This window comes from Pediococcus sp. EKM201D, from assembly GCF_011800215.1.
Taxonomy (GTDB): domain Bacteria; phylum Bacillota; class Bacilli; order Lactobacillales; family Lactobacillaceae; genus Pediococcus; species Pediococcus pentosaceus.
Window position 1 is genome coordinate 1 of record NZ_JAALFK010000005.1, and the last position, 115,343, is coordinate 115,343.

A 115,343-nucleotide genomic window follows, 5' to 3' on the forward strand; every position below is an offset into this window, starting at 1 on the left:
CATAATCTTGCGATTTGTAAGACCCTACACTATTGATTGTCAAAATTTTGTTCAGTTTTCAAAGGTCTACTATCGTTATCATATCAACGTTGTTAGCGTTTTTAACAACTTAATTAGTATATCGTGTGGAGATTCAAATGTCAACAACTAATTTTAATTAATTTGAATTAAAATTTGAAAACTTGATGACGTCATCTCTCGCGACAACAGAAATATACTATACACTCGTTTTTAAGGTTCGTCAACACTTTTGCCATATTTATTTTAAAAAATCGTAAATCACTAGCTAACTAGCTACTATTCCTGTATTCACATCCCTTGGGGGTGTTATTTTCATCGCTCTTAAGCCCATATATATTGAAAATAAAAAAGATTGAGCCAAAATTGACTCAATCTTTTTTATACTATTATTTTACTCGAGCTAAGAAATACTTCTTCTTTCCCCGACGTACAATTACAAACTTACCATCAAAGTTACTTGCAGGGTCGATTTCAGCATTAACGTCTGTTACTTTTTCTCCGTTAATTCGAATAGCTCCATTTTGAATGTCTTCCCGAGCTTGGCGCCGTGATGATTCAATCTTAGTGGTATCAACTAACCAAAGTACAATGTTTTCTTTCTTATTCTCAACATCAACACTTGGCATATTCTTAAAGCCTTGTTCAATTTCACTAGCAGTTAAATCTTTTACTTCACCTGAGAATAAAGCTGCTGAAATATGTTGTGCTTCTTCAACCGCTGCATCCCCGTGCACAAATGAAGTAACTTCTTCTGCCAAACGACGTTGTGCTTCTCGTTTTTCTGGAGCTGTTTTAACTGTTTCAGCCAAACGTTCAATTTCTTCATGACTTAAGAATGTAAAGTACTTCAAGAATTTAACTACATCCCGATCATCTTGATTCAACCAGAATTGGTAGAATTCATAAGGAGTGGTCTTTTCAGCATCTAGCCAAACGTTACCACCCTCGGACTTACCAAACTTGGTTCCGTCAGCTTTCAATAACAATGGAATAGTTAAACCATAAACCTTTGCTTCTTGACCTTCCATTCGGTGAATTAAATCTGTACCAGCTGTAATATTACCCCATTGATCTCCTCCACCGATTTGAAGTTGAACATCTTCATTCTTATATAGATGTAAAAAGTCAATTGATTGTAGAATTTGGTATGTAAATTCTGTAAATGAAATACCAACTTCCAAACGACTTGCTACGATATCCTTAGCTAACATCGTATTAACGTTAAATAACTTACCGTAATCACGTAAGAAGTCTAACAAGGACATTTTAGAAAGCCAATCATAATTGTTAACCATTCGGAAATTATCGGTTCCAAAAAATTTCACCATTTGAGACTTCAAGGCTTCTTCATTATGGTGAACTTGTTCCATAGTTTGTAGAACTCGTTCTGATTTTTTACCTGATGGATCACCAATCGATCCAGTCCCACCACCAATTAAAATAACTGGTTTATGACCTGCTTGTTGGAATCTCTTCAAAACCATGAAAGGAATTAAGTGTCCAATATGCATACTATCACCCGTTGGATCAATACCAGCATAAAGCCCAATCTTCTTTTCGTCTGTTAACTTTTTCAAGCCTTCTTCGTCTGTTTGTTGGTTAACCGCACCACGCCAAGTAAGTTCATCAATAATATTCATTTTCATTCCTCCAATTTTATCGACCATCTTCAATTAGAAATAAAAACGTCCCCAATCTTAAAAAATTAAGATCAGGGACGAATTTTTCCGCGTTACCACCTTGATTGAGTATCAATACTCCGCTCAACATCGATAACGAGATGATCCGTTCATTAAATGAAAGCTCCATAGTGTAATTCGCGTCATTAACAAGTCTGATTCGCATCCCCACCAGATTTCTGTTTGCTTGCTTAATAACCTACTATGCTACTTCAAAGCTTCGTTATTGGTTACAATTTTACGGATATTCAAAACGACTGTCAACCTTATTTAGCTAACTCATAAATTGCATGGGCGTAGATAACAGCAGCGTTGATAATATCATCAATTTCCATGTATTCATTAGCTTGATGCATGACATTTTCACGGCCTGGGAACTGGGCCCCAAAGGCAACACCGCGATCTAAAATTCGACCGTAAGTTCCACCACCAATGACCGTTTCTTCACCCTTTTCACCAGTATGTTCTTCGTAAACTGAAAGAAGTGTTTTAACCAATGGGTCTTCACCGGATACATAATGTGGTACTTGGGCGTGTCCATGAATTTCAACTTTTGCTTCAAAATCCGAAAGGGCCTCAGTTGCCTTTTCGATAATTTCATCCGCATTCGTTGATTGAGGGTAACGAACGTTAATAATAACGTGATTAGTCTTACCGAATTCGTAATTAAATAAGTCCGGTGTGACCGTTAAGTCACCCATCTTAGCATCAATCGAATTAATTCCTAACTTATGACCACGTGAATCTAAATGCATTTGTTCGGCAATCATCTTCAAATAGTTGCTGGCTACTTTAGTATTTAAGAAAGTTGCTAAAAAGGTAGCAGCATTCAATCCTGCTTTCGGTTCTAGCGCATGTGCTGATTTTCCAATCAAGAAAAATTTCAATTCATTTCCATCAACGGTAAATTCTCCCGTCAATCCATTTTCAGCTAAAAATGTATCAAATTCGGTTTTAAGTTCTTCAACGTCAACATTATCAGCAATTGCGATTGCTGTTGCATCCCGTGGAATCATATTTTCTTTAATACCACTAGTAAATGATTTCAAAACTAAATCGCCTTGTCCATCTGATTGAGGAAGTTCAATTTTGAAGGAAGCAATCCCTTTTTCACCATTAATAATTGGGAATTCAGCATCTGGAGAAAAACCAAAATCAGGAGTTTTTTCAACTTCAAGATAACGATTCATACCAACCCATTCGCTCTCTTCATCGGTTCCAAAGATTAAACGGATTTTTTTAGAAACGGGCAACTTCAATTCTTTAATGATTTGTAATGCTAAATAAGCAGCCATTGAAGGGCCCTTATCATCACTAATTCCACGTGCATAAATTCGTCCATTTTTTTCTACTGGTTCAAATGGGTTAGTTTCCCAACCTTCCCCAGCGGGCACTTCGTCCATATGACCGAGAATTCCGAAAATTTCTTCGCCATCTCCGTATTCAATATGACCTGCAACGTTATCGATGTTCTTCGTTACAAATCCATCTTCTTTGGCAAAAGCCAACATCGTTTCCAAAGCTTTACGGGGACCAGGTCCAAGTGGAGCATCTTTGGTTGCATGTTCTGTATCACGTGAGCTATCAATCTTAAGTAATTCCATTAAGCGTTCTAACATAACGTCTTTACGACTTTGTACTTCAGCATTCCAATCAATTGTCATCTGGGATACCACCTTTATTTTTATTCATATACATTTTTTCTATACGGTAGATTATACAGAAAAAAGATAAGGATGTGGAGTTCCACCTTTTAGAAGGTTAAAGATTTTTCACATACTTATCTTCATTTTTGTTACTTTCTTGTTTAATACCAGCTCGGCTTATCACCATCTGTATTGGGCTTATTAACACCGATGGAATGCTTCAACTCGGTATTATTTTGAATAAGTTCCACCACGATGTGAGCGATACTCTTCCGAGAAACTTCAGTTCCTTTGAAGACCTCGCCCTTTTGAGTAACTTCGAAATCAACTTCGTCGTTGTTAGTTAACCAAGCTGGACGAACGATCGTATAGTCCAGATCACTGTCCTCAATCACATCAGCGGCAGCCCGATAATTGGTTATGTAACTCCCCAATGTTGAATTATTCCATTCACCAAACTTACCAGGTACCTCATCGTAAATTCCAAGGGTAGAAATCCAGACTAATCTTTTAATCCCGACCTTATCCATCGCTTTTACCACCGCTTGGGCCTGTTGTTTAATATCGCCACCAGCTAAATTAGCGTAAACCGCATCGACTCCCTGCATAGCTGCGACTAATTGTTCTAAGTTAGTTGCGTCACCTTCGATTACGGTTTCTCGATCAGGTTGAACTGGATTTAAACGACTAGCTTTGCGTAAAAATAGCTTTAAACTATCATCCGTTTTTTCCAAAAATTCCTTTTCTGCCAAACGAGCAATTTTTCCATGAGCACCTAAAATCAAAACTTTTTTTGTCATAACTATCTACCTCCACTATTCATTTTACTTGCTTACAAAAAATTAGCAATTATAAACACTTTTACGTTTAGGTAATAATTTTCAATATTTTTAGCTACACCTTTTTTAATGAAAAGCGACAAAAACTTGCCAAAGGGTTACTACTGTACAAATTGCAATCACAATTAAATCACCAAGAATGGTTTCCATTTCCATTACTGCAAATTTCTCTACATCTTCGCTTACTTTATCAACTCGACGACGAGTTCTGATGGAAATCCAGCAGAAGTAGGCCACGATTAAACAACAAAATGGAACTAAAAACAAAACATTTTTATTCACCATTCCAGCTGAACTTCCTAGAGCTGCTGGCACCTCATTTTGTAGCATTGGTGAAGCGATAAAGGCAATTAGCAATGGTAAAAACGCAATCCACTGAATCCATTTAAACCGTGATAACGCAATTCCTTGTAACCATGTTGGTAAATTATCAATCGTCAATGTGGGTTTTCTTGAATCTGCAATCACTGCTTGGGCTTTTTCTGATTTTTGCGCCGCTGTTAATTTATTTTTTCTTTTACTCATATTTAATTCCCCTATCTCTTCTCAATCTACATTTAGCATAGCAGTTTCTTGGATAAATAAAAAATGCGGGAAATGAGCTTAACTAAACTCATTGGCCACATTTTTATTTTTTTAGTGATCGGCTTATTTGTTGGCCATTTGAGCACGTTTTTCAGCTTCTTGCTGAAGTGCTTGACGGTCAGCAATCTTGAAGAATGGATAGTAGATTGCTCCACCGATTGCTAAGTTAACTAATTGAATAACTGCACCGGAAATCTTACCAGTTGCAAGGTATCCAGAAATCAAAGGTGGAGTTGTCCAAGGAACAGCAACACCAAGTGGTTTACCAACCCAACCGAACTTCATTGCGTAGTAAGTCGTGATAACTGAAATCAATGGAACAATCACGAATGGAATCGCAATAACCGGGTTCAAAACAATTGGGAAACCAAAGATAATTGGTTCGTTAATATTGAATAATCCTGGAACACCAGCTAATTTACCAATAGCTGATAAGTTTTCTGATTTAGCCAAGAACATTAACATCAAAGCAAGTGATAATGTTTCACCGGCACCACCAAAGTGAACAAAGTTATCAAAGAATTGTTGTGTGGCAATGTTTGGAATAGCCTTATGTGCTTTAACAGCATCAGCATTTTCAGTCATCTTTCCTAACCAAATTGGAGCCATGATTCCACCAACGATGTTTGAACCATGGATACCAAATAACCAAAGGAATACAACGAAGAATTCAGCAACTAGAGCACCGAAGATTGATCCACCAACGACGTTCAAAGGTTGAGCAACGATTACTGTAATAACATTTGGAATCGTCTTAAAGTCCGTGAAGCTAACACCTAAACGAAGTAACCACATACCTAAAATAATAACAAAACCTGGAATTAATGATGAAAATGCATGTCCTACAGCAGGTGGAACTGTGTCTGGCATCTTAAATTGCCAATTTTTATGAATCATCCAAACGAATGCATCAGTAATGAATAACCCGATTAGAAGAGCTTCAAAGAGTCCCATTGAACCTAATTGTGTTAGTGGTACCCATGCTGCTCCTGCCTTATCTATATTCAATGGAATCGTTAACATAAATGAAGCTAAGGAAACCATACTTGCAGAAAGAGCATCGATTCCTTCATATGATTTAGCTAATTCATACGAAATACCGATTACAGCTACCATTCCGATCACACTAAATGTAGCATTAGTAGCCCAGCCAACCGTAGTTTGCCAATCTGCACCAAACAAACTTGACATCAAGTTTAGATATGCGGGGATTGGGAACTGACTAATAATCATGAATACTGATCCAATAATGATCAGTGGCATTACTAGCGCAAAACCATCACGCAAAGCAACCAAGTGACGAGATGAAGCAACTTTTCCGGCAATTGGCATTAGCTTTTCAGCAAATGCATTAGTCTTATTGTTGTCACTCATAAATAAAACCTCCCTAAATTTTTATTGATCAGCAATTACAATCTGAATTAGTAAATAATTGATATGACCTTAAAATTACTTTCCCAAAATATTGGAATCGCTTTCACAAATACATAATAACATTTGTACCTACAAATTAAAACCGTTAACACCTAATTTGGAATTTGTTTTTTATTATACATAAAAAAGTTATGGTTAAAAGCTGGTAGCCCTATTATTCAAGACCTTGATATCCGACTCTTGTTCCATAACTTTCTTATTTTTTCTATTTAGATTCAAGCATCTTGAAGTCACTCCAAGGCTGTAAGCTGTCTAAAATCATAGCATCTTCTTTAGCAACATGACCCACAACATTAACTCGACCATTATTTTCTAAATCTTGCAAAGCAATTTGTGTTTCAGCTTTGTACTGGGCATACTCATTATTCATTACTAACACGTCGCCTTTTTTAATTGGAACAGGATTGTTAGCAGGCACATCTTCATCACGATACCAAACGCGGGTCATTGTGCTACGTAAAACGTAATCCGAATGATCGCCACGATATGAGTGTTGGCTTTCAAAAACAATTTTATGTTCTAATTCTGTCATTGAAGGAGCTGGAATCACATGAAAGGCTGGCATACTCATTTTAAATGCTTCGGAAGCGGCTTTTAAATCTTCTTCAGTAACACCAGCATTAGAAATTAAGACATCATCAATCAATCCTAGCATCTTCAAATGCATAATTTGTGTGAAGAGGGTTTGTCCACGATGTTCTTCCAGTGAAACCATTTCTTCTTGGAGTGGCCAAGGACCGATATTACCAGAAGGGGCATTAACAAAAGCGGCGGTATTTAAATTATGCTTCCGATATTGTTCAGAGGTTTGTTTGAAATAGTCTAACCCTAATCCTGTATATCTTTGAGGATAAAAATTATGTGAACCAATCAAATTATCCCGGTTTGGTGAGTAATCCATGATTTGATCAATATAGTGCGTTCCACGACTCATATTAACTTCGATTTTTAAATCATAAGGATTATGCGTCATTCGAGCCTCTTCCATCCCCGTAAATCCTTCATCCAGTCGAATGGCCCATGCCCCAATATCATGGAAAAATTTGAGGTTATCGTAGGATACCCCTAACTGTTCAAACAAACGTGGATTGATATCTACCATCGTGTCCATTCCTAATGAATTTCCATATTCAATCATATCTTTGAATTGGTTCACGACCTTTTCTTGATCACCCTTGATTTGTAGTAGCGATGTAAAAATCCGTTTAAAACCATATTTACTTGCTAATTTAATATATTTTTTGGTTTCCTCCACGCCCACCCGGTCTGGATAGATTGAAATACCTAGTCTTCCCATTAAAATTTCCTCCTATTTCATTGGTATACACCAATAATGTATTCGCTTTCAGTATATCATCTATGACTAAAAATTTCAGCTATATTCTGTTTTTTACTTGTAACCGAGTTTGACGAGTGAACCAGCACCGTGATACTCTTTTTCATAACCTATACTAAGGACAGTGAATAGCACGATGACAAAATTAATTAATTTTTTAGCCGAGTATCAGCGCGAAATCGAAAGTCAGCCCATCGAATTAGACTTAGCTTTATTTAGCCGTTTGGTCGGACTCCCCTTTGAAGCCGTACTAACTCAGCCTTCAGCCCCTTTAGTGGAAGCTTGCATGAAATTAATTGAATTTGTAGATAATGAAAATTACTTGATTTTACCTGCTGATCGCCAAATGTTAGAACAAATTGCTTTTAGCAATCGATATCAAAGTGTTCAAATATGCGATGTGGTCCAAGGACCACACCGCTTTTTAGCGGCTACTTTTGTTCTTTCAAAAACCACTAAAGTCATTGCTTTTAGAGGCCCTAACGGAACCTTATTAAGTTGGAAAGCTGACCTCCATTTTTCATTTTCTTCCATAAATAAGTTAAAAATCCAAGCACACCAATATCTCCTCCAAGCCCTACAGCACGATAATCAAAACATCTATTGCGTTGGCTTTTCTCAAGGAGCTTCCATTGCTGCTCTAGCTTGCATGGATATTTCTGATACCCATCGTCATCGAATTCAAACCATTATCTTTGACAGTCCCGGATTACCTGATGACCATTATCAAAGTCCAATTCCTATTATTGAATTAGTTCCACCGCTGTCGTTATTCGCACTAGTTGGAGAACACCCTTTTCACCAAATTACCATTAGCAGCTCTTCAACAGGGATTTGGCAGCACGATCTTTATTCTTGGGAGGCAGATTCACATGGAGAATTTGCTAAAAACATTGGAATTACCAATCCCACGACTATTCAACACCAATTTATTCAATTATTACCAAGCAATATTACTGACGAAAATATTGACCGTACCTTGAATGTTGCTATCAGTATTTTTAGCCAATTAAATTTCCATTCCACTTCCGAACTTATTAAACATTGGAATCAGTTTAATGCTCTAATTCAAACTGAAATCACGGCCGAAAATATTGTAGTTAAAACTGCTATTCTTCGTCTCCAAAAATTGATTTTTAAAAATGCCGCTTTGAATCTCCAATCAATTCCATTAAATTAAGTTTCTTAAATTATGGTATCCTTGAATCAACCATTTATGAGGAGTGTGAATTTAATGTCAAATGAATTTCCACAAGCTTTAACTATCGCTGGTTCTGATTCAGATGGAAGTGCTGGAATGGAAGCAGATATGAACACATTCCAACGTCGTAACGTTCATGGAATGTGTGTCATGACTGCCTGCGTAGCCGGTAACTCTTACGGTATTCAAGCAAGCCACGCCCTACCCACCGATTTTGTTGATCAAGAATTTCAATCTCTTGCAGCTGATTTTAAAATCCGTGCTAGTAAAACTGGCATGCTTGCTGACAGTCCCATGATTGAAACAGTCGTTAAAAACTATCAAAAATTTGATTTTGGACCACTAGTCTTAGATCCTGTAATTATTACCAAGCATGGTGCCTTGTTACTTGAAGAAGAAGCTTTCGAAACTTTAAAGCAACAACTCATTCCATTGGCAACTGTGATTACTCCTAATTTTTATGAAGCAATCAAACTTACTGGTATTGATATTAAAAATGACGATGATACCATCCAAGCTGCTCATATCCTACAGGAAATGGGTGCTAAAAATGTGATGTTGAAGGGTTCGCACAAACCGGGTGAACAAACCGAAGTTCGTGACTTCGTTCTCTTGGAAGATGGCTCCAGTTTTTGGCTTAGTGAACCATACATTGAAACTGACCGGGTTAACGGTACTGGCGATGTCCTCTCAGCATGTATCACTGCTGAAATCGCTAAGGGAACTGATATTCCAACTGCTATCCGTATTGCTAAAAAATTTGTTACCGCTGCAATTGCCAACCCAATCGCAGTAGGTCATAAGTATGGACCCGTTAATCATTTAGCGAAATTCCAAGCTTAATCCATTTAAATTAAAAACGCGAAACAAATTTAAGGGTCAAGGCCCGCAACTTGTTTCGCGTTTTTTATATTAGTTTTCCGTATCTTTTTCAGTAACAGTCTGCACTGCCACATCATTGGCACCATTATCAGCAGCCGCATCGGAATCCGTAGTGGTAGAATTGGCAGTTGAATTATTAGCCGTCGAATTAGCATTCGAAGTGGTATTTCCAGCATTAGCCGGAGTGTAGTTACTGCCACCTGTATTACCCGCAGTTCCAGTAGTTGCTGCCCCACCAGCTGGGGTGTTGTTAGCAGCATCCGTAGTGGTATCGACTCCCGTAGTATCTGCACTTTGGTCCGTTGATTGAGTATCTACACTACTTTCTTCACTGGAAGATGATTCATCCATACTAACTGCATCAGCATCTGTAGATGTCGATGCACTATTAGCCGCCCACTCTGTATACGCGTCTGAATTATTAATAATAGTAACTTTAATTGTTGAACTAGCTGTATGCCCACTAGCCGTTGATCCAATTTCAAATTGAATCGACTTAACTTTCTTACCTAAATGAACATTGTAAACTACTTTACCTTCAGCATCTGCCTTGGCAACTTCGGTTTTTCGTGTCTTTAAATTGGTAATTTTAACTTCTGCCTTGGCATTAGTTTTAATATTAATTAAAGCATTACCCAAAGCATTGGTTTTCTCTTTTTTTGTATCTACTTTTAATTTAGTTGCTGTTTTTTGGACAGTATCCTCTTTAGTTGTTGTTTCTGGCTTAGCATTCTTTCCACAAGCTGCTAGCAAAAATAAGGTCATTATTGAAACTAAAATTGTACTAATCTTTTTCAAAGCTTCATCCTCCACCACTTCGGTTATTAACTTTAATTATTACAGTGTATTTATCATCGGTCAAACAGAATTTTTCAAAATGCTTGCAATTGTTTTAAAATATCCCTATACTTAAGTTACTAATAAAAAGTAAGTAACTTTAAAGGGGATTTTAAATATGTCAAATTCATTCTTAGATGCAATTAAAAAACGTCGTTCAATTTACGCTCTTGGTAAAAATGTTTCACTCAGTGAAGATGAAATTACTGATTTAATTAAAGAAGCTATCCGTCAAAGTCCTTCAGCTTTTAACAGTCAAACGGTCCGCGCCGTAATCCTATTCGGTAAGGCCCATGATGAACTATGGGATGGCATTCTAGACATTCTTCATGGTGAGGTTCCGAACGAAGAGGCTTTCCAAGCTTCCAAAGCCAAGGTGGAAGGAGCTTTTAAGGCTGGAGTTGGTACAGTATTATTCTATACTGATGAAAAAGTTATCGAGGACCTTAAAACTAACTTCCCATTGTATAAGGATGCTTTCGACATGTTTGGTGAACACGGAATGGGAATTGCCAACATGGATGTTTGGACAACGCTTGCTAATGAAGGCATTGGGGCATCATTACAACATTACAATCCAATTGCTGACAAGTTCATCGCTGATAAATTTGATATTCCGGCTAACTGGACCCTTAAAGCCCAAATGCCATTTGGTTCAATTGAACAACCTGCCGGTGACAAAGAATTCATGAATGACGAAGATCGTTTTCGCGTTATTAAATAATTAAAAAGTACAAAAAATAAGCTGTGGTAAAAGTTAAAAACTTTCCACAGCTTATTTTTATTTTAAGATAGCATGCCACTTTTGATAAACTTCATCGAAACGGTACTCCTGAGCTTTAGCGTAAGCACCTTGGCTTAATTGAGCCCAGAGAACATCGTCACTTAAGATTTTTTGAATTCGGCGCGCCATCTGTGCATAATCCCCGTTAGTAACAATATACCCATTCTTATCTTTTTCAATTAAACTATGCAATCCATACTTAGTATCAAAAGATACCACTGGAACGCCGTGCGCCATCGCTTCAATCAGGTTCATACCGGCAGCTTCACTAACCGAAGTATTGACTATAACTTGTGCACGATTATAAAATGATTGAATTTCATTATCCGTAAGATAATTACCAAAGATAACCTGAGCTTGAACTCCACGTTGTTCGACTAAATTTTTCATTTCATTTAACAGGTTTTGGTCGTTAGTATATCCCCTAAATTCCAACGAAGCGTCAGGGAACTGTTCGAGCACCTTAAAGAAGGCTTTTAAGGCTTCCATTGGTCGTTTATCAGCTTCTAGTCGACCACTAAAAATAATTCGTCCCGCAATTCGGTCCCGTAACCAGACCGGTTTGGAATTGATTAATTCGGGACTAATCGCCACATCAGGGGCGACTTGGACATTTAACTCAGGAAACTGCTCTTTAAGTTCCAACTGTTGTTCTTGTGTAGGAACAATAATTCCATCAAAATCTTGAGCCCGGATTTGGAGGGCAATTGAATATGCAGCAAAAGGAGTTCCACCTTGATCCACGTGTGAACCATGCAAAGCAACCCATTTAGAGGTAGCATTTTCTACATCAGCAATCACATAATCAAGCTCACGGTGATCGGATACCACTACATTATCGGTCGTTTGTTGGGTAACTTCATTTAAGAAAAATAGAAATAACTGATCTTCCGTGTCAAATCGATAATTCTTTCCATGATAATTAACTAATTTCCACATCGTAGGCTGTAATTGCCCTTCAACATTCATGTAGGTATTTTCAAGAACCACTTCGCCTGCCAAATTCAAAAAACGCCGTACGCCTAGGGAGCCATCGGGGTGAAAGTAATCAATTGAAGACTTAAATCCGCGCCAATCAAAGTTTTCTCGACTAACAACGGTTTCAAAGCGATCATAATATTCAATATCACCCACTAAACCGACCGTTCCAGGCATAATATTAATTCGAGCTAATTGGCGACCGGCATGGTCGACCGTTGAGTAGTCAGCTCCATGTTCGACCAATTGATATTCATTTAATGCCAGTTGCTTAAATTCGCGAACTGGTAATTGAACGCACTCTACCGCACTAGTTCCCTGAAAGAAATCATACATATTCAAAACATTGGTTGAATTTAAGTTAACTCGCTCAGCATCCCTAACCCATAAGCGATTATAATCTCTAGTAACATACCGAGCCTGGTCGCCACTGGCGTTAAATAGCAGGGTACGATTGGCTTGCGAGTGTTCCACTCCAGAATTAAAAGTGTAAATACTACGACTAACAAAATATTTCATTACTTACGGACCTCCCCACGATATTCTGGCATCGCCTTCAACTTATCTGGCCAACAATTTTCAGCATCTTGCAACAATTCTTCCCACGCGTGCCAAACATTTTCATCCGAGTAACGCTCAGCTGAATCGTAGGCTCCGGTTGAATATTTCTGGGCTAATTGTGGGTCTTTTAGCACTTTAATCATGGCTTGAGCGAGGGCTTCATAATCTCCATAAGGAACCACCTTACCATTTACACCATCTTCTACAATTTCATTTGGTCCATAATTAACATCGTATGAAAATGAAATCAATCCATGAGCAATGCCTTCCATTACCGCCAAATTAAATCCTTCCATTCGAGAAGTTAGACCAAACATCATTGCGTTATTTTCAACTTTATCAATATCGGTAGTGTAACCCTTCAATTTGACTACGTCTTCTAATTGATTGGCTTCGATAACCTCTTCTACTAATCGTCGAGCCTCGTAATTATTAGAACCATCCGCATAGCCGTAAAGATCTAAGGTAACTTCAGGGACTACCTGGTGAACCAATGCGACGGCTCGGACCAAATCATCTAGATGTTTTTCCCAAGCAATCCGCGCAAATGCAACAATTTTACCAAATTGGCGTTCTTTAACCGCAACTCGTTTACTGTTTAACAGTTGTTCTGGAACAATCCCAACTGGAATAGTGAATAAATGTGTTTTGGGTTGGAAACGAGCCCGTACATCTTGGGTCTGCTTTTTGGTAGCGCTGATAAATGCGTCATAACGATCCATTGATTTCAAGGCAAACTCATAGTGTTGGTTTAAAGTTGAATGCATTGGATTTTGAGCATCAGTTGCATGCGAATTGTGTAAATGAATCACCCGATAGGCGGGTTTTTCCATATTTAAGAGCGCCCAATCGCCTAAATGATCCCGATCTAAAATATAGATATTAGGTTGCGTTTCTGACCAAAAGTCATTATTTAAATCATCAAAAAAATGTTTTGTCAGCTCTTCGATTGTGTCAAATTGATAAACTTTTCCAGCTTGCGTTGTTAATTTCCAGGCTGATTGTTTCATCTCGCCTTGCGCATTTTTTCTGGTAAAAGCCTCAATCGCTACTCGACCTTCTGGTGTTTTCCATTCTTCAGTCCCAATTTGATTATCGGGGGTATACCACTGACTAAGCGAGATAAAACCACGACTATCATAATGATCAACTCGGTAAAGATTGCCAAATCCATCAAAGAGTTCAGTTGATAACACATGATCATCTTTAATATCAACATTGATTCTGGCAACTAATTGACCATCAATGGTTTCCGCTAAATAACGCTGGTGATCAAAATCTGAACTGAATTTCAGATTTTCAACTCCTAAATCTAAATCTGGAGGCGTGACAATCTTATTTTCAACGTGCATCGCCTGTTGGTAGTAATCAAACATGCTAATTACATGTTCATCATCGATTCCTGCTAAGGCGGTAAGTCGATGAGTTTCTGGACTCCAATCTCGCAAAACAATACGAGCCTCTCGGTGCATTTTATTAAAGAGCTTAAGGCGCTTTAACTGCGCGTGTTCAATTCCGGACTTCTTTTCTGGCATTTGTGCATTAATAAAAAATATCATTTTTCATTTCCTCGTGTTTCCACCTGATTTTTCCGTTAATTATTAGTCCATTATAGTATAATTTAGCTTCTTATTTGTGAAATCAAGGTTAAGAATTAAGCTAAAAAAAAACGAATTAAAAGTATCATCTTTTAATTCGTTTTTTAATTTAAATTTATTTCCGACTCATTCTAGTAGCAATTCGTTCACCAGTAAGAGTAACTACTGAACCAATTAAAATAATAATAATTCCAACAATCGTGTTGGTATGAATTGGATCACCTAAAACAATTAGGGATAGGATTGGAGCCAGCGCTGGTTTGATAAAGAAAATCAAAGAAGCAATAGGGACCCCCGCTTCTTCCATTACAAGGAAGTATAAACCGAATCCCAATCCGGTTACAAAAAAACTTATGTAGGCAACTAATAGAATATTAGACCAGGTGATTCCTTGGAAAAATGGAACATCACTGAAACCTTGTAATCCGCTAAGGGCTTGACTGACAGCTGGAATGTGAGTAATTGCCATGAAAATTCCCAACTCAATCGCACCTGCAATAAACGAAAAACACGTCATTGTCATTCCGCCAAAGCCTAGCTTATTCGAACTTAATCGAGTTAAGATGCCATAAATGGCGAAGGTGATTGAACTTAAAAGTCCCAGTGTAATTCCCATTGGGTTAGTTAAATTAAATGGATTAACAATTACAAGTAAGCCCGCTAAAGTTAAAATAACGGCCAACGTATTAGTCCGTGACATTTTCTCTTTCAGTAAAACTAGTCCGATTAACATCCCAAAGGCTGGGTTGGCACTCAACAGAATCGCAATCGTGGCCGGCAAGGACATCTGAATTGCTAATTGATACAAGGTCATACTAACCAACACGCACGAAAATCCAGTTAATGAAAAGGCTGCAATATCTCGTCCTGTTAAGTGACGTTGTTCCCTTCTTAATCGCTGTAATGTAAAAGGTAGTAACAACAAGCCGCCCAAGAGGAAACGCACAAAATTTAATTGGATGGGATTGAAAGTTCCTCCCGCAATTTTAAGCGCAATCTCCATTGAACTGAATAAAAACGTGGACATGATCACGTAAATCAGAGTTCGTAACTTCAATGACAAAACTTCTTTCTCTTTTAGAATTAACTCATCTACCATCTTACCACTTTATTTTTAGCATTCTTTGAAACAAAAAAAGCTGTAGCCAAGACCACCGATATGGTTTACTTTGCTACAACTCATCATTATTTTACCAAGAAGCTTTTCTAACTCCTGGAATCTGGCCTTCATGTGCTAGTCTTCTAAAGTTTAGACGCGACATTCCAAACTTCCGCATGTAGGCGTGTGGTCTTCCGTCTAGGCTGTCACGCCGATGCATCCTAGTTGGAGAAGCATTACGAGGAAGCTGACTTAGAGCTCGGTAATCTTTATTCGCCTTAAGTTCACGACGCAACTCTGCATATCTAGCTACCGTTTCTTCAATTTTTTGTTCTTTAATAATCTTAGATGTTTTTGCCAATTTTCTACCTACCCTTACTTTTTGTTAGTTAATAAATTATAGCTCTTTACTTACTTAAAGTAAAACAAAAACATTCATCATAAAGCTAACTGTAATCGGTTTCATTGTGATAAAATCAATTATAAGAAGACATAGGAGGGATTGTATTTTGAAGATTAATAAAGAAGAGTTCCAAAACGTAAATTGGTACACGCTTTCTAATGACAACCATGTTTCTGTTACTATCAGTACCCTAGGGGCTACGGTAGTCGCTGTAAATACCCCTGATAAAAAAGGGAATGTCGAAAATATTGTCTTAGGCTTTGATAATCCCCAAACTTATCCAAAGCACAACGATTATTTTGGTGCTTCGGTTGCGCGGGTTGCCGGCCGGATTAAAGATGGTAAGTGGCGCGATTACCAATTAAATCAAAATGAAGGTCAAAATACTTTACACGGAGGTAATAAGCCTTCACTTAGCTACGTTAATTGGAAGAAAATCAGTAAATTTATCCGCCCAGAAGAAGTCGGTTTAGTTCTTAAACGTTTTAGTATTGACGGTGAAAATGGCTTTCCTGGTGATTTAACCATCGATGCTATTTTCCGTTTAAATAACCGAAATGAATTTTCGATAACTTATATCGGTCACGCTTCTAAACAAACCCTCTTCAACCCCACTAATCATATGTACTTTAATCTTAGCGGGGATGCTAAGCGTTCAATTAAGCAACATCAAATTGAATTAAAAAGCGATGTAATCGCAGAAGTTGATGCAGAGTTAATTCCCACTGGTAATTTATTAAACGTGGATGGCACACCGTATGACTTGCACCATCCAACTTCAATGCAATCCATCCTTGATCAAGTATCAGACGGATTAGACACTGCTTTCAAAGTTGAACCTAGCATCGAAGCGCCTCAACTTACGCTGGAAGATCCTGAATCTGGTCGTAAGATACGGGTTCAAACTTCTGCCAATGCCTTTACCCTCTTTACTACTAATGAGCCACAAGAGCCATTCAAAATTAATGGCAATCAAGATATGGCAGCCAACATCGGATTAGCAATCGAACCTCAAATGCTTCCCGATGCCATCCACCATTCCGGCTTCGGTAATATCATTATTTCTCCATCTAAACCGATGATGTATCGGAACGTTTACTATTTAAACTAACAATTTTTTGAAAAAGGTTCTGTAATCAGCTTATAGTTTGATTGCAGGACCTTTTTATGATAATTTAGGTGAGTTATTAATGCACCTCAACACAATTATGACTAAATCAATAACATTGGGGGCTCTGCTATGTTTATAATTGGTATTTCGATAATTATTTTTTTGATTTCCGGAACTTATTTATATTTAGATCGGCGAGATTTTATTGCGGGGATTGTTTTTGCTGGTAGTTGCATTAACTTAGCTTTATTATCCACTTTGTGGATTGCTAATTATCTGGCAGGAGGTTCAAGAACTGGAATTATTAGCCTTGCGGTCTTCCTACTTTTAGGAATTGTTTTGACGCCGTTAGTAATCGGCTTCAGTTTGATTGTTAACACCTACATTATGCAAACTCGTGAAGGCAAAAGTTTAACTGCCAAATTATCGCTTATTTTAGGCCTTAATTTTTTATTCATGTTGGTTGCTGGTTTAGCTATTTTGTTTTTGAATCAATTTTTAGGACGCTTCGTTGGAATTTTGCTTACCCTTTTAGGGATTGATGTAACTTTAACTTTCATTTTTGTTTGTTATCTCTTTTATTCATTTCTTTATCAAGTGGTTCCGATCAAAGGCAACGTGGATTATATTATTGTTTTAGGAGCGGGGGTACGATCTGAAACCGTAACTCCACTCTTAAAAGGACGCTTGGATAAAGCCCTCGAATATTATCGAAGACAAAATGGCGCTGTGAAAATTGTGGTAAGTGGCGGACAAGGACCTGATGAACCCGTCTCAGAAGCTTTTGCCATGGCTAAGTACTTGAGAAACCAATCCGTACCCGAAGACAAAATTATTTTAGAAGACCAATCTACTACTACTTTCGAAAATATGCAGTTTTCCAAGCAGAAAATTGAAGCCGATTGGCAGGGAACCCAACCGCCTCAAATTATTTTTGCTACTAATAATTACCACGTCTTACGTGGCGTAATCTATGCGCGTAAAGCTGGCTTAAATGCTAACGGTGTAGGATCACCAACTTCATTCTACTTTTTACCTAGTGCTTTAATCCGTGAATACATTGCACTATTAGTTATCTATAAAAAATTAACTGCTTTAATTTTACTAGGTTGGATAGCCTTGGGAATTTTATTAATGCTCTAAAAACTAGGAGGTTTACTTATGCGAAAAGGAATGATTATCAGTGGCGTGGTCGTCGTAATTCTTTTAATTACTTTTGGAAGCGCCTATTTCTGGTATAACTCTAACTATGGTACTCAGGATTACTACACTCAAATCGTCGATAAAGGCACTAAATTTGTGGAAAAAGATGATTCCAATCGTAGTTATGTGAATTATGCTTACCACCAACCTGCTTATAACCAAGCTGGTCAAAAGATAACGGTTAAATTTAACGGAAACCTAGAACGTCCATTAAAGCTCCACGCATATTTGAAAATTGGCTACAATGCGAAACGAAATCAAGTTATTTCTTGGAGTAAAGTTGATAAAAAAGACGTTCCCAAGGCAGCCTTGAAACAAATTAATCCTTAATTTCTTCAAAGCACTTTAACGTTAGCTTTTTTCAAAAATGTGCCTTAAAATATGGGTAGAGGTGATGGATAATGACACGAAAAATTGGAATCATTGGTATGGGTCACGTTGGTCAAGCAGTCGCTCAACAAATTATCACAAACGGCTACGCTGACGACCTAGTTTTAATAGATAAAAATGAAGCAAAGGTTGGTGCTGATGCACTTGATTTTGAAGATGCAATGCCCAATTTAACCAGTCACACAAACATTATCGTAAATGATTATCGTGCCCTCAAAGATGCAGACGTAATTATTTCTGCTTTGGGTAAGATTGCTTTAACTGATAACCCTGATAATGACCGTTTTGCTGAACTTCCGCACAACCGTGAACAAGTTCAGGCGGTCGCTGAAGCCATTAAAGCATCTGGATTTAATGGTATTTTAATTCCAATTACTAATCCAGTAGATGTAATTACCGCACTTTACCAAGAAGCCACCGGCTTACCTAAAGCGCATGTTATTGGAACTGGTACTCTACTTGATTCAGCCCGCATGAAGCGCGCCGTCGGCAAAGGTTTAGGCGTTGACCCTCGCTCGGTATCTGGATATAACCTCGGTGAACATGGTAATTCACAATTTACCGCTTGGTCCACGGTTACTGTTCTTGACCAACCAATCAAAAAGTTAGCTCAAGCTCGGAATTTAGACTTAGATCAAATCAACGAAGACGCTCGGATGGGCGGTCGCTATGTAATGGTTGGTAAACACTATACTAACTATGGGGTTGCTGCCGCTGCCGTTCGTTTGGCTAATGTAGTTTTAAATGATGCTCATGAAGTTCTTCCCGTTTCCAATTATCGTGAAGAATATGGTACCTATCTTTCATATCCGGCCGTGGTCGGACGTGACGGTATTTTAGAACAGCTCCAACTCGAACTTACCGATGAAGAACGCTACAAGTTACGTCGTTCAGCCGACTTCATCGCCGAAAAAATCAAAGAATCTAAGTAAAAAATAAAAAACTTCAATCTTTGCTTAATCGCGATTGAAGTTTTTTATTTTCGTCTTACTTTTTGTACTTATTTTCACATGAAGCAAAGATGCTTAATCGAATGTCAAATCCGAGGCAACTTACGTTCATTTCGTCAGCTTTTTATTGAATTTTTAAGAATGCATCGGCAATATTAAAGCTTGGATCGCATTTCACTTCCACTTGATCTCCTAAATCGTGGATTTGAAATTTAATCCATTGGTCACCCACTAAGGCCTCGCCATTGCGAGCTTGTAGCACTGACAATACTAAATCATCACCGCCTTTTAAAATACCGCGTACCGTATTGTCGCCACGCATCACGTTAGTAACTCCTAACACTAGATCAGGTGTTTCTACTTCACTATGTCCAAGTCTAACTTTATAAATCGGCACTACTACACTCATAATAAGCATCCTCCCATCAACCTAAAAATTACTTGCATTAATTACCTCGAATTATATCGGCTTGAGTAAGCTTTAGCAAACATTCTGCTCAACTTATAATATATATTGCTTATTACTTTACTTTTTTGTTTACACGCTTATATAATGTGACCACAAACTAAGAAAAGGGGTGCAATAATTTGAAAAATATTAATGTTTTATTAGCTGCCGACGAAAATTATGCCGACCAACTACAGATCACCATAAAAACAACACTTGAAAACCTAAACAAAAAAACACGTGTTAATTTTATTGTGCTATCTAACAACCTTAGTAATTCTACTAAGCTAGCTTTAAAAAAACTTGCACATGGATTGCACACGGTTGAGTACCTTGATTTGGATCCATCGGTCTTTGCTTTTTGTCCTACCAACAGCCATATTAACAAAACTGCATATTACCGAATTTTGGCTCCCCAATTACTAGCAAAACGTAATATCGATCGAATTCTTTACTTAGATGTTGATCTATTGGTTCGCCACGATTTAACCGAGTTGTACGATGCGGAATTGAACCATAACATTGTGGGTGCGGTGATCGATACCGGCCAAGCTTTTGCTCTTAATCGTCTAGGAGTCGACCCAGTAGTTGCTGCAAATAATATCTATTTCAACTCTGGAATTTTAGTGATTGATATTAAAAAGTGGAATGAAAACCACATTACCGAAAAAACTTTAAATTACATTAAACATCAATCACATCTCATTATTTTCCATGATCAGGACGCCTTAAATGCCGTTCTCGCGGGCCATGTTCAAATGCTACATCCTAAATGGAACTTACAAAATTCGATTGTCTTCAGAAAACACCGTCCAATTAACGAAGCCTACGATCAATTGATCAACGAAGCCATCAAAAGTCCGGCAATCGTCCATTTTACAACACATGAAAAACCTTGGAAAACGCTTAGTGAACATCCTTATTTGGATGAATACCACGAAGAACTTAACGAATTAGAAATCAATCGTGGCGTGGTTAATGTTATTTCTGCCGCTAATTCAGCTTTTGTGGAAGCTTTGGCAACTTCTTATATTTCAATTTTGGAGAATGACTCAGAAAATCAATACAATTTCTACCTTCTCCCCGATCATCTAGATCAACGTGATATGTTAATTTTAGGAAGTGTAATTTCACGTTACGATAACGCTTCAATTAAAATCGTTAAAGTTGATGAAAAGCTACTAGAAAATGCGGTTGAAAGTGATCGCATCCTAAAATCTGCCTATTATCGAATCTTAGCACCAGAATTATTGCCAAATATTAATCGTGCCATTTACCTTGATTGCGATATTATCGCTAACACCAATCTACATGATTTATGGCAAACCTCACTGGAAGGCAACGTTCTAGCCGCTGTAGAAGATGCTGGTTTCCATGATCGATTAGAACACATGGGTATCACGCATGATAATAGTAAATATTTCAACTCTGGCATGATGTTAATTGACCTAGTTAGCTGGCGTTCCCAAGCAGTTACTCAACGCGTCTTAGACTATATTAACCATAATCCAGAAAAACTACGTTTCCATGATCAAGATGCGCTAAACGCGATTTTATACGACAAGTGGTTACACTTACATCCAAAATGGAATGCCCAATCTAACATTGTGTTAGACGCGCTTGTTCCACCACGGACTGAACTTTTGAAACTTTACGCTGAAACACGTGAAAATCCAAAATTAATTCATTTCTGTGGTCACGTCAAACCTTGGCATGCAGAAAGTAAACACCCTTATACTAATGTCTACTTGAAGTACAACAAGAAACTACGTGAACCAGTACGAACTTAATTTTTCATAAATAAAAGGATTGATATGGAATCATCTCCATACCAATCCTTTTATGTCGTTCAATTACCATTTCAACCTTTTACTTACTTCTTATCTTTCTTTTCTTTCATTAGCCGCTGATTAGCTCGTTCCCCATCTTTAATTTTTTGCCGATACTTTCGTCTCCCTAAATATGCCTTAATCACAAATGGAATCTGGACAATTACATAAATTATAAAAATGATGAGTACAATTCGATACATTTCATCCCTCCGTCAAAATGATTTGGCTGTACTATACTACAAAATCCAGTAAAAATCCTTTAGTTAACCTTCTTTGTATAGAATTCCCACTTTTTTTAACTGTTCCTTAGCTTTTTCGATATTTTCCATCTTATCCGCTGCTAAAGTATGACTGTGGATACCATCGGTTAATTCAGATAGCAAGTGCCCTTTAGCTTCCCGTACATGTTGCATAAATTGTTTGACATCATTGCTATTTTGCACACGGATTTGTCCCACTAGCTGTCCGTAAAGTGGGTGGTCAATCATAACGTCTTTGATCGTCACCTGTTCTTTAACAATTAGTTCCATTTCTCGCTCTGCTTGATCGGGGAAATGACGACAAACGATCATTTCTTCAAATCGATGATTTTTGGCATATTCATAGCCTCTCGAAGTTGAAATAATCGGCTCCCCTTGCGCACGCAACAAAGCTATATCTCCAACAATAGTTTGTCGGCTAACCTCAAATTGTTTAGCCAATGTGCCTGCTTTGATTGGTGTTTTAGTTTCTAATAGTTGATTTTTGATAGCTACTTTTCGATTAATTTTCATAAGTCATTGCTCCTTGAGTATATTTTATCAGAAAATCCCCGTTACAAGTGTCAAGACATTAATTTTAAATAAATCATTGATAAATATTGTTTTATGTTGTAATCTTGTATTCAACTCAGAGTGTGTCTTGACACTAAAAAGGAGAATGATGATTTTGAATGGAATTTCAAACTATAAAAAATTACTAGCAGCTTCGGGGGTAGCCTGGCTTTTTGATGCCATGGACGTTGGTATATTATCTTTTGTAATTGCTGCTTTAACGTCAGAGTGGCATTTAACTGAATCACAGGTTGGCATGATTGGTAGTATCAGTTCACTTGGGATGGCTGTAGGCGCTATTTTATTTGGAGCGCTGGCCGACCGTTACAATCGAAAAACAATTTTAATTATTAGTTTACTAATTTTCTCAATTTTTAACGGTATTTCAGCTTTCACCACTACCTATGCGGCTTTTGTTATGATTCGTTTTATTGTCGGTTGTGGATTGGGTGGTGAACTACCTGTTGCTTCGACTTTAATCTCGGAGAGCGCCCCTGCTCATGTTCGAGGGCGGGCAGTAGTGCTCCTCGAAAGTTTTTGGGCTGGCGGTTGGTTAATTTCGGCTTTAATCTCTTATTTTATCATTCCCAGTTGGGGCTGGCGGATTGCCGTGTTTATCACTTCCTTAGCGGCGCTCTATGCCTTGGTTCTCCGTTTTAGTATTCGCGAAGCAGATTCAAATCATTCTTTTACACCCAAAGCTCGCCTAGCTTTACGTTTAAAAAATATTTGGAGTCGTCCCTATGCTAAAGCCACGTTGATGCTTTGGATTGTTTGGTTTATGGTTGTATTCTCATATTATGGAATGTTTCTTTGGTTGCCTAGTGTCATGGTGATGAAGGGGTATAGTATTGTTCACAGTTTTGGTTATGTGTTAATCATGACTGTGGCACAACTTCCGGGTTACTTTATGGCAGCTTGGTTAATTGAGCGATGGGGACGCAAATGGACTTTGATGGTTTTCTTATTCGGTACTGCCGTCAGTGCTATCGCCTTTGGTTTTGCTCAAGGGCTGATGATGTTATTGTTAGCTGGTATTTTACTATCCTTCTTTAATCTTGGTGCTTGGGGCGCACTCTATGCCTATTCTCCGGAGCAATATCCTGAAGAAATTCGTGGAACAGGTTCCGGGCTAGCAGCCGGAATTGGGCGCATCGGTGGGATCGTAGGCCCTCTTTTGGTGGGATTTTTAACTGAAAAAGGCGTTGCTTTATCAACTACTTTTATAATTTTCTTCATCTCCATTATGATAGCTGTAATTGCAATCGGCTTCCTAGGTAAAGAAACTATGGAAAAATAATTTTTATGAGAAAATTTTTACGCTATCCCTAGCTTTAATGCTCTTCTAGTATCACTTCTATAGCGCCTTAATTGGAGAGGTATTTGCCACAACTCCATCAAAAGCGCTAAAATAGTGTCTATAAAATTAGAAGAGAGAAGGTATTCCATTGGAAAAAGCAGCTTTAATACTAGAAGGCGGCGCTCTCAGATCATTTTTTACTAGTGCCGTTTTGGATTATTTTCTCGAAAAGCAAATGGATTTCGAGTACATCCATGGAGTTTCAGCTGGAACCATGGCCGCTATGAATTACATTTCAAAGCAAAAAAGACGTTCCGCTGATGTTAATCTCCATTTTCTTCATGATAAACGTTATATCGGCTTTAACAACCTCATTCGTAATGGTGGAATCTTTAACTTAGATTTTTTGTTTTCACCTGAATGTTATGATTACAGCCCCTTTGACTATAAAGCTTATAATGAAAGTAAACAGATTTTTGAAATTACCGCTACCAACGTCTTAACTGGTAAAGCCGATATTTTCCGTAAAACGGATACCGATGGTCAAGAAGAAGCCGTCAAAGCTTCAGCCAGTATGCCGTTAGTATCTGATATCCGGGTCGTTAATCACCAGCCATACTTAGATGGCGGAATCGCTGACTCGATTCCTTTCAGACGAGCTCAGGAATTAGGCTACGAAAAGATCGTCGTGGTCTTAACTCGCGACATTAGCTACCGTAAACCGGAAAATAGTCGCGCTATGAATCGTTTAGTTAAGTTTAGATACCGTGATTTTCCACGTTTTGTCCAAGCTTTTGCAGATCGTCCACAACAATATAATCGTTCATTAGCAGAAATCGAACGCTTAGAACGTGAAGGAAAAATCTTTGTAATACGTCCCCAAGAACCCGTCTCAGTATCTCGGGTTGAACGTGATGATAAAAAGCTCATGGCCCTTTACGAAAAAGGAACTGAAGTTATTCAAAATCAATTTGCAGATTTACAGAAATATTTAGCACAATAAGTAAAACCCTCCGAAAAATTAATTTTCAGAGGGTTTTACTTTATTTTTCAACGATTACTTGTTCCATCACAACATCTACGTTAGGGCGATCTTCGCCATTACGTTTTACCTTACTAATTGCTTTAACAACATCCATCCCTTCGAACACTTGTCCGAAGACCGTATGCCGACCATCTAGCCAGGGAGTTCCTCCTTGACGATATGCTTCCACAATTTCTTCAGGAAATTCTGCCGCTTTAAGTTGTTTAATCATTCGCTTAGGAACATTACTGTTAGTAACGATAAAGAATTGACTACCATTAGTATTTGGACCGGCGTTAGCCATAGATAGGGCCCCGTTTAAGTTATAGAGCTTATTTGAAAATTCATCTTCAAACGTTCTGCCATAGATGCTTTCGCCACCCATACCAGTTCCCGTAGGATCACCACCTTGAATCATAAAATCTGGGATCACCCGATGAAAAATAACGCCGTTGTAGTAGCCCTTCTCTGCTAATTCAATAAAGTTTTTAACTGTTTTAGGTACCAATTCATCAAAAAGTTGAATTTTGATGTCACCTTGGTTAGTTTTAATAGTTACTTTTGTACCAGTTGCATTTTCTAAGTCTAATTGTGGATAAGCCATTTATTAATTCTCCTGCTTCTTTTTTTGGGTCATAAACCATTCTAATCTATTTGAAATATAAAAACACGTCTAAAGTAACGGATTATAATAAGGGCTTTTTACCACATACCAATCACTTTCATCCAAAGTGAGCCAATTCCAACCCAAATTACGATGTAAACCACACCCAGAATGGCATTCATCCGCCACCAATCTTTTTGCGTTACAAAGCCCGAACCAAATAGAATGGGAGCAGGTCCATTTCCATAGTGAGTGGTTGAACCAATCAAATCACCAAAAAATCCTAGCATTAACGCAGCTAGTAGTGGTGGTACTCCTGAAGAAACGGCCACGGCTAGAAAAGCCCCATACATGGCACTGACATGGGCAGTAGCACTAGCGAAAAGATAATGACTATAGAAATATGCCAGAATTAAAATTACTAATACTAACATCCAATTCATTCCATGGAGTGAAGTACCAATCGTTTTACTTAGCCAAGGAATAAATCCGAGTTCGTTTAATTGCCCAGCCATCATTACAAGTACCGAAAACCAAACTAACGTATTCCAAGCCCCGGTTTCTTTAGTAACATCGCCCCAAGAAAGGACACCGGTAACCAGCAATAAAGATAAGGCAATAAAAGCCGTCAAAGTTGCATCGATTCCCAAAAATGATCCTAAAATCCATAATACTAACGCAACGATAAAGGTTAAAACCATGAATTTTTCTGCTGTACTAACTTTACCCATCGCATCAAGTTGCTTCTTAGACCATTCTTTAGCGTTAGGAGTTTCCTTAATTTCTGGTGGATAGATTTTGTAAATAATCAATGGAACCACAATTAAAGAAATAATTCCTGGAACGACACCAGCGATGAACCAATTCATCCATGTAATATGAATTCCAAGGGGCTTAGCTAAAGATTGAGTCAACGGATTCCCCGCCATTGCAGTTAAAAACATTGCTGCGGTAATGATGTTTCCGTGAAATTCTGAGAACAGCAAGAACGAACCAATCTTGCCTTGCGTATGATCCTTAGGCGATGATCCGAATGCACTAGCTAGCGATTCAATAATTGGGAACATAATCCCACCAGCTCGCGCCGTGTTACTGGGCGTAGCTGGAGCTAACACTAAATCTACACCAATCAAAGAATACGCCAATCCCAAAGTTTTCTTACCAAACATGCTAACAAAATGGAAGGCAATTCGTCGTCCCAAACCAGTTTTAATGAAACCACGGGAAATAAAAAATGCCATCACAATTAACCAAATACTATCGTTACCAAAACCGGTAATAGCTTTATCCATGGGGACTTCACCCGTTAAAACGGTGATACTGAAGCCAACAATCGCTACCCCACCGATTGGTAAAGGTTGGGTAATACAGCCAATAATAGTAGCAACAAAAATTGCAAATATATGCCAAGCTGCTAGTGAAACTCCCACCGGCTTGACTGGTGATAATAGCCATAGAATCACACCTACAACTAGTGGCGCAATAAACTTTTTATATTTTACAGGCTCTAAAGTCATCTTTTTACTCCTCTATTTATCATAATTAGTCATCTCAATGGGAACCACCCACTGATCAAATTGCTCAGCGGTAACTTTACCAGATTTTAGGGCAGCTTCTTTCAGCGTGGTCCCATCTTTTTCAGCCTGCTGAGCGATTTTAGCACTATCGTGGTAGCCAATATGAGGAGATAAGGCGGTAACTGTCATCAAGGAATGGTTAACTAATTCTTCCATCCGTTCCGCATTAACTTCTAATCCAGCGATCATCAAGTCGGTAAAACTACGAATCGTACCTTCTAATAGAGTGGTTGATTCCAAGAAAGAGCTGATGATAACTGGTTTATAAACATTCATTTCAAAATTGCCCTGGCTTGCAGCTAAATCAATCGCAACGTCATTAGCCATAACCCGCACTGCCGCCATGGTAAGGGCCTCTGCTTGAGTTGGATTGACTTTACCTGGCATGATTGATGATCCGGGCTCGTTTGCTGGTAGTTTCAACTCGCCATATCCTGCCCGCGGACCACTACCCAAGAAACGAATATCATTAGCAATTTTCATCAAATCACTCGCCAAAGTTTTAATCGCTCCGTGAACCACATTCAAACCGGAGTGATGTGCTAGTCCATAAAATTTGTTAGAATCCGCCGTAAATTCAAAGTGGTAGACTTCGCTCATCTGAGCTGCAATTATGGACGAAAAATGCGGAGCTGCATTTAAACCCGTTCCGACCGCTGTACCCCCCATTGCCAATTCACTTAGCGTTGAATTAAGTTCTTTTAAGTATTCCAAATCATGTTCAAGGGCGCTCTTCCATCCACTAATTTCTTGCCCAAAAGTTAGTGGAGTCGCATCCTGGAGGTGAGTTCGTCCAATTTTAACCACGTTCCAATATTGCTTTTGTTTTTGGTCTAATTGTTCAATTAAATGTTGAACTGCCTCTTCCAAGCGTACTACCGCTACTGCAGCTGTAATATTCATGGCCGTTGGGAAAATATCGTTTGAACTTTGTCCATGGTTAACATCATCATTAGGCAAAATTTCTATTTCCGCATTAATTTTAGCAGCCATATGGGCCACCACTTCGTTTACATTCATGTTAGTTTGCGTTCCCGAACCAGTTTGATAAACTACCAGCGGAAAATCTTTCCGTAATTCAGCATCATCCAGTGCTAGCAGACGATCAATAGCTACTACAATTAAATCCGCTTTTTCAGCAGCCATTGATTGTTCCTTTTTATTAGCGATGGCTGCCGCTTTTTTAATCTGTAGAAGAGCTTTGATAATTTCCAGGGGCATCTTGGCACCAGTCGCAAAATTATGACGACTTCTTTCAGTTTGGGCTCCCCAAAGTGCGTCTACTGGGATTTGGACGGGCCCAAGGGTATCTTCTTCTGTACGATATTTTTCCATATTATGACCTCCGAAATTAATTGTCTAAGTCGCATTCCTACTAATTTGCTTCGTTTTTATTATAAAGGACTCCCGATAAAGCACCAGTGAAATTTAAAATAAAAATACGACCCACCTAGGATTATCCATCTTAGGTGAATCGTATTTAATAACTAATAATTCTTACAGGTTTAAACGAGCTTAAAATCTTACTAATTAATGGCTGAGATAAAGCGCGCAAATGCGGCTTCACCAGCGTCATCCCATTTAAAGACTCCTGCATCAGCTAAAACTCGCGCAAAAACATTTCCAACCGCAGCATTTACCACGGCAGTAACATTTTCTGCGGTAATTGAATTCGTTGCCTTCAATTGATCCGCCCAAGCTTGATGCATTTCTGCCATTTGGTTAGTTTGACCCAATAGGTACTTTTCTACTTCTACCAATTCTGTCTTTAACCGAGCTGGTAAAATCGCTCTTCCCATTACTTCAATCAAACCAATGTTTTCTTTTTTGATGTGTTGAACATCTTGATGGGGATGGAAAATACCATCTGGAAATTCGGCTGAGGTTTGATTATCTCGGAGTACTACATCCAAAACATAGTTTTCTCCATCCTTGTACGCAATCGGCGTCGTCGTATGATGACGTGTTCCGTCCGTGAACGCTCTTACATCAACACTTTCATCAGAATAGTTCATCCACGCATCATGAATTTTAACAGCAGCATCCGTCAATGCCACCACATCACTACCAACTAACCGAATTGTTGACATTGGCCATTTCACAATTCCAGCTTCCACACCTGCTACTCCTAAATCAATCGTTCTAGCAATGGGAGCCTTCATCATTGGAAATACATGACGTCCGCCTTGGTAATGTTCGTGTGATAACATCGAACCTCCTACAATGGGTAAGTCGGCGTTACTCCCTACAAAGTAGTGCGGTAACTGTTTAACAATTTCAAGTAAATTGGTAAACGTCTGACGATTAATCACCATAGGGCGGTGAATTTGGTCTAAGAAAATAGAATGTTCATTGAAATATGCGTATGGTGAATATTGGAAGCCCCAAGTTTCACCACCCAAGGTCATCCGAATAATTCGATGGTTGCTACGTGATGGGTAACCCAAACGTCCTAAATAACCTTCATTTTGCATGCATAATTGGCATAATGGATAACCATCCTGAGGTTGATTACGAGCAGCTGCAATTGCTTTAGGATCTTTTTCTGGTTTAGAAAGATTAATGGTAATTTCAAGTTCACCAAAATCAGTTTCCGCTGGAAAAGATACATTCTTAGCAATGGCCCGTGTTTTAATATAGTCATTAGTTTTACTTAAATTAAAGAAATAATCCGTCGCTGCTTTAGGGCTAACTTGATACTTATCCCAAAAACGTTGATTTAAAATAGAAGGTAATGGCGTAACTAAATCCATTAATTGATCTGCCAAAATGCTTCGGTCTGATTGAGCATCTTCAATTTTACCGTTTTGAACCGCAGTTTTAACTAAGGCATCTACTAAGCTAGTCACTTGCTCATCGGTAGCTTCAACCGGTTGATCTTCACCCACTAAACCTAAAATCCGATTATGCACATAAATTCGGTCTAAATTGGTGTATGGTGATGGCGAATCGATTACAACTTGGACAAATTGTTCTAAGCTACTCATTAGGCTTGTCCTCCTCGGTCATCGTATCCAGCTGGATGGTTGACTTTCCAATTCCAAGCAGTTTTGATAATTTCCTTAACATCATCATATTGAGGTTGCCAACCTAAAATTTCACGTGCTTTATCACTCGCTGCGATTAAAGTACTAGGGTCGCCAGCTCGTCTTGGTGCCATAACAGCTGGAATTTCCTTTCCTGTCACTTCCCGAGCAGCTTCTAACATTTGACGATTGGAGAAGCCTGTTGAAGATCCGAGATTGAATGCGTTACTATCATGACCTTGTTTGAGATATTCTAGAGCTAAAATATGAGCATCAGCCAAATCAACGACGTGGACGTAATCGCGTACATTAGTACCATCAGCAGTAGGATAGTCATCCCCAAAAATTTGCAACTGATCCCGTTCACCAGCAGCCACTTGTAAGATAATAGGTACTAAGTGTGTTTCTGGTTGATGATCTTCCCCAATACTGCCATCTGGTTTGGCACCAGCAACGTTAAAGTAGCGCAAAGCCACAAACTTAATGCCATCAGCCACATCTGACCAATGCATGATTTTTTCCATTGCTAACTTACTTTCACCATATGGATTAGTTGGAACTTGTGGATCAGATTCTTGAATTGGCACCCGTTCTGGTTCGCCATAAGTAGCCGCTGTAGATGAAAATACAATCCGTTTCACATCATGTTTAGCCATTACTTCAAGAAGTTTAACCATCCCAGCAGTATTATTATCAAAATACTTCAAAGGATTTTTCATTGATTCAGGGACCACGGAAAACGCAGCAAAATGAATTACCCCTTCTACGTTTTCTTTGGTGAAGACTGAATCCATAAATTCAGCATCTCGTACATCACCTTCGTAAAAACGAGCTTGCTGGTTTACGGCTGCGCGGTGTCCAGTAACCAAGTTATCAACAACCGCTACATCGTAACCTTTCGTAATTAATCGATCAACTGCATGGGAGCCGATATAACCGGCACCACCTAAAACTAAGACCGCCATTCTAATTCCTCCTCAATCTCTCAATGCGTATTACTATTTAAAAATTTTCACTAATATTAAAGTTCTTTAGGTCCATCAGCAATTTCAGCAATATAGAAATCAGCATCATAACCAATTGTATCGCGATAAACTTTACCAACATTTTCCTTGAAAGCTTCAACTTGGTCTTTTTCAACAATTGCGATTCCACAACCACCAAAACCAGCACCAGTCATTCGAGCACCTAATACACCAGGTTGTTTCCAAGCTGTTTCAGCTAAAGTGTCTAATTCCTTACCCGTTACTTCATAATCAAAGTGTAATGAAACGTGTGAAGCAGTAACTAATTCACCAAAAGTTGTTAAGTCGTCATCTGCCAAAGCCTTAGTTGCCTTGATGGTTCTTTGATTTTCAAAAACAGCGTGACGTGCGCGTTTAATTAAAGTTTCATCATTAATTAAGTAAGCTGCTTCATCAAATTCATCATTAGTTAAATCACCTAAAGTCTTGATGTCTAACTTAGTTTGTAAACGACGCAATGCTTCTTCACATTCAGAACGACGTTCATTATATTTAGAATCTGCGAGTTCACGACGTTTATTAGTATTCATAATTACAATGACGTGATTGCCTAATTTAACCGGAGCATAAGAATAATCAAGTGTGTTAGTATCCAGCAAGATTGCTTGATCTTTCTTACCCATTCCGACCGCGAATTGGTCCATGATACCAGAGTTAACACCGACATAGTTGTTTTCACACTTCTGGCCAATCTTAACTAGATCTAATTGACTAACGCCTAAATCAAAGGCCGCGTTTAAAACTGCTCCGGTTAATAATTCAATTGAAGCTGAAGAAGATAAGCCCGCACCATCTGGCATATTTCCGTGAACGTAGAGATCGAAGCCATGGTCAAACTTAACTCCTGTTTTGACTAATTCATTCATCATTCCTTTAGGATAATTAGTCCAATCTGCAGCCTTATCGTAATCCAAAGCATTGACATCAAAACTAACAACTCCAGCATCTGGAATATTAGCTGAGTACATTCTTACCGTATTATCGGTACGAGGAGCATAAACTCCGTAAGTTCCGATTGTAATTGCACATGGGAATACGTGACCACCATTGTAATCTGTGTGTTCACCAATTAAATTGATTCGTCCAGGTGAAAAGAAAACCCTTTCAGGATTGGTGTCGAAAATTTCGGAAAATTCTTTTTTTAAGTCGTTTGCGTTCATGATGTGTCTCCTCCATAATTTTACTAAAATTTTATTAACTTGAATATATAGCTTTTACCATCACTTGTCAATACCTCTTTAATCCATTTACAACAAAAATGGTAGCGCTTCATTAAAAAACACTAGTGTTATAGATTTAGGGTTGCTTACAGCTTACTAAATCCTCCAAAAACATTAATTTTGGTTAAATTTTAACTAAAACAACGTATACAAATTTAGGGTTATGTTCTATTATTTCATTGTAAGCGTTTTATATTTTGGTTACGAAAGGAGTTTTATTATGCAAGCAAATCTTCAGTGGCTTGATGATCCTGAAGTTTTTCGAGTCAATCAACTACCTGCCCATAGCGACCACCATTACTATCGTGATTTAGACGAAATCCGTACAGGTAGCAGCTTTATTAAAAGTCTCAACGGTCCTTGGCGTTTTCACTTTGCGTCCACCCCGTCTGAACGTCCGCTCCATTTTTATTCACCTGATTTTGATAGTGCTGATTTTGATACGATCCAAGTACCAGGGCATATCGAATTAGCAGGCTACAGTCAAATTCAATATATCAACACTCTCTACCCTTGGGAAGGAAAAATTTATCGTCGTCCCCCTTACACACTTAATCAAGACCAATTAGAAGTTGGATTATTTAGCGATGCTGCTGATAACAGTGTCGGCTCTTATTTAAAACACTTTGACCTTGATGATTCATTTAAAAATCAGCGAGTTATCATTCAATTTCAAGGAGTTGAAGAAGCATTATACGTTTGGTTGAATGGCCATTTTATTGGTTATGCTGAAGATAGCTTCACTCCTTCAGAATTTGATTTAACCCCTTATCTTCAAGACCAAGATAATCTTTTAGCTGTACAGGTTTATAAAAGAAGTACGGCAGCCTTTATTGAAGATCAAGATATGTACCGCTTTTCTGGTATTTTTCGTGATGTTAATCTCCTCGCTCTTCCGGCCGCCCATGTTGTGGATTTAGACATCAAACCGGAGGTAAAAGATGATTTTGAGCGCGGTACCTTGGCAGTTACTGCTGACGTTTCTGGTACTGATGCTATCTTAGAACTAACCGTTACGGATCAAAATAAACAGGTAGTGGCCAGTCAGACCCAAAGCGGAACGGGTAAGGTCCTGTTTGATTCCATGCCGTTTGATAATTTGAAACTATGGTCACCAACAAACCCCACCTTGTATCAGTTGTTGATTAAAGTCTACAACAATCAGCATCAGCTCTTGGAAGTCGTTCCTTATCAATTTGGTTTTCGGCGAGTGGAATTACGTGAGGATAAAGTCATTTACGTTAATAACCAACGTTTGATTCTCAACGGGGTTAATCGCCACGAGTGGAATGCACATAGTGGGCGTGTCATCACCATGCAAGATATGCAGAACGATATTCAGACAATGCTTGATAATAATATCAACGCTGTTCGAACTTGCCATTATCCTGATCAACTACCGTGGTACGAACTATGCGATCAAGCCGGTCTTTACGTTATGGCTGAAAATAACCTAGAATCTCATGGTTCATGGCAAAAAATGGGGGCTGTTGAACCTTCCTATAACGTTCCTGGGGATAATCCTCATTGGTTAGCAGCAGTCGTTGATCGGGCTCGTTCCAACTATGAATGGTTCAAAAACCACCCATCCATCATTTTCTGGTCATTAGGCAACGAATCCTTTGCTGGTGAAGATATTGCGGCTATGCAAACTTTCTATAAAGAACATGACGCATCTCGACTGGTTCATTATGAAGGTGTCGTTCGTACTCCAGAATTACGCGATCGTATTTCTGATGTAGAAAGCCGTATGTACGAAACTCCAGCTAACATCGCTAGCTATCTAGAAAATAATCCCGATAAACCTTTCTTAAACTGTGAATATATGCATGATATGGGAAACTCTTTAGGGGGCATGCAATCGTATAATGATTTAATTGATAAATACCCAATGTATCAAGGTGGCTTCATTTGGGACTTCATTGATCAAGCTCTGTTAGTTCATGATCCAATCACCCAGCAAGACGTCCTACGATACGGTGGTGATTTCGATGAACGCCATTCCGACTATGAGTTTTCTGGTGATGGATTACTATTTGCTGATCGAACCCCTAAACCAGCAATGCAGGAGGTGAAATACTATTATGGATTACACAAATAATCAATTACACGTCATATATGGCGATGCCAGTTTAGGATTAGAAGGTCCTAACTTTCACTACCTTTTTAGTTACGAACGAGGCGGGCTTGAATCTTTAGTGGTTAACCAAAAAGAGTGGCTCTACCGCACACCAACTCCGCTATTTTGGCGAGCAACTACTGATAATGATCATGGAAATGGTTTTGATGTTAAAGCTGCACAATGGTACGCAGCCGATCGATTCACAACTTGCCAAAAGATTGACTTAACAGTGGATGGGCAACTCGTTCAACCGCTTCCTATTGCTCCCCTTAATAATCGCTATACCAACCATGAAATGGCAAATCAAGTGGCGTTAACCTACCATTTCGTTACTCCGACGGTGCCAAGCACTTCGGTAAGCATTACCTATACGGTTGCTAGTGATGGTAATATTAAGATCATGACCCATTTTGCAGGACGTGAAGGTTTACCTGAGCTACCAGCATTTGGACTACGTTTCATTATGCCCACGACCGCTACCGGTTTTGACTACCAAGGACTTTCTGGGGAAACTTATCCCGATCGTCTAGCAGGGGCAACTCAAGGTCAATTCCACGTTGACGGATTACCAGTGACTCCCTATCTTGTTCCTCAAGAATGTGGCATGCACATGCAAACCAGTCAACTAACGGTAACTCGTTCGACTACTCAAAATAACGCCGATCAAAGCAAGCAACCTTTTAGCCTTACTTTCAGCCAGGCAGATCAGCCGTTTGCTTTCAGTTGTTTACCATATACTGCTGCAGAGCTTGAACAAGCCACTCATCTTGAAGAACTACCATTACCAAGACGAACCGTGCTTTCGATCTACGGGGCGGTTCGCGGTGTCGGTGGAATCGATAGTTGGGGAGCAGATGTTGAAGCAAAATACCACATCCCTGCTAACCAAGATTTAGATTTCAGTTTTAATATTCATTTCTAAGATAAAGCCGATGCTGGAAAGATTTAAATTCTCCAACATCGGCTTTTAATATGCAAAAAAAGAACAATCAATGAATAAATCATTGATTGTCCTTTTAAAATCCAACTTTAATTAGATAATCCGGTATTGGATAACTTCAATACATCTTCGCTATCCTTAACGTCTTCACCCAGCTCTTTGAGATAATCAAATTCAGGCATATCCTTGTTGGTAATGACTACCATTACAGTATCATCAAGGCCTGCTTTTTTAATTGCAGGCTGCCAGAATTCAATTAATTCTCGTCCTTGTTTAACGTGATCGCCTTTTTCAACATATTGAACAAATCCCGTACCACGCATTTCAACGGTACCAATTCCGATATGAATCAAGGTTAAGACGCCTGTGTCAGAACGAAGTCCAATCGCATGGCGAGTTGGGAAAGTTGCTACAACTTCACCATCAAATGGAGCTAAAACTTGACCATCGGTAGGTTTAATTGCAAATCCTTTACCCATACTTCCACTCGCAAATGTCTCATCTGCAACGGTGTCTAAACTGATTAATTTTCCTGAAACCGGATTACGGTAAAGAGTTGTAATTCCGTCTTCTTTTTCAATTTCTGCAGGTGTTTCATCTGTTTCCAAATGTGTTGACCAAGTTTTTTCCAGCTCGTCAACGATTTCAGCATGCATTTTTTCGTCCAATTTAACCTTCTTGAAGAAGATGAAGGCTCCAATTAAAATCATAGCTGCTGGAACACCAAACATCATCAACTTGAAAATAGCTTGTCCGTGGGAAGTTACGTCCCCAGCAGTTGCTCCAGCGGTCATGCCAGCCCAAACGGCAGTTAAACCAACTACACCGTTTGAAATAGCTCCACCTAATTTATCAAGTAAAGGACGAACAGATAGAGTTAATGATTCGTCACGGTGACCAAATTTCAATTGTCCATATTCAACAGAATCACTTAAAACCATCAAAACAACTAAGAAGATAAGTGGTTGTGGAATGTAGAATAGTACGGCAGAAGTTAAGATCATTGGTAATGATTGTCCGGCAAGTGCAAACATAATCAAAGCAATGATCATGACTGAAATAGCTAAGAAGAATACTTTACGACGGCTAAACTTCTTTGCCAATGGTGGGAAGGCCAATACGGCGAACACCCCAATGATGGCGTTTAATGAACCAAGTAACGTAAATTTCGAAGCATCACCTAAAATGTAAGTGAAGTAGTAAAGTTCAAGTGAGTTAGTAATTGCCATACCGGCCGTATAAATTCCGTAAGTTAAAGATAACCACATTAATTGGTCGTTACGAGCCAATACTTTGAAAACTTGTTTGAAAGTTGTTTTTTCAGTATTTTTACGTAATTCAGAATCATTTTCTTTAGTTCCCATTGCTACAGCTAAAGCTGAAATCAAAGCAACCGCAGCGATGATAATCCCGAAGGCCATCCAACCACGATTATCACCTTGTCCGCTGTTCGCCTTGGTTGAAAACATCAAAACGATTGGCATAACGACTACACCAACGATATTTTGTCCAATATTAGAACCAACCCGAGCATAGGTAGCTGTTTTTTCACGTTCTGCTGAATCAAATGAAATCGCAGGAATCATTGACCAGAACCCAACATCTTTAAATGAATAGAAAATATCCATTGTAATATATAAAATAGCAAAAACAATTAAGTATAAAATTGGGTTAGATGTATTTAAACCACCTAAACTGGTAAATAAAAGTGCTAAAACAACTGAACCAATCGTTCCACCAGTAACAATCCAAGGCTTGAAATGACCCCAGCGTGAATTGGTATTATCAATCGCGTTACCAATTAGTGGATCAATTGCAAGTTCTACGAAACGTAACGCTGCAATGATCATCGTAATGTACGCGATCATTTTAGTTCCTTGAGCCCCACTACTCTTATCAAATAAATGGGAAGTCACGAACATAATAAAATAGGTCGATAATGTTGCATAAAACGCATCATGACCAAATGCACCAAATGAGTAAGCTAGTCGCGAAGTGATTTTACGACTTTTGCTTTGTTTAACTTCTGCATCCATAATCTATACCACATCTCCTTTAATTATCTATGCACTAAATGTAATCGTTTTCAGAGAGGATGTCAATGTTTTTTAGTAAAATTTGCTTAATTATTTTAGTAAATTAGTATTTAAACGACCTAGTCCGCTTCTCAGACCAATTTATCGTTGCCCATAGCCAACTATTCCAATCTTTTTTCGATTTTAATTTTGGTGTTTTAGGCCACTCGATGTAGTTTTACTACCTACTTTTTAAATTATTTAACCATTAAAAAAGCGCTCGGTTTTTACACCTTACGCTTAATTTAGATTTAGTTTAAACGTTCATATTGATAACGAATAGTATTTGTAACTGGCTTACCTGGACGTAAAACAATATCACCAAAATCAGAATGATTGATTGCATCAGGTAATGTTTGTGCCTCAGTAGCTAAAGCATTGTACTCATGAGCTGCTTCTTGGTCGGGATCAAATGGGTTCGCCGTGAATACAACTAGTCCGTTGCGATCTGAATAAAGCTTTACTCGACGTTTACCATCAGTATCACCTACCATTGCAATAGGAGTAGTTTCACTCGGATTAACTTCGTAAGCATCATCAAATTCAATCCCACCATTTTCAGCGTTTAACTGTTTCAAGGCGTCCTCAATAGGTTGTTCTTGATTAAAATCATAGGCGGTTGCTTTAACCGAAAGCTTCTTGCCAGTGGGAACTTTTTCTTCATCGAATTCAAGGTGAGCTGTACTGCTAATTTGCAACCATTGTTTAGCCAAACTTGTTCGATCATCCGTTGTATTCCAATAAACATGATTCGTTGGGTTAAAGAGCGTCGCAGCGTCCGTATCACCCATAAATGAAATCGAAACTTGATTTTGATTGTCTAGGGTAAATTTAATTTCTACATCAAGGTTTCCAGGGTAATTATCATCACTCGCCTTAATATGTTTCGATAAAATCACGCTAACTTGATCATCATCTTCACTAAATTTACCATCGAAATTTAAGGTATTAAAACCGTGGTCACCACCGTGCAATGAATGAGTTTGTTCGTTCATCTCAACTTGGTATTCTTGATCATCAATCTTAAATTTAGCTCCGCCGATTCGTCCAGCAACTCGCCCAATTGATTGACAAAGGCAATAGCCTACGCGTTGATAATCAGCCATGCTGTCAAGTCCCCAAATTAATGAGCGTTCCACCCCATCCTCATTAACTACGAATTCTTGCCATGTTCCTCCATAGCTCAAAACTGAAATTCTAGTTTGTTGGTCATTAACCAATGTATAACGTATGACATCCTGACCATCTATTTGATCAAATACTTCTTTTTTAGTTTCCAATATTATGACACCTCCGTATTAATTAAACCGTTTTCATTTTTAGTATACCAAATTTGGATGGGATTGAGTAAATATTTTAGTTAAAATAAAAAGACTCATAGTGGTTGGATAATTTAATCCGACCACTATGAGTCATTCACTTCTATTCTATTTCGTACTAGCTCGTTCTACCAACCTTGTACCCAGTTCCACACGTTGCGTGGTGGTGCGACCGGCCAAACGACTCATTACTAAATTGACTGCTGTGGCACCCATCAACTCCGTATCAACGTTGACTGCACTTAATTCAGGATAAACAAAAGTAGCTAATGAAGTATTGTTAAAACTGAATAACTTAACTCTGTCTGGTACTTTAATGCCATTCGTCTGAAGTGCTTTCAATGCCCCAGCTGCCATGGGATCATTGGCCACAAAAAACGCTTTAGGTAACTGATCTCCAAGCACATCAATTGCCTTTTGCATCATTTTAGAACCAGATTCGCTAGTATAATCACCCTCGAATACAAATTCCGGTTTAAAGGCGTTACGCTTTGTCATCGCGGCCTTAAATCCTAACATTCGACGATCTGTAACAGTTAATTGGTGATCTGTCGTCATTTCTAACCCATGGATAATCCCAATATCTTCAATCCCCTGTTGCCAGAAATAATCGACTACTTTTTCGGTGGCTAATTGAAAATCAGTTATCACACTGTCAAAGCCAGCTTCGAATTGATCATCGTCCACAAAAACTAAATTATCAGTAACGGCTGCAATTTCTTCAACTTGCGGTTTACTAAATTTTCCTACTGCTATTACTGCATCAACATTTGGACCTAATTCTTGTAAATTATTCTGAAAAATTCGTGTCACTTCGAATTGATTGTCTTGTCCACGTTGTTCAATTCCCATTCGAATCGACATATAATACAAGTCATCTTGTTCTTCAGTTTCTGAGTACCATTGAACAATTGCCAAGCGTTTTCTAGTTGTTAAATTATTATGTCGTTTACTTTTGGAATAGTGTAGGGCTTCGGCGGTTTTTAGGATTTTTTGTCTAGTTTCATCGCCAACTGAAAGAGACGCATCTTTATTCAGCACGCGTGATACGGTCGCTAACGATACGCCAACTTTATCCGCAATATCTTTTAATGTGGCTGCCATGAGCTGCCTCCTTTGAATTACTTAATTGTGCATAAATTCATTTTTCTATTAATGTACCTCGACTGGCACACAATCGTGATAGCACTCATGTAAAACTTTATCATTAAATATTGGAATTGGCGACAACAAAAGTCCCTTCTTTTAATAAAAAGTGAAGTATATTTTTACAAAATTTTGCTAAAAACTTATCCTCTTACGTCAGCAAGTTCATATTCATTATAATTTCACGCATATTACTCAGAATTTTATCCGCTCCAGTTTGGTCAATATTTGTTTTAATAGCCCATACTAACAAACCTGCTTTTTTAGCTGCTTCAATCCCAATAGGGCTATCCTCAATCACTACACATTTCTCTTTATCTACCCCACTCTCGTCAACAGCTTTTAAATAAATATCTGGAGCTGGTTTATTATTGGCAACCTCTTCTCCACTAAGAACTATGTCAAAATATTTTTTCAAATGACATTCAATCAGCATTCGTTCAATTTCGATTCTTTCTCCAGCCGATGCCAAAATCATTTTGATTTTATTACTTTGTAAAAAAGAAATCACCTTATATACATCCTTATCCACATAGTCTAAATAATCAATCACGTGACTTTTTGGTATTTTAAATATGTTTTTTAATGTTCGTGCGTTTTTTTTCATCTGCTACCAAGTGTTGCCAAACTTCTTTATTCGATGCACCTATGTAATCTTTTATATCAGTAGAGTCAGGCTTTACTCCTATTTTTTTAAAAAATTCCATTCTACGTTCAAAATAAAATTCTTCGGATTTAATCAATACACCATCCATATCAAATATTACCGCTTTATACATAAAATATCTGCCTCCTAATAAAAAAGATAGAGCACAATGCTCTATCATCAAAATTTTACTTTTTAGTAGTTTTCTAGTTTCCACATGTAACGACGCTGTGTTAGTGGATGCTGACGAGCTTCAGCCAGTTTTTCAGCGTATACCCGCATTACACCTGTAATTAACATAGGATTGAAGTAGTCAATAACATTGCTAGAAGCAATTGATGCAAGTCCATGATCTTTAGCATCAATAACCGTTAGCTTAGTATCAAAACGTTGTAAGAATGCCATTGCACGTGCATCTAAATGACGTGTATTACCATCGCTCATGAACAAAAGATATGGCGTGTCTTTGAGTGCTAATTCAAATGGGCCATGGAAGAACTCACCTGAATGAATAGTTGGTGAACTAATCCATTGCATTTCCATGAACAAGAAGGACGCTGTTGAATATGCAACATCAGCACTTGCACCACTACCTAGAACATAAATCGTATTTTCATCTTTGTACTTAGTAACAAATTCTTCTGCGGCTGGAGCTACCATATTAGCTTCTTGATTAATTAAATTAAATAATCCCTCAAATGCTTTTTGCGCATCTGCATAGTAATCATATCCTTCAAATTGATTTACAATTTCGATTGCTAGTTGTAGTGCAAGTGTCATTTTTTCGGTTTTATGTGCGTAATCTTCTTCAAAACCATGAACTAAGCTATATTCCGCCTCATTAATAATGGCTGAATTGGGTACATGGGATAATGTTACAACATGAGCACCTAGTTCACGAGCATGTTTTGTCGCTTCAACTGATTCAGGTGTACTTCCACCTAGTGAAGCTGTAATAACAATTGTATTTTCATTTACATCTTTAGGAGTGTCGTAGTTAAATTCGTTAGCTTGCATAATTGATGATAAAAGATGCTTACTTTCATGTGAAATAAAATAATAACCAGGGTATAAGTCAGCCATCGATGCACCACATCCTGTAAAAATCACTCGATTGATATTGCCGTTCTTTTTCTTAATATCTCCAATAATTGACTTTGGTGTAATGTTCATAATAAAATTCCTCCAGATAAATATTTTTTTAATTTTTAATACCAATATTTTAAGCAAAAATACCTAGCACACTAAATAACAATCCGCTCAATATACAAATTGTTAAAATCCAACCAGTCTTCACTTTTCTATGAAGAAGGTAATACATAAAGAAAGTCACAAGAAGTGGTATCATTTGAGGGAAAATAGTATCCAATGTTTTTTGTAAATTGAAAGTTTTTCCCATATGGATAGGTGTAGTAATACCAATCATGCTAGCTATCATTGAACCAATTACCATTAACCCTACAATTGTTACTAAATACATTGCCCGATCCATAATTCCTTGACTTGTCAGTTTCTTTAAGAAGCTATTTCCGGTCGTATATCCTAATTTTCCACCGTAATATGTGACTAAAGCCGCTGGAATAAATGAAATTAAAATTGCTAATAATGGTCCTAGAATACTACCTTGTCGAGCAAAATTGACTCCTAATCCAAAAGCAAGTACCTTTATTGTTCCTTGAAAAAATGAATCTCCAACTCCAGACAATGGACCCATCAGAGATGCTTTAACAGCATTAATAGAATCTGGATTAAACGTCGTTGGGTTCTTTGCATATTCTTCTTCCATTGAAGAGCTTAATCCCAACACAAATGCACTAGTCTGAGGAGTACAATTGTAAAATGCCAGATGACGTTTATACGCCTCTTTTTTCTTTCGTAACTCTTCTTCATTATTTACATCGTACAAACGATCAAGAGTCGGGGCTATTCCATACAAAAATCCTAGATTCATTTGTCCTTCGTAGTTCCACGATGCTTGAATTGCATACGATCTCCAGAAAAATGACCAATATTTTTTTCGCTGTTCTTGCTTTGTTAATTCTAAATTTTCAGCCATTATCAACTCACCTCCTAAAGTTCTTCTAAATCATCATCCAACTCATCATCACTTGATGCTTCTACTACATTATTTTTGGGTAAAATTTCATTCAATACGAGTACTAACAGCCCTGCAAAAATTGCCACACCTGTAACTGATAATCCTCCATAAGCTGTGATAAAGAATCCAATCAGTAGATAAACCACAGTTTTCTTAGAAACCATCGTTTGCATTAACAATGCAAATCCATATGCAGGAAGAATCTTACTTGCTAGGTTTAGTCCATCAGTAAGCCATGAGGGAATAGACTGAACAATATCTTTTACAACATCTGCACCAAAATAAATTGCTATAAATACTGGAACAAAGTACATTAATGAATATAAAATTGGTCCCCATAAAATATGAAATCTTCTCGCTTTAGCAAAATCACCATTTTCAATATCACTCTCAGCTCTATGAACAAATGTCGACATAAACATCCTTAAAAGAATTCCCACCATTTGTCCTAAAATAGCAACTGGTAGAGCAATTGTTAAAGCTGTTTGTGCATTTGTATGTGATAAAATTGCAAAAGCAGTGGCCATAACTGATCCTAAAACCAAATCTGGTGGTGCGGCTGCGCCAATATTTACGATACCCATAAATATTAATTCTAAAGATGCTCCAACAATTAATCCTTTAGTTAAGTCTCCTAGGGCTATTCCTACAAGTGCTCCCATTACTAATGGCTGCTCAAAATTTGTACGACCTAACATTCGAGAATCCATAACACCAAAAACACTTATTATCCCTAGTAATATCGCTTTTGTTAGCATTCATCTAACCTCCTTATTAAAACTAAATCAATGCGTCTAGACTTTCTCTTTTAGAGGTAGGAACTTGTTGCATAAATAATGTAATGCCTTGTTCTTTTAATCTTTGACTACTTCTTACTTCTTCATCATTCAGAAACACCGCATTACTGTAGCTTTTAGTATCTGGACGGTTTTTTACTCCTCCATAATTGACTTCCGTTATTCCATTTAAATCAGGAATAATTTCACCAGCTTGTAAAACGTCACCGAAAATTACCATAGTATTGCTTTTTAGTTTATTAATTTTTTCCATTCTCTCTTTTGCTTGAGTTACGCTAAAGACGCTTAATTTAATATCTGCCGGTTTAGATAATTTAAGAGACATTTTTTTAAAGTCATCTCCTGCAGCGTCATTATCAATCACAATGATACGTTCAATCCCTTGCGATTTTGTCCAAGCGAATATTACTTGTCCATGTAATAAGCGGTGATCAATTCGAACTACTTTAATCATTTTTATTCCTCCTTAATTGTCTGAATTACCTCGTTGACATTAATCAAACCCTTTCTTCCCTCTATAACCAAATTATTAATAGCTTCAAAATCAACGCGACCACAATAAGTTGCTAAAGATAAAACAAACGGTAAATTCATACCTGTAACAAGAAATACATCTGGATTTTTAAGTACCAATTCAGTCATTGCATTATTAACTGATCCACCCATCACATCAGTTACAATTATCAATTCCTCATCATTTCTATTTTGAATTTCTTTATTTATATCTGAAACAAAATCAATATTTTCCTCATCATACGCAGAATAAGCTTTAATGTTTGCTTGATCACCTACAATCATATTTAATGTATTTTTCATACCTTTGGCCAATTCTCCATGACTTGCCAAAATTATTTTCAATGTCGTTCACTCCCTTACTTTTCCTTACACCTATATAAAGCAAAAAGCGTGCCAAAAAAACAGGCACGCTTCTTTAAAACTATTAAAACTGTGTACTATCAAGCATTAGCACGGATAATATCAAAAATATATCCATACTCAGACTCTGGTATTTCGACACTATAAATCTTTTCAATCACACTAAAAGCTTCTTTTATCCATTTAAAAGTTTGTTTTGCATTAGTGTCGCCAATCACAGATAAATCATAAGTTGTAATTGGTTCATTTCTAATCAATCTTTCAATCAAACAACTAATGTGCACGTATAACGACATTCTTGTTACATTTCCAATTATTTGCTCACTTAAATCACTATATGATTTGATGGCTCGATCAATATTATCCATCACCAAATGAGCATCCAAAATAGTTATCGAATTAATTACCCTCTCTAATGAAAAATTATGAATTAATTGGTCATTAAAACTTAGTATTTGTTCATCTGTCATACATGCTTGTAATGCATCATTAAATTTATCTATTTCATTTCCAGAAATAACACTTTCTAAAGAAATATATGGAGCTTTAGGTAACCCTGGATCAATTGTTCCCACTACAGCTAAAATATTGTATAACTTGTTAAAAATAGCAATCTGCTCTTCGTCTTTCAAACGTTCTATTTCAAAAGCTTGAATATCACAATCTACTTCCTCCGGCATACTATCTAATAAAAGATTTTTCACATTATTAGCTGTTCCAATCCCCGTAAAACAACAAGTTATAATTAAATTCTTTTTTATTTCTTTAGGATAAATCACTTGGGTACTTGGAATAATTTTACTTCGAATATCGTCCATAATTTTATTGATATCTTTGCATTGCCGAATATCATCAGCTACCAACAATGCAGATTGTGTCGAAACATTATTCACAATCCCTATTGGAAAATCAACTTCATTATTAATAAACTCTTGAATCCCCTCAAGTGACCCCATATCTACCATTAAAATTAAACCATTATTAATCGACCGATTCTTTATGTAGCTATTTATCTTATTGCCTATTTCTTGAACATCAATATCTAACGGCATATCAATTGCATCTAACACATGCTCACCTAGCATATTATTAATCACGCTGGCAATACTACTAGCTGTCGAATATCCATGTGACAGAATAATACATCTAATATTTTGAGCATTGACTGCTTTCCTTACACTACGAAGGTACAAATGTACGAACAATTCATCTACAGTATCCATATAAAAATTCATTGCTTTATTTGTAATTAATTTCATATCGTTAATAATATTTTCTAATTCTAAATCCTCTTTTCGAAATGAGTCTATAATTTGAACAAGTATTTGTTCTTCGGAATTTTTAAGATGCCAATTAGAACGTTCACGATTATAAAAATAATATGACAAAACTAGCGCCGCATTTCCCATAAATTTAATATCCTGATTGCTTTCAATATTGACAATACGATCTGAAAAAATCTTTTTTAAAAATTCAATCGATACATCATTTCCATCAGAATCTTTTTTAAAAATTAAGTAGTCACATAATTGATTAATCTCATCAATTGCATTATTAACAAACGTCATACGATTATGTTTTTGACCATACTGCTTAATAATTTTTAAAATTGCTCTCTTGATCTCATCCGTATATGCTTGTGACTGCGAAATTAAATCATCAATCGCCATTTGAGGTAGTACACTTACAAATTGGTCACTGAAAGAAAGCAATTTTGAATTTTTAATATTTTGATCAATTACTGTCTTAGGAACGTCAGAAAGCAAGATATCAATTACGTTTTCTTTTTCAGATCTTTGTAAACTGTTAGCAACTGAAATTAAAACCGTATTTTTAAGTTGTCCAACATTTCCTAAATAACTTCCTGAGCTTAATATATTTAAAACAGAGGTATTAACCTGAATATTTCTCTCTATTCTTTGTGCTTGGGTTAAATAAAAGGACTTTACCAAATTTTCACGTTCCTGTCGCGGACGATCGTTCAATTCAGGAATTTCAACTTGAATCGGTATTCGACGAATAAAAGTATCTAAGAAGTGACTTTGGACATCTTCAGTTGTTGCAAAAACTAAGCGTACTTTTACAGAATGGGCCTTCTTTGTCTCTCCTAAAGGTGTAATCTTTCCATTATCCAGATAATTAAATAATTTTTCTTGTCCCTTAGCATCTAAGCGATGGATTTCATCCAAAAACAGCATCCCACCATCTGCCTCATCAAATAATCCTTTACTATCTTCACTAGCTCCAGTAAATGCTCCCTTACGATAGCCAAATAAATTGCTGGCAAGTAGTTCCGGATTATCGGCATACTCAGCACAATTCAGGTGAACGAAATTAGAACCTTCTGCGAGAAAGCCTTTATCAACACAATATTGATAAAAAACTTTAGCTAAAAAAGATTTACCAGTACCAGTAGAACCCGTAATTAATACTGGCAATCCAGTTCCAGGATAACCTGCCGCTGCCTTTAACCTTTCGATTGGCGTATAAAGTGACCCTTGAGAGCCGATAACTACGTCAAAAGGACTTATCTTTTTAGGATTTTCTAATTGTGCAGTTAGGTCTTTTAAACTTGCATACTCATGGTCGGTTAATTTTATTTCATAGCGCTCTTCTAGTTGTTTTCTATCCCAGAATAAAACTGGACGTGAATTAATTTTAATTGCTTGTCCCTCTTTGCAAAGCTCATTTAAATAAGCACTAATCGTATTTCGGCGCACACTAAAATGTTGACATAAACTTTCTGCAGATACTCCATTATTTTGCCAATCTTTATTGGCCGTTTCATCTTGCAGTAACTCCATAACACGTTCTTTAATCATCGACACTAACTCCTTCATCGCTTTTGAAAACGCTAACATAAACACTGTCAGTTTAATATAGTTTTTGTGTCGGAGCAATGCTTGAATTATTTTAAATGATTAAAATAAAAACCAGAAGTTAAGTAAAAAACTTCTGGTAACAAAATACGATATTAAAAATAAACTCTAGTTCTATCTTTTTATAAAATTAAAATCTCTACCACCGTAATCTTCAATATACTGATACAATACCAATTCCATCAGAGAAATTGTAGAGACCCGTGAACTTATTTCTGTATTATTAACCTTAATACTATCTGAGAAAATGTATAAATTAATGTCACTTAAATTTTGAATAGTATTATTATCAGGTTCGGTTATTGAAATTAGAAACGGTTTTTCTTCAAGGTTCCCCTAGTTCTTAATCATTTCAACAAATTCTAAATTTTTCCCATTATACGTTAGAATAAAAACCAAATCATTCGGTTTAACCTGTTTACTAGCAATCTGTCTAAAATCATAATCTCTTGGGTACTTAACATTGAATCCAGCCATCGTATAAATATAGTAGACATACTCCGCAGCATACTTACTAACTCCCTTTGAAAATAAATAAATCGTAGGATGATCTGAAAGCTTTTTAGTTATTTCATGTAGTTTCTTTATTGGGATAACCCGCACAGACTCTATAATATTTTTTAAATACTCTTCACGATAATCAGTTTGTGAAACTTCAAAAGGTGTGGGTTCGGTCTTTTTAGTATTCTCATTTAATACTGTATATTTAATAACCGTTGTAAATTCACTGAATCCGGCAAAACCTATCTTCTTCACGAATCTTAGAAAGGTCGCTGTCGATACATACGTTTCTCCTGCCACTTCACGGATACTTTGATTTTTAATTTTATTCATATTTGATACAACATAATCAAATAAAACCTGTTCATTTTTAGTTAACATTTTAAGATGGGGCTCTACAATATCGAAGAAATTCATAAACTACCTCCATCAACGTCCTGGCATAGTAAGTACAATCGTATGCAATCCCCCGCCACCAGTTAAAATTTCATTGGCTGCAAAACCAATTACTTTGCGGTCTGGATAATAGCTTGCCAACTGTTTTTGAGCAATCTTGTCGTTGAAATCTCCGAATTCCGGAACAATAATTACTTTATTTAAAGTAATGTAATTAACATAAGTTGCCGTCAAGCGTTGTCCTTCAACTCGAGGTAACATTCCGTTTATTGGATCAACACCATATGCTTGATCCTTAGAAAGTTCAACTTTATTTTGAGGTAAATCTAACTTATGGATAATTAACTTTCTACCCTTAGCATCAGTTACACTTGATAAAATTTCTAAAGCATTCTTACTAATTTGATATTGCGGATCTGACTGATCTTCTGTCCAAGATAAAACTATTTCACCCGGTTTGACAAAATTTAAAATATTGTCAATATCCCCTCCTGCTTCATCCATAAAAAATCCTTCGGGTAGCCAAATCACCTTTTCAATCCCTAAAAACTCTTTGAATTTTTCTTCTGCAATTTGCTTGTTAATTCCTTTATTTCTTCCCTCCGAAAGTACTACCTCTTCAGTAGTAATCAGTGTACCCTCTCCGTCTGTTAAAATAGAGCATCCTTCCAAGGTAAAATCATCTTGGTAAAAATCTTGGTGATACAAATCAGCAAGTTTAGAGGCAACTTCATTATCTTTATCCCAAGGGAAATACAACCCATCTAATAGACCACCCCAAGCATTAAAATTAAACTTCATACATCTAATTTCACCCTGCTTATTTTTTAAGTACAGCGGACCCGTATCTCTAATAAATGCATCATTTGAACTCATTTCAAGGACACGAATGTTGCTTGGTAAACTAGCCCTGGCGTTCTTATACTGACTCTCATTGACTAACATGGTCATCGGTTGGTATTTAGCTAAGAGGGTTATTAATTTAACAAATTCCTTTTGTACAGTTTTCCCACCATTACGCCAATTATCCGGTCTTTGTGGCCATATCATGAACCCCTCGTTCTGGAATTCAAATTCTGCGGGTAATCGAAAACCATCTTTTCTAGGAGTTGACATTAGTTTCATTCTCCTAAATCCCCCTTAATTTTGGATAATTATTTTACAATAATTGTACCTGATCCATCCTCTAAAAATTTACCAACATTCTGTAACGAGGTAATTATAGCGCTCCCATTTTTAGTGTTCTGGACAAAGTCAATTGCTGCTTCAACTTTTGGTAACATACTTCCTTTGGCAAATTGTCCAACTTTAATGTATGTTTTCAATTCTGCGATATTAATTTTCTCTAACTTCTTTTGATTGGGTTTATTAAAGTTTATATACACGTTATCAACAGCAGTTAAAATAACCAACATATCTGCATTAACCTTTTCAGCTAATTTTTCTGACGCAAAATCTTTATCAATAACCGCTTCTTTTCCCACTAAACTATTAGTTGTTTTTATAACAGGAACGCCGCCACCACCAACTGATATTGGAATTATTTTATTTTTAACCATGATTTCTACAACATCTGATTCTACCACATCAATTGGTTTCGGAGAGGGCACTACTCTTCTAAAGCCTCTTCCAGCATCCTCTACAAACTCATATTCAGGATGCTCTAATTTTTGCTGTTGCATACCTTTTTCATCATAAAACGGTCCAATTGGTTTAGTAGGATTTTTAAAAGCTTCATCTGCTTCATCAACCACTACCTGAGTAACGACAGTTGCAACAGGCTTATCGATTCCAGCTTTTTTTAATTCTGTTCCCATCGCATTTTGTAACCAATATCCTATACTACCTTGAGTCATAGAAACATCTGTATCTAACGGCATTGCAGGATTGTCTTTAGTACTTCCTGCTGTTTGTTGTAAAAGTAAATTCCCTACTTGAGGACCATTTCCGTGCGAAATAATTAATTCATTACCTTTTTTTACAAATTCAACCAAATATTTTGATGTATCACGTAAAGCTGCCTGTTGAGCTTCAGCAGAAGCGTCTTTTGATAAGATAGCATTACCACCTAAAGCTACAACCACTCTTTTTTTATCCATAATCTATACCTCCAGTTCAATTTTTGAGAACAAAAAAACTGGAAGGTCTGCTTCCAGCCTTTATTATTGTATTGTTAGTTATTTCTTTGGAACTTGTTGCGTAATGCAGTGAATATTTCCTCCACCTAATAAAATTTCACGAGCTGGGACTCCAATAACTTCACGATCTGGATAGAGCTCTTTAAGTGTTGCTTTCGCTTTTTCATCCATTGGATCGTTGAATAGTGGAAATACAATTCCGCCATTAGCAGTGTAGTAATTAATATAACTAGCTGCTAGTCTCTCACCTTCAGTTCGTGGCAAGGTACCATCTACTGCGTCCACACCTTCACTTTCTGCCTTAGTAATCAGTACTGGTTTAGGCACGTACATTTTAACGACTTTTAATTTACGGCCTTTTGCATCTGTTGCATTCTCTAAAATTTCCAGATTTTCTTTTGAAATTTTATATTGAGGATCATTTTCATCGTCTGTCCAAGCTAATGCTACAACGCCCGGTTTTACAAAGTTAGCAATATTATCTACATGTCCATTAGTTTCATCTAAGTAAATTCCTTTCTTAAGCCAGATAATCTTTTCGAGGTTTAGGTGTTCTTTTAAAACTTCCTCTATTTGTTCTCTAGATAATTGAGGATTACGTCCTTCTGATAATAAGCATTCTTCCGTAGTAATCAATGTACCTTCGCCATCAACATGAATCGAGCCTCCTTCGAGCACAAAATCATCTAGACGATAACGATCTGTCCCTTCTAATTCAGCCATTTTTTGTGCTACACGATCATCCTTGTCCCAAGGGAAATATAGTCCATCGACTAATCCACCCCATGCATTAAATGTCCAATCGACTGCTCTAAGATCTCCTTGGTCATTTTTGACAAAGGTAGCTCCACAGTCTCGAATCCATGAATCATCATTAGAAATTTCAATAACTTCTACATCATCAGATAACATGTTTCGCGCATTAGCATATTGATCATCATTGACTCCAACCGTAACATGTTCAAATTTTGAAATTGCTTCAGCAACTTTAGCAAACGTTTGTTGTGCAGGCTTACCACCATTACGCCAGTTATCTGGTCTCTGTGGCCAAAGCATATACGCTCCTGAATGTTCTTCAAATTCACCCGGCATCCTATATCCATCTTTTTTAGGGGTACTGTCTAATGTTTTCATTTTATATTCTCCTTTTGTTTTAAACTCTTCTCACGATGTTCAGCAACTCGTACAAAAATTTCGCCAACTGCTAATGTAATAACTACACCAATCAGAATTGGTATTTTAGTTCCCATTTCTGATTTACCTGTATTAAGTGGAACAATTGTAAAAATTATTGTAATAAATAGCAATATCTCTGGAACCCACGTCATTAACTGTATCATTACTTTTCCACCAGGCACTTTAAAAGGTCGTTCTTGATTAGGGTCAGTTTTTCTTAATTTAAGAAAAGCTGGGAACATCATTGTATATGACAATAATAGAGCAACTACGTTCAAAGAGAAAAATGCCCAGAAAATATCTTGATTAGGAATAAATGGAGCAGATACTACTAAAATAGTAGCAACAATACCATTTATATATCCTGTACCAATCGGCATGTTATTTTTATCTTCTTTTCCAAAGATATTTGGTAAAACATGGTCTTTAGCAGCGTAGTCTGCTACATAATTAACTCCTAACGCCCAAGAAACCATTTCTGAAACCAAGATGTACAAGAATAAAATTCCGATAATCACTACAAACCAATTCATATTACCAATCATTAATATGAAACTATCTAACAACCCACTTGAAGCTGAAAGCTTATCAGTTGGCACTGCAGCACTCATACCAAATGCAGAAAGCAGGTAGAAGAATGCAATTAAAATGCCGCCGTAAATAATGGCCTTTGGTATTTGCTTTTTAGGGTCATCCATATCATCAGCCATCGTCGCAACCACTTCAAATCCTAAGAAGTTAAAAATAATAATCGACAAATTACTTAAGCTACTAATATTCATTTGTGGTAAAAAGTTGTGTGGTGAAAGATCATTAGCAACACCTCTAGTCATTGCTACATAGATACCCAAAATGGCTAAAGATAAAATTGTAAAAATTTTAGCGAATGCTGCCAGATTCATAATCCATTTACTTTCAGAAGCAGGCTTATTTCCAACAATCACTACAAACCAAACAAATACTAATTGGATAATGATTGATGTTAATGTATTAAATTTTAATTTTAAAATTGTACCAGCTACTTGAGCAAATAACACCGCTAAGCTTGCCATCCAAATTGGATAATTAATCCAATATAACCAAGCTAGTCTTCCACCCCATCTAGGACCAAAAGCTTTTTTTACCCAATCATACAAGCCACCGTCTCCAGCATATGTTGTTCCTAGCTCTGAGGAAATTAATCCATATGGTAGGAAAAACATGACAAGTAGGAAGATCCACCAAAAGAATTGCGAAGTTCCAATCGCTGCGGCCGGAGCTGCTGACTCAACGACTAAAATAACAACTACAGACATTAAAACTGCATCAAATAATCTAAACTTCTTTTTCCCGTTTTCCATAATCTTTATCTCCAATCTGCATCGTTTAAAACGATGTAACGGGTCTAGTTATTACGTGAATCTACTGCATTTTTTAACATCAATTCAAATTCTGCATCATATTTTTCTGCGACCGCTTTTGAAGCATAATTTAGTGATGGGTTAAGTAAATATACGAAGATTGCCCGCATTGCAGTCTTTCTATTTTCTGCTTCATCCCAAACAATCGAGTAATCTGAGTCTAGTACTTCATCCGTTACTTCTTCGCCACGTGTAGCTGGAAGACAGTGCATAAATTTAACATGATCTGAAGCTTTAGCCATTAATTCAGCATTAACTTGATATTTAGGATAGAAAATGTTCATGCGTTCTTCTTTTGGCATTTCGTCATCGTAGAGACCATACCATACATCTGCATAGACAAAATCAGCATCTTTCATTGCTTCATCAGCATCTTCAGTAATTGTTACGCTACCACCATATTTCTTCGCATTTTCTTTCCCAATTTCAACTACATCATCTTTCATTTGGAACCCTTTTGGTCCGAATTGAACAAAGTCCATTCCCATTTTAGTTGTCATAAACATCGTTGAAACACACACTTGGGTTGCATCACCGACAAAAACAATTTTACAATCGCTTAGTTTTTTACCTGCTGGTAAATGTTCAACCATTGTTGTAATATCACCTAATTCTTGAGTTGGATGATTATAATCACTCATAAAGTTAACTACCGGAACCTTAGCATATTTACCAACTTCAGCTACTGTCTTATGACGATCAACACGTGCTCCGATGATATCTAAAATCCGTCCGAGAACTTGTGACGTATCTTCAATTGTTTCATGCCCACCTAATTGAATTTGTCCTGGTGCTAAGTATTGGGCATGTCCACCTAATTCTGTCATTGCAGCTTCAGCAGAAGTTCTAGTTCTAGTTGAGCTTTGTTCAAAAATCATGCCAAGTGTCTTATTTTTTAGAAGTGGTGGATAGTAACCATTCTTAATTGATTCTTTTATCTTAAGACCAAGATTAATCATGTATGTGATTTCCTCTTGTGTATATGTATTAGTGTCAATAAAATCTCTTTTTGTATTCATAACTGGTACTCCCTTTCGTTTTGCTTTATTTTGTTTACATGCTTATCATAAATTGATTGCAAATATAAATAAAGCGTTTCCAAAGGCCTTGCAACGGGGTTCTAACCTATGTAACACGTGTCATTTCATGAAACATGTTTCATTTCACATAAAAAAGCCTTCTCCACTAATTTGGAGAAAGCCTCTATAAATAATCTCTAGAGATTATTTCGTCTATATTCCATTAATTTATGACTGATTTCTGCGGTTTGTCCATACACTTGTTTATACAATTGATACATCTTTTCATACTTTTCGACATTACCACTACCAGGCACATATTCTTGATCATATGACACAAACTTTTGGGCACAATCGCTCAATGAATCGAACCAACCGACTCCTACAGCGGCAATCATTGCCGCTCCCAAGCCGGGGCCTTGTTCGTTTTTCAACGTAACTACTTTCTTATTGAAAACATCGGCTTGAATTTGGAGCCATAGTGGACTCTTAGCGCCTCCTCCGATTGATACTACCGTATCAAAATTACTACCTTTTTCGGCAAAGATTCGCATAATATCTTTGAACGAGAAGACAATTCCCTCTAATACAGCCCGAGTAAAGTCTGCCTTATTATGGGTTCCATCAATTCCAATGAAACTACCGCGCGCGTCACCATCAGGGTATGGAGTCCGTTCGCCAACAATATATGGCGTAAATAACAAACCATTAGCACCAACGGTGGAATCGCCTGCGGCGTTTACAAATTCTGTGAAATCTTGATCGGCACTAAAAGTCTTCTTAAACCAACTCAAACTGTAGCCCGCCGCTAAGGTCACTCCCATCGTATAAAATTTATTTGGAATAGCGTGGTTAAAGAAATGTAATGCTCCCTTATAATCGACATCGGCATTATCTTCATACTTCAATACTACTCCGGAAGTTCCAATTGAAGATAGGACTTGATTAGAACTTAAGATTCCGGCTCCAATCGCTCCTGCCGCATTATCAGCGGCTCCGCCGTAGATCTTAGTCGTCGTCTTCAATCCGGAGAACTTCGCATACGTATCTCCAATCGTACCAGCGAATCCAATGGATTCAATTAATGGCGGGAAGATTGTTTGAGACAAGTCGAAGGCGTCCGCAATCTTCGTACTCCAAGTTTTGTTTTCTTCATCTAACATTACGGTTCCTGCCGCGTCCGAATATTCCATCGCGATTTTCCCGGTCATCCGATATCTTAGATAATCCTTGGGCAATAAGAATACTGATACATTATTAAAGAGTTCTGGTTCATTTTCTTTTACCCATAAAAGTTTAGGCAAAGTAAATCCTTCTAGTGGAACATTACGAGTGATATCAATAAAATCTTGTCCCATTGTATCTAGAATTTCTTTGCATTGTTCCGTTGTTCGGGTATCATTCCACAAAATAGCTGGGCGTAAAACTTGATTATGATCATCTAATAGAACCAGTCCATGCATTTGTCCAGAATAGCTAATCCCAGTAATTTCATCCGGTTTGATACCATCCACTTTAATCAACCGGTCGATAGCCGCAGTTGTTCCGGTTACCCAATCCTCCGGATTTTGTTCACTATAACCTGGTTCGGGCTGATTCAAACTGTAAGCTTCACTTTGTTGGGCAACAATTTTCCCTTCACGATCGACAGCCGATACCTTAACCGCACTTGTTCCCAAATCCACTCCTAATACAACTTCCATGTCATTCACCTCTTCAAAATAAAAAGGTGGCAATTCGCCACCTTTTCGCTTATTTGCCTAATACGGTAAAAATATAATTATTTAATGTTGATTTCAATTGTTCTAAGTGACCAGATTTTGTTGCGGCAATCAATTCTGATTGAGGCTTATCGATCACATAATCTTCAAGTTCTTTGAAGGTTACCTTATCATTTTCAAAGTCAGCACCGATACCAGATTTGAATGAGCTGTAGCGATCTTCAATTACTGAATCAAATACACGATCTTCAAGTAATTTAGCAGCTACTCTCAATCCAGCAGCATAAGTGTCCATACCTGCAGTATGAGCTAAGAAGAGGTCTTCCATAGTGAATGATTGACGTCTTGGTTTAGCATCAAAGTTTAAACCACCTGTAGCTAGGCCACCATTCTTAAGCATCTCATACATAACAAGGGTTGCTTCATAAATATCATTAGGGAATTCATCAATATCCCAACCAATCAACTTGTCACCCATGTTGGCATCAAGTGAACCAAGTAAGCCAGCGTCACGAGCGACGCGAACTTCATGTTCGTAAGTGTGGCCTGCAAGATAAGCATGGTTACCTTCAAGATTTAACTTAAAGTCTTTTTCTAGACCGTAGGTCTTAAGGAAGGCAATTGTTGTTGCCGCATCAGTATCATACTGATGTGATGTTGGTTCCTTTGGTTTTGGTTCAAGCAAGAATTGTCCTGTGTAACCAATTTCGTTAGCATAATCCTTAGCCATGTGGAAAAATTTAGCAATGTGTTCTTGTTCAAGTTTCATATCAGTATTGAGTAATGATTCGTAACCTTCACGACCACCCCAGAAAACATAGTTCATGGAATTTACCCGTTTAGCAATTTCCAAAGAATGTTTGATTTGAGCAGCTGAGTAAGCAACGATATCAGCAAAAGGTGCTGTAGCACCACCCGCAACGAAACGAGGGTTAGTAAAGAGGCTTGATGTGTTCCAAAGCACTTTCTTACCAGTTTCTTGCATCTTTTCAACAATTTTGTCGACTACTTTGTCTAAATTAGCATTAGTTTCACGTAAAGTATTGCCTTCTGGAGCTAAATCACGATCATGGAATGCGAAATATTCAACGTTCATTTTGTCCAAAAATTCGAACATGTAATCTACTTTAGCTAAAGCTTGTTCCATCGGATCTTCGAATTTGTCCCATGGACGTTGAGCTGTACCATCTCCGAATGGGTCAACCAAGCGTTGATCCATGGTGTGCCAGTAAGCAACGGAGAATTTCAACCATTCGCTCATCTTCTTGCCTTGGATAAGTTCGTCTGGGTTGTAGTAGTGAAAACCATCTCCAGCCTTTAGACCTTTTTGGTTACCAATATATTCCATCTTGTTAAAATCGTAATATTCACTCATTATAAAAACCTCTTCTATTTTTTGTATTGTAATTTAAGTTTCGAAACACCTAAAATAGTTCGAATCATTTGGGCACAGCCGCCATAAAGACTTGCATTTTTAACGTTCTCACTTAAAACAATCGGTGTATTTCTAACCGAAACATGTGCAAAACCATTACTTATTCGTTCTAAAATTTCTGGAAATTCTTTGAAAATGTATGCATTAACAACTAACACGTCCGGATCAAATGACACAATTACGTTATTAATTATCTTTGCAACATTATTCTCAAACTCTTTTAAAATTTCTAACGTTTCTTGATCTTTATCATCAAACATTTGTCGAACTAGTTGCCAATTTATATATTCCAATTTTTTAGCATTTTTAATCCGCGCTAAAATTACTTGGGGAGAACAAACGTCTTCAATTTTGTTGCTTTTCTCAAGTGACTGATTTTCACTTTCAAAAGCAACCGTTTGACCAATCTCGCCTGCTTCACCTTTTCGTCCTCGATACAATTCGCCATCAATAATTATTCCTGCACCAATACCTTTATGCATACTAATGCTGACTGCATTCTGAATTTCATTTACGCTATAATCGCGCTCAAAAGTGGCTGTCAAATTAGCCTCATTTTCTAAAATTACTGGTATATCAAATTTTTTTGACAACGTATCAGCCAAATCAATTTGTTTCATATTCCAAAAAGGAGAATAAATAACTTGATTTTTATGAACGATTCCATGGATCGATACTAAAAGTCCTAGCAATCGTTCTTTATGCATTTCCTGAAATTCGACCAATATTTCATATATTTTTTCAATAGCTATATTTATATCGTCATTTCCAAAAATTGTATGTCTACTATCTAATTTTTGACCATTAATTGACATAGAAAGTACTGATAATTCTTGATATCCAAGATCGATGCAAACCACATATCCATATTTCGAATTAATCTGTACCAGCTCAGGTTTTCTACCGCCTTGCTGTGTGCTATCTCCAGATCCCGCTTCAACAACCAATCTACTTGAAATAAATTTATTGATTATTTGTGACACAGTCACTTTGTTTAGGCTAACATCCCTAGCTACCTGGCTTTTTGAAATCGGACCTTCGGTAAAAATTCTCTGTAAAACTGATTTTTCGTTTGCTGATCGCATCGTTTCTTTATGAATTACCATGTTGCTCTCCCTAATTACTTATATTATTCTTCTTCATTTTCTTTTTGATGTTTTGCTGCAAGATCTGCTTGCATCTTGTCTTCAACACCATCTACCTTGTAGAATAACAAAGCAATTGCTGATAGTCCAAAACCAATAATTGGAACCCAAATGTAATTTTGTTCAATAGCTCTTAAGGCTGTTGCTGTTTGTGTAGCATTAGCTACATAACCACCTGCACTCAAAATCATACCAGTTACTGCACCACCAATACCCATTCCAAGTTTAGCAGAGAAGCTAGAGAATGAAGTAACGATACCTTCAGCACGAACCCCATTCTTCCATTCACCATAATCCACTGAATCAGCTAACATAACAGCGATTAATCCTGAAACAAAACCTGTTCCTAGATATCCAACCAAGGTTGCAACAATAATGATTGCTACATTTAATTGACTTGCACCTATACTCAAAATTAATTGACCAACAATTGCTAAGAACATTCCCATTAACATGGTATTTCTCTTACCAATTTTTTTAGCTACCGCTGGTGTAATAACAACTGCCAACAATGCCACAATTTGTAAACCTAATACCAATGAAGCTAATCCGGCGTTATGCATGTTGTATTTGAAGAAATAAACAGTAACTTGACTCTTGGTTTGCATTCCAAGCCAGTAAATGAAATTGATAAAAATGATAATTGCCCAAGGCCAATTTTTCTTAAGCGCTTTCAAAGATTGTTTAACTGGAATGGATTTTCTTGAACTCTTAGTTTGAATACGTTCTCTTGTATTAGCAAAAGTTATTAACAATAAAATTGCAGAGATAATAGCCAAAATTAATACACTAATAAAGAAACCTTTTTGTTGATTGCCACCACCAAAAAAGTTAACCATTGGTAATGCTGCAACTGTAACAATGGTTGCGCCTGCTGTACCAAAGAATTGACGAATTGTACTTAGAGTTACACGTTCATCAGTATCATTTGTTAAACTAGGCAAAATTGAAGTAATTGGAATATTTACAGCTGAATACAAAACATCTACTCCAATATATGTGATGTATGCCCAAACAACCTTTCCACCCATGCTTAGATTAGGTGTTGTGAAACACAATACACAGAAAATTGCGAATGGGATAGCAAACCATAGGAAGAATGGACGACTCTTACCCCATCTTGTATGGGTATGATCAATTAATAATCCCCAAACTGGACCATCAATAGCATCCACAATACGAGCCACCAAGAATAACGTTCCTACTGCAGCTGCTGTAATCCCGAAAACATCTGTATAGAAGAACATTAAGTATGTTCCAATCATTTGGAATGACAAGTTACATGCAAAATCACTCACAGCATAACTAATGCGTTCTTTCCATGAAACTAAATTATGTGTATGTACTGGTTCTTTTTGTGGTATTTCCATAATATTAGCACCCTTTTCCTAATTTTTTATTATGATACAAAAGGTTTGTTAGTTCTATTTACAAACAACATTATACATACTTAGATATTTTTGTAAAGCGTTTTCAAAAAATAATAAAAGCGTTGACATTGAAAGTGTATTCGCTTACAATTTGTTTTTGAAAAGGTTTGTTAGTTTTGCTTATTAATTGATTTATCTATTAATTCAAGGAGGCTCATTAGTAATATGAAATTTACAAATGGTTATTGGTTAGATAAAGAAGGTTTCGAAGTAAATAATCCGAAACAAGTATATAGTTACGATATTCATGACGATAATGTACAAGTATTTGCTCCTTATAAGAAGATTAACGAACGTGGTGATACTTTAAATCTTGGTATGACTACTATTGACGTTACATCACCTATTAAAAATGTAATCGGTGTTAAATTAACTCACTTTGATCAACTTCAAAAAGGACCTAGTTTTGGTCTAAACGATCAACACGTTAGTTTAGAAACATCTACAGAAGACAACAAACTTAAGATCCAATCTGGTGACTTATCTGCTGTATTTCCTGTAGATGGTAGTGATTTTAAAATCGAATTTAAAGCTAATGGTAAAGTTATCACTAAATCTGAACCCAATGCTGAAGGTGAAATCACCGAAACTGCTACTAAGAAACATTACATGCGTGAACAACTATCAATCGGTATTGACGAATTAGTTTATGGACTTGGTGAACGTTTCACTTCATTCGTAAAGAATGGTCAAAGCGTTGATATTACTCAAAAAGATGGTGGAACTGGTAGCGAACAAGCTTACAAGAATATTCCATTCTACATCACTAACAAAGGCTACGGTGTATTTGTTAACCAACCTGAAACTGTTTCATTTGAAGTAGCTTCAGAAAATACTTCACGCGTTCAATTTAGTATCGAAGGTGAATCACTTGAATACTTTGTGATTTACGGCCCTACTCCAAAGAAAATTCTTGAAAACTACACATCATTAACTGGTAAACCAGCTCTTCCACCAGCATGGTCATTTGGTTTATGGCTTTCAACTTCCTTCACTACTGATTACAGTGAAGAAACTGTTATGAAATTTATTGATGGAATGAAAGAACGTAACATTCCACTTGATGTATTCCACTTTGACTGTTTCTGGATGAAGGGCTTTGAATGGACAAGTTTTGAATGGGACAAAGATTCTTTCCCAGATCCAAAGGGTCTAATTTCAAGAATTCACGATAAAGGTCTCAAAGTTTGTGTTTGGTTAAACTCATACATCAGTCAAAAATCGCGTTTATTCAAAATTGGTAAAGAAAAAGGTTACTTCATCAAACATAGCGATGGTAACGTTTGGCAATGGGATTTATGGCAAGCTGGTCAAGGCATCGTTGATTTTACTAACCCAGAAGCGACTGAGTGGTATAAAGATTACCTCCGCGAATTGATGGATATGGGTGTGGATGCATTCAAGACTGACTTTGGTGAACGAATTCCAGTTGAAGATGCTGTTTACTTTGATGGCTCCGATCCAAAACGCATGCACAACTACTACACTTACCTATACAACAAAGCGGTCTTCGATGTATTGTTGGAAAAGAAAGGCGAAGGCGAAGCTGCTGTATTTGCTCGTTCAGCTACAGTAGGTTCACAAAAATTCCCTGTTCACTGGGGTGGCGATAACTTATCACGTTATACTTCAATGGCTGATTCACTTCGCGGTGGATTATCATTCCTCCTTTCAGGATTTGGTTTCTGGAGTCACGATATTGGTGGTTTTGAAGATAACGCTTCAGCTGATATTTACAAGCGCTGGACTCAATTTGGTCTTCTTTCTTCTCACAGTCGTTACCACGGTAATATCGAATATCGTGTTCCGTGGAACTACGATGAAGAAGCTGTTGACGTAACACGTAAATTTGTTAAAAACAAGTTAACTCTAATGCCATATCTCTATGATGAAGCTGTCCGTACTCATGAAACTGGTGTGCCATTGATGCGTCCAATGTTCCTTGAATTTGGCGAAGATCAAAACAGTTATCATTTGGATACTCAATACATGCTCGGCTCTAACTTGTTAGTTGCTCCTATTTTCAACGAAGAAGGTACTATTAAGTACTATATTTCAGGTGGTAAATGGACTAACATCTTAACTAATAAAGTGTACGATATTAATAATAATGGTGAATGGATTACTGAAAAATACGACTATTTGAACCTACCATTGTTAGCTCGTGAAAATAGTATCTTACTAACTAACCCTGATGCTGAACACGCTGATTACGATTATGCAGCTGCTCCTGAACTTCACTTATATCAAATGACCGAAGGAACTCATTCACAACGTGTTGTTGATAATAAGGGAAATGTACTTGGAGAAATTACCGTTGATGTTAACGGAGGTAATTTAACCGTTGATACTACAGTTCTTTCAGCTCAACCAAAACTTTTTGTTCATGTAGGAACAGAAGTTAAAGAATTCGATTTGAAAGACAGTAAAGAAACTGTTAGCTTATAATATTTAAAAACAAAAAACGTCCTTGATGTATTTCTCTACATCAAGGACGTTTTTTGTAATTAGATTTCGCTATAGTAGCTTAGGTAATAAGGCCAATATTATCAATTATAAAAATTATATGCCGCACCAACTAAATTAGCATCATTATGTAACTCTGCAGCCTTTACTTGAGGAGTAATTGGAATATCGCGAAGATTTATCATAAGGTTTTGAAGAGTTTGATTCAATCCTTTAATAAAATTAGTATTAGCAGAAACTCCACCACCAATAATGATTGCCTCTGGATCTATTCCGAACTGAATATTATAAATGACATGCGCAAGATTATCGTACATCTTTTGTACCTCTTTCATGGCATTTTTGTCACCCTTATAAGCAAGTTCTAAAACTTCTCGCCCGGATAAATTATTATCATATTTGTCATTATAATTTTGACCGAGATGCACAGCCGTTCCAACTTTACTAAGCTGTTGATTTTCTAACGCTAACATCATACCAAATTCACCACCGTAAAGATGGCTTCCGTGAACGATTTGACGATTTATTACAACCGCACCACCTACGCCAGTACCAATAACTACAAATAGTACGTTATTCATGTCTTTAGCTGTACCAATTGATACTTCAGCTAAAGCCGCACAGTTAGCATCATTTTCCATTGTTATTTTAGTTTCTAATCGTGCCTCTAGTTCTTTTTGGATTGGAAAGTTATGAATATATGGAATGGCGCTAATGCCACCAATCACCCCCGTGCGCTGGTCTACTGCACCTGGGATACTCATTCCAATTCCATCGACATCTTTAAAGCTATCTTTAATTTGTTGAAGAACTTGATAAAAATCTTCAATATTATCAGGTGTTGCAATACTTCCTTTGTCACTTAATTGCTTGGTATTTTCATCCCACAGGCCATATTTTATTGATGTTCCACCTACATCGATTGATACTAATTTCTGCATGATTTGTCCTCCAAATTATTCTTCTCTGCTAATTAACACCAATATAACCGCATATTAGCACTCTTTCAAGCGTAAATTAAAAATAAGTTATTTATACAAAGTTAGTTTTGCAAACGCTTTCTTTTTGTGAAATAATTAGTTTATGAATCATACATACCAATCCACAAAGGAGATCTTAGTTCATGAAAATTAAAGCAGCAGTTGTCGATCAACAAAATAGTGATTTTAAGATTAAAGATGATATTGAATTAGCTGAAATGGGGCCAGACGATATTCAAGTTCATATGGTTGCCAGTGGAATTTGTCATTCTGACGAAGCTCTACGGGTGGGCGATGCTATTATTGATTATCCGATTGTTCTTGGCCATGAAGGTTCCGGAATCGTTGAAAAAGTTGGACCAGAAGTTACACAATTTAAACCTGGCGACCATGTCATTCTAAGTTTCTATGCTTGTGGAAATTGCGATAATTGTCTACGTGGAATCCCAACTCAATGCCGTAACTACGCCGCTAACAACCTTTCTGGTGTACGTCCAGATGGCTCAAGCCACTTCACTGAAAATGGCAAGCACGTTGCAGATATGTTTGACCAAAGTTCATTCACTTCTACGACCGTTGTTCGTGAACGAAATGCCGTTAAAATTGATGACGATATCGATCTTCGTAAAGTTGGACCACTTGGATGTGGCTATGTAACTGGTTCAGGTACCGTTCTCAACACTCTTCAACCACGTCCCGGTGACACCATCGCCGTATTTGGTACAGGAGCCGTTGGTTTAGCAGCTATGATGGCTGGTAAGATTTCTGGTTGTACAAAAGTGATTGGAATTGATATTGTTGATTCTCGTTTAGCCTTAGCCAAAGAATTAGGTGCTACTGACATTATCAACAGTAAAAATGTTGATGTAGTCGAAGAAGTGAAAAAATTAACTGGCGGCCTCGGAGTTAATTGGGCTGTTGACACAACTGGTATCACTAAAGTCATGGAAGATTCCATCAAAGTTCTAACCCAAGGTGGTACCACTGCAACTATCGCTGTAACACCAAATCACATTGACCTTGATACTTGGAATGATCTTTGTGTAGATGACAAGAAGATTGTCGGTGTCAACATGGGCGATTCGATTCCACAAATTGACATCCCTCGTTTAATCGAATTCTACAAAGCTGGCATGTTTGATTTTGATAAGACTGAAAAATTCTTTAATTTTGACGAAATTAATGAAGCAAATGCTGCTTCTCGTTCAGGTGAAGTTATTAAACCGGTTTTAATTATTGATCCTGATTATGTGCCTGGTAAATAAAAGAATTTTAACTAATCACCAAAAGTGAAGATACAAAAAATCCATTCAGTGAGGATCCTCACTGAATGGATTTATTTTAATTTCCTAAAAATGTTTAAAAATCATCTTCTATAACACTTTTAAATTCGTACTTTTCAATACTTTTTTTACCTGCTGTAATAACCGTTTTAACAAGCTCTTCTTTTTCCAATTGCGAACGATAAACAAACAGTTGCAATAGCATTGGTATATTAACCCCAGACACAATATCTAAATTTGGATATTTCTTTTTTAACATGACTAACGTGTTAAATGGTGTTCCACCAACTAAATCCGTCATACAAATTACTTTGCCATCAAAAAATTTTATTTTTTCAGATAATTCACTTTTTAGATCTTCTAGGTTTTCCCCCATTGAGAATTGAACAGTCTTACAATTATCTTGCTTTCCGCAAATCATTTCTGCTGATTCGACCAATTCTAGTGCCGAATTCCCATGTGTACATACAATTACTGGTACCATTTTGTCATCTTTCCCTTTTTAATAGTCTAGCGCACGATAATATCGACGAATATCCATAGGATGTCGATTAATATGTTCAATATTTACATCAATTCTATTATTAATAGCGTGAAAAACGAATGGCGATAATGTTCCACGGAATTTTTCTGAAATACCTGGGAGATCATAGTCTTTAGTATCAATAATTGTATATTTACCACAAATTTGTGGTAAAAAGTTAGCGACTCTTTCACTTAATTTTCTCTGACTATCTTCACCAACATATACAGTAACTGGAGTGTCACGATCGATCACTTCGAACATTCCATGGAAAAATTCCGCCGCTTCAACAGCTCTTGTACGAATCCAATGTTGTTCTTCCCAATAGCACATAGCATACGAGTACGTTGCCCCCCATTGATTTCCGGCTCCTACAAAATAATGTATTTTATCATCATGATGTTCTTCTGCAAATTTCATAGCAAAAGTATCTGCATTTGCTTCAATATTTGCAATATCTTCTGCAAAATGTTCATTCATTTCTTGATAAAATTCTTCATAATCTGGGAATTCACCCTCCAAATACATAAGTCGATCTGCCACCATGAAGAACTTTAATTGTTCGTTCTCTGGGTATGAAATACAGTAGGATACCATTGAAGCCAGATCAGCATCACTATTATCAATAAATCCTAAAACTGTAATACCTGTATCTCTCATTTTACTTACCGCTTCAACAACTTCTTTTGTATTCCCAGTAACCGATGACGTCACTACTAAGGTTTTATCAGTAATTCGCTTGTTCCCAGTAGTTAAATATTCAGCAGCATTTTGGTAAAAAGTTTCCAACGCTGTTTTTTCTTTCATATGCACTACGGCTTGCATAGAAGATGCATATGTCCCGCCAATTCCCAACCAACAAATATTAGTAAATCCACGTTCATAAAAATCATCCACAAATTTATTGATTTCTTCACGTAATTTTAAAGCTCCATTCATCTTTTTGATTAATTCTTCTTTGTTAACTTTTTTCATTATTTTGCCCTTCTTTTTTTAAATTTTAGATGCGGTAATTTTATCGAAATCTGGATACGCCGATGCTTCTAAATCTATTTTTTTTATTTTAGATAGCCGATATGCTAATAAATGAATCGGTATCGTCATAAATAACGCAGCCAATAGCTCGTCTGTTTCTAGAGATAAATGAAGATCTTTGTCATCAGTTGTTCTATCATTTGCATATATCGTAAATATATTATCTACATGTTGATTCAAGAATTTCTTTAGTAAATTTGCACGTCCTTGTAGCTTACCATCAGGTTCAATAAATACGATAAAATCCTTTTTGTGTAATCCTAAATAAGGGCCGTGCATGTATTCTTCAAGTTCCTTACCCCAAGCACTAACTCTCACGGCTTCAGTAATTTTAGTTTCTCCCTCGCGAGCCACACCGTATGTAGCTCCATATCCAATAAAAATTATTCGTTCCGCTTTTGAAAATTGATCAATTTTTTCTTCTACCCAACAAGTTGATTGCTCAACAACTTTAGGTACTTTGCTTATAATCTTATTAATTAATGAATAATAATTCTCTTCTGTTGTTTCAGAAATACCATTATTCATGCGCGACACAGTAAGCGCTATCAAAATCAAATCTAAGATTGCCACACTATATCCAGCGCTAACATAGGGCATCTCTTCGATTGGCATCCCCATCATCAATAAATTATCACTTTTTTTTGCCAAGGGGCTATTATCTTCACTAGTTAAAGCAAATACAGTATGTCCAGCTTTTTGAAGTCTCTCGACTAGTTCCACAACTGAATAACTATGTCCTCCTTGTGAAATTGCAATACACAATGTATTTTCGCTAACATTCATTAAATAATTTTCAGAAATTGATGGTTCTTCAATTCGTACTGGCAACCCCAATATTTTGCTTACAAATGGTAATGCTCCAAATGCCGCATTTGAACTCGAACCAGTTGCATAAATTACAACGTTATCAATGCTCGAAACGTCTATATCGGTAAATTTATTTTCAAACAACTCTTTCCGCTGATCCATCACTTTTTGATAAAATTTAGATTCTAAATGTACATAATCTTCAATGCTTTTCATAAAAATTTCCTCTCTTTCTATCTAGCCTAATAGTCCAGACCATGCTCCAAAAATTCCTAATGCTGCAATTAATAATAAAATATATTGGGCTTTCCAACCCTTTTTATCTAGTAAGAAAATAAATAGTGTGAATAGTAAGGGCAATATTCCCGGAACAATTCCATCAAAAATCTTTTGAATAGTTTGTGCATCTGCCCCAGATCCAATTTTCATTGGCATTTTAATTGTTACCATTGTTGCGACCATAGCACCGACAACCCCTAAGCCTAACACAGAAGCACCGTAAGTTAACTTATCCATCAATCCAGTTTTTTGAACCTTATCAATAAATGAAGCTCCAATATTGTATCCAATAAACAAACCATAATATCGAGCAATCACTGCCGGAACATTAAATATCAGTAAGAATAGCAAAGGGCCAAGTATATTACCCTGAAATGCTAAAGATGTTCCAATTCCCGTAGCAATAACTCGCAACGTTCCCCAAAAAAATGAATCTCCAATACCACTTAAAGGTCCCATTAATGCAATTTTGATATTATTAATGGAATCTTCATCAAAATCCTGCGTTAATGCATTTTGTTCTTCCATTGCGATCGAAATCCCCAAAGGGAACGTACTTAACCAAGGCGTAATATTGAAAAATTCTAAATGTCGTTTGAATGCTGATTTTAGCTTTTCATCGTTTCCTTTATATATTTTTTGTAGAGTTGGAATCATTGAATAGCTATACCCTAAATTTGATTGTCTTTCATAGTTCCATGCCCACTCCATAGTAAATGAACGCCAAAATGTTGACATTAAATCTTTTCTAGTAAGTAATTTAGAACTCTTCATCTTCATAATTTATACCTCCGTTATTCCCTGTACCGTCTGGCAAAGATCCTCCATCTGCAGCAACTTGTGTTGTCTTTGTACTAAATTTATCTTTGTATGATGAATAACCTGTTAATACTAACGCTAAACAAGCTCCAAAAATAGCCACCCCTGTTACTGGAATATTTGCATAAACCGCCAAGGCAAAACCTAAAATAAAGAATGTCACATTGTTTTTATTGATCATCATCTTCAATAAAAGAGCAAAACCATAAGCTGGCAATAGTCCCGTAGCAATTCCAAGACCATTAATAATAAATTTAGGTATAATTGCAAGGAAAGATTTAATTACTGGGCTTCCTAAAAGATATGAAATTCCTACCACCAAACCGATTGGTAAGTTCACTGAAAAAAAGCCACCTAAAACATTCATTCTACTCAAACCTCGTCCATCACCTTCGGCAGCATACGCATCTGCTTTATGTACAAAATAAGGTAGGATAAAAATAAAACAAAGGTTCTTAATAACTAATACTAGTGAAGCAATTGGAATACCTAGTGTTAAAGCAACCGCTGTACTCTTACCTGCTGCAATTGCAAACGCCGTCCCTAGGACACTTCCTGAAATAATCTCTGGTGGTATCGAAGCTCCGATCGAAAAAGATCCCACGAAAGCCAACTCTAAAGTTGCCCCCATTATAATTCCTTCATGAATATTTCCTGTAATCAATCCAGCTAATGTACACATTACCAATGGTCTAGAAAGCATAGACGATCCTAAAAAATACTCCCCGTTACCTAACATTGCTATTAAAGCTAATAATATGGCAGTAACATATTGATTCATAATACAACCTCCTTATTTATTTTTTATGAAATTCTTGTTTGTCTTCATTCGGTACCTGTTGTATATATACATCAACATTTTGCTGTTGCAATTCTGCTATTTGTTCTGCTTCTTCAACAGTTAAATTAATAGTTTTGGAATAATTAGTAGTACCTTCACGAGCCTTTGTTCCGCCTAAATTCAAAGCTTCAATCTTTCCTCCAGTACCCTCAATTAGTTTTTTTGCATCTGCAACTGACTCAACAACCACTAGCATTTTATATTTATCAGTCACCCCTGAGTTAATTGCTTGTACACTATCATCAATTGACTTCATTACTAATTTTGCATTTTCAGGTTTAGCTAATCGAATTGCTGATTTTCGAAAATCATCATTGGCAACAGAATCATTGGCAACTAAAATCGTGTTGGCGTCTAAACCATTAAACCAAGAAACTGCCACCTGTCCATGTAATAATCGATGATCTACTCTAAGAAGTTTTATCATTTCTATATCCTCCAATTTAATCGAAATCAATTTTATATTTAGTAGTTAGCGCATTTTGCAATTTATATTCCACTGCGATATTTTTTTCTTCGTTATCGCTAAATGTGTTGGTGATTTTAAATACTGGGCTTCCAGATTCTATACTTAAATATTTACTATCTTCTTCATTCACTTCAACTAATTGAAAGTCTTGATAAACATCCTGAACATCCGATGTCCCTGTATTAATCGCTTCAATAATTGAAGTTACTTTCAAGATTTCAGGATCAAATGCAGGAAATAAGTCTAACGGCATAATTATTTTTTCATATGTTTTTTCTTCATCTGAAAAAGCTAATAAAGTGATATAGTACACAAGTACGTCAGGGCTAATATTAAAAATCTGTGCATAATAGGCTCCAGCTTTACGTAAATAGGCATCTTTAATTTTTATCTTTTCTTCTGATTTTAAATACGTTGGTTTAATTATTCCCGTCATATTTAAAATGTTTTGCTTAGTCACCTTTGGAGATACAAATAATCCTATCCCTCTTTTTCGTATTACTTTACCTTCTAAAACTAGCTGATCGACGGCGTTCCTGATAGTTGTCCTACTTACTCCATAAATCAGTTGAAGTTCTCCTTCATTTGGTAATGCGCTGCCCTTCTTATAGAGTCCCATTTTTATTTTGTTATCAAGATCTTTGTATATATCTTTAAATAATGTCATCGTCATCATCCTCTTGATAATCAAAAATATTTTTTGCTTTAAAATGATATTTAATTTTATTAGCTGGTAAAAATTGAGCTGTATGTTCTACTGCTTTATCATCATCAGAATAGTTATAACTATCTACTTGATATAATGGCGTATTTATTTTCACATTTAACTTAGTTGCTAAGCTCTCATTCGCCAAGACACATGTTATATTTTCATACCCATATATTGGTAGCTTTCCATATCTATTTTCCAAAATTTGATATAATGAGCATTCATTAAAATTGACGCTAGCTATATCTTCAAATTTTCGATTATCTAGATAAGAAATTTCAAAAGATACAACATCTTTATCATCAAGTCTAATTCTCTTTATTTCCGCTAACTCGGTTGCATTCCCAAAAAAATCAACTAATGAATCTGGAGTTTTGATTATTTCACTAGAAATATGCTTAATATGCATTTCTGCTTGTTTTAATTCCTTACTCATTGGTTCCATACTTAGAAGATTAATATCCCGTTTCTTATTAATCTCTATACCTTGTCGTTCTTTTATACGTATATCCCCATCATACTGAAGTCTTTTCAATGCATACTTAATTGCATTTCTACTAACCCCTAAATCAGCAGATAATTCTCTTTGAGATTTAATTGCTGTCCCATCCTCTTCTACCAAAATTTTTGAACGAATAAATTCCTCTGCATAAGTAGATGGTGAAAGCTCCTTAAATTTCATATTACCGCCCCTCGGTCCTTTTTTTTATAATCATATACTTTATATTATTATCAACCCCTAAAAAACAACAAAACATTTTTAGAAAAGATATATATATTATTTATTTGAGCCCACAACAAGTGTAAGCGGATTCAAAAAAATAGTCAATGGTTTTTTTAAAAAAACCTAGCAAAATAAATTCTGCTAGGTTTTTCATTATTTCTAACTGATATTCACAAACTAAAACAGCCTTAAATTCTTACATAAAAAATCCCCATAATTATTAGTACAATATCTAATAATTATGGGGATTTCACATCACTTAAGAGCTTTTTATTTTAAGGTTAAACTTAATTATCAAATTCCATCTTCAATATTTTCTTCTTCAATATTTGTACTAAAATCTGCTAAATCCGCTGTTTTTTTAGTTATTTCAACTAAATCTTTAGCATAAGCTTGTACATTATCATAATCATTGAACATAGTCTCTAACAATGCGGCCAAATTACATCCTGAAACAACTTCAACATCTGGTTTATCAATAGATATTTTTATAGCTTCTTTAAAAGGTGTTCCGCCGGCTAAATCAGTAAAATAGAGCGTTGGTATATCTTGCTGTAAGCTGTCAGCAAGTTTCTCCCCCAAATCTAATTCACTCATCGATTCAGTGAAATCAACTAATGTAATTTCGTCATGTTCTCCAGATAGTAATTTAAGTGAACTCCCAATTCCAGAAGCGAAATTACCATGTCCCGTAATAATTGTATTTATTTTTGTCATTTTTAATACCTCTACATAATCTTAAAGTATGAACATATAATACAAAGTACAAAAACTATTACAATTAAAACAATTGGCGATACTTTTTTCTTCAACAAATAGTATAAGAAGAAAGTAAATCCTAGAGGTAAAATATTAGGAAAAATCTTATCCAAGAAATCCTTTTGAAGTGATACAGAGCCTATTTTTACACTAAGTGATAATGCCACATATTGGCTAATTAAAGCTCCGATAACAGTTAGTCCCATAATTGTAGCTACACGAGCTATAATTTTCGAATTATCTTGAATTACATCAATTGCTTTAACACCTAAGTTATATCCTAGATGTGCAAATGGGATTCGACACAAGAAGATTGCAAGATAGACTAAGAAAAAGATAATTGGTCCTAGAATGTTACCTTTTGAAGCAAAGGAGGCAGCAATTCCACCAACAATCGGCATCAAAGTAAACCAATAAATAGCATCTCCAATACCAGCCATTGGACCAAACAATCCATTTTTCAATCCTCGGATAGTTTGACGATCAACTCTTTTTTCTTCTAAACTAGTCAAAAGTCCCATTAAAATCGATACTAATGGAGGAGCAGTATTGATGAATTCCATATTATCAGACATGGCTTCAGACAATGCCTTTTTATCATTACCAAAAATTTTTTTCCAAATAGGAACTTGGGCAAAAGCCCATCCTCCAGCTTGCATTCGTTCATAAGAAAAAGCAGATTGTAATAATGAAGAGCGAATTCCTAGCATAGTAATATCTTTTTTGCTTAACTTGCTTGTTTTCTTAGTATTTTCTACGTTAGATGCCATCTTCTTCGCCTCCATTTATACCAGCTTCCTTAAGAGCTTCAATTTGTTCTTGTAATTGTTTATTCTTTTTATCTCTAAAGAACTCAATAATAGCAAATACAATACCAATTACAGCTGCTGGCAATACGTTTGAGAAGTTAATGAAACTTGCTACCACAAACCCAAGTAATAAATACGGTACATATTCGACCCGTAAAAGAACTTTTAGTAACATTGCAAAACCAACCGCAGGTAATGCACTTCCTGCTAGTTCAAAACCATGTATTAACCAAACAGGCATTGCTTTAACTAGAGCTTGCATAGGTCCTTGAGCAGCATAGGCTGATAAGAAAATTACTACAAAGAATAAAACTCCTACAATTGCCATAATTAAATATGGTACAGAAGCAAATTTCTTGGTATTTCCTTCGGCTGCTGCTTTATCCATAACTGGCATGAATACTGAAAATAATGAATAGCACATCAATAAAATATATTGCATTAACATTGCGAATGGTAATGATAAACCAATAGCCGTAGATGGTCCTACACTTGCAGTATGCGCAATAACTACAGTCATTATCCCGCACACTGCTGGGTTAGGTGGTTGTGTCCCACCAGCTGGAGTCAATCCCGCAAAAGTTAGTTCAGTAAGTCCACCAGCCATGATACCCAATGTAGGATCGCCCAAGATAAAACCTGCTACAGTACAACTTATGATAGGTCTAAATATGTATAAAACTTCTAGCCATGAATCAAGACCTGCTATCACAGCAAATATTGATAACATTAGCCCTTGTATTAAAGTTATCGACATGTCAAATCCCCCTTAGTATTTTTATAAACTAAATATTAAAAGTTAACTTCGGTTTTATGATCATCTGGAACATCCTGTATATAAACATTAACTCCCATGTTTACAGCACCCATTAAGGCGTCTTTATCACTTTGATCAACATATACCTTTTTAGTAATCTCTTCTTTTCCAGGTGCAAAATGCATATTTCCAACATTCAATTCTTTAATGGGCACATTCCCCTTAATTAAGGTTAGGGCATCTTCAGGCGTTTTTACCACGATAAAAATTTTTTGACGATCCGCAGCTTTTTGAATAACATCAATTGTCTTTTGTAAGGTGAAAAATCTAATCTGTGCTCCTGAAGATTCTGCTGTACTTTTCATTAGTTTTTGTTGCAAAATATCTTGAGCCGCTTGATCATTTGCTACTAAAATTAAATTTGCTCCTAAAGTTTTAGTCCAAGTTACTCCGACCTGACCATGGACTAAACGGTTATCAACTCGTGTAAGTAAAATATGTGGTTCTGACATAACATTTTCCTCCTTATGCCGTACAAAGAATACTTTAGAAGATGCTGCTGTTGTAGCATTACTTAAGTAAACAGTACGATTTTCTTCATTAGTATACGTAGTTTTTGCTTTGATATAAGATTCTCTTGGTGAAGTATTTGGTATTCCATACAATCTAGAAGGTATATCTTCCACTTCAGTGCTTATCTCATGATGTAAACGCTTTAAATTTAAATCAAATTTTCTGGCAAGTAATGGCATTAATTCCGTATTTTGTAACTCTGCAGAAGTTAATAACGGAAAATCAGCAAAGGACATAAACGTCTCACGTTGAATAATAGGTCTACGGTCTGATATGTAGACTTGATTCACCCGATATAGATACTCACTATTATTCATTTGCATGATTCTTCTCACCTTCGTCTCTTCACCATCGGCTAAGATCGAAAATTCATGTAATTCGATATAAACTGAGTGTCCTAATCGACGCAGATCTTCGCTATTGTTATCAATGTAACTAATACCTGCATCTTCAAAATGTGCTTTAACAAAACTACCTTGGCCTTGGCGTCTTGTTATGTAGTGTTTCTCTTCTAATTCTGCTAACGCTTTACGAACGGTAATTCTACTGACGTCATATTGTTCGCATAGTAGTTTTTCTGACGGAAGTTTGGAATTAACTACTAATTCACCACTTTCTATTTTTCTAATTAATTCCGCACTTATTTGTTTATATTGCCAGAGCGGCTGTCTTTTCATCCCTTATCACCAACTTGTTATATTGATATAACAACCACAAACATAGTATAAGGCCATTATAAAAAATAAGCAAGCGCTTTCATATAATTTAATTTCTAATATGCTATTAATGTAACATAAAAAACACATTGTCATTGCTTCTACAATTGCTCTAACACCAATCGTTTAAAAGCGTTGATAATATGTTTTTGTACTGTGAAAATATTTTAGATTTTTTACTACAAATCAGGATCCATCTTAAACGTCAACTTCGACAATTCCGCTCCCTGTTTCGTTAGTTCTGCTAGAAGTTTTTTAGTTTCATCATTATAATGCTGGGCGATTAAATGATTTTGTTCAGTTAAATAGTCCGTAAGCTGGGTTCCCTCAAGTCTTTCAGCTTGCTGGTCAACCTCACTAATCTTCGTTCTTGCCCACTGTGATAATTCCTTTTGATAATCTAGGTCCGCTTGGATAAATTCCGCATAATGCGATTCAACGACCATTGCTAATGTTTCATATAACCAGTAGGCGCTGTCTAACGACATTTGTTCAGGTAATTCTCGATATGAAACGTCTGTATCATTTGCATTCGTGAAGAACGGAACGTGTGGACAGAAACTGGGCACGCCAAATCCAATCCATTGCACTCCGGCAGCACCATTTTTACGACTATCGCGCATTTGGAGAATGTGTGAATTAGCAGTTCTCGATAGCGAAATGGCCCGATAAGTCTTGCGATCGTGCTCACTTCCGCTTCCGAGAGGATCGTATTTAGTTTCGTTATAGTGGGATTTCAAAATATATTGAATATCCTCAACTGCAATTTTCCGGCTAGCCTTCCGAATAAATGGTAGTTCTGGAGATTCAGGGTCCTGGTCAATTTCTGGATTCAAGTACCTTTGGGCAAACCAAACCCGTGGAGTATTGTAATGATGATCTTTTTCAGTATCCGTTCCAAAAATGTGACGGAAGTTCCACCGATCTCGGTCAGGATTCAAATGATGTTCTTCCACAAATGTTTGAATATTTTCTGACCACATGTAGTTATCGGGATCGTTAAAATCAATATCCTCAATAGCAATTTGGTTAGCTGCCACGGCATAGCAATCGTCTGGAATTCGTACAGCGACCCATTGATGACCGGTCACAATTTCCATATACCAAACTTCATCCGCATCATTAAATTGGACACCATTTCCTTCAGCAGAACCATACTTTTTAACCAGTTCACCCAAATAGCGTACGCCATCGCGCGCCGAATTAATAAAAGGCAATACCAAAGTAGTCATTGAATCTTCTGCCAATCCATTTTTAACAAATGGATCATAAGCCAGTACCCGTTCGTTTGCATAAACACTTTCTGTGGCACTTTCACCAACGTTCTTTTCGTTAAAGCCGTCCTCTTCATTAGGACCATCACTTTCATCCCCATTCGGCGTAGAAGTATAACGATAACCGCTTGCTGGTAAAGGCACCGTCAACCCATTGTAGGGCGATGTATAAGTTTCTTTACGCCCGCTAACTGCTGGTTGTACCAAAAAACGCTTTGGATGAATAGCAATTAGGCGGTCTTCATTTCTAGAAATATACGTCGCTCCATCTAGGGAAGCTGCTTTTCCTACCATGATTGAGGTACATGCTGACAATTCGATTCGATCTTCCATAATATTCTCCTTCGTAAATTTAAGAAATCCGTTTAATAATTTGTTCGTTTTCTTCCAGATGATTTAAATATAACCACAAACGACTGTATAAATACTCGTTAGCTTCGGTAAATTTATGACCTAAATTTTGCCCAATCTCATAGACACTCCGCTTACCATTTACTTGTTGAAATACGAAGCTCCCATATTCGTCCAAATCTAAATAAGTATTTTCGGGAATTTTAAAATTAAGCTTGCGGAAAAATCTTTGAATCCAATGATCTTGTGGCTTAATAATTGTAATAATTCCTTGTTTTAGTTCGTAGTCCACTCGTGGATTCTTTTCAAATACAATCTCCCGTAATTCATCATCTGTTAACTGATACTCATCCCTCGTTTTCATCACTTGGTTTCCGATCTTCTACCTTTTTAATCATGTAAAGTGGTACAACAATGGCAACCGCTAATACAATTAAGATTATGATTCCCATCGCATTTCCGGCGGCAAAACCTTTAGGTGATACATCTTTAAGCAAACCAGTCACGTGTAGAATAATACCAATCAAACCAATGATTGAGCCCCCAGCGATTAAACCTGAAGAAAGACTGACACCACTTTGGATTCTTTTAGCTTTTAATGCTTCTCCCTTAGTTGTCTTATCTACAATCAATTTAAGCAACGCTCCCACTAAAATGATCGAAGTAGTCGAAATTGGTAAGTAGAAACCTAAAGCCACCGTCATAATTGGTAAATCTAGCATCCATAAAACAATCGCCATTACTATTCCGACAATGACCATAATCCATGGTAAATTTCCCGACATAATTCCCGTTGTTAGCGTTGCAATCAAATTGGCTTGGGGTAATCCAAATGGTGGGTTAGAACCGGTCACCTGTAATTGTGGAGCTAGGATCACGGTTGTTCCTACGACCGTAAATACCCCCACAATTCCGGCAATCATGTAGTATTTCATCATCTCACGATTGGAACCACCAATCATATAGTTAACTTTTTGGGTCTGCATATAACCCCCACCAACCGAGATTGCGGTAACAATGAAAACCCCAAATAGCAATAAGATTTCACTGTAGTTCTGATTTGTCCATCCCATTGATACAAAGGCCAAAGTCATAATTACCAATGAAGCAATAGTCATCCCTGACACCGGCGCGTTCGAGCACCCGATGGTTCCTGCTAAACGGGCCGAAACAATTACAAATAATAAAGCTAATAATAGTGAAAGAATTCCACCAATAAGAGCAACTAAAAATGAACCTGAAATAATAAAACCAGCGACAAAAATTAAAATTACCGACAACATCAATGCAATCACACCTAGGGCATTCTTTTCTTCCGTAGCGCTATTGCGAGCGTTGATTACTTTTTTAATTGAAGTCCAGATTACGGGAATCAACTTGATTGCTCCAATGATTCCTCCGCAAAGCATCATTCCAGCCCCAATATACTTGACGTACGATCCAGCGACATCATCCACACCCATTTGTGAAATATGCAAAGCTGCATTATTCCAAACGTGAGCACTTCCGCCAGCCATTTGGGTAAAGTAGCTTACCAACGGAACTACCGCAAAGTTTGAAAGAATCGATCCCGCAAACATCGTTAAAGCTACATCAATTCCAACTACAAAACCGATTCCTGCTAACATCGGATTGACTTCAGTAGACATTTTCCAACGATAAAATGAATTTCCGGTGTAAGTAATCATATTGTTTAGCCACCCGAAAACTTGGGTCGTAACCATGGTAATCAAACCACCAATTCCGAAACCAATTCCTAAGAATTTAAGTGAATCGCCACCACTTTCTGAGGCCACTAACGCTTCCGTAATTGCCATTGATTCGGGATAAGCTAGACGTCCATGTTCTTCTACAATCAGATAATTTTGTACTAACGAAGCACTCCCAATGGCAAATAACACGGCTAAAATTCCCACCATCATTCCGGTCCAAAAATTAACGTGCCCGCCAATTAAAATAATGGCTGGTAAAACGTAAATCATTCCACTGGCAATGGCTTCACCACCGCTCGACATGCCTTGCAGTATATTTTTGCCTAAAATTCCTTTTTTTCTGGCAAAAATACTAACCAATCCTGATCCAATAATTGAACCTGGAATTCCTGCGGCGACCGTTAATCCAGCTTTCATCCCTGAATAAGCCGTTGATGCACCAAAAATAATAGCTAAAATAATCCCCATGATTAAGATGGCTGGACTACCACCTCGTTGCTTTTTAGTGACATACGGTACATGTTTACCGCTTTTTTGCTCCTTATTTTTTGCCAATTTGATTCCCTCTTTCACTCACAAAATATTAATTACCCAATGGCACCTTTATGCGTATCAACAGGAGTAAAGAAGTGATCAATAATCTGTGAAACTCGCTGTAGATCCACATTTCCACCGGAAACTAAAGCTACAACCTTCTTATCTTTAGTCCATTTTGGATCAATCTTACCTGCTTCTAAAGCGGCCGTTGGCAATGCTCCTGCTCCTTCAGCAACCACCTTGGTTCTCTGCATTAAATCTTTCATCGCTTTTGAAATTTCTTCTTCACTAACCAAGACAATCTCATCCACTAGTTTGGAAACAATCCCAAATGTAATATTACCTGGGGTTGCTACATCAGTTCCGTCTGCTAGCGTAAAATCTTGGTGATGTTTAACAATTTTGCCTGCATCAACAGACGCCTTCATGCCATGCACATTTTCCGATTGAACTCCGACGATATGAATTGAAGGATTGATTGATTTTAAAGCCGTGGCGATTCCTGAAATTAGACCACCGCCCCCGACTGGAACTACAACGGTTTCTACATCCACTAAATCTTCTAGAATTTCCAAACCGATAGTTCCTTGTCCAGCACAAATTAAAGCATCATTAAACGGATCTACAATGGTTTTTCCTTCTTTTTCAGTTCTTTCTCGCATCCATTCGTGAGCGTCATCAAAAGTTGCGCCATGAATATCTACTTCCGCTCCATATCCTCGGGTTGCATCGCGCTTCATTTGGGGCGCCTCATCCGGCATCACTACCGTAGTTTTAATTCCCAGCAACTTACCGGTCAAAGCTACTCCTTGTGCATGATTTCCAGCTGAAGCTGTAATTACGCCTCGTTGTTTTTCTTCTTCATTCAAGTGGTTAATTTTGTTATTCGCCCCTCTAAATTTAAAAGAACCGGTTAATTGCATATTCTCTAATTTTAAATAGACATCCCCATGGACAACGTTGTTGCTCAAAAACATGGACTTAACTAATGGTGTCCGACGCGCATATTTTTTAATAACCTCGCGGGCTTCTTCAATCTGGTTTAGATTTAATAAATTATCGGTTGCTGCTACAACTTGGTTTCTGGGTTCTTTCTCTACTAACATCAACGCCACCCCCTTTTTATAGTTTCAGTTCAGTATATGGAAGATTCAAGGAGTCTGCCAAACCTTGATTAGTAATTTTTCCTTCATACAGGTTAATCCCAGATGCTAATGCTGGATCATTTTTACCAGCAGCTTCAATCCCCTGATCAGCTATTTCCAATAGATAATCTAAATTACCGGCAGCCAAAGCCATCGTGGATGTCCGTGGAACTGCTCCTGGTTGATTAGGTACAGCATAGTGAATTACACCATCTTTAATAAAAATTGGATCGTCAATCGTCGTTGGATGGTCAATGGTTTCTACCGTTCCGCCTTGATCAATTGCAATATCAACGATGACTGAGCCCTTCTTCATCTTTTTGACCATCGATTCTTTAACCAACTTGGGTGGCCGAGAACCTGGAATTAAAATGGTCGATATAAATAAATCAGCATCTTTGATTTCTTGGGCTAAATTTGCTTCATTTGACTTAACGACTCGAACTTTTTTACCTTTATATAATTTTTGGAGCTGTTGAATTCTCTGGTCGTTCAATTCAATAATTACCACTGAGCAACCTAATCCCAGTGCTGTATCTGCTGCACCGGTAGCAGCGTTACCGCCACCAAAAATTACAACATTACCCGCTGAAATCATGCCTGGAATTCCTGACAATAAAATACCAGCGCCTTGATGTTGCGCTTCTAAATAATATGCTCCCATGATTACTGAGCGGCGCCCTGCAATTTGGCTCATTGGTGCTAACAGTTCTAGTTTTCCATCTTTGACAATCGTTTCACCACCAATTGCCGTTACTCCTGCTTGCATCATAGCTTCCACGGTAGCTTTTGCAGAGGCTAAATGCTGGAAGCCCCAAACAATCTTACCCTTTTCAAAATATTGATATTCTTCTTCGTCAGGCTCCTTAACTTTAATACACAACTTAGCCTTCCAAGCTTCCGCATGAGAAACAATTTTTCCTCCTGCATTTTCAAATTCTTCATTGGAAAATCCGGCACCAATTCCTGCATCGCGCTCCACAAGAACTTCATTTCCAGCTTCTACCATCTTTTGCACATTTTCAGGTGTGGCTGCTACCCGTCCTTCGCCTTCTTTTTGCTCCTTAATTACAGCAATTTTCATAAAGACACTTCCTTAGAATTTAATTATTTACATGTGTAGTATTGCACAAAGTTAACCAAAATAAAAGGTATCTCCCTTAAAAAAACATTTGTTTCTTTAATTATGTATACTCAAAAAATTTTTTAACCACCAAAAATGCCACGAAAGATTTCTCTTTCGTGGCATTGAATAAATTATTTTTAAGATTTAAATCTTACTGTAAAGCATTATTTGATGTTAACGTATGTCAAACCAAACATGTTGCTAAGGTCTTGTAATTGTTCAGCATCAATTGCAAATGAAAGAACTGTATGGTGTCCACCACCAAGTGTTAGCCAGCCTTCAGCACCTTGCTTCCAACCTTGTTTTGGAGTCCAAAGTTGTTTTGCGACTGGTAGATATGGTGTTTCTTTTTCAGTCTTGTTACCAGTAACATCATATGACATAAGTTTGAATTCGTCGCCATAGTCAGCCATTGTAACGTCAACAGCGTCACCTTCCATACCTGTAAATACAAAACGAGCAGGGTCTTCTTTACCGCCAATGTCCAATGGGTGTACTTCAACACGTGGTGTGTCACTGGCGATTGATGGGTCAACTTCAAGCATATGTGATCCAAGGATTGCTTCATGACCTTCACGAAGATCAAGTGTGTAATCTTCCATAAATACAGTTTGCTTGTTGTGAGCCATAATCTTCAATAAGCGGTCCAAAGCAGCTGTCTTCCAGTCACCTTCGCCAGCAAATCCATAACCTTCAGCCATCAACATTTGTGCTGCTAAACCTGGTAATTGTTCCAAACCAGCTAAGTCTTCAAAGTTAGTTGTGAATGCTGTATATCCACGGTCATCCATGAACTTCTTCAAACCGAAATATTCACGAATTTGATACTTAGTATTGTGTTCGAATTTTTCGGAAGAGTTTTGACCTTCTACAAAGTTGTAGTCATTCTTCATTTCTTCGTACTTCTTGTCAATGTCTTCGTCAGAAACGGCATTAACTTCTTCAACTAGGTCTGCAACACCCCAGTAATCAACTGTCCAGCCAAACTTGATTTGAGCTTCGATCTTGTCACCGTCTGTAACAGCAACGTTACGCATCTTGTCGGCGAAAGTTACGACCTTGATACCGTATGATTCGTTGTATGCAACAGCAACATCCATCCACTTAGCAATTTGTTTTTGAATGCCTTCATCACCCCAGTAACCTGAGATAATCTTGTTGTTCTTACGTAGACGAGCGTTGATGAATGCATATTCACGGTCACCATGAGCTGATTGGTTCAAGTTCATGTAATCAAAGTCAATTGTGTCATATGGAATGTGGTTCAAGAATTGAGTTGCTAAGTGTAGCAATGGTTTTTGGAGTAATTCTGTACCACGAATCCAGTTTTTAGCTGGTGAGAAAGTGTGCATCCATGTAATCACACCTGCAACTTTATCATTGTAGTTAACTTCTTTCATTACCTCTGTAATGTTTTCAGCTGTTGTGGCAACTAGCTTGAATTTAACTGGGTAAGGCAATTTCTTTGATTCGTTTAACTTATCAACGATTTCTTTTGCATCTTTTTCTACAGAGCGTAGTGTTTCTTCACCATATAGGAATTGACTACCTGTAACAAACCAAAATTCATAATCTTGTACTTTTTTCATGATAAAAATCTCCTTATTTTTTAGTTTTTTTATTTTCTTGCTGCATGTTCTTTAGACTTAGCATTTTCTTGACCGTAGTAGGCATTCTTACCATGCTTACGGTAATAATGTTTATCTAACAAATATTGAGGAACTTCAATATTTCTTCTAGTCATTTGAAGAGCGTGGTAATCAATTTCTGAAGCAACTTCCAAAACCTTTGCATTGTAAACCGCTTTGTCAGGCGTCTTACCCCAAGCAAATGGTCCATGTTGGCTAACCAAAACAGCTGGAACTGCTTCTGGATCAATCTTACGTTCCTTGAATGTCTTAACAATTACCTTACCAGTATTTTCTTCATAACCGCCTTCAATCTCTTCTTTAGTGAGTGCCGGAGTTACCGGCACGTCGCCGTAGAATGTATCAGCATGGGTTGTACTTAAAGCTGGTACATCAATTTCTGCAGCGGCAAAGGAAACAGCCCATGGAGAATGGGTATGTACAATCCCACCGATTTCTGGGAATTCGTTATACAAAACCGTATGCGTTGGTGTGTCACTAGAAGGATTCATTTCACCTTCCACAACTTCACCCTTCAAATTTACTACTACCATATCTTCTGGTTTCAACTTGTCATAGTCGACTCCAGATGGTTTGATAACGAATAGACCTTTTTCGCGGTCAATTCCTGAAACGTTACCCCAAGTAAAGGTAACTAAATCTAATTTAGGAAGTTGCATGTTTGCTTCGTAAACTTCCTGTTTTAACTTCTCTAACATTAACCTTATCCCTCCTAAATTACTTCTCCAGCTTGAGCTTCAACTGGTAAGCCTGCTACATATTCCTTAGTGAATTCGTCATATGCTTCAACGCCCTCTGGTTCGGGGCTCAAGGTCATACTTTCAGGATTACTAAAGACGTTGGTGTCTAGATAATCACTTAAGCTTTGGCCATTACTGTCGCTAGCAAACATTGCTAGGACTGCCATTCCCCATGGTCCACCTTCGCCAGCGTTAGCCATTACAGTAATCGGAATATTAAGCGCATCCGATAAAACTTGTTGAGCAACTACTGGAGTACGGAATAATCCACCTTGAGCAATCATGACATCCGTCTTGATATCTTCTTCATTGCTAAGGATATCCATACCAATTTTTAGTGGTGCAAACGCAGAATAAAGTTGAGTTTGCATAAAGTTTGGTAGGTTGAAATTACTATCCGACTTACGAACAAATAATGGTCGTCCTGCTTTGATATTTGTAATATTTTCACCAGATTGATAACTATAATTAATCAAATGTCCCAAATCACGATCAGCTTTAGTTGCTTCTAAGAAGAGTGCTTCATAGAGCTTATCTGGTGCTAGGTTAATTCCTAATCTTGCTGCAAAATCACTAAAGATTTGGGCCCAAGCATTGATATCTGATGAACAGTTATTAACATGAACCATAGCAACTGGGGCTCCATCGGGAGTCATTACAACGTCGATATCACGATGAACGGATTTCAAAGGCTTTTCTAGAACCACCATTGAAAAGGCTGATGTCCCGACCGAGATGTTACCAGTTCGTTTGCGAACACTATTAGTACCCACCATTCCGGTTCCTGCGTCACCTTCTGGGGGAGCCATTACACTACCCGCTTGAAGCTTACCAGTTACATCAAGTAAATTAGCACCCTCGGCAGTTAATTCACCGGCTTTTTCACCAGCGCTCTTCACATCTGGGAGGACTTGGTTGATATCCCAATCAAACTGCTTAACATTTTCTAGTTCAGCAAACGTTTTCAGCATTGATTTTGAATAATAACCTGTCTTTTCATCGATAGGGAAGACTCCCGAGGCATCACCCACACCCAATACTTTTTCACCAGATAATTTCCAGTGCACATAACCAGCAAGGGTCGTTACGAAATCAATATCCTTAACATGTTCTTCGCCATTTAGAATTGCTTGGTAGAGATGTGCAATCGTCCAGCGTTGTGGAATATTGAAACTAAATGCTTCTGTCAATTTTGCAGCAGATTCTTCCGTGATGTTGTTCCGCCAAGTGCGGAATGGCACTAACAAATCATTATTTTTCGAAAATGCTAGATAACCATGCATCATTGCACTAATTCCGATTGATTTAATGGAAGTTAATGATTGATGATATTTACTGTGCACTTCAGCAGCCATCTGCGAATAACTAGCTTGAATTCCTTGCCAAACTGTATCCAATGAATACGTCCAGATTTGATCCTTAAACTGGTTTTCCCAGACAAAACTTCCTGAAGCAATTGTCTTGTAGTCACTGGTGATTAAAACGGCCTTGATTCGGGTTGAACCAAGTTCAATACCAAGTGATACATTGCCATTTTCAATTTCTTTTGATATTTCAACTAAATTCATTTTAAAATCTCCAAACTAATTTATTTTCCAAGTCCTTGTTCTTCAATTTCTTCTAGTGTGTGACCCTTTGTTTCAGGTACACGTGTTCTGATAAATAGAACACCTAACAAACAAATAATTCCAAAGATTGCGAACACGGCTTCTTGAGGCATGTTAGCTGTCATGATTGGGAATAAAAGACCAACTAAGAATGAACCAATCCAGTTGAATGATGATGCAACTCCGGAAGCTTTACCACGAATTGCTAGTGGGAAGATTTCTCCGACGATCACCCATGTTAATGGCGCCCAAGTAAATGAATAGAAGGCTACGTAGATACATAGGAATACAACGATCATCATTGGGTTCATATCTTTGATGAACATGTTAAGAACAGCGGGAAGGATAAATGAAAGTCCCATAACCGTTCCACCCATGGTTAACAATGTCCGACGTTTAAATTTATCAGCAATCCATAGGAATACTAGTGAACCAAGAACCAAAATGACACCTTGGATAATAGGCCACATCAATGCTGAACTTGCAGCATTTCCGGTTGCTTTTTCAACAATTAATGGAATGTAATAGAAGATGGCATTTGCACCTTGGAATTGTTGGAAAGCGGCTACCCCAACACCAGCGATTACTAAGTAACGGTATTTACCGCTTAATAAATCTAAGAATGTTGAGCTAGTATTAGCTGATTCTTCTTCAGCTGCTGTTTCTCTGATTGTTTTTAATTCTGCATCAACTTCATTTTCAGGACGGATGTAAGATAACGTTCTTCTTGCTCCGTCAATATCATTACTTTTAACTAGGAAACGTGGTGATTCTGGTAATTTCAAAACTCCGAAATAAAGGATAACTGCTGGTACAGCGGCTAAACCAAGCATTAAACGCCAAGCCATTTGTTCTGGTAAATCTTTAAGTAAAAAGTCAACAATATATGATAGCAACATTCCTGAAACAATCATGGTTTGGTTAATACCTGATAGACGACCTCTTAAACGAGCTGGAGCCATTTCTGACATATAAGCCGGTACAAGGGCCGATGCAGCACCTACTGCAAGTCCTAAGAAAATACGTACAGCGATTAAATAAATTTGTCCATCGTGTGGAGAAAGCGCTGACAAAAGTGAGCCGATCGCAAAAACTAACGATGAAATCAAAATCATCTTCCGACGACCAAGTTTGTCAGACAAATTTCCGGCTAAAGCGCCACCAAAAATGGCCCCAAACATTACGGCAGATGTAATCCAACCAATTACCCCCGCATTATTTTGCAAGTTCCAATCAGTTTGTAAGAAGGGAAGTGCTCCTGTCATTACACCAATATCATAACCAAATAAAATTCCACCAAATGAACCAAAGAAATAAATAAATCCACTTGGAATCTTCTTTTCCTTACTCATTGTTTTCCTCCTTGAAATCACACATTCATATTTTGAAAGCGTATTCATAAGTTCGATATTAATCATAGAATATTTATACGGACAAGTCAATGTATTTTTTAAAATTTGTTAGGATGAATTTTTAGAATAAAAAAATAAGAGTTTAAGTTTTAAAAACTTAAACCCTTATATCTTTTTAATTGATTCCCTAATGATTAATTCTGGATCATAAACTTTGTTCTTTTCATAGGGGCGACCTTCGATGATATCAAAAGAAAATCTCTCTAATATTTTTTAATAATTCGAAACTGAATATAATTCACCATTAATTAACCTGATACAAATTCTTAGCTAAATCTTCGATTATTTAAGGTGCACTAGATTCGTCAATCAAATATTTTTTGTATACATTACTTTAACCCTCAAAATTAAATACAACGTTGTATTTTATAATACAACGTTGTATAATAATTTCGGAAAACGTTTTCAAAAATATAACTAAGGAGTTATTAAACCTATGTTGATGAATAATTTAAAAGCACAACCTGTTATTATCAGTACTGATCCTGGTATCGATGATGCAGTTGCAATATCTTTGGCACTTTTTAGTAACGATATAGATGTCAAACTTATATGTCCTATTGCGGGTAATGTAAGTTTAGAAAAAACAACTCATAATACACAAAAGCTTCTAACTTTTTTTAACAAAGAAATACCTATTGTTCCAGGAAGCCCGTCACCTCTCCTTCGACAAAAACAAAATGCTAGTAACGTTCATGGTGAATCTGGCATGGATGGCTTTGATTTTCCTATCCCTAAAATCACACCTGATGTATCAAGGACCGCGGTACAAGCAATGCATGAAACTGTATCAAACAGTACTGTTCCTGTAACTTTAATGGGACTTGGACCTTTAACTGATATTGCACTTTATCTTCATCTCTATCCACAGGATAGTAAGAATATCCACGAAATTGTATTAATGGGAGGAGCTTTAGGTAGAGGTAACTTGGGAGTCTTATCTGAGTTTAACTTTGGAGTTGACCCTGAAGCAGCAAAAATAGTATTTAACAGTAATATTTCAATACGTATTGTACCCATGGAAATAGGGAGACAAGCTAAAATAATGCCCGCCACTTCAGAAAAAATAAAAAATCTTGGAAAAACCGGTAAAATGTTTTATTCACTTTTTTCTCATTATCGTGGAGGTAGTTTTGATAAGGGATTAAATATGTATGACGTCCTCGCTTTAGGGTTGATTTTAAAACCAGAAATATTTGAGATGAAATCAACCTATGTTGCTATAGAAACCCAAGGAGCATTTACAGCAGGTGCTTCATTAATTGATCTTAAGGGATACCTTGGGGAAAATTCCAATGCAGAGGTGGCAATTAACGTTGATACTAAACAATTTGAAGACTGGTTCACTAAAATGATATCAAAAACAATATAGGAGGCGATCTCATGCACGCAGTATTAATCTCTATCATTGGTATTATAGCTATAAGCATCTTGATTTATATGTTATTAAAGAAAAATGATATTAAAATGATACTTTTATCACTAGGTTTAATTTTGATGTACATCGCTATATTGTTGGGTAATGAGCTAAAGGTAACGCAACCTACTGGTACAAATTTATTAAATCCATTTCAGGCAATTGTTGATCAATTTTCATCAACTTTAGTAGGACCAGGATTTGTTATTTTAATTTTAGGTGGTTATAGCGCTTATATGAACCACATAGGTGCTAATCAAGTTACCGTACATGCACTTACCAAACCGATCACTAAAATTAAATCTATTTATTTACTAGCTCCCATTGTTTTTCTTATTGGAAACCTATTATCACTTGTAATTCCAAGTGCTTCAAATCTAGCAATTATTCTCCTTGCAACTCTATATCCCGTATTGCGTTCTGCAGGCATGTCGCGACTAACATCAGCAGCTATCATCGGAACTTCAGCTACAATAGTTCCAACTCCCTTAGGTGCAGATAACGTAGCTATTGCATCCCAATTTCACATGTCTGTAACAGATTATGTTTTTCAAAAACACGCTTTAATTTCTATTCCAACCTTGCTAGCTATTACTATAGTTCATTATTTATGGCAAAAATATCAAGACAAAAAGCATCCTGAAGAGTTGTCATATTCTTCAGAGCTTTCTCAAAATAAAGAACAGGATTCAACAGCGTCACCTAAGGTAAGTTATAAAGGATTCAAAGCTTTTATTTATGGATTACTACCGCTCTTACCTATTGTAATATTACTAATCATCTTTTTCACCAATATATTTCTTCACACTAAGCTGAATATTAGTGTTCAATTAGTTAGCTTACTTAGTTTTGTTATTGCTGTACTTGTAGAAATTTTTAATAAAAAGCATCCCCAAATTGTTTTAAAAGAAACTAGTAATTTTTTTGAAGGTATGGGTAGCGTAATGAGTATCGTAGCATTACTAGTTTCCGCCCAAGTATTCGTACAAGGACTAACTTCGATAGGGATAATTGATTTAATTCAAAAAACTATGCAAACTATGAATAGCTCAGGTATTGTTTTACCAGTAGTTATGGTTGTATTCACGGCAATTATTGTCTTATTAAGTGGAAGTGGAACTGCGTTACTTTATGCAATGATTCCTCTGTTATTACCATTATCTAAAGCTGCAGGTATTTCCCCTATCGCCCTATCAGTACCTATGCAATTAGCAGGGAACTTATTGCGAGCAATCTCTCCTGTAGCGGCAGTTATTTTAATAGTTGCTGGAACCACAAAGTTATCTCCAGTAAAAATTGTTAAACGCACTTCCGTTCCAATGGTTTTTGGAGTAATCATGATGCTTGTTATGTCCCTACTAATCTTTTAGGAGTACATCCATGCTTAAATCTATTGAACTTCAACCAGCTTATAAAGAGGACTTACCTCTATTACTCAATCTTTTACAAGATGCAAAAGAACAAATGGCTTCAAGCCATATTACTCAATGGAATAGCTATTACCCCAATATTGGAGTATTAATCAAAGATATTGAAGACCATTCTCTTTATTCAACCGGAGCAAGGAATATTGCAGCGATTAGCATCGATCGAAGAGGTAAGGATTGGTACTTACATCGATTAATGGTCCATTCCTCAGTAAAGGGGCAAGGAATAGCAAAAAAAATACTCTCAAATATCATTCAAAATGGCTATTCTAACAACGTAGACAATATTTGGATAACAACTAATCATAGTAATTTACCGATGATCCATATTCTAACTAGTTTGGGATTTTCTTTTTCTCATAAAATTAAAATTCATGGAAGAGAAGAGTATGGAGATTTCATTATTTACAACTATAATCTTACACAGAAAATGTTAAGATTATAGTTGGATTAAACAGCTAATTAATCCGGATACCAGTCATTTGATGATAATTGGTATTCGGATTAATTTTTAATTCACATTTAAATCTAAAAGATAGGGAGAGTTAACCGTAAAATGCATCAACCAGCAAAATACGTTAAAGTATACAACAAAATACTAAAAATGATTGAGCAAGGCCAATTAATTTCCGGTGAAAAAATTCCATCTGAAGAGATTCTTACTAAAGAATTTGATGTTAGCCGTGTTACCCTTAGAACAGCTTTGTCTCTGTTAAAAGAAGATGGTTTTATCACTAGTATTCACGGAAAAGGCCATTATATTAGTAAAAATAATTCTTATAGTAATCAACACCTAGAAAATTTTATTTCGCCTATTTTAACTACCTTAACAGTTCCTATAGAAAGCCGTGAGACATACTATCATAAAAATACTTCTAGTGCTTTTACTGATCAATTATTTGGTGTACAAAATCGCCCTTATCTTACTCTTAATGTTTGGTACAAAAATGGCATAAATAACATTGCTAATAACTTAGCAATCGTAATGCCAGAAACTATAGATAAATTTTCTGTTAACCTTAATAATCCCAAAAGTATTGTGCAGTTTCTAGAAAATAATGTTTACAAGGTGGCTTCTAGTTCCACTTTGACATTATCCGTCTCAGAAAGACATCCTTCTACGTTTCGCCGTAATTTTATTAATGACTCTCCCCTTATGTTAATTACAGAAGACATATTCGATATACACGGTGATCGATTAATTCAAAACAAGTATTACATACCAAGTACTTTATTTCGCACAGAAATGGTGCGTCACCCAAATACTCTCTCATAAATCACTAAAAACGCTTAAAAAATACTCCCAATACTAGTTAACTGATGAAAAAAACATTTAAGTATTGGGATTTTTTTCGTACTAGGATTATAACTGACCTATAAAACCATGTTAAACGTATTAATCCATTAAAAATGGATAGTTTAATCGCTATTAATAAGGGGTCACAAATTAAGTCTTATATATTAGTTTTAAAATAATGTAAATTTAATTATTAGAATTTCCGCTCTTTTTTAATCACCATGAGTTTAGGTCGTTTGGTGTTTTTAGACAAGTTATGCCTCTTCTTTTCATCCCTCATTATCATAGTATCCAAATAGTTCAAGAAAACAAGAATAGGACTAATTCATAAAAACGGCTTATCCGATATATGAATGATGAGTTCTAAAAACTTTATTTACCAAACTAATACAACACCAGTGAATTTAGTCTGCCATTCCATTTTATTTTTCAACAAATTATATCTTTTTAATTGATTCCCTAATGATTAATTCTGGATCATAAACTTTATTCTTTTCATAGGGGCGACCTTCGATGATATCAAAAATCGTCTTGGCAGCGTCTCTACCCATTGTTTCCTTCGGATGTTCAACTGTACTTAGTTTGGGAGAAATATATTTAGCCAACTTATAATTATCAAATCCAAAAATTGAAATATCTTCTGGAATCTTTAATCCCATCGAGCGGACTAAATCTATCACTCGAATAGCAATTTGATCATGATAGCAGATAATTGCTGTTGGCCGATCTGGACGTGCTAAAATGCTTTCGATTCGAGTAAACACATTGTGCATGTTATCAGATGATTGGTACATCACCATTTCACTTAACATCACTAAATCTCGATGTTCCTGGTATGCACTAATGTAACCCTTCATTCGATGGACACCCTGTGTATCATCAATTTTAAAAATTCCCAGTATCTTTTCGTGACCCATCCCAATTAACTTGTTGGTGACTTGGCGTTCCGCCTCATAATCGTTAACTTCCAAGTACGGGAAATCTAACTCAGGGTAGTGTGCATTAATGAATACCGTGGGTAATCCCGTCTCTTTAAGTTTATCGTATAAGTCTCGATTAGGATTTCCAAGAGCACTTTGTGTCGGTTCAATAATCAAGCCTGATAAGCCAATTTCCATCATTTTTTTAATTCCTTTACGTTCTTTCTGCGGATCGTTCTGGGTGTTACTAATCAAAATCGAATAGCCTTCAGCAGAAACGTAGCGGTCAATCCCGGTAATAATGTTTGGAAAAATATAATCCGCTATATGCGTTGAAATTACCCCAATCATTTTTCCTTCGATGGGTTTATTTATATATTTTTGCCAATCATCTACAAACATTCCACCGCCTTGAATACGGTAAACGTAATGATCCGTTTCAAGATCACCAATCGCTCGTCTGATTGTATATCTGCTAACGCCATACTGTTCCATTAAGCTGGCTTCGGTTGGCAACCTATCATTAATAGAATAATGTCCAGATAATATTTTTTCTTTAATATCTCGTTTTACAACGTCGTATTTATTTTCCATATCTATACCTACTCTGTTAAAATACTTTTCATATATAAATAGTAACATTTCATAATTGCTTTATCGCAGATTAAGTTAGCTTTTAGTACAATGATTAAAAAATCCGTAAAAGCAAACTTTCTATAACACCCTCCATTACTAGACGTATATACATTTTGAATGCTGATAACGTCTTTACTTATAAAAAATAATTTAATTATATAAAAAAGTTTAGTTTCATTGATTTCTGAAACTAAACCTTTTAAGTGTGTTGCTATTTGTTAGAGTATTATTTTATGAAATATGACGGTTTTGTAGTTCTTTTTTTATCTGTGGTTCCATTTTTTCATATTTAAAATAGAACAGCATAATGATCCCAGAAATTATATAAACGATAATGGGTAACCAAATAAAACAGAATTTTATAGAAGCCAATGATTCAGCAGTTTGTTTTTGGTTTGCTACAAAACCTGCAGCGGCCATGATTTTAGAAGGAATAAAACTTCCAAATCCAGAACCTAGTTGAATACAAAAAGCACTACCAACAGCGGTCAAAAATCCAGATGCTCTTATGCCTGTTTTCCATTCTCCAAAATCCACCGTATCTGCTAGCATTGCAAACGGCATTGCACATGCAAGCGCTGCCCCAAAAATTCCTATTACCCAAGCCACAATTACTAAAGCAAAATTACTACCAGCAAAAGCCATCATAGCTTGTCCAAAGGCTCCAATTGCTAATCCAATTAACATCGTCATTGTTTTGTTTGTTACTTTTACAACGAATGGAATTGAAATGGTTGCTATTATTCCCAATACTTGTAACCCGTTAAAAACTGATGTTAACTGCTCATTTCCAAGATTGTATTTAGCGTAATAAACTGAAATACCATTACGATCAGCTTGAGCTATCCAATAGATAACAAAAGAAATAACCAAAATAAACCAAGGTTTATTACCAACGGTAGCTTTCAAACTATCTTTAAATGGAATTGATTTTACTTCGACATCTTTTCTTTCTCTCAAATTTCTAAATGCTAAAAATAACAATATTACCGCTAACGTACCAAAAATGCCAAGTGTCAACATGAAACCATGTTTGTCATTTCCTTGCCCTAAAAAAGCAACTAGTGGTAAGCAAAATGTTGAGGTGATAAATGCTCCAATATTTCCTCCTGCCATTCGAAAAGTATTAGCACTTATTCGTTCATCGGTATCCGCAGTCAAACTAGGTAAAATAGATGTAATTGGTGTTTGAATTCCTGTATAGATAACACCAGCAGCCAAAATATAAGTAATACCTGCATACCATAATTTTGCATCTCCCGAAAGGTTAGGTGCCGTAAAAGCTAAAAATGTGGCAATTGCAAATGGTATTGCCAACCAAAGAAAATATGGTCTACTCTGTCCCCACCGTGTGTGCGTATGATCTACTATAGAGCCCCATACGGGAGCACTAATTGCATCTACAACTCTAGCAATCAGTAAAATTAAACCCGCACCAGCTACTGATATTTTGAAAACGTCCGTATAAAAGTAAAGTATATAGCTGGAAATCGTTACGTACAATAAATTTCCTGCCATATCCGTAAATGAATAGCTGACCTTTTCCAAAAATGGTAATTTATCACTTTTATTTTTCATTTTTGTGTCCTCCTATTCATGCAACCAAACAGACATTTGTCCTTCTTCTCGGTTCGCCCATGCATAATAAGGAATTAATGTTAATTGACTACTATGATATTTATTCTTCTTATCAAATGAGTACAATTCACCATCATCGAATTCTTCTTTCTTTAACACTTTTACATCATTAGTAATGAGCTTACCTACTCCGCCTAATAAATCTTTTTCGTATCTAAAAGAAAATTGTGGTTCTTCTTCCAATTTGTAATCCCAAAGATCATCCTTATTATCAGCACTTTCTGCACAATACACGATTGGTCCCCGTTGTACTGCTACTTGGTCAATATCCTGTCTAACTTTTTCATTAGCCCTGATTATGTGAGTATCCATGTCTAACACTAGGGTAACCTTCACGCTACTATCCTTAATGTCTAAATAACATACACCCTCAGTAACATTGGGCTTGATCGCTTTATTATCAACATAAATTTTGAAATTGTTTTTACTCCAATTAGGAATTCTCAATGCAAATTTAAAATCTTTTTTATTAGGATTTTCAATATTAAAAACAACTTCACCTTCCCAAGGCAAATTACTTTCCTGTTCAATTATGATGTCATCACTAAATTTAGCTATATTAGCAATGTATTGATGGGCTAAGATTGTATCTCCTTTGATCTCATATAAATATTGATCAAGTGAAGCAATTAAACGTGTAATATTTGCTGGACAACATGCTGTACCAAACCATGGTTGACGGCGAGTTAGAATATGTTTTTTATCATGCCCATCTTTACTTTCAATTGGGTTCATAAAAAGAGGATTAACATAAAAATAATTAGTACCGTCAATCGACATTCCACTTAAAGCACCGTTAAAAATTTCTTTTTCAATTACATCGGCATATTCGCTATTAAAGTTATCTGCAATCATTTGCTTTGCAAAGAAAGTCATTGCTACACTAGCACAGGTTTCTCCATATACTGTATCGTTTGGAAGGTCGTAATCTGTTGTAAAAGCTTCGCCACGTTGTGTTTGTCCCACATTTCCTGTAATGTACATTTGTTTTTTTACAATATCTTTCCACAATCTCTTAGAGGCATCTAATAATTCTTTGTCTCTAGTTACTCTGGCAAGATGTGCTAATCCTACACAGAAATATACACATCTTACTGCATGACCGTGCGCAGTATCTTGTTCTGTAACTGGTTTATCCGCAAAATAATAACCTTCACCATATTCTTTTAATTCTGGCCAAAAGTCATTATCAATCCCATCCTCAATGTTTTGCTTATCATAGAATTCAGGATCTTTTCCTCTTTCGCAAACAAAGTACTTAGTTAACTCTAAATACTTCTTTTCATTTGTTGTTTCATAAAGACGCATTAATGCTAATTCAATTTCAGGATGTCCACCCGCACCATGGATTTTCCCAGATTCTGGGCCAAAGTTTTCATCTAAACAATCAGCCATTTTTTTTGCGATTTCTAAGGCTTTTCCATTGTTAGTAGCTTCATAATATGCAACACCAGCCTCAATGTAGTGTCCCATAGAATAAAGTTCATGCGATTGTTGTAGTCGCTTAAATTTTCGTTTTGGCATATTAATCTGGAAAATAGTAGATAAATAACCATCTTCTTCTTGAGCTTGCCCAATTAATTCAACAATGTCATCTGTTTTTTTCTGTAAATCTTGATTCGGATAATATTTCAAAGTATACGCAGCCGCTTCAAGCCACTTATAAACATCCGTATCTTGAAAGTTCATCCCACTGTGTTTTCCTTGTGTAATTCCTGCAGCAATTTTCAAATTTTCAATAGCATGACTTTTAATCTTGCCATCATAGAATCTCATATCCGCAAATGCATCTTTGTTTAATTTAACGTCTATATTGTCGTTCAAGGTATTGTATTGATATGGAATAACAGTTTTAGCAACTAATTTTCGATATCTGTTCCAAAAATTTGATGTAATTTTTACTTTCTCACAAAGTAAATTTTGTCCATTGGCCATAATTAATTTCCTCCAAATATATAAATACAAAAAACCATATTTACTAGTAAAAGCGCTTTCTTATAGATTATAATAGAATGTTACAATAGAAATGTCGGTAGTTAATAAAAACAAAAAGTGGACTATTTTTACTTGAAAGGTGTATTAGTAATATGGATTTTTATACTATTCAATTTGATGATCTTGCCAACTTTGAATCAGCTGGAATTTTCGTCAATAATAAAAAATGGAAACACAGTCATAGAATTTTAAGTAGTTTCGAAATAATCGTTATGATTGAGGGTGTCCTCCCTATTCAAGTTAGTAACACTCAATATCGAGTTAAACCTAATAAACTGTTAATAATCCCACCGAGTGCAGAACATTTTGGCTTTGAATTTACAACCAGCGATATTAAGTTCATTTGGATACACTTTAATTGCTCAAAATTTAAAATTAACGATGAAAAATCATTATTCCTTTCAAATATAGAGAACAGTTCTATAATTTTACCTAACTATTCAAACAAGTTAGATGTCCAAAGAATTATATTAATGTCAAATCACTTATTAGATATTACACAAGAAAACGTAAATTCTATCTATTTAAATTTATTTTTAAATAGCACTCTCCATGAGATAAATTACCAAACACAGAAAATTCTCAAGGAAAGACAATTATCTAATCTATACTTGCAGCCAGTTAGAGAGTTTATAAGAATTAACTGCTTTGAAGATATAGATTTAGGTAGCATAGCTACACACTTTAACTACAATAAAAGTTACTTATCTAGAAAATACAAAAAAGTTATGGGCATTGGCATTAAACAACAAATTAATAAATTTCGTATATCACGTGCAGAATACCTACTCAGTAATACTAGTCTGACCGTTCAAGAAATAAGTAGTCAAATTGGATTTAATGATGAAAAATATTTTATGAGACTTTTCAGAAAAAATACTAATAGTACACCATCAGAATATCGAAAATTGTATAGCCAACGTCATTTCAATAAAGAGTAATCTATAAAAGAATTAGTATTTACTCCATTAACCCATTTTTTTGTTAATCATTTAATTATCTTACTTTCCCAGTTGCAATCGCTTGCAACTCGCCCCTATCCTCTGCTATGCTCGTGCCAACAATGGTAATTGTTTATTCACCTAAATTTAGGATGGAGGTAATTAAATGACTGAAAGTTATCAATTTGATGTTTTGTACTTAGGCGCGGGGCATGGTGCCTTCGACGGGGCGGTTCCACTAGCTAATAGTGGTAAAAAAGTCGCCATCGTCGAAGCGGACAAAATCGGGGGAACTTGTCCAAACCGTGGATGCAACGCGAAAATTACGCTGGACAACCCGGTTCAACTTTTACGCCACCAAGAACGCCTTGATGGCATTGTAAATGGTGACTTAAAACTGGATTGGACTGCCAATGTAGAACATGAACACGAAGTCATCGACGGCTTGCCGGACATGATTACTGGTCTACTCGACTCTGTTGACATCGAAATTATTCACGGTCGTGGAAAATTTGTTGATGCTCACACCATCGAAGTGGATCAACAGCGCTACACCGCTGACAAAATCGTGATTGCAACGGGGCTACGTCCCCACCATCTAGATGTTATGGGATCAGAACTTACGCATGACAGTACTGATTTTATGAACCTCAAGCATCTTCCTGAAAATATCGTAATTATTGGCGCGGGCTATATTGGCATGGAATTTGCCACGATTGCCAATGCTGCCGGCGCGAACGTCACTGTACTTTTACGCCATAATCGGGCGTTGCGCAAGTTTAATCAAGATTACGTAAAACAAGTCATTGCCGACCTCGAAAAACGAGGGGTGAAGTTCATTTACAACGCTCAGGTGGATCGTTTTGAGGAAGACGGTTCTCATTTTACCGTGTCTTATAACGATCACGAAACCCTCACCACCGACTGGATTTTGGATGCTACCGGACGAATTCCTAATATCGAAAACATCGGATTAGACGAAGTAGGCGTTAGTTACAATGCTAACGGGATCGAAGTTAACGATCATCTCCAAACTAACATTGATAACATCTATGCTTCTGGTGATGTGCTTGATAAAGAACAGCCTAAGCTCACCCCGACTGCGATCTTTGAATCTAGTTATTTAACCCAACTTTTCACAGGAAAGACTACTGACGCAATCAATTATCCGGCCATCCCAACCATTGTCTTTACCTCGCCACAAATCGCACAGGTTGGTATGAGCGTCGAAGAAGCTCAGCAAAATCCTGATTACACCATTAAAACTAATCATCTTCCTGACGGATGGTTCCGCCAAGTTGATAAGGAAACAATTGGTAATAACACCTTGATTTACGATCAAGACCATCATCTTGTAGGAGCAGCTGAAGTTAGTGAACATGCTGCCGATGCAATTAACGTTTTATTACCAGCAATTGAGTTCCAATATACAGCTGAACAACTAGGACGCATCGTACCCCTCTTCCCTACTTTGGGAGCGGACGTCTGGTCACAGATTTAAAAAAAACGCTGAGCCTTTCTGAAAGAGGTTCAGTGTTTTTATTTTCTACAATTAAAAAAAGTGAAAAATATTTTTACGTCTACTGCCGAAGATGATTAACCCACCAAATGAAAATTATTATCATTTTATATCGTTGCAATATTTTTTAACTCGTTGTATATTTACTGCGATGATTGAATTAAACGTTAACTATTACAAAACTAACTTTGATTAAATCACTATTTCAAATCACATATTTAATATTGCTATATTTCACCTAAATTTGATAAAAGAGAAGTGTCAGTATTATGAAAAATAATTTTTTTGAGGCGGTTAAAGGTAAGTTAATTATTTCATGTCAGGCTTTGCCTAATGAGCCATTGCATAGTTCTTTTATTATGGCTCGTATGGCAAGGGCAGCTAAAATGGCCGGGGCGGCTGGTATTCGCGCGAACTCTGTTGTGGATATTCAAGCAATTCAAGATGAAGCTGGATTACCGATGATCGGAATCGCAAAAACAGATTATCCTGATTCCGATGTTTTTATTACCCCCACTTTAAAGGAAATGCGGGCTGTGGCAGCTACTGGTGTCGAAGTTGTCGCTTGCCAAGTAACTGGTCAACGCCGACCCCATGATGAAAAACTTGCGGAAATCGTTCAACAATTCCGGACAGAATTTCCTAATACATTATTGATGGCTGACACTGATACCATTGAAAATGCACTTGAGGCAGACCGCTTGGGATTTGATATGATTGGGACCACGATGCGTGGTTACACGCCGGCCACCCAAGGTATGAATATTGCTGATCATGATTTTGAATATTTGAAGGAATTGCGTTCCCAAGTTACGCGACCAATTATCGCTGAAGGAAAAATTGATACTCCCGAAAAACTAAAATGCTGTTTAGAATTAGGCTGCCACGCGGTCGTTGTTGGTGGCGCGATTACTCGTCCCTTGGAAATTGCCACTCGTTTTATTGAGGCCATTAAATAGGACCCCTGTATTAAAGACTGGAATACTTGAAAAAAGTTCCAGTCTTTTTTATTTTCAGCGTATAATTAATACTAATCAAACCTAATCTAGGAGGATTTTTTATGAACATCATTGACGTTGTGGAGCAAAAATACCCATCTTTATCGCGTCAAGAACGCAAAATCGCTCTAAAAGTCATCCAGCATCCCGCCGATGTCAAAAAGATGAATATCAATACTTTATCGAAAAAGGCCGAAGTTAGTACCGCCACCGTAACGCGCTTTGTTAAAAAGATGGGATATCCCGACTTCAGTCAATTTAAGTTAGGTTTGGCTGAAGCAACTTCAAATATTACCGAAAATGTTGATAATGCACCTCTTCCAGATCAGGTCACAGATTTTTACAATCAAATGATTACTGGAACTTGGAAACGTATCAATCAAAAAACTTTAAATCAAGTGGCGATGCTTATTAAAAATGCTCCCCGCGTCTTTATTTTTGGTTTAGGTAGCTCGGGTTACAATGCGCAAGAATTATCTCAACGGCTAATGCGGATGGGGATTAATGCTTTCGCTCCTTCTGATAGTCACACCATGTATATCAGTAGTAGTATTATGCAAAAAGATGACCTCCTAATCGTTCTATCTGTTTCTGGCAAATCGAACGAAGTCAATGAAGCCGTTGCTGTTGCTAAACAACACCAGCTAAAGGTCGTCTCCATCACTGCTTTTGATGATAGTCCCTTAGCCGAAATGAGTGATTACCAATTGTCCGTTCAATACAGCGAATTTGTCGATAATACTCAATTTATCAACTCCCAACTGGGTGTGGTTTATATCATCGATATCCTTTCAACCATGCTATTGCAAAATGAAACTTATAAAGCTCGCTATCAACAAACTGTTGCGGCGATTTTAAATCGGAAAATGAAATAAATTAAAAAAGATTTCAGCAGGGTAAATAACTCACCTTCGCTGAAATCTTTTCATTTATATTTATTTTTAATCTTCTCGCCGGACCTCAACCACCGCCGCATTTTCAGCTATCCGCATTAATACTGAGTCAATATTATTTTCAGCTGATAAGACCCCTTCCAACTCGACTGTAATCCGATTGTCATTGATATTACTAATCGAAAAAGTATTTTTTCTAAAACCCCCCTCATTGAACATTTTTTGAATGGTCTTCAGTGAAGTCGAGTCATTTTTCATGATGATTTGGCAATGAAAATGCTTGCGCTTCAGCAAGTATTTCAACATGATGTTATCGCGAAAGAGATACTGTGAAGCCACAATCAAAACGGCAGCCGTGAAACCGATAAAATACAAACCTGAACCAATCGCCATTCCTACCGCCGCCGTCGCCCAGACTCCCGCAGCAGTGGTCAATCCGTTCACTCCTTCACCACGCACCAAGATTGTTCCAGCGCCAATGAAACTAATTCCACTAATAATTTGCGCCGCAATTCGTGAGGGATCCAGTCCGATGCCGCGACTTTGCAACAAATCATAAAACCCATATTTTGAAATTAGCATGGTTAACGCCGCTCCCAGCGCCACGATAATATGCGTTCGAATCCCGGCGTTTTTTAATCTGGCCGAACGTTCATAACCGATAAACGCCCCGCAAATTGCTGCGATTACTAGCCGACCGAGTCCTTCTAGGTCATTCATATCCATTTACAACACCTTCATTCACTTTTCTATATCGTCTCACGCCCATTCTAACACCGCTTTCCAAGCCAAATGAACTTTTAGCCTGTCACCCACTTCAACTATTCTTATAGTCAGCACTATCGATACCGTGCGTGTAAAGTGGTATAGATTTCATTTTTGCTATCTTAGTAGTGATTTTTAGATAATAAATCCATATCATTTTCAATCGGTCTAAAAAATATTTTTTATTTAAAACAAACGTTATAGAGTCGACAAAGAAGACGCTTTTATTAAATGTCACCTGCAAAATCATACTTGTTAACGATACTTCTCTCTGGTACTATTTTACGTATTAATTTTTTTACAAATAATCATTCTCAGAAGGACATTATATTCGGATGGAACTAAAACTGAACTACTACGATGAATTCCAGCAGCTCAGCTCAAAGCAAATTTTTACTGATCGTAACCCTCAAAATTGGAACTTACCACTGATTAAAAACGCTAAGATTTGTGGTGATACAACGGTATATCTTCATGGTATTAGCGCGTGGAACATTCCTGGAGAGACGCTCATTATTGATACAGAACGCCCGCCCCATACTACAGATCAGTCTACTAGAAAATTAATCCGATATTTTTTACGCTCCCAACCTTGTCGGGATATTTTTATTCGCATGATGACCGATCATCTCAATATCACGCAAGCACGCCCCATTGTTTTTGGCACTTTTCGTGTGGTCCCTTTGAACGGAACAACCCGTGGTTCTGCCGATTGGGTGTTTGCACATCGACTAAGAGATCTCTATGCAGATCCCGAAGATAGTCGCTTTTCCTTTCTTAATTTTGATGACGGTAAGAAAAGCCTTCAGGTTCACGTTCCATTCACTGAATCTATGATTTGCAGTAAATTAACTAAAGCACAACATATTTCAGAATTAACTTATGATCTAATGCAGGGATTTGCTGATATCTTCGGTATGACCGTTCTTAAACCTAAAAATGAGGTGTCTTGCCAGATTGATCGCCGAATTCAAACTAAGGAACATCCCGAACTATTACCAATTGATGAAACCCTGATTGACCTAGCTGCTCACCTATTTACCATCGCCAGCGAGATTCTATTAGATGGCCCAGTTATTTCTACTAAAGCTGCTAAAAAACTATTAATGGACCCTGCGTACGATTTATGGCGTTTATAGAATAAATTTCATCCAAATCTAACCCAAAACCAGTATAATAAACTATAATTATACATATATTATGAGTTATTAAGTAACTAGTCTCTGGGGGATTTTTGTTTATGAAGAATACAGTACTAAAATGGATCGAACAACTTAAGGAGCGATTCCATCCGCAACAAGAGGACCATCAGCCTTTTGTCGATGACGAGCTCTATTTGGGAAGTCGAAGTCGCAAACGTCGTGCTCGCAGAAGAAGTATTAAACGTTTAAGCACCTGGGTCGCTGGTTTAATTGTCGCTTTCTTATTAATCTTTGGCATTTATCGAGGGATTTCACATTTTAGTTCATCCCACCGAGCAGCCCGTTTAAATGAAGAAATTGGTCAGTTATATACTGATAATCGTCACGCTGATCTAAAAGATTCGGTAACCCAAACTAAGCTAGATAAGCTCAAGTCTGATGTTGACAGTTTAAAACATTATAAGAACATCGATTCCTTGCGTGCCAAACAAGTAGCTGCACAAAATGCTTATGATGTTCGCGCTGATTACAGTCATCTTTTCAATAAACAAACTCGCGTTGCTTTAAACGTGACAACTAAAAAGGTTGACCATCAGTTGAAAAACTTAAAGCAAAAAAAGGTACCCGCTCAATTTAGAACTAACTATACTAAACAGTTAAAAGACGTCCGCAAGATTGTCGTTATGGCGGATAAACTTAGCAAACGTTATAAAGTTATTATGAAAGCTCGTAAAAACAATCTTTCCGTTGACGTGACTACAGTAGAAAAATTGATTAAGGACATGAGTAAAAACCAAAAATCACAGAAAACAGTTGATCAACAAACTAAGTTAATTAGTTTGAAGACGGTCATTAATAAGGAAGATAAACAAGCTGCTAAGGCCGCCAAAGCGGCTGCGGAAGCCGCTGCACGGGCAGAAGCTATTGCAGCTGCCGAAAGAGCGGCCGCTGAATCTTCCCGGGCTGAATCTGAATCAGCTTCGAAGGCCGCTTCCAAGGCTGAATCTGAATCTTCTAGTGCAGCTAAAGCATCTTCTGAAGCCGAAGCTAAATCCGAGTCAGAAGCCGAAGCTGCCGCTGAAGCCCAAGCTAATGCTAACGCCCAGACAAGTACCGATGCATCTGACAGCACTAACGATGCAGGTACCACTAATAATACTCAGGCATATTACAACTTTAGTATCAGTGGCACCGATTCTCAAACTAACACTTCAAATACCAGTTACTAATTTAAAAGAGCTATAACCAAAGGTCGCTCGTCGAATTATCGACTCCCACGTCCGCTTGATTACAGCTCTTTTTTATTTGCTATTTATCGTGATTTTCAGCCCATTTTTCGGCCTGACTGATCCCAATTGGAATCGCCCGATCTTCATCATAGCCTTCATCTAAAAGTGCGTTAGCAATTTCAATCGCTTTATTCCGCACGGTTTCTGACAAGTTTTTCATCGACTCTGGATAATCTTTTTTCGTCCATGGCATATGACTTTCCCCTTATAAGTTGATGTGTTCTCCACCAGTAACACCATATATTTGGGCAGTAGTATAACTTGCTAAGTTAGAAGCCAATAAGACATACGTTGGAGCTAGTTCAGCCGGTTGACCTGCCCGACCCATTAATGATTTTTGTCCAAATTCTGGGATAGCTTCCTCCGGCTGTCCGTGATCTAACTGAATTGGTGTCCAAATTGGGCCTGGTGCGACACCATTTACCCGAATTCCGTCTTCGATTAACTGCTGAGCTAAGTTGATGGTAAAATTAGCGATTGCTGCCTTCGTTGCCGCATAGTCCAACAATTGGCTACTTGGATTAAAGGCTTGGACCGAAGTCGTAGTAACGATGGCGCCTCCCGCTGGAATGTGTGGTTTAGCCGCCTTCACTAGGGCCAACATTGCCACCACGTTCACTTCGAAACTGTCTCTAATTTGTTGCACGGGGAGGTCATCAATCTTTTTATGGGCAATTTGTTGGCCGGCATTCAACACCATCGTGTCTAAACCGCCCAACTCTTCAACCACGCGATCAACCACTTCTTGAGGGGCCTTTTCGTCTCGGAAATCGTATGGCAATAAAACTGCCTTCCGGCCCGCTTTTTCGATGTATTCCGCGACTTCCTTCGCATCTGAATCTTCTCCAGGGAAATACTGGATGGCAACGTCTGCTCCTTCGCGAGCGAAGGCAATTGCAGTCGCTCGACCGATTCCTGAATCACCACCGGTTACTAACGCTTTACGATCTAGCAATAGTCCGTGACCTTCGTAAGTTTCTTCACCACAGTCTGGTTTAGGTCGCATCTCACTCTGTAGTGCTGGTGTATCCTGTTGTTGTTTTGGAAATTCTTCTGTATGATACAACTTTCGTGGATCCTTTAAATCTGGTTTACTCATTAATTCACTCCCTTTCTTTTGTAATTCAAATTCTAATCGAATAGAATTGCTTTATAAAGTAATATGCTTCAACGATGTAACCGTTTTACGAAAGGAGGATTAGCTCTATATGTCAACCAATTCGAATCAATTCGAAATTACCAAATTCAAAGACTTTAATGATCTTCAAAATCTAATTGAAAAGAATCGATTTCCGTCCAACATTGCAGCTGGGATCAAGACTCCGGAGGTTTTCCCACATACTTCCACGATTAAGGATGACAGCGGTAAAATCACCTACTTTGTAGGTCTCTGTAATTTAGTGATGACCAATCAAAAATCTGACTACGAAATTGTCCTAGACCCTTTAATTATTGTTTCGAGTCCTAATCAACTGAATTTTTTTGTTCGGGAAAACTCTAATACGGAAGCTGAGCTCCATCGTCTAACGCAGGCTATCCAACCTAGTTCGACTGAAGCAATTATTGCCCATTTTCTATTGCATATTTATGATAACTATCGAACTAAATTGTCTCATATCAAGCTTCAACTAGAGTATCTCGAACAGCAATCAACCCAAACTACCCAGAATCAAGAATTAATTCAGCTTAAAAATGTTAAGAAGGATACCGTTCTTTTGGAACATACCTTAGAGACGCAACATCAGGCTTTAGAACACCTTTTCAAACTGGATGAATTTTCCAATAACCTCCAAGATGAAACGGTGATTTATAATATAAAAACCGCCGAACGTCAGATCACTAAACTAGTTGAAGTTTATCGTGATTTGATTGACGCAATCAGCGGTCTTTTTTCCGATATTATGAGTAACCATTTGAATCATTTAATGAAATATCTTGATTCAGCAGCGCTTATTATTTCCGTACCTTCCCTTATCGCGGGCCTCTGGGGCATGAACACCGGCGGCTTGCCCGGTCGACACACGAGCGTTGGCTTTTGGTCCATGGTTGCCGTTAGTGGTCTATTGGCCTTCATTACTTGGATTATCTTACGATTCAAAAAATTTAATGACTAATTTCATCCGTTTCCAAGAGGTATTTTAAATCATCGACTTGACGCTTCAATTCGGTCCCAATCGTGGTATCGGCAATGTTGCGTCGCGGTAAATCACGATCAATAATTCGTTTCAAACTAGTCGATTGCGTTTGCGATTCATACAAGTCATCAATACCTTGGAATGGCATGTGCGTTACAATCTGGAACCCGTACGAGTTATTAATTAATGTATATCCCGCAATCCCAGTCGATTTTTGATAAGCTTTGGATAGTCCACCATCGATTACGATAATTTGACCTCCACCTTTGATCGGCGATTCTCCTTCGCTGACTTTGACTGGAGTATGCCCATTAATAATGTAACTATTACGTTCATCTAATCCAAATTTTCGTAAAATATAATGCGCAGTGGAAAGGCGATCTCTTAATTTAAAATAGGGGTTGTCGCCTTCCTTGTGGGTCGCCGAATCAGCAATAAAATAACGTTCAAAAGTGGTCATCGCCGTTCTACCAAAGAGGGGCGATTTTTTTCCAATCCAGCAATACCACATTAAATCGGTATCATCATCTTCATCACTCGTTTTCTTGGCTGCTCCAGCTCGAATGTGACGCTCGAAAAAGGTTAATAAATCTTTTCCAGCATATTTTTGACCATGATATTCAAATTGATCAAAATCACCATCTTCCGTTAGAGGAATACAGCCATGGTACAACAAATTATTATTGTAAATTAAATACATGCTTCCTTTTTCTAAAATGAAGTTCACATGCACCTTGATTTTAGGTGAATGTCTAAAGGAGTAACTCAAACTGTCAATGACTTCTTGTTCTTCCTTAGTGAGTTCATAAGGATGATCCGCATCAACCATTTGGAAACACCCATTTTCTAGCGGATATTCCTGATCTCCCAACTGAATTTTTCCTTGCTGAACTTCATCTAAAAAGAGCCGATCATCCATTTGAAATTCAGGTTGTCGTTTAATAACTTGTCCTTCTAACTTAAATTGGATAATGGTTAGCGCCTGATGAACTTGGGATAATAAATCCAAGTTGTTTTGGTCAAAGTCACCCGCCTTTGGATAAAAGGCGGGGTTAGCTTGATAATGTTGCGTGGCGAAAGTAAATAATGCTCGCAAATTAATACCATATTCCCGTTCCAAATCATATATATAACCGTAACGCGTGGCAATTCTAAATAACGTGGCAATGCAAGCTTGTGATCCCGCATAGCCTCCGAGCCAGAGCACATCGTGATTTCCCCATTGAAAATCTAACGAGTGGGCGTGCTCTAAAAGCTCTAACACTTGGTTGGATTTGCGGCCTCGATCAAAGACGTCCCCCACAATGTGAATATGATCAATCACCATTTTTTGAATCGTTCCAGCCAAGCTCTGAATCAAATCTTGGGCTCGGTCTAGCTCGATTATTTTACTAATAATCTGTTCATAATACTTTTGCTTGTTTTTTGGACTACCTTCTACATATAAAAGTTCTTCAATAATATACGCATACTTGGGTGGTAAACTTTTCCGTACTTTTGAACGAGAATATTTACTAGCACAGAATTGAGTGAGCCCAATCATGCGCGTAATCATCCCAAAATACCACTGCGTTAGTTCTTCTGCATCTTGTTCCAGTTGCCTTTTTTCTAAAGCATACTTCGGATAAGCTACAGTAAAATTCAATTCGTTTTTCTCTGTCTCATTCATTTCTGGAAAACAATCGTTGATCTTTTCTCGGATAATCCCCGCACCCGTTTTTAAAATGTGATTTAAGCCATCGTATTCACCGTGAATATCGCTGATAAAATATTCTGTACCTTTTGGTAAATTTAAAATAGCTTCTAAGTTGACGATTTCCGTTACAATTTCATCTTCGCTATTAAATTCCTTTTTCAATTCTTCAAAATATTTTTCTTTATACATTGGTATATATATCCTTTTTTGTTTTTTATTTGGAATTAATAACTTAGATGATAACATAAATAAAACCGCTTACAAACCAAACTTAACCGAACTTGTATTTTTGGTCTAGGGTTCAATATTTAAAAATAAAAATGCTTCATAACGAATTCGCTACGAAGCATTCTTTTTATTTACATCATTTTTGATAATTTTTCTTCAACTGAAGTTGCTGTAACCGCTAAAACTTCATTTAAATCTTCAATGTTCTTTTTACCTTGGGTTTGAAGCCATTGACGGCCAACTGCTTCACTCTCTCCCGCAAATGGTTCGATGGCGTTACGCCAAGTTGCTCGGCCGCAAAGGACTCCATTGAATTTTGAACCTGCTTCGTGGGCAAATTTCAATTCTTCTTGGAATAGTTCAGCTGAAACCCCAGCACTGAGGAAGATAAATGGTAGATTGGTTGCATCACTTTGTTCCTTGTAGAACTTAGCTGCTTCTTCCTTACTATAAACTACGTCATCATCGTTTTCAGCGAAACCTTCAACGTAAGCTTGGTTAACTGGAACTTCCAGCTTCAGTACATCCACTCCATATTCAGGTTTTGAAAATTCTTTCGTCATTTCAATTACCTTGTGGGGTTTTACCGCAGCATATTCCTTGCCCTTCACATCGTCGTTTTCAGCGTCGTATGAAACCAATTCAAGGAAGAATGGCATGTCTTCGGCCTTACATTCATCCCCTAAACGTTCGATAAATGCGTGCTTACGTTCGTTTACGGCATCGCCTTCATCAACATCATAATATAGAAGGAATTTAACCGCATCCGCACCCAATTCTTTTAATTTTCGAACTGACCATTGATCCAAAATGTCTGGAAAACGTCCAGGTTCGGTTGCATCGTAACCTGTCTTTTCATAAGCAACCAATAAACCTGCATTTTCATCACGAACTCGGGCTGCTGGTATTCCATATTCTGGGTCTAATAGGATCCCACTAGCGTATGGGGTTAATTCTGAAGAAATCGCCACTTTAAAATCTTCGATTTCTTTTTGAGTAGCTTCATGTCCACTGGCTGCGCCAATCATTTTTTTCAACGATCCTCGTTGGTCGATTGCAAGGGCGCTAATCACACCATTTTTATCTGACAATGCTTTAATTCCACGTAATTTACCATTTTCCATTTGAAATACTCCCCTTCTCATCTGTACTGGTTGGTACCATTCAACAAAACCTATTTTAACTGGTTGGTACCACTTTGTCAAACGCTTTCATTTTAAACTGAAGTAGCCTTAATTTTTATTTTTTGAATAGTGCCGCTATTTCTTCGACCGATTTAGCATTTTTTAGTTCTTGAACAAAACTTTCATGCATTAGTAACTTAGAAACCGATGAAAGATATCGTAAATGATTACCTTGGTCACGTTCAGGAATTAAAAACGAAATTACCGTATCAACGGGTTGGTTATCAAAAGTTTTCCATTCAATCGGTTGTTTTAATTTCAGCACTAACATTGCAGACGTATTAATTGTATTATCTTGAGCATGTGGAATAGCGATGCCTTTTTCCATCCCGGTAGATCCTGCTGACTCACGTGCTAAATATTTATTGTATACCGCATTTGCATCTGAACTATATCCGTTACTTACAGATAAGTTTGATAGATACCGTAATAGTTCATCTCTAGATTCAACATCAACATTAACTTTAATATTATCTACAGTGAGGATACTATCTAAACTTTCGTCATTCACTTTACGCTCATTTGATACTTCTCTTTTATCTTCTAATGTTTTTTCTCCAACGTGAGCTTTATGACCATCAGCTAATGAAAGTAATAGCCCCGAAACAATTGCTCCAATTACAATAAACAAAACCCATAAAAATGGTTTATTAACCAAAGGTAGAACGATAAAACCACCATGTGGTGCTGGAACGCTAATTCTAGTTGTATAAGTTAAAATTGCTGCGATGGAAGATCCAACCATAAAAATTGGAATATTAATTAACGGATTTTTAGCCGCAAAAGGTATTGCTCCTTCTGTAATATGCGTTGATCCTAATAAGAAGTTAACATAACCAGCACTTCGCTCATTTTCAGAGTATGCTTTACGGTTAAAAAGTACTGAAAAGCCTGTAGCTAATGGCGGAGCTATGCAGGCTGCAGATACTCCAGCCATGAAAAAGTAATTTCCTTGTGCAAGCAAAGCTGTACCAGTTAGGTATGCAGCTTTATTGATTGGACCACCCATATCAGAAGCACACATAATTCCAATAATTAATCCCAAAACTAATGGACTAGAATTTTCCATTCCTTTTAAAAACGCCATCATGCCGGTATTAATATCTTTCATCGGTACCGACATATACCACATAATCGCACCGGAAATAAAAACTCCAATAACCGGAAATAGAAAAATTTGTTTTAAACCATCTAAAGATTTAGGCAATTTTTTAAATAAATGCTGTAATAAAACCACTGTGTATCCTGCAAGAAATCCTCCGACAATTCCTCCTAAGAATCCAGTACCATTGGTATAAGCAATCATTCCCGTTGCAAAACCAACTACTAAACCAGATCTTTTTCCAATTGCTTCAGCAATATAGGCACATAAAACGGGTACCATCAAATTCATTGCAAATCCGCCAATCGTATTTAGCAGTTGAGCAAATGAATTAAATTGAGCGCTATTCGGGTCGGCAGAATTGATACCCCAGAAAAAGGAAATAGCTGTTAATACCCCTCCAGCAACAACCAAAGGAAGCATATGCGAAACACCGTTCATTAAGTCTACATAGATACTGTGCCAGAAAGTTCCATTAGTTGTACTGATTTGATCTTCTTTATTATATTGGCCATTACTGTGGTATATCGGCACATCATCGTCCAATATCTTACTAACTAATTCATCCGGTTCTTTCATTCCTTTAGTTACTGAAACATTAATTAATCTTTTTCCATCAAATCTTTCAATATCAACGTCTTTATCAGCTGCTATAATGACTCCTTTAGCGTTGCTAATTTCTTCAGGCGTAAATTGATTTTCTGTACCGCTTTGTCCATGTGTTTCTACTTTAATTGAAACTCCTCGTTTCTTGGCGGCCTCTTCTAACGCTTCTTGGGCCATATAGGTGTGGGCAATTCCAGTTGGACAGCCAGTAGCTGCAATAATTGTATATTTTGTCATTTACTATCCCTCCTAACAGTTTCAATCTTAATTTGCTCGTTTAACTCCTCAACGTCTGAAAAATCAGTTAATCCTGCTTTAAATGCAGTTGAGCTTCCAGCAGCGATACTAAATTTCAAATTTTCTGCTAAGCTCTTTTGTTGGCACATTCCTGCTACGAAAGTTCCTAGCATAGTGTCACCAGAACATGCTGTATTCACTACTACTCCCTTAGGCGCATCTCCACGTAAAACTGTATCTTTATTAACGAATAAGGCCCCTTCGCTTCCCATTGATAACAGGATATTTTTTGCTCCACAATCTATTAATTTTTCACAATATTTGATTAAGTCTTGCTGACTCAATATTTTCGAGCCAAACCATTTTTCTAATTCTTCGACATTTGGCTTAAGTAATTCCGGACCAAATGCTAACGTATCTAAAACTTCTTTATAATTCGTATCAATAATTAATTTGAATCTTTTAACTTTAGATAACTTTGCAATCTCAACTAAAATATTAGGATTGATACCTTCAGAAAAGCTACCCGAAATTATTAATATATCTTTACTTGTCAGCTTCTCAATCATCCTCATCAGTTCGGCAACTTGTTGCTTCGTAACATGGGGGCCACTATTTACTTCTTTATATTCCGTGTCCTCCTCTATGACTCTTGTAAAAACGTTAATTCTAGTAGGCTGGTCGGTATGAATAAATTTATTGGGGATTCCCCTCTTTGTTAAAGTATCCTCAATGAAAGAATTCGTGAAACCGCCGCCCACACCAAGCGCTGTATTATCAATTCCTAACATTTTTAAAATAAATGAAACATTCACTCCTTTTCCATTAGCCTGAATATCATAGTTATTCGTCCGATTAACCACTCTTGGTTTCAACTGTTGTGTTTCAATAAATAAATCAATTGCTGGATTTAATGTGCACGTATAAATCATTTCAAGCACCTCTTTCTTATACTCCTAATTCTAGCCTCATCCATAATGTAAATGTTTTCAAAAACTTTGTTATTTATGTTATTGTTGAAAAAGAATTTACAATCGGAGGGATTGGTTTGGCAAATGATAATTTGAGTTCGACAGAACAATTTGTATGGAAATTCATTCAAGACAACCTAGAATTGGTTCCTTTTTTATCTATTGTTGAGTTGAGTGAACGAGCTAACGTTTCTACGGCCACTATTATCCGTGCGCTAAGAAAAAAAGGTTTTACAGGTTTCAGTGATTTTAAGCATGGAGTAGCAAAGAATAATAGTTCAAAGGATTTTACCAATTTAGAGCGTGCCGATAGTGATATTAAAAGTGCCATCCTAAAAAACGAACATGAAGTTACTAACACGATCAAAATGATTAATATTCCAGATATTGAACAGTCTGTGCAAAGAATCAAGCATGCCAAAACCATTTACATTTTTGCCCGTGGTTTTTCTGAATTAATTGCAAAAGAATTATTAGTAAAACTGCAACTCTTGAATAAAAATTGCCAACTAAGTGATGATCCAAATATTATCCGCACTTTATCAGCAGATATTAGACCTGGCAATTTGGTTATTATTATTTCTCTAAACGGTGAAACCCCTGAATTAATCGAAGCTGCAAAGAAAACATCAAAAAATAAAATTCCCATTATATTAATAACTACTAATGCTGATAGTACAATCGGTAAATACTCTACAATTGAATTATGTGGTTTCAAATCCGAAACAACTTATTTTCCAGCCTTTGAAGTTCACTCTAGGCTCCCCCTACAAGTTATATCTCGTGTATTATTGGATTCTTATGTAATTCGTACCCAAAAATAAAAACCTCCGAACTTCAAAACGAAATTCGGAGGTTTTCTTTAAATTTTCTTGGTTTTAACAATGATTACTCCCATGATGGTTGCTAAGGTAATGGCCACCACAAAGGCTACATTTTGTAGATTTCCGGTTGGGTTCAGACCAAAGGCCCAGCCATAAGTCACTGGTCCCAGAGCGGCAATGAAATAACCACCCGCTTGGGCCATCCCTGAAAGCTGAGCCGTACGATAAGGATTACTGGTCTTAATCGCAAACATGGTTACTACGAACATGAAGAAAAGGCCAATCGCATAACCTAATAGCAAACTTTCAATCATCCAAAATATCGTGGACGAAGTGTTTTGGAAAAATAACATTCCTGAGGCAATTAAGCCGGTCACTCCAGCAGATCCTACTAAGAACAACTTGCCCAACCGTCCCCACTTAACTAATAATTGGGGCAAAAGCACGGTAATCGGCAAGCCAATCAACGAAAAAGCCGCCATGATAATTCCAATTACGCCTGATCCGACTTGGTGATACGCCATCAAGGATGGCATCCATGCAGTGAATGTGTAATTTAGAATCGATTGGCTCCCAAACATGATTAGAAAAGCCCATGCTTTTTTATTCACCCAGATTTGATCGTTGGACATAGCTTCTTTTTTAACTTCAACTTGCGGCTCATGGATTTCTTCTGATAGATGAGGCATCAAAAACAACCAGATGATTAATGCCAACAGAGGGGTAATCGCTAATACTATCAGCATGCTCCACCACCCGGCCCACACCATGATGGGCGCCGTGATAACGTTGAAAAGTGCCACTCCAAACATCATCGAAAAGGTATAAACCGAGGTATAAAGTCCAATATTGCTAGGGAAATATGCTGTAACAAATGATGGCATATAAACGTTTAAATAAGCAATTCCCATTCCAATCAAACTGGTTCCGATGATCATCGTCGGCATTGTAACGATGAGTCGTAATAATGAACCCACTAATAGGATGGCTAAGGTACCTAGGAGTGACTTTTTAAAACCCCACTTTTTTAAAATGGTCGAGGCGACACTCGAAAATAACATAAACATTATGAGTGGCAAAGTCGTTAAGATTCCCAAACTACTCTTCGAGACCTCCAGTTTGTTAGCCAAATCTCCTAGCATCAGAGGTAGCGTGGTAATTGGTGTTCGTAACATCAATCCGATTAAAATAACGAGGACGAGCATTCCGCTCGCGCCTAAAGTTCCTTTTTTCCAGTTCAAAACATTCTCCTTATAATTCATTAGTCGATGACTATTATATCAGAGTGTAAAAAAGCCAAAGAGTCCTAAATTAATCTGCTTGGGTTTCAGTTTTACCGAAAATTAGGTTAACTGAAAATCTTTATATTATATAGTAGTTATTTCACTAAAAGCGATAGCGAGGTAGTTGTCGAATAAACTCTTGGTAATGTAATTCTTCTCCAGTTGATTCAATTTGAACCTGTTCCAAATTATTTTGTCGCAATTGATCCTCATCAATCCAGATTTGGTGGGTAAAAGTCGCATTCCCAATTAAATCAATCGTATATGCACCATGAATTTGATTTACCCGAGTTTTGACCATCCCACCTGGATTAAAGATATCATTTACTTCATCCAATCTAGTTTGACCATCATTTAACAAGCTCCAAACTAAACTTGTCGCTGACATCCCTGTCCCACAGGCATTAGTAAAACCAACCCCCCGTTCATAAGTTTGGACGAACAATTGATTCTGACCAATGACTCGTCCAAAGCTCACGTTAACTCCCTTTGGGAACCAAGGATTGGAAGCATTTAACCTATGACCCAATTCCGCTAACTTTTTAGTTGAAAGCCGGTTATTATTATCAATTGCTATTAAATGTGGATTAGGTACCGCCACGGCTGAAAAAAGAAGCTGATCATCAAAATCTCGAACTGGCGCATTAAACAATTTATCCTGATTTTCAATTTGCATTGGTAGGTTTTTAGTATTAAAACTAACCGGTGAAATTTCCACCTGATATGTGGGTAACCCATTTCCAATCGTCGCTACCCGTCCTACATGCAAATCGGCTTGATCTGTTTGGACCAAAAAATCATTTTCTTCATATTTTTCGGCTAAATAACGAGCCACCGTTCGCAGCCCATTTCCACACATGCTAGCGAAGCTACCGTCGTTATTAATAACCTGCATTCGTCCCCGAACGCCAGCATGGTCACTTGAACTAACTACAAGAAGTCCGTCAGCCCCACCTAACAACCCTGTTTGATTATTAGTAACTTGAATTGCTAATTGAATTAACTGGTCTAGATTCATTGGTATTTCGAGTTGTTCTTGATCAAGTAATATAAATGAATTTTCTGATCCGTGTACTCGTAATAATTTAATCATCAGTCTGCCCTACCTTTGTTTTTAAAAAATTCTCTGTAAATTTCACGAACAGCTTGATTTACTTGGTTTTGATGAACTCCGAGCATCGTTGAGATTCTAGAAGCCCCTTGGTTAATCATCTGAATTCCAATTTGTTTTCGTGCTAGAGCATTCACAATTCGATCTACAACGCCGACCTTGTCACGCATTCCCTCTCCAACCACCATTAAGATTGCATAATCATCAATCCATTCTAACTGGTCAGTGTGCAATTCTTCCCGAATATCGGATAACAAACTGGGTAAAATTTCATCCGTTATTTGATTCTGGTTGAAAATAATTGTTAAATCATCAATTCCAGAAGGCATATGTTCGTAACTAATATCGTAACGATATAAAATTTTTAATAATTTCAAGGTAAAACCGACTTCACGATTCAACAGATATTTGTGTATATACAAAGCCGCAAACCGACTTGAGCTCGCCACTCCTGTTATTTCTAAATCAGAAGCATAATTTTGTTCGGGTTCAATTACGGTTCCTGGTAAATTGGGATGATCCGTGTTTTTAATCACAATTGGAACTTGAGCTTCAATTGCTGGGATGATGGCTTCATCGTGAAAAACGGAAAATCCAGCATATGCAAGTTCCCGCATCTCACGGTAAGTCATTTCTCGAATTGGATGTGGCTGGGCAATGATTTTAGGGTCAGCCGAATAAATGGAATCCACATCCGTAAAATTTTCATAAAGCTGAGCTTGGAAACCACGTGCGAGAATGGCCCCTGTGATGTCTGACCCTCCCCGCGAGAAAGTGCATACCTCACCATTTTGGTTATATGCATAAAAACCAGGAACTACAAGATACTCCGCCTCATCCAGCAAATTTGAACAAACTGCCTCAATTTGAGCATATGAATGCTGGTCTAAGATCGCGTTATTATAGTCACCATGTGCCTTTATGCCCAATTGTTTCGGATCAACAAATCGCGCAGTAACATTGAATTTTTTTAAAACTAATGCCATTAAAATTGCGTTTAACCGCTCCCCTGCCGCCTTAAAATGAGCAAGACGGCATGCTTTATTTGCGTGGTGCAAATTTGCTAAATCAATTAGATGTACATTGATTTGTTCAAAATCCGAATCAGAAACGTGGTATGCATCTGCAATTTCTTGATATCGGTCTAGCACTGCTTGACGTGCTACTTTGACGTTCTCCCCAGATGCGTTGGCATATTTGATTAATAGATCCGTCACCTTAACATCATCTTTGAAACGCTTCCCCGGTGCTGAAACGACCACAATTCGACGTTCGGGATCTGCTCTTAAGATTTCAATTACTTTTTGATATTGCGCTGCG

101 protein-coding genes and 1 pseudogene (1 of these 102 running past the window's edge) are annotated in these 115,343 nt (G+C 37.1%); 26 read left to right on the plus strand and 76 right to left on the minus strand.

Going from position 1 to position 115,343, the window contains the following annotated elements; all coding sequences use genetic code 11:
• Positions 1-407 precede the first annotated feature (407 nt).
• From tyrS to HFC68_RS07530, 6 genes are all read right to left on the minus strand, one after another.
• Positions 408-1,661, minus strand: a complete 1,254-nt coding sequence (gene tyrS / locus HFC68_RS07505; protein WP_011672947.1) for a tyrosine--tRNA ligase — start codon at positions 1,659-1,661, stop codon at positions 408-410.
• Positions 1,662-1,966: 305 nt separating this feature from the next.
• Entirely contained in the window at positions 1,967-3,364 is a 1,398-nt protein-coding gene (gene pepV / locus HFC68_RS07510) for a dipeptidase PepV (protein ID WP_011672946.1), read from the minus strand.
• A 143-nt stretch (positions 3,365-3,507) separates the two neighbouring features.
• Positions 3,508-4,146, minus strand: a complete 639-nt coding sequence (locus HFC68_RS07515) for an SDR family oxidoreductase (protein WP_002834503.1) — start codon at positions 4,144-4,146, stop codon at positions 3,508-3,510.
• Positions 4,147-4,251: 105 nt separating this feature from the next.
• A complete protein-coding gene (locus HFC68_RS07520) occupies positions 4,252-4,710 on the minus strand; it encodes a hypothetical protein (RefSeq protein WP_002834504.1) in 459 nt (152 codons plus the stop codon).
• 123 nt (positions 4,711-4,833) lie between these two features.
• The gene (gene celB, locus HFC68_RS07525) at positions 4,834-6,144 is read right to left on the minus strand and encodes a PTS cellobiose transporter subunit IIC (RefSeq protein ID WP_011672945.1); all 1,311 of its coding nucleotides are present in this window, start codon (positions 6,142-6,144) and stop codon (positions 4,834-4,836) included.
• A 265-nt stretch (positions 6,145-6,409) separates the two neighbouring features.
• Positions 6,410-7,501 carry a DUF871 domain-containing protein gene (locus HFC68_RS07530; protein ID WP_011672944.1) on the minus strand — a complete coding sequence of 364 codons (1,092 nt, stop codon included), beginning with the start codon at positions 7,499-7,501 and terminating at the stop codon, positions 6,410-6,412.
• Positions 7,502-7,676: 175 nt separating this feature from the next.
• Here HFC68_RS07530 and HFC68_RS07535 point away from each other — a divergent pair, with 175 nt between their 5' ends.
• Both HFC68_RS07535 and thiD read left to right on the plus strand, forming a co-directional pair.
• Positions 7,677-8,720 (plus strand): DUF2974 domain-containing protein, encoded by a 1,044-nt coding sequence (locus HFC68_RS07535; protein ID WP_011672943.1) that lies wholly within the window; start codon positions 7,677-7,679, stop codon positions 8,718-8,720.
• Positions 8,721-8,774: 54 nt separating this feature from the next.
• Positions 8,775-9,584: a bifunctional hydroxymethylpyrimidine kinase/phosphomethylpyrimidine kinase gene (thiD, locus tag HFC68_RS07540; RefSeq protein ID WP_011672942.1), complete on the plus strand. Its 810-nt coding sequence runs from the start codon at positions 8,775-8,777 to the stop codon at positions 9,582-9,584.
• A gap of 69 nt (positions 9,585-9,653) precedes the next feature.
• On the opposite strand, the gene HFC68_RS07545 is transcribed toward thiD, so the two are convergent.
• Positions 9,654-10,421, minus strand: a complete 768-nt coding sequence (locus HFC68_RS07545; protein ID WP_011672941.1) for a lipoprotein — start codon at positions 10,419-10,421, stop codon at positions 9,654-9,656.
• A 157-nt stretch (positions 10,422-10,578) separates the two neighbouring features.
• On the opposite strand from HFC68_RS07545, the gene HFC68_RS07550 reads away from it, so the two are divergent.
• A complete protein-coding gene (locus HFC68_RS07550) occupies positions 10,579-11,184 on the plus strand; it encodes a nitroreductase family protein (RefSeq protein ID WP_011672940.1) in 606 nt (201 codons plus the stop codon).
• Between the two features lie 57 nt (positions 11,185-11,241).
• On the opposite strand, the gene HFC68_RS07555 is transcribed toward HFC68_RS07550, so the two are convergent.
• From HFC68_RS07555 to rpsN, 4 genes are all read right to left on the minus strand, one after another.
• On the minus strand, positions 11,242-12,741 hold the full coding sequence (locus tag HFC68_RS07555; protein WP_011672939.1) for a glycosyltransferase: 1,500 nt from the start codon (positions 12,739-12,741) through the stop codon (positions 11,242-11,244).
• The gene (locus HFC68_RS07560) at positions 12,741-14,342 is read right to left on the minus strand and encodes a glycosyltransferase (RefSeq protein ID WP_011672938.1); all 1,602 of its coding nucleotides are present in this window, start codon (positions 14,340-14,342) and stop codon (positions 12,741-12,743) included. Before HFC68_RS07560 ends, HFC68_RS07555 begins: the two co-directional genes overlap by 1 nt.
• 154 nt (positions 14,343-14,496) lie before the next feature.
• Positions 14,497-15,480: a DMT family transporter gene (locus HFC68_RS07565; RefSeq protein WP_011672937.1), complete on the minus strand. Its 984-nt coding sequence runs from the start codon at positions 15,478-15,480 to the stop codon at positions 14,497-14,499.
• Between the two features lie 91 nt (positions 15,481-15,571).
• Positions 15,572-15,841 carry a 30S ribosomal protein S14 gene (rpsN, locus tag HFC68_RS07570; protein ID WP_011672936.1) on the minus strand — a complete coding sequence of 90 codons (270 nt, stop codon included), beginning with the start codon at positions 15,839-15,841 and terminating at the stop codon, positions 15,572-15,574.
• A 148-nt stretch (positions 15,842-15,989) separates the two neighbouring features.
• Between rpsN and HFC68_RS07575 the strand changes: the two genes are divergently transcribed.
• The 4 genes from HFC68_RS07575 (at position 15,990) to HFC68_RS07590 (ending at position 19,519) form a co-directional block, all read left to right on the plus strand.
• Entirely contained in the window at positions 15,990-16,994 is a 1,005-nt protein-coding gene (locus HFC68_RS07575; RefSeq protein ID WP_011672935.1) for an aldose epimerase family protein, read from the plus strand.
• Positions 16,995-17,123: 129 nt separating this feature from the next.
• Positions 17,124-18,137 (plus strand): YdcF family protein, encoded by a 1,014-nt coding sequence (locus tag HFC68_RS07580; RefSeq protein WP_002834519.1) that lies wholly within the window; start codon positions 17,124-17,126, stop codon positions 18,135-18,137.
• Between the two features lie 18 nt (positions 18,138-18,155).
• Positions 18,156-18,527 carry a YxeA family protein gene (locus tag HFC68_RS07585; RefSeq protein WP_002834521.1) on the plus strand — a complete coding sequence of 124 codons (372 nt, stop codon included), beginning with the start codon at positions 18,156-18,158 and terminating at the stop codon, positions 18,525-18,527.
• Between the two features lie 71 nt (positions 18,528-18,598).
• On the plus strand, positions 18,599-19,519 hold the full coding sequence (locus HFC68_RS07590) for an L-lactate dehydrogenase (RefSeq protein WP_011672932.1): 921 nt from the start codon (positions 18,599-18,601) through the stop codon (positions 19,517-19,519).
• A gap of 142 nt (positions 19,520-19,661) precedes the next feature.
• Here the strand turns inward: HFC68_RS07590 and HFC68_RS07595 are convergent, their stop codons facing one another.
• Positions 19,662-19,946 (minus strand): hypothetical protein, encoded by a 285-nt coding sequence (locus HFC68_RS07595; RefSeq protein ID WP_002834480.1) that lies wholly within the window; start codon positions 19,944-19,946, stop codon positions 19,662-19,664.
• A gap of 179 nt (positions 19,947-20,125) precedes the next feature.
• Here HFC68_RS07595 and HFC68_RS07600 point away from each other — a divergent pair, with 179 nt between their 5' ends.
• A complete protein-coding gene (locus HFC68_RS07600; protein ID WP_011672931.1) occupies positions 20,126-21,775 on the plus strand; it encodes a glycosyltransferase family 8 protein in 1,650 nt (549 codons plus the stop codon).
• A gap of 83 nt (positions 21,776-21,858) precedes the next feature.
• Here the strand turns inward: HFC68_RS07600 and HFC68_RS07605 are convergent, their stop codons facing one another.
• Both HFC68_RS07605 and HFC68_RS07610 read right to left on the minus strand, forming a co-directional pair.
• Positions 21,859-22,017 (minus strand): hypothetical protein, encoded by a 159-nt coding sequence (locus tag HFC68_RS07605; protein ID WP_002834483.1) that lies wholly within the window; start codon positions 22,015-22,017, stop codon positions 21,859-21,861.
• A 63-nt stretch (positions 22,018-22,080) separates the two neighbouring features.
• On the minus strand, positions 22,081-22,590 hold the full coding sequence (locus HFC68_RS07610) for a transcription repressor NadR (protein WP_011672930.1): 510 nt from the start codon (positions 22,588-22,590) through the stop codon (positions 22,081-22,083).
• 145 nt (positions 22,591-22,735) lie between these two features.
• Here HFC68_RS07610 and HFC68_RS07615 point away from each other — a divergent pair, with 145 nt between their 5' ends.
• A complete protein-coding gene (locus HFC68_RS07615; protein WP_099046111.1) occupies positions 22,736-23,929 on the plus strand; it encodes an MFS transporter in 1,194 nt (397 codons plus the stop codon).
• Positions 23,930-24,077: 148 nt separating this feature from the next.
• Positions 24,078-24,932, plus strand: a complete 855-nt coding sequence (locus HFC68_RS07620) for a patatin family protein (RefSeq protein ID WP_002834486.1) — start codon at positions 24,078-24,080, stop codon at positions 24,930-24,932.
• 40 nt (positions 24,933-24,972) lie between these two features.
• Here HFC68_RS07620 and HFC68_RS07625 read toward each other — a convergent pair whose 3' ends face one another.
• From HFC68_RS07625 to HFC68_RS07650, 6 genes are all read right to left on the minus strand, one after another.
• Positions 24,973-25,557, minus strand: coding sequence for a peptidylprolyl isomerase (locus HFC68_RS07625; protein WP_002834487.1), 585 nt, complete (start codon positions 25,555-25,557; stop codon positions 24,973-24,975).
• A gap of 98 nt (positions 25,558-25,655) precedes the next feature.
• Entirely contained in the window at positions 25,656-27,074 is a 1,419-nt protein-coding gene (locus HFC68_RS07630) for an anion permease (protein WP_011672928.1), read from the minus strand.
• A gap of 12 nt (positions 27,075-27,086) precedes the next feature.
• Positions 27,087-28,469: a class II fumarate hydratase gene (locus HFC68_RS07635; RefSeq protein ID WP_011672927.1), complete on the minus strand. Its 1,383-nt coding sequence runs from the start codon at positions 28,467-28,469 to the stop codon at positions 27,087-27,089.
• A 191-nt stretch (positions 28,470-28,660) separates the two neighbouring features.
• Complete coding sequence (locus HFC68_RS07640) at positions 28,661-30,121, minus strand: UDP-glucose--hexose-1-phosphate uridylyltransferase (RefSeq protein WP_011672926.1); 1,461 nt, start codon at positions 30,119-30,121, stop codon at positions 28,661-28,663.
• Positions 30,121-31,125 (minus strand): UDP-glucose 4-epimerase GalE, encoded by a 1,005-nt coding sequence (galE, locus tag HFC68_RS07645; RefSeq protein ID WP_011672925.1) that lies wholly within the window; start codon positions 31,123-31,125, stop codon positions 30,121-30,123. Before galE ends, HFC68_RS07640 begins: the two co-directional genes overlap by 1 nt.
• A gap of 56 nt (positions 31,126-31,181) precedes the next feature.
• The gene (locus HFC68_RS07650) at positions 31,182-32,345 is read right to left on the minus strand and encodes a galactokinase (RefSeq protein ID WP_011672924.1); all 1,164 of its coding nucleotides are present in this window, start codon (positions 32,343-32,345) and stop codon (positions 31,182-31,184) included.
• A gap of 280 nt (positions 32,346-32,625) precedes the next feature.
• Between HFC68_RS07650 and HFC68_RS07655 the strand changes: the two genes are divergently transcribed.
• Both HFC68_RS07655 and HFC68_RS07660 read left to right on the plus strand, forming a co-directional pair.
• Complete coding sequence (locus HFC68_RS07655) at positions 32,626-34,506, plus strand: glycoside hydrolase family 2 TIM barrel-domain containing protein (RefSeq protein WP_011672923.1); 1,881 nt, start codon at positions 32,626-32,628, stop codon at positions 34,504-34,506.
• The gene (locus HFC68_RS07660) at positions 34,490-35,449 is read left to right on the plus strand and encodes a beta-galactosidase small subunit (RefSeq protein WP_011672922.1); all 960 of its coding nucleotides are present in this window, start codon (positions 34,490-34,492) and stop codon (positions 35,447-35,449) included. Before HFC68_RS07655 ends, HFC68_RS07660 begins: the two co-directional genes overlap by 17 nt.
• Before the next feature lie 107 nt (positions 35,450-35,556).
• Here HFC68_RS07660 and HFC68_RS07665 read toward each other — a convergent pair whose 3' ends face one another.
• The 21 genes and pseudogenes from HFC68_RS07665 to HFC68_RS07760 form a co-directional block, all read right to left on the minus strand.
• The gene (locus HFC68_RS07665; protein ID WP_167399761.1) at positions 35,557-37,503 is read right to left on the minus strand and encodes a PTS sugar transporter subunit IIA; all 1,947 of its coding nucleotides are present in this window, start codon (positions 37,501-37,503) and stop codon (positions 35,557-35,559) included.
• Between the two features lie 290 nt (positions 37,504-37,793).
• Positions 37,794-38,822 (minus strand): aldose epimerase family protein, encoded by a 1,029-nt coding sequence (locus tag HFC68_RS07670; protein WP_011672920.1) that lies wholly within the window; start codon positions 38,820-38,822, stop codon positions 37,794-37,796.
• Between the two features lie 147 nt (positions 38,823-38,969).
• Positions 38,970-39,965, minus strand: coding sequence for a LacI family DNA-binding transcriptional regulator (locus tag HFC68_RS07675; protein ID WP_011672919.1), 996 nt, complete (start codon positions 39,963-39,965; stop codon positions 38,970-38,972).
• A gap of 193 nt (positions 39,966-40,158) precedes the next feature.
• The gene (locus HFC68_RS07680) at positions 40,159-40,614 is read right to left on the minus strand and encodes an HAD family phosphatase (RefSeq protein WP_233418264.1); all 456 of its coding nucleotides are present in this window, start codon (positions 40,612-40,614) and stop codon (positions 40,159-40,161) included.
• On the minus strand, positions 40,577-40,786 hold the full coding sequence (locus HFC68_RS09365) for an HAD hydrolase-like protein (protein ID WP_256677786.1): 210 nt from the start codon (positions 40,784-40,786) through the stop codon (positions 40,577-40,579). The genes HFC68_RS07680 and HFC68_RS09365 overlap by 38 nt, the downstream gene beginning before the upstream one ends.
• Positions 40,787-40,848: 62 nt before the next feature.
• The gene (locus HFC68_RS07685; RefSeq protein ID WP_041526949.1) at positions 40,849-41,826 is read right to left on the minus strand and encodes an SIS domain-containing protein; all 978 of its coding nucleotides are present in this window, start codon (positions 41,824-41,826) and stop codon (positions 40,849-40,851) included.
• Positions 41,827-41,875: 49 nt separating this feature from the next.
• The gene (locus HFC68_RS07690; RefSeq protein ID WP_011672918.1) at positions 41,876-42,709 is read right to left on the minus strand and encodes a PTS system mannose/fructose/sorbose family transporter subunit IID; all 834 of its coding nucleotides are present in this window, start codon (positions 42,707-42,709) and stop codon (positions 41,876-41,878) included.
• A 14-nt stretch (positions 42,710-42,723) separates the two neighbouring features.
• Entirely contained in the window at positions 42,724-43,509 is a 786-nt protein-coding gene (locus HFC68_RS07695) for a PTS sugar transporter subunit IIC (RefSeq protein WP_060743803.1), read from the minus strand.
• 22 nt (positions 43,510-43,531) lie between these two features.
• Positions 43,532-44,002 (minus strand): PTS sugar transporter subunit IIB, encoded by a 471-nt coding sequence (locus tag HFC68_RS07700; protein WP_167399762.1) that lies wholly within the window; start codon positions 44,000-44,002, stop codon positions 43,532-43,534.
• A gap of 2 nt (positions 44,003-44,004) precedes the next feature.
• Positions 44,005-44,406: a PTS sugar transporter subunit IIA gene (locus tag HFC68_RS07705; protein ID WP_023439887.1), complete on the minus strand. Its 402-nt coding sequence runs from the start codon at positions 44,404-44,406 to the stop codon at positions 44,005-44,007.
• A 98-nt stretch (positions 44,407-44,504) separates the two neighbouring features.
• A complete protein-coding gene (locus HFC68_RS07710) occupies positions 44,505-47,246 on the minus strand; it encodes a sigma 54-interacting transcriptional regulator (protein WP_011672916.1) in 2,742 nt (913 codons plus the stop codon).
• Positions 47,247-47,417: 171 nt separating this feature from the next.
• Positions 47,418-48,221: pseudogene (locus tag HFC68_RS07715) on the minus strand (MurR/RpiR family transcriptional regulator).
• 12 nt (positions 48,222-48,233) lie between these two features.
• Complete coding sequence (gene aguA / locus HFC68_RS07720; protein WP_011672914.1) at positions 48,234-49,325, minus strand: agmatine deiminase; 1,092 nt, start codon at positions 49,323-49,325, stop codon at positions 48,234-48,236.
• 29 nt (positions 49,326-49,354) lie between these two features.
• Positions 49,355-50,299: a carbamate kinase gene (arcC, locus tag HFC68_RS07725; RefSeq protein WP_011672913.1), complete on the minus strand. Its 945-nt coding sequence runs from the start codon at positions 50,297-50,299 to the stop codon at positions 49,355-49,357.
• Between the two features lie 78 nt (positions 50,300-50,377).
• Positions 50,378-51,472: an agmatine deiminase gene (gene aguA, locus HFC68_RS07730; RefSeq protein ID WP_011672912.1), complete on the minus strand. Its 1,095-nt coding sequence runs from the start codon at positions 51,470-51,472 to the stop codon at positions 50,378-50,380.
• Entirely contained in the window at positions 51,469-52,854 is a 1,386-nt protein-coding gene (locus HFC68_RS07735; RefSeq protein WP_011672911.1) for an APC family permease, read from the minus strand. The genes aguA (HFC68_RS07730) and HFC68_RS07735 overlap by 4 nt, the downstream gene beginning before the upstream one ends.
• 44 nt (positions 52,855-52,898) lie before the next feature.
• Positions 52,899-53,933 (minus strand): putrescine carbamoyltransferase, encoded by a 1,035-nt coding sequence (ptcA, locus tag HFC68_RS07740; RefSeq protein WP_167399763.1) that lies wholly within the window; start codon positions 53,931-53,933, stop codon positions 52,899-52,901.
• A 197-nt stretch (positions 53,934-54,130) separates the two neighbouring features.
• Complete coding sequence (xylB, locus tag HFC68_RS07745; protein ID WP_011672909.1) at positions 54,131-55,636, minus strand: xylulokinase; 1,506 nt, start codon at positions 55,634-55,636, stop codon at positions 54,131-54,133.
• A gap of 49 nt (positions 55,637-55,685) precedes the next feature.
• Complete coding sequence (xylA, locus tag HFC68_RS07750) at positions 55,686-57,029, minus strand: xylose isomerase (protein ID WP_002834438.1); 1,344 nt, start codon at positions 57,027-57,029, stop codon at positions 55,686-55,688.
• 14 nt (positions 57,030-57,043) lie between these two features.
• Complete coding sequence (locus HFC68_RS07755) at positions 57,044-58,195, minus strand: ROK family protein (protein ID WP_011672908.1); 1,152 nt, start codon at positions 58,193-58,195, stop codon at positions 57,044-57,046.
• A gap of 23 nt (positions 58,196-58,218) precedes the next feature.
• A complete protein-coding gene (locus HFC68_RS07760; RefSeq protein WP_011672907.1) occupies positions 58,219-59,604 on the minus strand; it encodes an MFS transporter in 1,386 nt (461 codons plus the stop codon).
• 225 nt (positions 59,605-59,829) lie between these two features.
• On the opposite strand from HFC68_RS07760, the gene yicI reads away from it, so the two are divergent.
• Positions 59,830-62,112: an alpha-xylosidase gene (yicI, locus tag HFC68_RS07765; protein ID WP_011672906.1), complete on the plus strand. Its 2,283-nt coding sequence runs from the start codon at positions 59,830-59,832 to the stop codon at positions 62,110-62,112.
• 101 nt (positions 62,113-62,213) lie between these two features.
• On the opposite strand, the gene HFC68_RS07770 is transcribed toward yicI, so the two are convergent.
• Positions 62,214-63,071: an ROK family protein gene (locus HFC68_RS07770; RefSeq protein ID WP_002834331.1), complete on the minus strand. Its 858-nt coding sequence runs from the start codon at positions 63,069-63,071 to the stop codon at positions 62,214-62,216.
• Between the two features lie 182 nt (positions 63,072-63,253).
• Here HFC68_RS07770 and HFC68_RS07775 point away from each other — a divergent pair, with 182 nt between their 5' ends.
• On the plus strand, positions 63,254-64,375 hold the full coding sequence (locus HFC68_RS07775; RefSeq protein WP_011672905.1) for an NAD(P)-dependent alcohol dehydrogenase: 1,122 nt from the start codon (positions 63,254-63,256) through the stop codon (positions 64,373-64,375).
• Between the two features lie 94 nt (positions 64,376-64,469).
• On the opposite strand, the gene HFC68_RS07780 is transcribed toward HFC68_RS07775, so the two are convergent.
• The 21 genes from HFC68_RS07780 to HFC68_RS07880 all read right to left on the minus strand — a co-directional run bounded on the left by HFC68_RS07780 (position 64,470) and on the right by HFC68_RS07880 (position 85,709).
• Positions 64,470-64,877 carry a PTS sugar transporter subunit IIA gene (locus HFC68_RS07780; RefSeq protein ID WP_041526948.1) on the minus strand — a complete coding sequence of 136 codons (408 nt, stop codon included), beginning with the start codon at positions 64,875-64,877 and terminating at the stop codon, positions 64,470-64,472.
• Positions 64,878-64,895: 18 nt separating this feature from the next.
• Positions 64,896-65,891: an SIS domain-containing protein gene (locus tag HFC68_RS07785; RefSeq protein WP_041526947.1), complete on the minus strand. Its 996-nt coding sequence runs from the start codon at positions 65,889-65,891 to the stop codon at positions 64,896-64,898.
• Between the two features lie 18 nt (positions 65,892-65,909).
• Positions 65,910-66,977, minus strand: a complete 1,068-nt coding sequence (locus HFC68_RS07790; protein WP_041526946.1) for an SIS domain-containing protein — start codon at positions 66,975-66,977, stop codon at positions 65,910-65,912.
• A 21-nt stretch (positions 66,978-66,998) separates the two neighbouring features.
• The gene (locus HFC68_RS07795; protein WP_011672904.1) at positions 66,999-67,820 is read right to left on the minus strand and encodes a PTS system mannose/fructose/sorbose family transporter subunit IID; all 822 of its coding nucleotides are present in this window, start codon (positions 67,818-67,820) and stop codon (positions 66,999-67,001) included.
• A complete protein-coding gene (locus HFC68_RS07800; RefSeq protein WP_011672903.1) occupies positions 67,801-68,640 on the minus strand; it encodes a PTS sugar transporter subunit IIC in 840 nt (279 codons plus the stop codon). Before HFC68_RS07800 ends, HFC68_RS07795 begins: the two co-directional genes overlap by 20 nt.
• Before the next feature lie 16 nt (positions 68,641-68,656).
• Complete coding sequence (locus HFC68_RS07805; protein ID WP_041526945.1) at positions 68,657-69,127, minus strand: PTS sugar transporter subunit IIB; 471 nt, start codon at positions 69,125-69,127, stop codon at positions 68,657-68,659.
• 16 nt (positions 69,128-69,143) lie between these two features.
• Entirely contained in the window at positions 69,144-69,836 is a 693-nt protein-coding gene (locus HFC68_RS07810; protein WP_011672902.1) for a GntR family transcriptional regulator, read from the minus strand.
• The gene (locus tag HFC68_RS07815; RefSeq protein WP_011672901.1) at positions 69,823-70,560 is read right to left on the minus strand and encodes a GntR family transcriptional regulator; all 738 of its coding nucleotides are present in this window, start codon (positions 70,558-70,560) and stop codon (positions 69,823-69,825) included. The genes HFC68_RS07810 and HFC68_RS07815 overlap by 14 nt, the downstream gene beginning before the upstream one ends.
• A gap of 336 nt (positions 70,561-70,896) precedes the next feature.
• Entirely contained in the window at positions 70,897-71,319 is a 423-nt protein-coding gene (locus HFC68_RS07820) for a PTS sugar transporter (RefSeq protein ID WP_011672900.1), read from the minus strand.
• An 11-nt stretch (positions 71,320-71,330) separates the two neighbouring features.
• Complete coding sequence (agaD, locus tag HFC68_RS07825) at positions 71,331-72,131, minus strand: PTS galactosamine transporter subunit IID (protein ID WP_011672899.1); 801 nt, start codon at positions 72,129-72,131, stop codon at positions 71,331-71,333.
• Complete coding sequence (gene agaC / locus HFC68_RS07830; protein WP_041526943.1) at positions 72,121-72,927, minus strand: PTS galactosamine transporter subunit IIC; 807 nt, start codon at positions 72,925-72,927, stop codon at positions 72,121-72,123. The genes agaD and agaC overlap by 11 nt, the downstream gene beginning before the upstream one ends.
• 35 nt (positions 72,928-72,962) lie before the next feature.
• Positions 72,963-74,177 carry a PTS galactosamine transporter subunit IIB gene (agaB, locus tag HFC68_RS07835; RefSeq protein ID WP_011672897.1) on the minus strand — a complete coding sequence of 405 codons (1,215 nt, stop codon included), beginning with the start codon at positions 74,175-74,177 and terminating at the stop codon, positions 72,963-72,965.
• A 218-nt stretch (positions 74,178-74,395) separates the two neighbouring features.
• Positions 74,396-75,823: a C69 family dipeptidase gene (locus HFC68_RS07840; RefSeq protein ID WP_011672896.1), complete on the minus strand. Its 1,428-nt coding sequence runs from the start codon at positions 75,821-75,823 to the stop codon at positions 74,396-74,398.
• A 19-nt stretch (positions 75,824-75,842) separates the two neighbouring features.
• Complete coding sequence (locus HFC68_RS07845) at positions 75,843-76,205, minus strand: PqqD family peptide modification chaperone (RefSeq protein ID WP_011672895.1); 363 nt, start codon at positions 76,203-76,205, stop codon at positions 75,843-75,845.
• Positions 76,189-78,108 (minus strand): OPT/YSL family transporter, encoded by a 1,920-nt coding sequence (locus tag HFC68_RS07850; protein WP_011672894.1) that lies wholly within the window; start codon positions 78,106-78,108, stop codon positions 76,189-76,191. The genes HFC68_RS07845 and HFC68_RS07850 overlap by 17 nt, the downstream gene beginning before the upstream one ends.
• Positions 78,109-78,140: 32 nt before the next feature.
• On the minus strand, positions 78,141-79,196 hold the full coding sequence (gene tdcB, locus HFC68_RS07855) for a bifunctional threonine ammonia-lyase/L-serine ammonia-lyase TdcB (RefSeq protein ID WP_167399764.1): 1,056 nt from the start codon (positions 79,194-79,196) through the stop codon (positions 78,141-78,143).
• Positions 79,197-79,212: 16 nt separating this feature from the next.
• On the minus strand, positions 79,213-80,319 hold the full coding sequence (gene ald, locus HFC68_RS07860; RefSeq protein ID WP_011672892.1) for an alanine dehydrogenase: 1,107 nt from the start codon (positions 80,317-80,319) through the stop codon (positions 79,213-79,215).
• 206 nt (positions 80,320-80,525) lie between these two features.
• Positions 80,526-81,950, minus strand: coding sequence for an L-arabinose isomerase (gene araA, locus HFC68_RS07865; protein WP_002834340.1), 1,425 nt, complete (start codon positions 81,948-81,950; stop codon positions 80,526-80,528).
• Positions 81,951-81,979: 29 nt separating this feature from the next.
• Positions 81,980-82,708, minus strand: a complete 729-nt coding sequence (locus HFC68_RS07870; protein ID WP_011672891.1) for an L-ribulose-5-phosphate 4-epimerase — start codon at positions 82,706-82,708, stop codon at positions 81,980-81,982.
• Between the two features lie 14 nt (positions 82,709-82,722).
• Positions 82,723-84,318 carry a xylulokinase gene (locus HFC68_RS07875; protein WP_011672890.1) on the minus strand — a complete coding sequence of 532 codons (1,596 nt, stop codon included), beginning with the start codon at positions 84,316-84,318 and terminating at the stop codon, positions 82,723-82,725.
• 20 nt (positions 84,319-84,338) lie between these two features.
• Complete coding sequence (locus HFC68_RS07880) at positions 84,339-85,709, minus strand: sugar porter family MFS transporter (RefSeq protein WP_002834343.1); 1,371 nt, start codon at positions 85,707-85,709, stop codon at positions 84,339-84,341.
• A gap of 502 nt (positions 85,710-86,211) precedes the next feature.
• Here HFC68_RS07880 and rihC point away from each other — a divergent pair.
• From rihC to HFC68_RS07900, 4 genes are all read left to right on the plus strand, one after another.
• Positions 86,212-87,141 (plus strand): ribonucleoside hydrolase RihC, encoded by a 930-nt coding sequence (gene rihC, locus HFC68_RS07885; protein WP_029257657.1) that lies wholly within the window; start codon positions 86,212-86,214, stop codon positions 87,139-87,141.
• Between the two features lie 11 nt (positions 87,142-87,152).
• Positions 87,153-88,556: a C4-dicarboxylate transporter DcuC gene (gene dcuC, locus HFC68_RS07890; protein WP_011672888.1), complete on the plus strand. Its 1,404-nt coding sequence runs from the start codon at positions 87,153-87,155 to the stop codon at positions 88,554-88,556.
• A gap of 10 nt (positions 88,557-88,566) precedes the next feature.
• Positions 88,567-89,058, plus strand: a complete 492-nt coding sequence (locus tag HFC68_RS07895; protein WP_167399765.1) for an N-acetyltransferase — start codon at positions 88,567-88,569, stop codon at positions 89,056-89,058.
• A gap of 111 nt (positions 89,059-89,169) precedes the next feature.
• Positions 89,170-89,889 carry a winged helix-turn-helix domain-containing protein gene (locus HFC68_RS07900; protein WP_011672886.1) on the plus strand — a complete coding sequence of 240 codons (720 nt, stop codon included), beginning with the start codon at positions 89,170-89,172 and terminating at the stop codon, positions 89,887-89,889.
• A gap of 458 nt (positions 89,890-90,347) precedes the next feature.
• Here the strand turns inward: HFC68_RS07900 and HFC68_RS07905 are convergent, their stop codons facing one another.
• The 3 genes from HFC68_RS07905 to HFC68_RS07915 all read right to left on the minus strand — a co-directional run bounded on the left by HFC68_RS07905 (position 90,348) and on the right by HFC68_RS07915 (position 95,039).
• A complete protein-coding gene (locus HFC68_RS07905; RefSeq protein ID WP_011672885.1) occupies positions 90,348-91,424 on the minus strand; it encodes a GntR family transcriptional regulator in 1,077 nt (358 codons plus the stop codon).
• A 273-nt stretch (positions 91,425-91,697) separates the two neighbouring features.
• Positions 91,698-93,044, minus strand: coding sequence for an MFS transporter (locus tag HFC68_RS07910; protein ID WP_011672884.1), 1,347 nt, complete (start codon positions 93,042-93,044; stop codon positions 91,698-91,700).
• A 12-nt stretch (positions 93,045-93,056) separates the two neighbouring features.
• Positions 93,057-95,039, minus strand: a complete 1,983-nt coding sequence (locus HFC68_RS07915; RefSeq protein WP_011672883.1) for a glycoside hydrolase family 127 protein — start codon at positions 95,037-95,039, stop codon at positions 93,057-93,059.
• A 152-nt stretch (positions 95,040-95,191) separates the two neighbouring features.
• Between HFC68_RS07915 and HFC68_RS07920 the strand changes: the two genes are divergently transcribed.
• The 4 genes from HFC68_RS07920 (at position 95,192) to HFC68_RS07935 (ending at position 99,432) form a co-directional block, all read left to right on the plus strand.
• Positions 95,192-96,040 (plus strand): AraC family transcriptional regulator, encoded by an 849-nt coding sequence (locus tag HFC68_RS07920; protein ID WP_011672882.1) that lies wholly within the window; start codon positions 95,192-95,194, stop codon positions 96,038-96,040.
• 166 nt (positions 96,041-96,206) lie between these two features.
• Positions 96,207-97,541 carry an NAD(P)/FAD-dependent oxidoreductase gene (locus tag HFC68_RS07925; protein WP_011672881.1) on the plus strand — a complete coding sequence of 445 codons (1,335 nt, stop codon included), beginning with the start codon at positions 96,207-96,209 and terminating at the stop codon, positions 97,539-97,541.
• A gap of 287 nt (positions 97,542-97,828) precedes the next feature.
• Positions 97,829-98,518, plus strand: a complete 690-nt coding sequence (locus HFC68_RS07930) for an N-acetylmannosamine-6-phosphate 2-epimerase (protein WP_011672880.1) — start codon at positions 97,829-97,831, stop codon at positions 98,516-98,518.
• Positions 98,519-98,619: 101 nt separating this feature from the next.
• Positions 98,620-99,432, plus strand: coding sequence for a MurR/RpiR family transcriptional regulator (locus tag HFC68_RS07935; RefSeq protein ID WP_004166877.1), 813 nt, complete (start codon positions 98,620-98,622; stop codon positions 99,430-99,432).
• A gap of 66 nt (positions 99,433-99,498) precedes the next feature.
• On the opposite strand, the gene HFC68_RS07940 is transcribed toward HFC68_RS07935, so the two are convergent.
• Positions 99,499-100,176, minus strand: coding sequence for an MgtC/SapB family protein (locus HFC68_RS07940; protein WP_011672878.1), 678 nt, complete (start codon positions 100,174-100,176; stop codon positions 99,499-99,501).
• Between the two features lie 374 nt (positions 100,177-100,550).
• On the opposite strand from HFC68_RS07940, the gene HFC68_RS07945 reads away from it, so the two are divergent.
• Both HFC68_RS07945 and HFC68_RS07950 read left to right on the plus strand, forming a co-directional pair.
• Entirely contained in the window at positions 100,551-101,354 is an 804-nt protein-coding gene (locus HFC68_RS07945) for a hypothetical protein (RefSeq protein ID WP_011672877.1), read from the plus strand.
• Between the two features lie 101 nt (positions 101,355-101,455).
• Positions 101,456-102,586 (plus strand): hypothetical protein, encoded by a 1,131-nt coding sequence (locus HFC68_RS07950; RefSeq protein WP_011672876.1) that lies wholly within the window; start codon positions 101,456-101,458, stop codon positions 102,584-102,586.
• A 79-nt stretch (positions 102,587-102,665) separates the two neighbouring features.
• Here the strand turns inward: HFC68_RS07950 and HFC68_RS07955 are convergent, their stop codons facing one another.
• Both HFC68_RS07955 and HFC68_RS07960 read right to left on the minus strand, forming a co-directional pair.
• Positions 102,666-102,839 (minus strand): hypothetical protein, encoded by a 174-nt coding sequence (locus tag HFC68_RS07955; protein ID WP_004166882.1) that lies wholly within the window; start codon positions 102,837-102,839, stop codon positions 102,666-102,668.
• 12 nt (positions 102,840-102,851) lie between these two features.
• Positions 102,852-103,745 carry an SDR family oxidoreductase gene (locus tag HFC68_RS07960; RefSeq protein WP_011672875.1) on the minus strand — a complete coding sequence of 298 codons (894 nt, stop codon included), beginning with the start codon at positions 103,743-103,745 and terminating at the stop codon, positions 102,852-102,854.
• Between the two features lie 109 nt (positions 103,746-103,854).
• On the opposite strand from HFC68_RS07960, the gene HFC68_RS07965 reads away from it, so the two are divergent.
• Complete coding sequence (locus HFC68_RS07965; protein WP_011672874.1) at positions 103,855-104,760, plus strand: CorA family divalent cation transporter; 906 nt, start codon at positions 103,855-103,857, stop codon at positions 104,758-104,760.
• On the opposite strand, the gene HFC68_RS07970 is transcribed toward HFC68_RS07965, so the two are convergent.
• The 4 genes from HFC68_RS07970 to pfkB all read right to left on the minus strand — a co-directional run bounded on the left by HFC68_RS07970 (position 104,750) and on the right by pfkB (position 110,766).
• Complete coding sequence (locus tag HFC68_RS07970; RefSeq protein WP_002834296.1) at positions 104,750-106,666, minus strand: fructose-1,6-bisphosphatase; 1,917 nt, start codon at positions 106,664-106,666, stop codon at positions 104,750-104,752. The genes HFC68_RS07965 and HFC68_RS07970 overlap by 11 nt on opposite strands.
• A gap of 170 nt (positions 106,667-106,836) precedes the next feature.
• Positions 106,837-107,829 (minus strand): tagatose-bisphosphate aldolase, encoded by a 993-nt coding sequence (gene lacD / locus HFC68_RS07975; RefSeq protein WP_002834297.1) that lies wholly within the window; start codon positions 107,827-107,829, stop codon positions 106,837-106,839.
• A gap of 115 nt (positions 107,830-107,944) precedes the next feature.
• Entirely contained in the window at positions 107,945-109,834 is a 1,890-nt protein-coding gene (locus HFC68_RS07980; RefSeq protein WP_011672873.1) for a fructose-specific PTS transporter subunit EIIC, read from the minus strand.
• A complete protein-coding gene (gene pfkB / locus HFC68_RS07985) occupies positions 109,831-110,766 on the minus strand; it encodes a 1-phosphofructokinase (protein ID WP_011672872.1) in 936 nt (311 codons plus the stop codon). Before pfkB ends, HFC68_RS07980 begins: the two co-directional genes overlap by 4 nt.
• 116 nt (positions 110,767-110,882) lie before the next feature.
• Here pfkB and HFC68_RS07990 point away from each other — a divergent pair, with 116 nt between their 5' ends.
• Complete coding sequence (locus HFC68_RS07990; protein WP_011672871.1) at positions 110,883-111,629, plus strand: MurR/RpiR family transcriptional regulator; 747 nt, start codon at positions 110,883-110,885, stop codon at positions 111,627-111,629.
• A 38-nt stretch (positions 111,630-111,667) separates the two neighbouring features.
• Here HFC68_RS07990 and HFC68_RS07995 read toward each other — a convergent pair whose 3' ends face one another.
• From HFC68_RS07995 to HFC68_RS08005, 3 genes are all read right to left on the minus strand, one after another.
• The gene (locus HFC68_RS07995; protein WP_011672870.1) at positions 111,668-112,870 is read right to left on the minus strand and encodes an MFS transporter; all 1,203 of its coding nucleotides are present in this window, start codon (positions 112,868-112,870) and stop codon (positions 111,668-111,670) included.
• Positions 112,871-113,015: 145 nt separating this feature from the next.
• Entirely contained in the window at positions 113,016-114,005 is a 990-nt protein-coding gene (gene dapF / locus HFC68_RS08000) for a diaminopimelate epimerase (RefSeq protein ID WP_011672869.1), read from the minus strand.
• Positions 114,005-115,343 carry the 3' portion of an aspartate kinase gene (locus tag HFC68_RS08005; protein ID WP_011672868.1) on the minus strand. Its footprint extends 41 nt past the window's final position, so the window shows 1,339 of its 1,380 coding nt (coding positions 42-1,380); its start codon lies off the right edge, out of view — the gene reads right to left on this strand; the stop codon is at positions 114,005-114,007. Before HFC68_RS08005 ends, dapF begins: the two co-directional genes overlap by 1 nt.

What these genes read in the sequence shown, in the direction of transcription:
- xylA (WP_002834438.1), bottom strand. Translation starts at nt 57,029, where the DNA reads ATGAGTGAATATTACGATTTTAACAAGATGGAATATATTGGTAACCAA.
- HFC68_RS07560 (WP_011672938.1), bottom strand. Translation starts at nt 14,342, where the DNA reads ATGATATTTTTTATTAATGCACAAATGCCAGAAAAGAAGTCCGGAATT.
- HFC68_RS07755 (WP_011672908.1), bottom strand. Translation starts at nt 58,195, where the DNA reads ATGGTAATTCATAAAGAAACGATGCGATCAGCAAACGAAAAATCAGTT.
- HFC68_RS07760 (WP_011672907.1), bottom strand. Translation starts at nt 59,604, where the DNA reads ATGGAAATACCACAAAAAGAACCAGTACATACACATAATTTAGTTTCA.
- HFC68_RS09365 (WP_256677786.1), bottom strand. Translation starts at nt 40,786, where the DNA reads ATGTATAAAGCGGTAATATTTGATATGGATGGTGTATTGATTAAATCC.
- HFC68_RS07795 (WP_011672904.1), bottom strand. Translation starts at nt 67,820, where the DNA reads ATGAAGATGAAGAGTTCTAAATTACTTACTAGAAAAGATTTAATGTCA.
- celB (WP_011672945.1), bottom strand. Translation starts at nt 6,144, where the DNA reads ATGAGTGACAACAATAAGACTAATGCATTTGCTGAAAAGCTAATGCCA.
- xylB (WP_011672909.1), bottom strand. Translation starts at nt 55,636, where the DNA reads ATGGAAGTTGTATTAGGAGTGGATTTGGGAACAAGTGCGGTTAAGGTA.
- HFC68_RS07675 (WP_011672919.1), bottom strand. Translation starts at nt 39,965, where the DNA reads ATGGCAGCCACATTAAAAGATATTGCGGATAAAGTTGGCGTATCGTTA.
- HFC68_RS07520 (WP_002834504.1), bottom strand. Translation starts at nt 4,710, where the DNA reads ATGAGTAAAAGAAAAAATAAATTAACAGCGGCGCAAAAATCAGAAAAA.
- HFC68_RS07630 (WP_011672928.1), bottom strand. Translation starts at nt 27,074, where the DNA reads ATGACTTTAGAGCCTGTAAAATATAAAAAGTTTATTGCGCCACTAGTT.
- HFC68_RS07565 (WP_011672937.1), bottom strand. Translation starts at nt 15,480, where the DNA reads ATGGTAGATGAGTTAATTCTAAAAGAGAAAGAAGTTTTGTCATTGAAG.
- HFC68_RS07900 (WP_011672886.1), top strand. Translation starts at nt 89,170, where the DNA reads ATGCATCAACCAGCAAAATACGTTAAAGTATACAACAAAATACTAAAA.
- HFC68_RS07700 (WP_167399762.1), bottom strand. Translation starts at nt 44,002, where the DNA reads ATGATTAAAGTAGTTCGAATTGATCACCGCTTATTACATGGACAAGTA.
- HFC68_RS07875 (WP_011672890.1), bottom strand. Translation starts at nt 84,318, where the DNA reads ATGAATTTAGTTGAAATATCAAAAGAAATTGAAAATGGCAATGTATCA.
- HFC68_RS07980 (WP_011672873.1), bottom strand. Translation starts at nt 109,834, where the DNA reads ATGACAAAATATACAATTATTGCAGCTACTGGCTGTCCAACTGGAATT.
- HFC68_RS07695 (WP_060743803.1), bottom strand. Translation starts at nt 43,509, where the DNA reads ATGCTAACAAAAGCGATATTACTAGGGATAATAAGTGTTTTTGGTGTT.
- aguA (WP_011672912.1), bottom strand. Translation starts at nt 51,472, where the DNA reads ATGAAAACATTAGACAGTACCCCTAAAAAAGATGGATATAGGATGCCG.
- HFC68_RS07895 (WP_167399765.1), top strand. Translation starts at nt 88,567, where the DNA reads ATGCTTAAATCTATTGAACTTCAACCAGCTTATAAAGAGGACTTACCT.
- agaD (WP_011672899.1), bottom strand. Translation starts at nt 72,131, where the DNA reads ATGGCATCTAACGTAGAAAATACTAAGAAAACAAGCAAGTTAAGCAAA.
- HFC68_RS07640 (WP_011672926.1), bottom strand. Translation starts at nt 30,121, where the DNA reads ATGAGTAGCTTAGAACAATTTGTCCAAGTTGTAATCGATTCGCCATCA.
- thiD (WP_011672942.1), top strand. Translation starts at nt 8,775, where the DNA reads ATGTCAAATGAATTTCCACAAGCTTTAACTATCGCTGGTTCTGATTCA.
- HFC68_RS07870 (WP_011672891.1), bottom strand. Translation starts at nt 82,708, where the DNA reads ATGTTAGAGAAGTTAAAACAGGAAGTTTACGAAGCAAACATGCAACTT.
- HFC68_RS07925 (WP_011672881.1), top strand. Translation starts at nt 96,207, where the DNA reads ATGACTGAAAGTTATCAATTTGATGTTTTGTACTTAGGCGCGGGGCAT.
- pfkB (WP_011672872.1), bottom strand. Translation starts at nt 110,766, where the DNA reads ATGATTTATACGTGCACATTAAATCCAGCAATTGATTTATTTATTGAA.
- rihC (WP_029257657.1), top strand. Translation starts at nt 86,212, where the DNA reads ATGAATAATTTAAAAGCACAACCTGTTATTATCAGTACTGATCCTGGT.
- HFC68_RS07790 (WP_041526946.1), bottom strand. Translation starts at nt 66,977, where the DNA reads ATGAAAAGCATTGAAGATTATGTACATTTAGAATCTAAATTTTATCAA.
- HFC68_RS07590 (WP_011672932.1), top strand. Translation starts at nt 18,599, where the DNA reads ATGACACGAAAAATTGGAATCATTGGTATGGGTCACGTTGGTCAAGCA.
- HFC68_RS07805 (WP_041526945.1), bottom strand. Translation starts at nt 69,127, where the DNA reads ATGATAAAACTTCTTAGAGTAGATCATCGATTATTACATGGACAGGTG.
- HFC68_RS07580 (WP_002834519.1), top strand. Translation starts at nt 17,124, where the DNA reads ATGTTTATAATTGGTATTTCGATAATTATTTTTTTGATTTCCGGAACT.
- HFC68_RS07820 (WP_011672900.1), bottom strand. Translation starts at nt 71,319, where the DNA reads ATGACAAAAATAAATACAATTATTACGGGACATGGTAATTTCGCTTCT.
- agaB (WP_011672897.1), bottom strand. Translation starts at nt 74,177, where the DNA reads ATGAAAAGACAGCCGCTCTGGCAATATAAACAAATAAGTGCGGAATTA.
- HFC68_RS07660 (WP_011672922.1), top strand. Translation starts at nt 34,490, where the DNA reads ATGGATTACACAAATAATCAATTACACGTCATATATGGCGATGCCAGT.
- HFC68_RS07530 (WP_011672944.1), bottom strand. Translation starts at nt 7,501, where the DNA reads ATGGGAAGACTAGGTATTTCAATCTATCCAGACCGGGTGGGCGTGGAG.
- HFC68_RS07935 (WP_004166877.1), top strand. Translation starts at nt 98,620, where the DNA reads ATGAACATCATTGACGTTGTGGAGCAAAAATACCCATCTTTATCGCGT.
- HFC68_RS07710 (WP_011672916.1), bottom strand. Translation starts at nt 47,246, where the DNA reads ATGATTAAAGAACGTGTTATGGAGTTACTGCAAGATGAAACGGCCAAT.
- HFC68_RS07915 (WP_011672883.1), bottom strand. Translation starts at nt 95,039, where the DNA reads ATGGCCAATGGACAAAATTTACTTTGTGAGAAAGTAAAAATTACATCA.
- HFC68_RS07665 (WP_167399761.1), bottom strand. Translation starts at nt 37,503, where the DNA reads ATGGATGCAGAAGTTAAACAAAGCAAAAGTCGTAAAATCACTTCGCGA.
- ald (WP_011672892.1), bottom strand. Translation starts at nt 80,319, where the DNA reads ATGAAAATTGCTGTAATTAAGGAGCAAAAAGAAGGCGAAGGACGGGTA.
- HFC68_RS07655 (WP_011672923.1), top strand. Translation starts at nt 32,626, where the DNA reads ATGCAAGCAAATCTTCAGTGGCTTGATGATCCTGAAGTTTTTCGAGTC.
- HFC68_RS07910 (WP_011672884.1), bottom strand. Translation starts at nt 93,044, where the DNA reads ATGAAAAATAAAAGTGATAAATTACCATTTTTGGAAAAGGTCAGCTAT.
- HFC68_RS07550 (WP_011672940.1), top strand. Translation starts at nt 10,579, where the DNA reads ATGTCAAATTCATTCTTAGATGCAATTAAAAAACGTCGTTCAATTTAC.
- HFC68_RS07970 (WP_002834296.1), bottom strand. Translation starts at nt 106,666, where the DNA reads ATGTATAAAGAAAAATATTTTGAAGAATTGAAAAAGGAATTTAATAGC.
- pepV (WP_011672946.1), bottom strand. Translation starts at nt 3,364, where the DNA reads ATGACAATTGATTGGAATGCTGAAGTACAAAGTCGTAAAGACGTTATG.
- HFC68_RS07690 (WP_011672918.1), bottom strand. Translation starts at nt 42,709, where the DNA reads ATGGCTGAAAATTTAGAATTAACAAAGCAAGAACAGCGAAAAAAATAT.
- agaC (WP_041526943.1), bottom strand. Translation starts at nt 72,927, where the DNA reads ATGTCGATAACTTTAATACAAGGGCTAATGTTATCAATATTTGCTGTG.
- HFC68_RS07650 (WP_011672924.1), bottom strand. Translation starts at nt 32,345, where the DNA reads ATGAACGCAAACGACTTAAAAAAAGAATTTTCCGAAATTTTCGACACC.
- HFC68_RS07945 (WP_011672877.1), top strand. Translation starts at nt 100,551, where the DNA reads ATGGAACTAAAACTGAACTACTACGATGAATTCCAGCAGCTCAGCTCA.
- HFC68_RS07800 (WP_011672903.1), bottom strand. Translation starts at nt 68,640, where the DNA reads ATGAATCAATATGTTACTGCCATATTATTAGCTTTAATAGCAATGTTA.
- HFC68_RS07810 (WP_011672902.1), bottom strand. Translation starts at nt 69,836, where the DNA reads ATGACATTATTTAAAGATATATACAAAGATCTTGATAACAAAATAAAA.
- HFC68_RS07815 (WP_011672901.1), bottom strand. Translation starts at nt 70,560, where the DNA reads ATGAAATTTAAGGAGCTTTCACCATCTACTTATGCAGAGGAATTTATT.
- HFC68_RS07535 (WP_011672943.1), top strand. Translation starts at nt 7,677, where the DNA reads ATGACAAAATTAATTAATTTTTTAGCCGAGTATCAGCGCGAAATCGAA.
- HFC68_RS07950 (WP_011672876.1), top strand. Translation starts at nt 101,456, where the DNA reads ATGAAGAATACAGTACTAAAATGGATCGAACAACTTAAGGAGCGATTC.
- HFC68_RS07845 (WP_011672895.1), bottom strand. Translation starts at nt 76,205, where the DNA reads ATGAAAACGAGGGATGAGTATCAGTTAACAGATGATGAATTACGGGAG.
- dcuC (WP_011672888.1), top strand. Translation starts at nt 87,153, where the DNA reads ATGCACGCAGTATTAATCTCTATCATTGGTATTATAGCTATAAGCATC.
- HFC68_RS07905 (WP_011672885.1), bottom strand. Translation starts at nt 91,424, where the DNA reads ATGGAAAATAAATACGACGTTGTAAAACGAGATATTAAAGAAAAAATA.
- dapF (WP_011672869.1), bottom strand. Translation starts at nt 114,005, where the DNA reads ATGATTAAATTATTACGAGTACACGGATCAGAAAATTCATTTATATTA.
- yicI (WP_011672906.1), top strand. Translation starts at nt 59,830, where the DNA reads ATGAAATTTACAAATGGTTATTGGTTAGATAAAGAAGGTTTCGAAGTA.
- tdcB (WP_167399764.1), bottom strand. Translation starts at nt 79,196, where the DNA reads ATGTTAGTAGAGAAAGAACCCAGAAACCAAGTTGTAGCAGCAACCGAT.
- HFC68_RS07960 (WP_011672875.1), bottom strand. Translation starts at nt 103,745, where the DNA reads ATGAGTAAACCAGATTTAAAGGATCCACGAAAGTTGTATCATACAGAA.
- aguA (WP_011672914.1), bottom strand. Translation starts at nt 49,325, where the DNA reads ATGAAACTAATGTCAACTCCTAGAAAAGATGGTTTTCGATTACCCGCA.
- tyrS (WP_011672947.1), bottom strand. Translation starts at nt 1,661, where the DNA reads ATGAATATTATTGATGAACTTACTTGGCGTGGTGCGGTTAACCAACAA.
- HFC68_RS07685 (WP_041526949.1), bottom strand. Translation starts at nt 41,826, where the DNA reads ATGAACATTACACCAAAGTCAATTATTGGAGATATTAAGAAAAAGAAC.
- HFC68_RS07615 (WP_099046111.1), top strand. Translation starts at nt 22,736, where the DNA reads ATGATGATTTTGAATGGAATTTCAAACTATAAAAAATTACTAGCAGCT.
- HFC68_RS07920 (WP_011672882.1), top strand. Translation starts at nt 95,192, where the DNA reads ATGGATTTTTATACTATTCAATTTGATGATCTTGCCAACTTTGAATCA.
- HFC68_RS07840 (WP_011672896.1), bottom strand. Translation starts at nt 75,823, where the DNA reads ATGGAAGATCGAATCGAATTGTCAGCATGTACCTCAATCATGGTAGGA.
- galE (WP_011672925.1), bottom strand. Translation starts at nt 31,125, where the DNA reads ATGGCGGTCTTAGTTTTAGGTGGTGCCGGTTATATCGGCTCCCATGCA.
- HFC68_RS07930 (WP_011672880.1), top strand. Translation starts at nt 97,829, where the DNA reads ATGAAAAATAATTTTTTTGAGGCGGTTAAAGGTAAGTTAATTATTTCA.
- HFC68_RS07880 (WP_002834343.1), bottom strand. Translation starts at nt 85,709, where the DNA reads ATGAGTAAGGAAAAGAAGATTCCAAGTGGATTTATTTATTTCTTTGGT.
- HFC68_RS07940 (WP_011672878.1), bottom strand. Translation starts at nt 100,176, where the DNA reads ATGGATATGAATGACCTAGAAGGACTCGGTCGGCTAGTAATCGCAGCA.
- arcC (WP_011672913.1), bottom strand. Translation starts at nt 50,299, where the DNA reads ATGGATAAAAAAAGAGTGGTTGTAGCTTTAGGTGGTAATGCTATCTTA.
- HFC68_RS07965 (WP_011672874.1), top strand. Translation starts at nt 103,855, where the DNA reads ATGTCAACCAATTCGAATCAATTCGAAATTACCAAATTCAAAGACTTT.
- HFC68_RS07610 (WP_011672930.1), bottom strand. Translation starts at nt 22,590, where the DNA reads ATGAAAATTAATCGAAAAGTAGCTATCAAAAATCAACTATTAGAAACT.
- HFC68_RS07770 (WP_002834331.1), bottom strand. Translation starts at nt 63,071, where the DNA reads ATGCAGAAATTAGTATCAATCGATGTAGGTGGAACATCAATAAAATAT.
- HFC68_RS07595 (WP_002834480.1), bottom strand. Translation starts at nt 19,946, where the DNA reads ATGAGTGTAGTAGTGCCGATTTATAAAGTTAGACTTGGACATAGTGAA.
- lacD (WP_002834297.1), bottom strand. Translation starts at nt 107,829, where the DNA reads ATGGAAAATGGTAAATTACGTGGAATTAAAGCATTGTCAGATAAAAAT.
- HFC68_RS07735 (WP_011672911.1), bottom strand. Translation starts at nt 52,854, where the DNA reads ATGGAAAACGGGAAAAAGAAGTTTAGATTATTTGATGCAGTTTTAATG.
- HFC68_RS07625 (WP_002834487.1), bottom strand. Translation starts at nt 25,557, where the DNA reads ATGGCTTATCCACAATTAGACTTAGAAAATGCAACTGGTACAAAAGTA.
- HFC68_RS07515 (WP_002834503.1), bottom strand. Translation starts at nt 4,146, where the DNA reads ATGACAAAAAAAGTTTTGATTTTAGGTGCTCATGGAAAAATTGCTCGT.
- ptcA (WP_167399763.1), bottom strand. Translation starts at nt 53,933, where the DNA reads ATGAATACAAAAAGAGATTTTATTGACACTAATACATATACACAAGAG.
- HFC68_RS07585 (WP_002834521.1), top strand. Translation starts at nt 18,156, where the DNA reads ATGCGAAAAGGAATGATTATCAGTGGCGTGGTCGTCGTAATTCTTTTA.
- HFC68_RS07605 (WP_002834483.1), bottom strand. Translation starts at nt 22,017, where the DNA reads ATGTATCGAATTGTACTCATCATTTTTATAATTTATGTAATTGTCCAG.
- HFC68_RS07780 (WP_041526948.1), bottom strand. Translation starts at nt 64,877, where the DNA reads ATGGTACCAGTAATTGTATGTACACATGGGAATTCGGCACTAGAATTG.
- HFC68_RS07555 (WP_011672939.1), bottom strand. Translation starts at nt 12,741, where the DNA reads ATGAAATATTTTGTTAGTCGTAGTATTTACACTTTTAATTCTGGAGTG.
- HFC68_RS07680 (WP_233418264.1), bottom strand. Translation starts at nt 40,614, where the DNA reads ATGAAAAAAAACGCACGAACATTAAAAAACATATTTAAAATACCAAAA.
- HFC68_RS07955 (WP_004166882.1), bottom strand. Translation starts at nt 102,839, where the DNA reads ATGCCATGGACGAAAAAAGATTATCCAGAGTCGATGAAAAACTTGTCA.
- HFC68_RS07775 (WP_011672905.1), top strand. Translation starts at nt 63,254, where the DNA reads ATGAAAATTAAAGCAGCAGTTGTCGATCAACAAAATAGTGATTTTAAG.
- araA (WP_002834340.1), bottom strand. Translation starts at nt 81,950, where the DNA reads ATGAAAAAAGTACAAGATTATGAATTTTGGTTTGTTACAGGTAGTCAA.
- HFC68_RS07635 (WP_011672927.1), bottom strand. Translation starts at nt 28,469, where the DNA reads ATGGAAAAATATCGTACAGAAGAAGATACCCTTGGGCCCGTCCAAATC.
- HFC68_RS07785 (WP_041526947.1), bottom strand. Translation starts at nt 65,891, where the DNA reads ATGAAAAAAGTTAACAAAGAAGAATTAATCAAAAAGATGAATGGAGCT.